General features: G+C 66.0%; 103 protein-coding genes and 2 tRNA genes (2 of these 105 cut by a window edge). 42 read left to right on the top strand and 63 right to left on the bottom strand.

The window, feature by feature from the left end; genetic code table 11:
• On the bottom strand, positions 1–1,036 hold the 5' portion of the coding sequence (locus tag BMZ48_RS04345) for a threonine ammonia-lyase (RefSeq protein WP_091532283.1). The gene continues 194 nt to the left of window position 1, outside the view; the window shows 1,036 of its 1,230 coding nt (coding positions 1–1,036); it begins with the start codon at positions 1,034–1,036; its stop codon lies beyond the left edge, outside the window.
• A complete protein-coding gene (locus BMZ48_RS04340; protein ID WP_091532280.1) occupies positions 1,033–1,560 on the bottom strand; it encodes a DUF4124 domain-containing protein in 528 nt (175 codons plus the stop codon). Before BMZ48_RS04340 ends, BMZ48_RS04345 begins: the two co-directional genes overlap by 4 nt.
• A 125-nt stretch (positions 1,561–1,685) precedes the next feature.
• Between BMZ48_RS04340 and ettA the strand changes: the two genes are divergently transcribed.
• From ettA to BMZ48_RS04315, 5 genes are all read left to right on the top strand, one after another.
• Complete coding sequence (gene ettA / locus BMZ48_RS04335; RefSeq protein WP_091532278.1) at positions 1,686–3,350, top strand: energy-dependent translational throttle protein EttA; 1,665 nt, start codon at positions 1,686–1,688, stop codon at positions 3,348–3,350.
• A gap of 238 nt (positions 3,351–3,588) precedes the next feature.
• Positions 3,589–4,368 (top strand): ATP-binding protein, encoded by a 780-nt coding sequence (locus BMZ48_RS04330; protein ID WP_091532276.1) that lies wholly within the window; start codon positions 3,589–3,591, stop codon positions 4,366–4,368.
• Between the two features lie 7 nt (positions 4,369–4,375).
• Positions 4,376–5,695 carry an amino-acid N-acetyltransferase gene (gene argA / locus BMZ48_RS04325; RefSeq protein WP_091532274.1) on the top strand — a complete coding sequence of 440 codons (1,320 nt, stop codon included), beginning with the start codon at positions 4,376–4,378 and terminating at the stop codon, positions 5,693–5,695.
• 7 nt (positions 5,696–5,702) lie between these two features.
• Positions 5,703–7,112 carry an adenosylmethionine--8-amino-7-oxononanoate transaminase gene (locus BMZ48_RS04320; protein WP_091532272.1) on the top strand — a complete coding sequence of 470 codons (1,410 nt, stop codon included), beginning with the start codon at positions 5,703–5,705 and terminating at the stop codon, positions 7,110–7,112.
• 60 nt (positions 7,113–7,172) lie between these two features.
• Entirely contained in the window at positions 7,173–7,901 is a 729-nt protein-coding gene (locus tag BMZ48_RS04315) for a 16S rRNA (uracil(1498)-N(3))-methyltransferase (RefSeq protein ID WP_091532269.1), read from the top strand.
• 20 nt (positions 7,902–7,921) lie between these two features.
• Here the strand turns inward: BMZ48_RS04315 and BMZ48_RS04310 are convergent, their stop codons facing one another.
• Positions 7,922–10,135, bottom strand: a complete 2,214-nt coding sequence (locus tag BMZ48_RS04310) for a molybdopterin oxidoreductase family protein (RefSeq protein WP_091532267.1) — start codon at positions 10,133–10,135, stop codon at positions 7,922–7,924.
• Positions 10,136–10,233: 98 nt separating this feature from the next.
• On the opposite strand from BMZ48_RS04310, the gene BMZ48_RS04305 reads away from it, so the two are divergent.
• Together BMZ48_RS04305 and BMZ48_RS12870 are read left to right on the top strand one after the other, a co-directional pair.
• Positions 10,234–11,556, top strand: a complete 1,323-nt coding sequence (locus BMZ48_RS04305) for a dihydroorotase (protein WP_091532264.1) — start codon at positions 10,234–10,236, stop codon at positions 11,554–11,556.
• Between the two features lie 147 nt (positions 11,557–11,703).
• Positions 11,704–11,934, top strand: coding sequence for a hypothetical protein (locus BMZ48_RS12870; protein WP_143383627.1), 231 nt, complete (start codon positions 11,704–11,706; stop codon positions 11,932–11,934).
• Between the two features lie 54 nt (positions 11,935–11,988).
• Here the strand turns inward: BMZ48_RS12870 and cysS are convergent, their stop codons facing one another.
• Complete coding sequence (cysS, locus tag BMZ48_RS04300) at positions 11,989–13,407, bottom strand: cysteine--tRNA ligase (RefSeq protein ID WP_234981516.1); 1,419 nt, start codon at positions 13,405–13,407, stop codon at positions 11,989–11,991.
• A gap of 90 nt (positions 13,408–13,497) precedes the next feature.
• Between cysS and BMZ48_RS04295 the strand changes: the two genes are divergently transcribed.
• Positions 13,498–14,526, top strand: a complete 1,029-nt coding sequence (locus BMZ48_RS04295) for an MBL fold metallo-hydrolase (RefSeq protein ID WP_091532262.1) — start codon at positions 13,498–13,500, stop codon at positions 14,524–14,526.
• On the opposite strand, the gene BMZ48_RS04290 is transcribed toward BMZ48_RS04295, so the two are convergent.
• The 4 genes from BMZ48_RS04290 to BMZ48_RS04275 all read right to left on the bottom strand — a co-directional run bounded on the left by BMZ48_RS04290 (position 14,490) and on the right by BMZ48_RS04275 (position 23,216).
• The gene (locus BMZ48_RS04290; RefSeq protein WP_091532261.1) at positions 14,490–15,332 is read right to left on the bottom strand and encodes an HDOD domain-containing protein; all 843 of its coding nucleotides are present in this window, start codon (positions 15,330–15,332) and stop codon (positions 14,490–14,492) included. The two genes, BMZ48_RS04295 and BMZ48_RS04290, sit on opposite strands and share 37 nt — an antisense overlap.
• Before the next feature lie 96 nt (positions 15,333–15,428).
• Positions 15,429–17,342 (bottom strand): N-acyl-D-amino-acid deacylase family protein, encoded by a 1,914-nt coding sequence (locus BMZ48_RS04285; RefSeq protein WP_091532259.1) that lies wholly within the window; start codon positions 17,340–17,342, stop codon positions 15,429–15,431.
• A 91-nt stretch (positions 17,343–17,433) separates the two neighbouring features.
• Positions 17,434–18,315, bottom strand: a complete 882-nt coding sequence (locus tag BMZ48_RS04280; protein ID WP_091532257.1) for a DMT family transporter — start codon at positions 18,313–18,315, stop codon at positions 17,434–17,436.
• A gap of 89 nt (positions 18,316–18,404) precedes the next feature.
• Positions 18,405–23,216, bottom strand: coding sequence for an NAD-glutamate dehydrogenase (locus BMZ48_RS04275; protein WP_091532255.1), 4,812 nt, complete (start codon positions 23,214–23,216; stop codon positions 18,405–18,407).
• Positions 23,217–23,336: 120 nt separating this feature from the next.
• Between BMZ48_RS04275 and BMZ48_RS04270 the strand changes: the two genes are divergently transcribed.
• Positions 23,337–23,981, top strand: coding sequence for a hypothetical protein (locus tag BMZ48_RS04270; protein ID WP_091532253.1), 645 nt, complete (start codon positions 23,337–23,339; stop codon positions 23,979–23,981).
• Positions 23,982–24,075: 94 nt separating this feature from the next.
• Here BMZ48_RS04270 and BMZ48_RS04265 read toward each other — a convergent pair whose 3' ends face one another.
• Genes BMZ48_RS04265 through BMZ48_RS04240 form a run of 6 tightly spaced genes read right to left on the bottom strand, consistent with a single transcriptional unit; the run spans position 24,076 to position 29,860 of the window.
• The gene (locus tag BMZ48_RS04265; protein ID WP_200769511.1) at positions 24,076–25,122 is read right to left on the bottom strand and encodes an SAM-dependent methyltransferase; all 1,047 of its coding nucleotides are present in this window, start codon (positions 25,120–25,122) and stop codon (positions 24,076–24,078) included.
• Entirely contained in the window at positions 25,100–25,846 is a 747-nt protein-coding gene (locus BMZ48_RS04260) for a hypothetical protein (RefSeq protein WP_143383626.1), read from the bottom strand. Before BMZ48_RS04260 ends, BMZ48_RS04265 begins: the two co-directional genes overlap by 23 nt.
• Positions 25,843–26,634, bottom strand: a complete 792-nt coding sequence (locus tag BMZ48_RS04255; protein ID WP_091532247.1) for a DUF1295 domain-containing protein — start codon at positions 26,632–26,634, stop codon at positions 25,843–25,845. The genes BMZ48_RS04260 and BMZ48_RS04255 overlap by 4 nt, the downstream gene beginning before the upstream one ends.
• Before the next feature lie 3 nt (positions 26,635–26,637).
• Entirely contained in the window at positions 26,638–27,879 is a 1,242-nt protein-coding gene (locus BMZ48_RS04250; protein WP_091532246.1) for an SAM-dependent methyltransferase, read from the bottom strand.
• Complete coding sequence (locus tag BMZ48_RS04245; RefSeq protein ID WP_159431082.1) at positions 27,876–28,625, bottom strand: DUF1365 domain-containing protein; 750 nt, start codon at positions 28,623–28,625, stop codon at positions 27,876–27,878. The genes BMZ48_RS04250 and BMZ48_RS04245 overlap by 4 nt, the downstream gene beginning before the upstream one ends.
• A complete protein-coding gene (locus tag BMZ48_RS04240) occupies positions 28,622–29,860 on the bottom strand; it encodes an NAD(P)/FAD-dependent oxidoreductase (RefSeq protein ID WP_091532242.1) in 1,239 nt (412 codons plus the stop codon). Before BMZ48_RS04240 ends, BMZ48_RS04245 begins: the two co-directional genes overlap by 4 nt.
• 118 nt (positions 29,861–29,978) lie before the next feature.
• Between BMZ48_RS04240 and BMZ48_RS04235 the strand changes: the two genes are divergently transcribed.
• A complete protein-coding gene (locus tag BMZ48_RS04235; protein WP_159431081.1) occupies positions 29,979–30,509 on the top strand; it encodes a sigma-70 family RNA polymerase sigma factor in 531 nt (176 codons plus the stop codon).
• Positions 30,506–31,201: an anti-sigma factor gene (locus BMZ48_RS04230; protein ID WP_091532238.1), complete on the top strand. Its 696-nt coding sequence runs from the start codon at positions 30,506–30,508 to the stop codon at positions 31,199–31,201. The genes BMZ48_RS04235 and BMZ48_RS04230 overlap by 4 nt, the downstream gene beginning before the upstream one ends.
• On the opposite strand, the gene BMZ48_RS04225 is transcribed toward BMZ48_RS04230, so the two are convergent.
• The 7 genes from BMZ48_RS04225 to alaS all read right to left on the bottom strand — a co-directional run bounded on the left by BMZ48_RS04225 (position 31,198) and on the right by alaS (position 37,933).
• Positions 31,198–31,680: a hypothetical protein gene (locus BMZ48_RS04225; protein ID WP_091532235.1), complete on the bottom strand. Its 483-nt coding sequence runs from the start codon at positions 31,678–31,680 to the stop codon at positions 31,198–31,200. The genes BMZ48_RS04230 and BMZ48_RS04225 overlap by 4 nt on opposite strands.
• Positions 31,677–33,053 (bottom strand): Na+/H+ antiporter NhaA, encoded by a 1,377-nt coding sequence (nhaA, locus tag BMZ48_RS04220; RefSeq protein WP_091532233.1) that lies wholly within the window; start codon positions 33,051–33,053, stop codon positions 31,677–31,679. The genes BMZ48_RS04225 and nhaA overlap by 4 nt, the downstream gene beginning before the upstream one ends.
• Before the next feature lie 253 nt (positions 33,054–33,306).
• Positions 33,307–33,398, bottom strand: a tRNA-Ser gene (locus BMZ48_RS04215).
• 134 nt (positions 33,399–33,532) lie between these two features.
• Positions 33,533–33,609: transfer RNA gene (locus BMZ48_RS04210), tRNA-Arg, on the bottom strand.
• Positions 33,610–33,719: 110 nt separating this feature from the next.
• Complete coding sequence (gene csrA, locus BMZ48_RS04205) at positions 33,720–33,914, bottom strand: carbon storage regulator CsrA (protein WP_091532231.1); 195 nt, start codon at positions 33,912–33,914, stop codon at positions 33,720–33,722.
• Positions 33,915–34,018: 104 nt separating this feature from the next.
• On the bottom strand, positions 34,019–35,245 hold the full coding sequence (locus BMZ48_RS04200; protein ID WP_091532229.1) for an aspartate kinase: 1,227 nt from the start codon (positions 35,243–35,245) through the stop codon (positions 34,019–34,021).
• 60 nt (positions 35,246–35,305) lie between these two features.
• Positions 35,306–37,933 carry an alanine--tRNA ligase gene (gene alaS / locus BMZ48_RS04195; RefSeq protein WP_091532226.1) on the bottom strand — a complete coding sequence of 876 codons (2,628 nt, stop codon included), beginning with the start codon at positions 37,931–37,933 and terminating at the stop codon, positions 35,306–35,308.
• Positions 37,934–38,198: 265 nt separating this feature from the next.
• Between alaS and BMZ48_RS04190 the strand changes: the two genes are divergently transcribed.
• On the top strand, positions 38,199–39,092 hold the full coding sequence (locus BMZ48_RS04190; protein WP_091532224.1) for a DUF6662 family protein: 894 nt from the start codon (positions 38,199–38,201) through the stop codon (positions 39,090–39,092).
• A gap of 12 nt (positions 39,093–39,104) precedes the next feature.
• On the top strand, positions 39,105–39,635 hold the full coding sequence (locus BMZ48_RS04185; RefSeq protein WP_091532221.1) for an FMN-binding protein: 531 nt from the start codon (positions 39,105–39,107) through the stop codon (positions 39,633–39,635).
• 578 nt (positions 39,636–40,213) lie between these two features.
• Here the strand turns inward: BMZ48_RS04185 and BMZ48_RS04180 are convergent.
• The 5 genes from BMZ48_RS04180 to BMZ48_RS04160 form a co-directional block, all read right to left on the bottom strand.
• The gene (locus BMZ48_RS04180) at positions 40,214–40,732 is read right to left on the bottom strand and encodes a regulatory protein RecX (RefSeq protein ID WP_234981515.1); all 519 of its coding nucleotides are present in this window, start codon (positions 40,730–40,732) and stop codon (positions 40,214–40,216) included.
• Entirely contained in the window at positions 40,716–41,738 is a 1,023-nt protein-coding gene (recA, locus tag BMZ48_RS04175; protein WP_091532218.1) for a recombinase RecA, read from the bottom strand. Before recA ends, BMZ48_RS04180 begins: the two co-directional genes overlap by 17 nt.
• A 256-nt stretch (positions 41,739–41,994) precedes the next feature.
• The gene (gene thpR, locus BMZ48_RS04170) at positions 41,995–42,600 is read right to left on the bottom strand and encodes an RNA 2',3'-cyclic phosphodiesterase (RefSeq protein ID WP_091532216.1); all 606 of its coding nucleotides are present in this window, start codon (positions 42,598–42,600) and stop codon (positions 41,995–41,997) included.
• Positions 42,590–43,072 carry a CinA family protein gene (locus tag BMZ48_RS04165; RefSeq protein ID WP_091532215.1) on the bottom strand — a complete coding sequence of 161 codons (483 nt, stop codon included), beginning with the start codon at positions 43,070–43,072 and terminating at the stop codon, positions 42,590–42,592. Before BMZ48_RS04165 ends, thpR begins: the two co-directional genes overlap by 11 nt.
• Before the next feature lie 9 nt (positions 43,073–43,081).
• Positions 43,082–44,134, bottom strand: a complete 1,053-nt coding sequence (locus BMZ48_RS04160) for a Glu/Leu/Phe/Val dehydrogenase dimerization domain-containing protein (protein ID WP_091532213.1) — start codon at positions 44,132–44,134, stop codon at positions 43,082–43,084.
• A gap of 147 nt (positions 44,135–44,281) precedes the next feature.
• On the opposite strand from BMZ48_RS04160, the gene BMZ48_RS04155 reads away from it, so the two are divergent.
• Positions 44,282–46,282: a TonB-dependent receptor gene (locus BMZ48_RS04155; RefSeq protein WP_091532211.1), complete on the top strand. Its 2,001-nt coding sequence runs from the start codon at positions 44,282–44,284 to the stop codon at positions 46,280–46,282.
• Between the two features lie 3 nt (positions 46,283–46,285).
• On the opposite strand, the gene BMZ48_RS04150 is transcribed toward BMZ48_RS04155, so the two are convergent.
• The 5 genes from BMZ48_RS04150 to msrA form a co-directional block, all read right to left on the bottom strand.
• The gene (locus BMZ48_RS04150; RefSeq protein WP_200769510.1) at positions 46,286–47,416 is read right to left on the bottom strand and encodes a HupE/UreJ family protein; all 1,131 of its coding nucleotides are present in this window, start codon (positions 47,414–47,416) and stop codon (positions 46,286–46,288) included.
• Positions 47,413–48,510, bottom strand: coding sequence for a hypothetical protein (locus BMZ48_RS04145; RefSeq protein ID WP_091532209.1), 1,098 nt, complete (start codon positions 48,508–48,510; stop codon positions 47,413–47,415). Before BMZ48_RS04145 ends, BMZ48_RS04150 begins: the two co-directional genes overlap by 4 nt.
• 52 nt (positions 48,511–48,562) lie before the next feature.
• Positions 48,563–48,784, bottom strand: coding sequence for a hypothetical protein (locus BMZ48_RS04140; protein ID WP_091532207.1), 222 nt, complete (start codon positions 48,782–48,784; stop codon positions 48,563–48,565).
• A 3-nt stretch (positions 48,785–48,787) separates the two neighbouring features.
• A complete protein-coding gene (locus tag BMZ48_RS04135) occupies positions 48,788–50,320 on the bottom strand; it encodes a DUF4331 domain-containing protein (RefSeq protein WP_091532204.1) in 1,533 nt (510 codons plus the stop codon).
• A gap of 111 nt (positions 50,321–50,431) precedes the next feature.
• A complete protein-coding gene (gene msrA, locus BMZ48_RS04130; RefSeq protein ID WP_091532202.1) occupies positions 50,432–51,064 on the bottom strand; it encodes a peptide-methionine (S)-S-oxide reductase MsrA in 633 nt (210 codons plus the stop codon).
• Positions 51,065–51,232: 168 nt separating this feature from the next.
• Between msrA and BMZ48_RS04125 the strand changes: the two genes are divergently transcribed.
• Positions 51,233–51,904, top strand: a complete 672-nt coding sequence (locus BMZ48_RS04125; protein WP_091532200.1) for a hemerythrin domain-containing protein — start codon at positions 51,233–51,235, stop codon at positions 51,902–51,904.
• A 10-nt stretch (positions 51,905–51,914) separates the two neighbouring features.
• On the opposite strand, the gene BMZ48_RS04120 is transcribed toward BMZ48_RS04125, so the two are convergent.
• Both BMZ48_RS04120 and BMZ48_RS04115 read right to left on the bottom strand, forming a co-directional pair.
• Positions 51,915–53,252, bottom strand: coding sequence for a GAF domain-containing protein (locus tag BMZ48_RS04120; RefSeq protein ID WP_091532198.1), 1,338 nt, complete (start codon positions 53,250–53,252; stop codon positions 51,915–51,917).
• Between the two features lie 2 nt (positions 53,253–53,254).
• Positions 53,255–53,746 carry a hypothetical protein gene (locus BMZ48_RS04115; RefSeq protein WP_143383624.1) on the bottom strand — a complete coding sequence of 164 codons (492 nt, stop codon included), beginning with the start codon at positions 53,744–53,746 and terminating at the stop codon, positions 53,255–53,257.
• A gap of 164 nt (positions 53,747–53,910) precedes the next feature.
• On the opposite strand from BMZ48_RS04115, the gene BMZ48_RS04110 reads away from it, so the two are divergent.
• The 7 genes from BMZ48_RS04110 to BMZ48_RS04085 all read left to right on the top strand — a co-directional run bounded on the left by BMZ48_RS04110 (position 53,911) and on the right by BMZ48_RS04085 (position 60,668).
• The gene (locus BMZ48_RS04110; RefSeq protein WP_091532194.1) at positions 53,911–56,127 is read left to right on the top strand and encodes a TonB-dependent receptor plug domain-containing protein; all 2,217 of its coding nucleotides are present in this window, start codon (positions 53,911–53,913) and stop codon (positions 56,125–56,127) included.
• Positions 56,124–57,458 carry an HmuY family protein gene (locus BMZ48_RS04105; protein WP_159431080.1) on the top strand — a complete coding sequence of 445 codons (1,335 nt, stop codon included), beginning with the start codon at positions 56,124–56,126 and terminating at the stop codon, positions 57,456–57,458. Before BMZ48_RS04110 ends, BMZ48_RS04105 begins: the two co-directional genes overlap by 4 nt.
• Before the next feature lie 26 nt (positions 57,459–57,484).
• A complete protein-coding gene (locus tag BMZ48_RS04100) occupies positions 57,485–58,207 on the top strand; it encodes a HugZ family pyridoxamine 5'-phosphate oxidase (RefSeq protein ID WP_159431079.1) in 723 nt (240 codons plus the stop codon).
• Positions 58,204–58,350 (top strand): hypothetical protein, encoded by a 147-nt coding sequence (locus tag BMZ48_RS13060; RefSeq protein WP_200769509.1) that lies wholly within the window; start codon positions 58,204–58,206, stop codon positions 58,348–58,350. Before BMZ48_RS04100 ends, BMZ48_RS13060 begins: the two co-directional genes overlap by 4 nt.
• A 190-nt stretch (positions 58,351–58,540) precedes the next feature.
• Positions 58,541–58,792 carry a hypothetical protein gene (locus BMZ48_RS04095; protein WP_091532466.1) on the top strand — a complete coding sequence of 84 codons (252 nt, stop codon included), beginning with the start codon at positions 58,541–58,543 and terminating at the stop codon, positions 58,790–58,792.
• Positions 58,789–60,384: a PepSY-associated TM helix domain-containing protein gene (locus tag BMZ48_RS04090; RefSeq protein ID WP_091532188.1), complete on the top strand. Its 1,596-nt coding sequence runs from the start codon at positions 58,789–58,791 to the stop codon at positions 60,382–60,384. The genes BMZ48_RS04095 and BMZ48_RS04090 overlap by 4 nt, the downstream gene beginning before the upstream one ends.
• Entirely contained in the window at positions 60,381–60,668 is a 288-nt protein-coding gene (locus tag BMZ48_RS04085) for a hypothetical protein (protein WP_091532186.1), read from the top strand. Before BMZ48_RS04090 ends, BMZ48_RS04085 begins: the two co-directional genes overlap by 4 nt.
• A 194-nt stretch (positions 60,669–60,862) precedes the next feature.
• Here the strand turns inward: BMZ48_RS04085 and BMZ48_RS04080 are convergent, their stop codons facing one another.
• The 3 genes from BMZ48_RS04080 to BMZ48_RS04070 form a co-directional block, all read right to left on the bottom strand.
• Complete coding sequence (locus tag BMZ48_RS04080; protein WP_091532184.1) at positions 60,863–61,639, bottom strand: ferredoxin--NADP reductase; 777 nt, start codon at positions 61,637–61,639, stop codon at positions 60,863–60,865.
• A gap of 179 nt (positions 61,640–61,818) precedes the next feature.
• Positions 61,819–62,901: a fatty acid desaturase family protein gene (locus BMZ48_RS04075; protein WP_091532182.1), complete on the bottom strand. Its 1,083-nt coding sequence runs from the start codon at positions 62,899–62,901 to the stop codon at positions 61,819–61,821.
• A 22-nt stretch (positions 62,902–62,923) separates the two neighbouring features.
• On the bottom strand, positions 62,924–63,985 hold the full coding sequence (locus BMZ48_RS04070; RefSeq protein WP_091532180.1) for a ferredoxin reductase: 1,062 nt from the start codon (positions 63,983–63,985) through the stop codon (positions 62,924–62,926).
• Between the two features lie 135 nt (positions 63,986–64,120).
• On the opposite strand from BMZ48_RS04070, the gene fabR reads away from it, so the two are divergent.
• The gene (gene fabR / locus BMZ48_RS04065; RefSeq protein ID WP_200769508.1) at positions 64,121–64,819 is read left to right on the top strand and encodes an HTH-type transcriptional repressor FabR; all 699 of its coding nucleotides are present in this window, start codon (positions 64,121–64,123) and stop codon (positions 64,817–64,819) included.
• Here fabR and BMZ48_RS04060 read toward each other — a convergent pair whose 3' ends face one another.
• Positions 64,820–66,013, bottom strand: coding sequence for an MFS transporter (locus BMZ48_RS04060; protein WP_091532178.1), 1,194 nt, complete (start codon positions 66,011–66,013; stop codon positions 64,820–64,822).
• 232 nt (positions 66,014–66,245) lie between these two features.
• On the opposite strand from BMZ48_RS04060, the gene BMZ48_RS12975 reads away from it, so the two are divergent.
• Entirely contained in the window at positions 66,246–66,683 is a 438-nt protein-coding gene (locus BMZ48_RS12975; RefSeq protein ID WP_159431078.1) for a GNAT family N-acetyltransferase, read from the top strand.
• A 14-nt stretch (positions 66,684–66,697) separates the two neighbouring features.
• Here the strand turns inward: BMZ48_RS12975 and pmbA are convergent, their stop codons facing one another.
• The 3 genes from pmbA to BMZ48_RS04040 form a co-directional block, all read right to left on the bottom strand.
• Positions 66,698–68,044, bottom strand: a complete 1,347-nt coding sequence (pmbA, locus tag BMZ48_RS04050; protein WP_091532176.1) for a metalloprotease PmbA — start codon at positions 68,042–68,044, stop codon at positions 66,698–66,700.
• Positions 68,045–68,112: 68 nt separating this feature from the next.
• Positions 68,113–68,781, bottom strand: a complete 669-nt coding sequence (gene murU, locus BMZ48_RS04045) for an N-acetylmuramate alpha-1-phosphate uridylyltransferase MurU (protein WP_091532174.1) — start codon at positions 68,779–68,781, stop codon at positions 68,113–68,115.
• Between the two features lie 58 nt (positions 68,782–68,839).
• Positions 68,840–69,832 carry an aminoglycoside phosphotransferase family protein gene (locus tag BMZ48_RS04040; RefSeq protein WP_494546063.1) on the bottom strand — a complete coding sequence of 331 codons (993 nt, stop codon included), beginning with the start codon at positions 69,830–69,832 and terminating at the stop codon, positions 68,840–68,842.
• Positions 69,833–69,973: 141 nt separating this feature from the next.
• Between BMZ48_RS04040 and BMZ48_RS04035 the strand changes: the two genes are divergently transcribed.
• The 5 genes from BMZ48_RS04035 to BMZ48_RS04015 all read left to right on the top strand — a co-directional run bounded on the left by BMZ48_RS04035 (position 69,974) and on the right by BMZ48_RS04015 (position 75,863).
• A complete protein-coding gene (locus BMZ48_RS04035; protein ID WP_143383623.1) occupies positions 69,974–72,136 on the top strand; it encodes an LPS-assembly protein LptD in 2,163 nt (720 codons plus the stop codon).
• 72 nt (positions 72,137–72,208) lie between these two features.
• Positions 72,209–73,537 carry a peptidylprolyl isomerase gene (locus tag BMZ48_RS04030; RefSeq protein ID WP_091532167.1) on the top strand — a complete coding sequence of 443 codons (1,329 nt, stop codon included), beginning with the start codon at positions 72,209–72,211 and terminating at the stop codon, positions 73,535–73,537.
• 12 nt (positions 73,538–73,549) lie between these two features.
• Positions 73,550–74,554 carry a 4-hydroxythreonine-4-phosphate dehydrogenase PdxA gene (pdxA, locus tag BMZ48_RS04025; RefSeq protein WP_200769507.1) on the top strand — a complete coding sequence of 335 codons (1,005 nt, stop codon included), beginning with the start codon at positions 73,550–73,552 and terminating at the stop codon, positions 74,552–74,554.
• The gene (rsmA, locus tag BMZ48_RS04020) at positions 74,551–75,333 is read left to right on the top strand and encodes a 16S rRNA (adenine(1518)-N(6)/adenine(1519)-N(6))-dimethyltransferase RsmA (RefSeq protein ID WP_091532165.1); all 783 of its coding nucleotides are present in this window, start codon (positions 74,551–74,553) and stop codon (positions 75,331–75,333) included. Before pdxA ends, rsmA begins: the two co-directional genes overlap by 4 nt.
• Positions 75,334–75,425: 92 nt before the next feature.
• Positions 75,426–75,863 (top strand): universal stress protein, encoded by a 438-nt coding sequence (locus BMZ48_RS04015; protein ID WP_091532163.1) that lies wholly within the window; start codon positions 75,426–75,428, stop codon positions 75,861–75,863.
• A 4-nt stretch (positions 75,864–75,867) separates the two neighbouring features.
• Here BMZ48_RS04015 and BMZ48_RS04010 read toward each other — a convergent pair whose 3' ends face one another.
• From BMZ48_RS04010 to BMZ48_RS12965, 13 genes are all read right to left on the bottom strand, one after another.
• Positions 75,868–78,894, bottom strand: a complete 3,027-nt coding sequence (locus BMZ48_RS04010; protein WP_159431077.1) for a sensor domain-containing protein — start codon at positions 78,892–78,894, stop codon at positions 75,868–75,870.
• A gap of 39 nt (positions 78,895–78,933) precedes the next feature.
• The gene (locus BMZ48_RS04005) at positions 78,934–80,658 is read right to left on the bottom strand and encodes a pilus assembly protein TadG-related protein (RefSeq protein WP_159431076.1); all 1,725 of its coding nucleotides are present in this window, start codon (positions 80,656–80,658) and stop codon (positions 78,934–78,936) included.
• Between the two features lie 13 nt (positions 80,659–80,671).
• Positions 80,672–80,959 (bottom strand): DUF3613 domain-containing protein, encoded by a 288-nt coding sequence (locus tag BMZ48_RS04000; protein WP_091532157.1) that lies wholly within the window; start codon positions 80,957–80,959, stop codon positions 80,672–80,674.
• Positions 80,956–81,639 (bottom strand): tetratricopeptide repeat protein, encoded by a 684-nt coding sequence (locus BMZ48_RS03995; protein ID WP_091532154.1) that lies wholly within the window; start codon positions 81,637–81,639, stop codon positions 80,956–80,958. The genes BMZ48_RS04000 and BMZ48_RS03995 overlap by 4 nt, the downstream gene beginning before the upstream one ends.
• Positions 81,640–81,643: 4 nt before the next feature.
• Positions 81,644–82,585 (bottom strand): type II secretion system F family protein, encoded by a 942-nt coding sequence (locus BMZ48_RS03990; RefSeq protein ID WP_091532152.1) that lies wholly within the window; start codon positions 82,583–82,585, stop codon positions 81,644–81,646.
• Complete coding sequence (locus tag BMZ48_RS03985; protein WP_091532150.1) at positions 82,582–83,502, bottom strand: type II secretion system F family protein; 921 nt, start codon at positions 83,500–83,502, stop codon at positions 82,582–82,584. Before BMZ48_RS03985 ends, BMZ48_RS03990 begins: the two co-directional genes overlap by 4 nt.
• The gene (locus tag BMZ48_RS03980; RefSeq protein WP_091532459.1) at positions 83,502–84,728 is read right to left on the bottom strand and encodes a TadA family conjugal transfer-associated ATPase; all 1,227 of its coding nucleotides are present in this window, start codon (positions 84,726–84,728) and stop codon (positions 83,502–83,504) included. The genes BMZ48_RS03985 and BMZ48_RS03980 overlap by 1 nt, the downstream gene beginning before the upstream one ends.
• Positions 84,729–84,753: 25 nt before the next feature.
• Positions 84,754–85,944 carry a CpaE/TadZ family protein gene (locus tag BMZ48_RS03975; protein WP_091532148.1) on the bottom strand — a complete coding sequence of 397 codons (1,191 nt, stop codon included), beginning with the start codon at positions 85,942–85,944 and terminating at the stop codon, positions 84,754–84,756.
• A gap of 55 nt (positions 85,945–85,999) precedes the next feature.
• Entirely contained in the window at positions 86,000–87,238 is a 1,239-nt protein-coding gene (locus tag BMZ48_RS03970; protein ID WP_234981514.1) for a type II and III secretion system protein family protein, read from the bottom strand.
• A 122-nt stretch (positions 87,239–87,360) separates the two neighbouring features.
• On the bottom strand, positions 87,361–88,227 hold the full coding sequence (gene cpaB, locus BMZ48_RS03965) for a Flp pilus assembly protein CpaB (RefSeq protein ID WP_091532144.1): 867 nt from the start codon (positions 88,225–88,227) through the stop codon (positions 87,361–87,363).
• Positions 88,228–88,264: 37 nt separating this feature from the next.
• Positions 88,265–88,816 (bottom strand): TadE/TadG family type IV pilus assembly protein, encoded by a 552-nt coding sequence (locus BMZ48_RS03960; protein WP_091532142.1) that lies wholly within the window; start codon positions 88,814–88,816, stop codon positions 88,265–88,267.
• Between the two features lie 4 nt (positions 88,817–88,820).
• Entirely contained in the window at positions 88,821–89,264 is a 444-nt protein-coding gene (locus BMZ48_RS12970) for a prepilin peptidase (protein ID WP_268762363.1), read from the bottom strand.
• A gap of 41 nt (positions 89,265–89,305) precedes the next feature.
• Positions 89,306–89,509 (bottom strand): Flp family type IVb pilin, encoded by a 204-nt coding sequence (locus tag BMZ48_RS12965; RefSeq protein WP_091532141.1) that lies wholly within the window; start codon positions 89,507–89,509, stop codon positions 89,306–89,308.
• 154 nt (positions 89,510–89,663) lie between these two features.
• Between BMZ48_RS12965 and BMZ48_RS03945 the strand changes: the two genes are divergently transcribed.
• Positions 89,664–90,476 (top strand): symmetrical bis(5'-nucleosyl)-tetraphosphatase, encoded by an 813-nt coding sequence (locus BMZ48_RS03945; protein WP_091532139.1) that lies wholly within the window; start codon positions 89,664–89,666, stop codon positions 90,474–90,476.
• Positions 90,477–90,596: 120 nt separating this feature from the next.
• Here BMZ48_RS03945 and BMZ48_RS03940 read toward each other — a convergent pair whose 3' ends face one another.
• The 6 genes from BMZ48_RS03940 to rluD all read right to left on the bottom strand — a co-directional run bounded on the left by BMZ48_RS03940 (position 90,597) and on the right by rluD (position 99,913).
• Positions 90,597–93,170, bottom strand: coding sequence for an efflux RND transporter permease subunit (locus BMZ48_RS03940; RefSeq protein WP_091532137.1), 2,574 nt, complete (start codon positions 93,168–93,170; stop codon positions 90,597–90,599).
• Between the two features lie 41 nt (positions 93,171–93,211).
• Positions 93,212–94,207 carry a WD40/YVTN/BNR-like repeat-containing protein gene (locus tag BMZ48_RS03935; RefSeq protein WP_159431074.1) on the bottom strand — a complete coding sequence of 332 codons (996 nt, stop codon included), beginning with the start codon at positions 94,205–94,207 and terminating at the stop codon, positions 93,212–93,214.
• A 71-nt stretch (positions 94,208–94,278) separates the two neighbouring features.
• The gene (locus tag BMZ48_RS03930; RefSeq protein ID WP_091532133.1) at positions 94,279–95,673 is read right to left on the bottom strand and encodes a DUF1329 domain-containing protein; all 1,395 of its coding nucleotides are present in this window, start codon (positions 95,671–95,673) and stop codon (positions 94,279–94,281) included.
• A complete protein-coding gene (locus tag BMZ48_RS03925; protein WP_159431072.1) occupies positions 95,673–97,910 on the bottom strand; it encodes a DUF1302 domain-containing protein in 2,238 nt (745 codons plus the stop codon). The genes BMZ48_RS03930 and BMZ48_RS03925 overlap by 1 nt, the downstream gene beginning before the upstream one ends.
• 271 nt (positions 97,911–98,181) lie before the next feature.
• The gene (pgeF, locus tag BMZ48_RS03920) at positions 98,182–98,919 is read right to left on the bottom strand and encodes a peptidoglycan editing factor PgeF (RefSeq protein WP_091532455.1); all 738 of its coding nucleotides are present in this window, start codon (positions 98,917–98,919) and stop codon (positions 98,182–98,184) included.
• 13 nt (positions 98,920–98,932) lie between these two features.
• Positions 98,933–99,913, bottom strand: coding sequence for a 23S rRNA pseudouridine(1911/1915/1917) synthase RluD (gene rluD, locus BMZ48_RS03915; RefSeq protein ID WP_091532129.1), 981 nt, complete (start codon positions 99,911–99,913; stop codon positions 98,933–98,935).
• A gap of 42 nt (positions 99,914–99,955) precedes the next feature.
• Here rluD and BMZ48_RS03910 point away from each other — a divergent pair, with 42 nt between their 5' ends.
• On the top strand, positions 99,956–100,828 hold the full coding sequence (locus BMZ48_RS03910; RefSeq protein ID WP_143383620.1) for an outer membrane protein assembly factor BamD: 873 nt from the start codon (positions 99,956–99,958) through the stop codon (positions 100,826–100,828).
• Between the two features lie 6 nt (positions 100,829–100,834).
• Here the strand turns inward: BMZ48_RS03910 and BMZ48_RS03905 are convergent, their stop codons facing one another.
• From BMZ48_RS03905 to sucC, 3 genes are all read right to left on the bottom strand, one after another.
• Positions 100,835–102,472, bottom strand: a complete 1,638-nt coding sequence (locus tag BMZ48_RS03905) for an NAD+ synthase (protein ID WP_091532125.1) — start codon at positions 102,470–102,472, stop codon at positions 100,835–100,837.
• Between the two features lie 85 nt (positions 102,473–102,557).
• Positions 102,558–103,430: a succinate--CoA ligase subunit alpha gene (sucD, locus tag BMZ48_RS03900; RefSeq protein ID WP_091532123.1), complete on the bottom strand. Its 873-nt coding sequence runs from the start codon at positions 103,428–103,430 to the stop codon at positions 102,558–102,560.
• 48 nt (positions 103,431–103,478) lie between these two features.
• Complete coding sequence (gene sucC / locus BMZ48_RS03895) at positions 103,479–104,645, bottom strand: ADP-forming succinate--CoA ligase subunit beta (protein WP_091532121.1); 1,167 nt, start codon at positions 104,643–104,645, stop codon at positions 103,479–103,481.
• A gap of 161 nt (positions 104,646–104,806) precedes the next feature.
• Between sucC and BMZ48_RS03890 the strand changes: the two genes are divergently transcribed.
• The 11 genes from BMZ48_RS03890 (at position 104,807) to BMZ48_RS03840 (ending at position 114,197) form a co-directional block, all read left to right on the top strand.
• Entirely contained in the window at positions 104,807–105,013 is a 207-nt protein-coding gene (locus tag BMZ48_RS03890) for a PP0621 family protein (protein ID WP_091532119.1), read from the top strand.
• Positions 105,006–106,679: a sensor histidine kinase gene (locus BMZ48_RS03885; RefSeq protein ID WP_091532117.1), complete on the top strand. Its 1,674-nt coding sequence runs from the start codon at positions 105,006–105,008 to the stop codon at positions 106,677–106,679. The genes BMZ48_RS03890 and BMZ48_RS03885 overlap by 8 nt, the downstream gene beginning before the upstream one ends.
• Positions 106,676–107,992 (top strand): sigma-54-dependent transcriptional regulator, encoded by a 1,317-nt coding sequence (locus tag BMZ48_RS03880; RefSeq protein WP_091532115.1) that lies wholly within the window; start codon positions 106,676–106,678, stop codon positions 107,990–107,992. Before BMZ48_RS03885 ends, BMZ48_RS03880 begins: the two co-directional genes overlap by 4 nt.
• A 157-nt stretch (positions 107,993–108,149) precedes the next feature.
• Entirely contained in the window at positions 108,150–108,734 is a 585-nt protein-coding gene (locus BMZ48_RS03875) for a GAF domain-containing protein (protein WP_159431071.1), read from the top strand.
• A 34-nt stretch (positions 108,735–108,768) separates the two neighbouring features.
• The gene (locus BMZ48_RS03870) at positions 108,769–109,584 is read left to right on the top strand and encodes a sensor histidine kinase (RefSeq protein WP_091532452.1); all 816 of its coding nucleotides are present in this window, start codon (positions 108,769–108,771) and stop codon (positions 109,582–109,584) included.
• A gap of 32 nt (positions 109,585–109,616) precedes the next feature.
• Positions 109,617–110,261, top strand: a complete 645-nt coding sequence (locus BMZ48_RS03865) for a response regulator transcription factor (RefSeq protein ID WP_091532111.1) — start codon at positions 109,617–109,619, stop codon at positions 110,259–110,261.
• A gap of 189 nt (positions 110,262–110,450) precedes the next feature.
• The gene (gene petA, locus BMZ48_RS03860; protein ID WP_091532108.1) at positions 110,451–111,047 is read left to right on the top strand and encodes a ubiquinol-cytochrome c reductase iron-sulfur subunit; all 597 of its coding nucleotides are present in this window, start codon (positions 110,451–110,453) and stop codon (positions 111,045–111,047) included.
• Complete coding sequence (locus BMZ48_RS03855; protein ID WP_091532105.1) at positions 111,047–112,294, top strand: cytochrome b; 1,248 nt, start codon at positions 111,047–111,049, stop codon at positions 112,292–112,294. Before petA ends, BMZ48_RS03855 begins: the two co-directional genes overlap by 1 nt.
• Positions 112,281–113,039 carry a cytochrome c1 gene (locus tag BMZ48_RS03850; RefSeq protein WP_091532103.1) on the top strand — a complete coding sequence of 253 codons (759 nt, stop codon included), beginning with the start codon at positions 112,281–112,283 and terminating at the stop codon, positions 113,037–113,039. The genes BMZ48_RS03855 and BMZ48_RS03850 overlap by 14 nt, the downstream gene beginning before the upstream one ends.
• Positions 113,040–113,169: 130 nt before the next feature.
• Positions 113,170–113,787: a glutathione S-transferase N-terminal domain-containing protein gene (locus BMZ48_RS03845; protein ID WP_159431070.1), complete on the top strand. Its 618-nt coding sequence runs from the start codon at positions 113,170–113,172 to the stop codon at positions 113,785–113,787.
• 2 nt (positions 113,788–113,789) lie between these two features.
• Positions 113,790–114,197, top strand: a complete 408-nt coding sequence (locus BMZ48_RS03840) for a ClpXP protease specificity-enhancing factor (protein WP_091532099.1) — start codon at positions 113,790–113,792, stop codon at positions 114,195–114,197.
• Positions 114,198–114,254: 57 nt separating this feature from the next.
• Here the strand turns inward: BMZ48_RS03840 and BMZ48_RS03835 are convergent, their stop codons facing one another.
• Positions 114,255–114,449 carry the 3' end of a DUF3501 family protein gene (locus BMZ48_RS03835; protein ID WP_091532097.1) on the bottom strand. Its footprint extends 387 nt past the window's final position, so only the last 195 of its 582 coding nucleotides appear in the window; its start codon lies off the right edge, out of view; its stop codon occupies positions 114,255–114,257.

The raw sequence follows: 114,449 nt of genomic DNA, 5'->3' as shown, positions 1-114,449 counted from the left end.
CGGCCACGCGCGCGAGAAAACCCGGCTGGTCTTCGATGTCGATCGACAGCGAGATCAGGCGCTGCTCGTGGACGAGCTGGCGCAACAGCACCGAGGCCAGCAGCCGCGTGTCGATGTTGCCGCCGGTGAGCACCAGTCCGACCCTGCGCCCGGCAAAGCGCACCGGATCGCTGAGCAGTGCGGCCAGTCCGACCGCACCGGCGCCTTCGACGATGACTTTCTCGATCCCCGCGAGCAGGCCGATCGCGCGCTCGATCGCCGGCTCCTCGACGCGGATCAGTTCGGCGACATGACTGCGGATGATTTCGATGGTGAGCCGGCCGATGTTCTTGACGGCAATGCCCTCGGCGATGGTCTGCCCCCCTTTGACTGCCGAGGCCTCGTTATGAATCGCCGCGTAGGCGGAGGCGTAGCCGGCCGATTCGACACCGATGATCCGCAGCCTGGGATGCTGGGCATGCGCGGCGATCGCCATGCCGGAGATCAATCCGCCGCCACCGATCGGCACGACGAGGGTATCGAGTGCCGGCACCTGCTCCAGCATCTCCAGCGCCACCGTGCCTTGCCCGGCGATGACGAGAGGATCGTCGTAAGGATGGACGAGGGTCATGCCGCGCTTGGCGATCAGCTCCGATTCGAGGAAAACCTGCGCATCAGCAAGCGTTTCGCCGTGCAGGATCACCTCGCCGCCCAGTTCACGGGTGTTGCGCACCTTGGTGAACGGGGTATTGCGCGGCATCACGATGACGCTTTTGATCCCCAGATTCGCCGCGTGGTAGGCCACTCCTTGCGCGTGATTGCCGGCCGACATCGTCGCAACCCCCACGGCGCGTTCGGCATCGGCAAGGCTGGCGAGCTTGTTGAGCGCGCCGCGTTCCTTGAACGAGGCGGTGAACTGGAAGTTTTCGAACTTCAGCCAGATTTCGGCGCCGGTGATCTGCGACAGCACCCGCGAGTGTGTACACGGCGTGCGCACGACCCTTCCGGCGATCGTCACCGCCGCACGGCGGACATCATCGAAGGTCACGCCCATCATGGTTTCTTCGATTCGCGTGTGCGCACGGCGCTGACCGCGCCGCCGGTGAAGGTCACGTGTAGCTGGGTGCCATCATCGAGCGTATAGCGCCAGGTCTCGCGTTCGGTCTTGCCGCCGCGGCTCTTGGTCACGACATCGGGCTCGCCGTGCAGACGGCGCACGTCATCTGGCTTCATGCCTTCGACCACGGTGCGGGTCATGCGTCCGTGGCGGATGCGCTCCTCGGCAGCCTTGCGCGCCGTATAGTCCTTGACCCAGGCGGCGTCGGCGGCATCGCGCGCCTTGCGCCGGGCCGCGCTTTTCTTATCCGAGTCGCCCAGCAGATCCGGGTGTGGCTCGGCCGGCACGATGATCGGCGCACGCAACTCAACCGGTTCGGCCTGCGCGTCACAGGGGCGATCTGTGAAGCGGACATGGCCCTTGTCCTCGCACCGATAGATCTCGGCCGGTGCCGCAGGGGCAGCAAGCAGCATCGTCACGACCCCGACGGCAGCAAGACGCAGCGGTGCACAGGCACAGAGCATGCGCACATTATGGGTTCTGCCGGCACCGGGCGCATGGGGGGATTTTTCGGTCGTCGGAGCGTGGCGATCCGGTAGAATGGCGCGCCGCACGTCGCCCCGCTTTCCCGACGGATTCCGCAACTCCCATGTCCCAGTACGTCTACACCATGAACCGGGTCGGCAAGACCGTGCCGCCCAAGAAAGAAATCCTGCGCGACATCTCCCTGTCGTTCTTCCCGGGCGCCAAGATCGGCGTGCTCGGCTACAACGGTGCCGGCAAATCGACGCTGCTGCGCATCATGGCCGGGGTGGACAAGGATTATCACGGCGAGGCCCGGCCGATGCCGGGCATCAAGATCGGCTACCTGCCGCAGGAGCCGCAGCTCGATCCGAGCAAGGACGTGCGCGGCAATGTGATGGAAGCGCTGGCGCACATCGCCGAGGCGCAGGCCGAACTGGAGAAAATCTATGCCGCCTACGCCGAGCCGGACGCCGATTTCGAGAAGCTCTCCGCGCGCCAGCAGGAGCTGGAGGCCATCCTGCACGCAGGCCACGGCGAGAGTCTGGAGGTGATGCTCGACAAGGCCGCCGAAGCGCTCAATCTGCCGCCGTGGGACGCGGACGTCACCAAGCTCTCCGGCGGCGAGCGCCGCCGTGTCGCCCTGTGCCGGCTGCTACTGTCCAAACCGGACATGCTGCTGCTCGATGAGCCGACCAACCATCTGGACGCCGAGTCGGTGGCCTGGCTGGAGAAATACCTCAAGGACTTTCCCGGCACGATCATCGCCGTCACCCACGACCGCTATTTCCTCGACAACGTCGCCGGCTGGATCCTCGAACTCGACCGCGGCCACGGCATCCCCTGGCAGGGCAATTATTCATCCTGGCTGGAACAGAAAGAGCGGCGCCTTGCGCAGGAACAAAAAGCCGAGGATGCCCACCTCAAAGCCATGAAGGAAGAGCTCGAGTGGGTGCGCAAGAACCCCAAGGGCCGTCAGGCCAAATCGAAAGCCCGTATCAAGGCGTTCGAGGAACTGGCATCGACTGAATTCCAGAAACGCGCAGAGACCAAGGAACTATACATCCCGCCCGGCCCGCGCCTGGGCGACAAGGTGATCGAGGTGCGCGACCTCAAAAAGCAATACGGTGATCGCGTGCTTTACGAAGGCGTGAGCTTCACCGTCCCGCGCGGCGCCATCGTCGGCATCATCGGCGCCAATGGCCGCGGCAAGACGACACTATTCCGCATGCTGCTCGGCCACGAAAAACCCGATGCCGGCGAGATCATCATCGGCGAGACCGTGAAGTTCGCCTATGTCGATCAGTCGCGCGATCTGCTCAATGGCGAAAAAACCGTGTTCCAGGAAATCGCCAACGGCCAGGACATCATTCGCGCCGGCAGCTACGAAATGCCCAGCCGCGCCTACATCGGGCGCTTCAACTTCAAGGGCGAAGCCCAGAACAAGCGCATCAAGGAACTGTCCGGCGGCGAGCGCAACCGCGTGCATCTGGCCAAGCTGCTGATGTCCGGTGGCAACGTGCTATTGCTCGACGAACCGACCAACGATCTCGACGTCGAAACCCTGCGCGCACTGGAAGAAGCCTTGCTCGACTTCGCCGGCTGCGTGTTGGTGATCTCGCACGACCGCTGGTTCCTCGATCGCATCGCCACGCACATTCTCGCCTTCGAAGATTCCGGGGAAGTGGTCTGGCACGAGGGCAACTACCGCGATTACGAGGAGGATTTCCGCAGACGCACCGGCTGCGAACCGGGTGTCAACCGCCGCGCCCGGCACAAGAAGCTGGCGTAGCCCGTAACGCCCCGATGTCGCGTGCACAATCCTTGCCGCGGATTCGCATGGGTCAACCCAACCTCCCGTGAAGAACGATGCACCGCGCATCGCCCGCCTTTATGGGCGGCCAGATTTTTTATCGATTCCTGACCGGATGAGCCCTGGAGCGACCGATCCGGTGTGACGATCGCTGCCCGCCCAGCATCGCGGTCGGGATTCGGCTACGCTGCGCGTCCGTCCGTTTCCTGCTTGGGCCATGATTTCTTCCGACGGCACGATCTACGCCTATCGCTGGCGTCACCGCGATCTGCAGCCGATCCTCTATCCCCAGCACGTCGCGCTCGACCAGCTCCTCGGCATCGACCGGCAAAAGCAAGCCTTGCTCGACAATACGCAATGCTTCGTCGAAGGCCGGCCGGCCAATCACGCACTGCTCACCGGCGCCCGCGGCACCGGCAAGTCCTCGCTGGTCAAGGCGATGCTCGGGGTCTTCGCAGACCGCGGCTTGCGTCTCGTCGAGGTCCATCCGCACGATTTGACCGACTTGCCGGAAATCGTCGCCCCGCTGCGCGGCAAGCGCGAGCGCTTCATTCTCTATGTGGATGATTTCTCCGTCGCCGCGAACGATCCCGCGCTGACCGAGCTCAAGACCGCACTCGACGGCGGCGTCGAGGAACCGCCGGACAACGTGCTGATCTACGCAACCTCCAACCGCCGCCACCTGATCCCCGAGCTGCGCCGCGAGAACGACGAGTACCACTGGATCGACGGTGAGCTGCATCCAGGCGAATCGACCGAAGAGAAAATCTCGCTGTCGGAACGCTTCGGCCTGTGGCTGTCGTTCCAGCCATTCGACCAGGAACGCTACCTGGAGCTGGTCCGCCTGCATCTACGGATCCTGGGATACCCGCAATGGACCGAAGAGACCGAAAAATCGGCGCTGCGCTGGGCATTGGAACGGGCGTCGCGCAGCGGCCGCGTGGCCAGCCAGTTCGCCCGCCACTGGGCCGGGCGCTGCGCTAAAGCGGCCCTATAATCCCCCTATGAAACCTGCGGATTTCGTTGCCGTTCTGCGCGGCTGCGCGCCCTATGTACACGCCCACAACGGGCGTGTTTTCGTCATCGCCTTCGGCGGCGAGGCGGCAGAGCGCGCGGATTTCGACCAGTTGATCTACGACATCGCGCTGCTGCACAGCCTGGGCGTCAAGCTCGTGCTCGTGCACGGCGTGCGCCCGCAGATCGACGCGCGGCTCAAAGCACGCGGGCTCGAACGGCGTTTCGTCGACGGCGTGCGCGTCACCGACCGCGCCACGCTCGAATGCGTCAAGGAAGCCGCGGGCGCGCTGCGCATGGATATCGAAGCGCGGCTATCCACCTCGCTGGCCTCCAGCCCGATGGGAGGGGCGCGCATCCGTGTCGCATCCGGCAACTGGCTCATCGCACGGCCACTCGGTGTGCGCAACGGTGTCGATCATCAATTCACCGGCGAGGTGCGCCGCATCGACGTCGATACGATCCGCCAGGTTTTGGATCAGGATCGCATCGCCCTGCTCTCGCCGATCGGCTATTCACCAACCGGCGAGATCTTCAATCTGCGTGCCGAGGATGTCGCCACCGCTGCAGCCATTGCGCTGGGTGCCGACAAGCTCGTGTTCGTCACACCCACCAACCCGGATCAATGGCGGCTTGCCAAAGACGCGGGGGACGCCGGCCAGCTCTCGCAAGCCGAAGGCGAACGCCTGCTCGCCGACGACGCACGGCTGACCGAACTCGACCGCACCTATCTCAAAGCCGCGCTCGCCGCCACCCGCGGCGGGGTCAAGCGCGTGCATCTCGTCGGCCACGACGACGGCGCCCTGCTGCGCGAACTGTACACGCGCGACGGCGTCGGCCTGATGCTGTACGCCGATCCGGACTACGAAGCGACGCGTGATGCGACGATCGAGGACGTCGGCGGCGTGCTCGCGCTGATCCAGCCCCTCGAACAGCAGGGCATCCTGGTGCCGCGCTCGCGCGAGCAACTGGAACTCGACATCACACACTTCAACGTCATCGTGCGCGATGGTCTGGTGATTGCCTGTGCAGCGCTTTTTCCATTCCCGCAGAACCAGATGGGTGAACTGGCCTGCGTCGCCGTGCATCCCGACTATCGGCGCGCCGGGCGCGCAGCCGCCCTGCTCAAGCGCATCGAGGCCAAGGCGCGCCAGCTCGGACTCAAGCAACTGTTCAGCCTCACCACCCACACCCCGCACTGGTTCATCGAACACGGCTTTCGCAAAACGACCGTCGAAGCCCTGCCGGTACAAAAGCAGCGCATCTACAACTACCAGCGCAATTCGCTGGTGCTGATCAAGGATTTGTAGGACCGCGATGAGTCTGAACGACGCGTTGAAACAACGCTCGCTGGCGCATGTCTGGCATCCGTGCACGCAGATGCGCGACCATGCCGGCGCCAACCCCGAGCTGCCGTTGATCCCGATCCGCTCGGCCGAGGGCGTCTGGCTCACCGATTTCGACGGCCGCCGTTATCTCGACGCAATCAGTTCCTGGTGGACCAATATCTTCGGCCATCGCCATCCGGCCATCGTCGCGGCACTCAAGCAACAGCTCGACACACTCGACCACGTGCTGCTCGCCGGCTTCACGCACGAACCGGCAGTGGAGCTCGCCGAGCGCCTGGTCAAGCTCGCCCCGCCGGGCTTGACCCGCTGCTTTTACGCCGACAATGGCTCATCGGCGATCGAAGTCGCGCTGAAGATGTCGTTCCATTACTGGCGCAACAGCGGGTGCACGCGCAAGACGCGCTTCATCGCCCTGACCAACAGCTACCACGGCGAGACGCTGGGAGCCCTGGCGATGGGCGGGCCGAGCATTTACCGCGACACCTACGCGCCGCTGCTGCTGCAGCCGATCTACGTACCCTCACCCGACTGTTACGAACGTGCACCCGGCCAGAGCTGGGAGGACTACACGCGTCAGCGCTTTCGGCTGATGGAAGAAACCCTGGCGCGTCATGCCGACGAGGTCTGTGCGGTGATCATCGAGCCGCTGGTGCAGTGCGCTGGCGGCATGCGCATGTACCACCCACTGTACCTGCGTCTGCTGCGCGAGGCGTGCACGCGCCACCGCGTGCATCTGATTGCCGACGAAATCGCCGTCGGCTTCGGCCGCACCGGACGGATGTGGGGCTGCGACTGGGCACCCCCGGATCCACGCGCAACCGATGCCCAGCCGGGGATCACTCCGGACTTCATGTGCATCTCCAAGGGTCTGACCGGCGGCACCTTGCCGCTTGCGGCGACGCTCACGCGTGACGAGATCTACGACGCTTTCTACGCCGATTACCGCGAGGGCAAGGCCTTTTTGCACTCGCATTCCTATACCGGCAATCCGATCGCCTGCCGCGCGGCGCTGGCGACGCTCGACCTGTTCGAATCCGAACAGCCGCTGGCCCAAAACCGCCTGCTCGCCGAGCTCATGTGGCGTCAGACCGCGGAGCTGCGCGCGCTCGCACATGTCGCCGAGGTGCGCCAGCAGGGCATGATTCTGGCGATCGAAATGGCACGCAACGCCCGCAGCAAGGAACCCTATCCCGCCAGCGAACGGCGCGGGCTGCGCGCTTACCGCCACGCGCTGAGCGCGCATCCGGATTTCGGCGTCCTGCTGCGCCCGCTCGGCAACGTCATTTATTTCATGCCGCCTTACGTGATCACCCCGCGCGAGATCGAGCAGCTCTGCACGATCGCGCTCGCGGCGGTCCGCGAGGCGACGCGGGACTGACTCCAGATCGGCCCGATGCCCGATGCGGATTCCCTCACCACCGGCAGCGGGTAGACGTGCATGACACGGATTTATTTCGAGACACCGCTTGCCGAGGGCACACAGCTGGCACTGCCCGAATCGGCGTTCCGTCATCTCGTCCAGGTGCTGCGCATGCGCCAAGGCGATGCCTTCATCGCTTTCGACGGCCGTGGCGGGGAGTACGAGGCCGTGCTCGTCGAGGTGTCCAAGCGCGCCGCCACGGCGCAGGTACGCGCGCATCGCGCCATCGAACGCGAGTCACCGCTTGATCTGGCGCTCGCCCAGTGCATCTGCAAGGGCGAGCGCATGGATTACAGCCTGCAGAAAGCCGTCGAACTGGGCGTGCGCCGCATCGTGCCGCTGGTGTCCGGCCGCAGTGTCGTGCGCCTCGACGAGGAGCGCTGGGCGCGCAAGCTGGCGCATTGGCGCGGAGTGATCGTGGCCGCCTGCGAACAATCCGGCCGCACGCGCCTACCCCATCTGGAGCCGGTGCAACTGCTCGCACAATGGCTGGATGAGAACCGCGCCTGCGGTGAACGTCTGATGCTCGATCCGCAGGGCCGGTACGGTTTGCGCGCGCTGGCGCGGCCGAATGGTCCCGTCACCCTGCTGGTAGGCCCCGAAGGCGGGCTCGGCAGTGATGAGCTCGCGCACGCGCGACGCAGCGGCTTCCTCGGCATCCGCATCGGCCCGCGCGTGCTGCGCACGGAAACCGCCGGTGTCGCGGCCTTGGCGGCCTTGCAGGCACTGTGGGGCGACTGGGATTGACGTCCCTTCCGCACCTGCAATCAAGCCGCGCGCATATCGGCCGCAGGCTGCGCGATGCTGGCCATGGCGGCGGTGACGGTCACCGCGATGCCGTTGAGCGCCGCATTGCCGGAGAGTCGGTCGAAATACCGATCATCGGTGAGGTCGTTGACGCTCTGTCCCGGATGGGCCTGGGCGATGCGCTGCTGCACACCCGGGCGGGCGTGACCCCAGCCATGCGGCAGCGACACCACGCCAGGCATGATGTCCTCGGTGGCCTGTACATCGACCTCGAGACTGCCGACCCGTGAGCGCACACAGACGCGCTGGCCATCGACCAACCCCCGCGCGGCGAGATCAGCCGGGTGCATAAGCAACTGGTGCCGCGGCTTGCCTTTGACGAGGCGCTGCACGTTGTGCATCCACGAGTTGTTGCTGCGCACATGGCGACGGCCGATCAACCACAGTTCGCCCGCACCCGGCGCCTGGTGCTCCTGCCCGGCGAGCAGGCCGTCATAGCGCGTGATCTCATCGACGAGCACTGTGTTCAGGCAGCGGATGCGCCGGTCTTTTCCGTACAGCCGCTGCGGCAGCACCGACTGCAAGGGCCCAAGGTCGATGCCATGCGGCGCGGCCTTGAGCCGCGCCAGCGACAGACGATGTTCCGAACGTTTGCCGTACGGTCCACTGCGCAGCGCCAGATCGAGCAGGCGGTGCGGCGGCATCCGCGCCATCAGCTCGTCACGAACCCGCGCCTTGAGCCGGTGCAGCAGCGGCTTGTCCGCACCGGGAGCCAGACGTGCGCGCAGGCGCCGGCCCAGGCGGGCAAAAATCTCCCAGTCGTGGAGCTGACCCTCCGGCTTGGGGAAGACTGCCGGGTTGTAGCGGGCCGTGTTCCGCACCGCCAGGTGGTGAAACACGATGTCATAGTGGTCGTGCTCCAGCGGACCGGTCGGCGGCAGGATGTAATGCGCAAAACGCGTCGTCTCGTTGCGGTAGTAGTCGATGCTGACCATGAATTCGAGCATCGACAACGCCTGCTCGAGCTGGCGGCCGTTGGGGGTGGACAGCACCGGATTGCCGGCGATCGTCACCAGCGCTTTCACCTGCCCCGGACCCGGCGTCAGGATTTCCTCGGCCAAGGTACAAACCGGCAGTTCGCCGCCAAACTCCGGCAAGCCGCGTACGCGGGAGCTCCAGGCGCCATAGTGGCCGGGCTTGCTCATCGGCCCTTCGACCAGATCCATCGCCGGACGGGCAAACATCATGCCGCCGGGACGGTCGAGATTGCCGGTGGCGATGTTGAGCATCGCCAGTGCCCACTGGCACAGCGTGCCGTGGGCCTGCGTGGAGACACCCATGCGACCGTAAGCGGCTGCGGCCTCGCTCGTGGCGAATTCGTGGGCGATGCGGCGGATATCGGCCGCGGCGATGCCGGAGATCACCGCCGCGCGTTCTGGCGTGAATGGCCGTACCTGCTCCGCCACGGCATCGAGCCCGTCGGTGAACGCGGCAAGCCGACCGGGCCGGGCGAGGCCATCCCGGAAAATCGTGTTGAGCATCGCCAGCAGCACGGCGGCATCGGCGCCGGGGCGGATGAAGTGATGCTCATCGGCCACGTGCGCCGTCTCGGTCCGCCGCGGATCGATCAGCACAAGCTTGCCACCGCGCGCCTGCAGCGCCTGCAAACGCCGCCGGAAATCCGGCACCGTCCACAGGCTGCCATTGGACGCCATCGGATTGGCACCGAACATCAGGATGTAGCGGCTGCGGTCGATGTCGGGCACGGGTAGCAGAAGCTGATGTCCATACAGCCAGTACGCAACCAGCTGATGCGGCAGCTGGTCCACCGAGGTCGCCGAGTAACGGTTGCGCGTGCGCAGCAAACCGAGAAAAGCGTTGCTGTGGGTCAGCGTGCCCCAGTTGTGCACACTGGGATTGCCGAGATACGCCGCGATGCTGTTGGCCCCATGTGCGCGGTGGATCGCGGCGAGGCGGTCGGCGATGTCGTCCAAAGCCTCGTCCCAGCCGACTTCCACCCAGCGTTCGCCGATCCGCTTCTGCGGCCGGCGCAGACGGTCCGGGTCTTCGTGTAGATCCTGCAGCGCGACCGCCTTGGGACAGAGATGACCACGCGACAGCGGATCGGCCTCATCGCCGCGGATCGAGACGATACGCCCATCGCGGACTCTGATCTCCAAACCGCAGATAGCCTCGCACAAATGACATGCCCGGTAGTGGATGTGCTCGCCCATGTCCGCCGTTCTCCTGGCCGTGACCCGTCGGCCGATCATACGCCCGGATCATCGGCAAAACCGATTACCATGGGCATCATCGTGCCCCGGAGACCGTCATGCTGATCACCAACGCCCATATCATCAACGAAGAACACGAGACCGCAGCCGACATCCTGATCAAAAACGGCCGCATCGAGAAAATCGCCAAGCAGATCAGCGCGCCGGCGGGCACGGTCGTGTACGACGCCAAGGGCCAGTGGCTGCTGCCGGGCCTGATCGACGATCAAGTGCACTTCCGGGAGCCGGGGCTCACCCACAAGGGCGATCTCTACACCGAATCGCGCGCCGCCGTCGCCGGCGGCGTGACGACTTACTTCGACATGCCCAACAACAAGCCGGCGATCACGACGCGCGCCCTGCTCGCCGAAAAATATGCCGCGGCGCAGGGCCGCAGCTTTGCCAACTATGCGTTCTACTTCGGCGCCGCCAACGATAACCTCGAAGAAATCGCCGCTTTGCAGCGTGACGAAGCCTGCGCGCTAAAGGTCTTCATGGGTGCTTCGACCGGCAACATGCTCGTCGACGACCCCAAGGTACTCGAAGGCATTTTCAGACGCTGCCCGCTGATGGTCGTCACCCACTGCGAGGATACCCCGACGATCAAGCTCAACGAGGAAGCCGCGCGCGCGAAATACGGCGAGGACGTTCCCGCATGGGAACATCCCAACATCCGCTCGGTCGAGGCCTGCTACAAATCCACCGAGCTGGCCGTGAGTCTGGCCAAGAAACATGGCACCCAGCTGCACGTGCTGCATCTGACCACCGCACGCGAACTGGCGTTCTTCACTGCCGGACCAATGGCCGGCAAGCAGATCACCGTCGAAGCCTGCGTGCACCACCTGGCGATGGATGCGCGCGACTACGCGGCGCTGGGCAACCTGATCAAGTGCAATCCCGCGATCAAGACGCCGGAAGACCGCAAGGCCTTGCTGCGGGCGGTGATGCAGGACCGCATCGACATCATCGCCACCGACCACGCTCCGCACACCGCCGAAGAAAAGGCGCAGTCTTACTTCAAGGCTCCGTCTGGCCTGCCACTGGTGCAACACTCGCTGCTGATGCTGATCGACCTGGTCAAAAAAGGCGAGCTGAACATGCGCACCGTCGTCCATAAAGCCTGCCATGCACCGGCGGACCGCTTCGGCGTCAAAGACCGCGGCTATGTGCGCGAGGGTTACTGGGCTGATCTGGTGCTCGTCGACCCGCACGGCCAGACCCACGTCCACCCGTCCAACATCTTGTACAAATGCGGCTGGTCGCCGCTGGAAGGACGCACACTGCCGGCGCGCATCGTCGCCACCTGGGTCAACGGCGAGCTCGCCTACGAAAACGGAACCGTCCACCCGCAGCCCAGGGGTCAGCGCGTACGGTTTGTCTGATGGGGACGGCCGCCGCGCGGAAGGGGTGGCAGGGTCTTTTCCCGGATCCGCCGCTCATCCGGCCGCAACGCCGCGCCGTCGCCCGGCCTCTGGTTTGGACGGGATTCACCGCCGATAGTGGAGACAGGTATTGCGCCGGAGCGGCCCATGACCTGCCCTGCCCCAGCTTTCACTCATGGATCCGACAGGATCGACCATCACGATGCCTTGCCGATCGCGGCCGCGGACGACCACGGGGTCGCGATCCAAGGGCCCGACGGCAGCCTCGTCGAACTGGATTGGGACACGCTGCGTTGCGAAGCCTCCCGCCCGGCTCCGTTTGCGAGCCTTTTCCGCGACCTGCTGATCCGCGCCGAAACCTGCCTGCGCGGCGTCTGACGCGGTGCGCCGCGGCGATCGCCAGACCCACCCCGGCGCTGCCGCAAGGGGCGTTCAAACGTAGCGCCAGCGCTGACCGTCTTTCGTATCCTCGACGAGCACCCCACGCGCCTTGAGCGCATCGCGGATGCGGTCGGATTCAGCCCACTGCTTGTTGCGGCGTGCCGCGGCGCGCTGTGCGAGCCAATCCTCGATCTCCTCGATCGACGGACGATCCTCCACCTGCGGTGCCCACGCAAACCAGTCGTTCGGGGACTGCTGCAGCAAACCCAACAGCCAGCCGGCATCGAGGAGCTGTGCCTTCAGGCGCGCCTTGTCCTCGGGATGCTCGGCCTTGTTTGCCGCGCGCGCGAGCTCGAACAGCTCGGCCAAAGCCATCGGCGTGTTGAGATCGTCCTCGAGCGCCTGAATGAACGAAGAGGGGGCCGTCACACCGGGCGCCGGCGCGATCTCCGCAAGGTCGCGCAGCGCACCGTAGAGCCGGTCCAGCTTCTTGCGCGCCTCAGTGACGAGCTCGTCGGTCCAGTCCACCGGCTGGCGGTAATGTGCGGTCAGCAGAACCAGGCGGATCGCCTCGCCCGGCAGAGTCTTGAGCAACTCGTGCACCAGCAGCACGTTGCCAAGCGACTTGGACATTTTCTGCTGGCCGACGTTGAGAAAACCGTTGTGCAGCCAGTAACGCGCAAAGGTCTTGCCCCCGTGCGCACAGGTGGACTGGGCGATCTCGTTCTCGTGGTGCGGAAAGATCAGATCGTGCCCGCCACCGTGGATGTCGATGGTCTCCCCGAGCAGCGCCTCGGCCATCGCCGAGCATTCGATGTGCCAGCCCGGACGGCCGCGCCCCCAGGGTGAATCCCAGCCGGGCTGATCGTCGGTCGAAGGCTTCCACAGCACGAAATCGCCGGGATGCTTTTTGTAGGGCGCCACTTCGACACGCGCGCCGGCCATCAGCGCCTGCCCGTCGCGACCGGACAGCCGTCCATACTCCGGGAAGCTGGGGGTGTGGAACAGGACATGGCCTTGCGCGACATAGGCATGACCGGATGCAATCAGCCGCTCGATCATCGACACGATTTGCGGTAGATGCTCGGTCACACGCGGAGAGAAATCCGGTGGCAGCACGCCCAGAGCCGCCATGTCCTCCTGATAAATCGCGGCGTAGCGATCCGTGATCACACGGATGTCCACACCTTCCTTGGCGGCGGCGGCATTGATCTTGTCGTCGATGTCGGTGATGTTGCGGACATAGATCACGCCGGGATAGCGCCTGCGCAGAAGGCGAGCCAGCACGTCGAAAACAACCGCCGGACGCGCATTGCCGATGTGCGCGTAGCTGTAGACGGTCGGCCCGCAGACATACATCGTCACCCGCTGGGGGTCGAGCGGAACGAAGACTTCCTTACGGCCGGAGAGCGTGTTGTGCAGCTGCATGAGGGTTGAGAGGGCGAAAACCGGTGAAGAATAGCGCAGCATGTCGCCATCTGCCGCAGCTCCCCGAACACGTAACGGAAGAACCCTGGCGCAGACTGTGGTCAAATGCGCCAGATTCCATCACCGCTGATCATGGCCGACGCAACCCACCGACCCCGGCACCACACCTCGCGTGGCTTTCGCAACAACCATCCCACCGACGCGCATGGCGGGCTGGATCTGCTGCGCTGGCTGCCGGGCTTTCTGCTCAAGCCTTACCGCAAGCTGCACTTTTCGGTGCGGCCGCCGCCGGTCGAGCAGTTGCGCGCCAATCGCACGCAGGACACCCTGACCTGGATCGGCCATTCCACTTTCCTGCTCCAGCTATCTGGCCGCAACCTGGTCACCGACCCGCATTTCAGCGAGCGCGCCTCGCCGCTCGCTTTCGCCGGTCCGCGGCGGCTTGCCCCACCGGCACTGCGGGCTGAGGATCTGCCGCCGCTGCATATCGCCCTGGTCTCGCACAATCATTACGATCACCTCGACGAACCGAGCGTGCGCAGGCTCGCGCGCCTCCATCCGGATCTGACCTTCGTCGTCCCGCTTGGTCTCGGGCGGTGGTTTGCACGTCGGCGGATCGCGCGCGTCGTCGAACTCGACTGGTGGCAACATGCGGACATCGCCGGCTTGCGCGTCCACGCCGTCCCTGCGCAGCATTTCTCCGGCCGCGGACTGCGCGACCGCGACGCCACGCTCTGGTGCGGGTTCGTCGTCGAAACCCCGACCCGGCGTGTCTATTTCGCCGGTGATACCGGCTACTGTCCGGATTTCGCCGAGATCGGCGCCCGTTTCGCACCGATCGACTTATCCCTGCTGCCGATCGGCGCCTATGAACCCCGCTGGTTCATGCGCTACATGCATGCAAACCCCGAGGATGCGGTGAGAATCCACCGCGACGTCGGCAGCCAACTATCGGTGGCGATGCACTGGGGCACCTTCCGGCTGACCGAGGAACCGCTCGACGAACCGCCGCAGCGGCTGCGCCGTGCATTGGACGCCGCCGGCCTTCCACCGGAACGCTTTCAGGTGTTCCAGCATGGGGAATCGCGCGTGTTGTGGCCCTCCGCACACGCAACCGAAGATTCTCACGCCGCCTGCAGCAATTCCAGCGAATCGGCATAGGCATTCGCGAGCGGACCTGCGCCACCCAGATCGAAATCCGGTTCCAGATCTAACCGCGCATAGGCGCTGACCATCGCCGGATCGACCGCATGCCGCACCGGATCGCGCGCGCGCCGGATGCGCAGCACGGCGACCGCGACGACATCCGCATAATCCGGTGCCGCTTCATGCCGGCGTGTGAAGTCTGGCCAGGCCGCCGGCACCTCGACGAGCGCGTCCGGGAAATGCCAGGCCTGCAGCACCAGGCGACCGATGCGCGGCGATAGCGCCTCGACGACCTCGTCGAACACCTGCGGCGATGCCAGCGCCGCGGCGTGCGTCTCGGCCAGACGCAGAATCGGCAGCACGCCGACACGATGGACCAACCCGGCGAGCATCGCGACATCCGGCGGCAGCATCGTGCACTCGGCGGCGATCGCGCGCGACAGTGCGGCGACTTCGACGCTCTCGCGCCAGCAGCGCGTCAGGCGGTCCGCGAGCAGCGGATGGGGGGCCCGGTACATCTGCTCGAGCGCGAGCCCATCGACCAGGATGCGGGTGTACGCAAACCCCAACCGCATCACCGCCTGCTGCACGTTCTCGACCCTGGTCCCTGTGCGCAAGGCCGCGCTGTTGGCGATGCGCACGAGCCGTACCGCGATGGCCGGATCGCGCTGGATCTCGGCCGCGAGCCGGCTACTGCTCACATTTTCATCCTGTAACAGTTGCCGCAGACGCAGCGCCACTTCGGGTGGTGTCGGCAGCGTCAGCCGGTCGTGGGTCAGGGCGTCGACGACGATGCGGTAAAAGCGGTCCTCGATGGGCACGGTGGTTTAGGGCCAAGGGTTTGGCCCGATAGCGACCGCACGCGGCACGCACCGCAGTACTACCGCGCCAGACGCCGCGAGCAATCCGACGGACGGTCAGGCCGCGAGCGCCAGCGCCGCCGGCCGGTACTCGTGCTCGACGTGGCGCAGGACACGACCGAAGCGCTCACGCCCATACGCCGCGGTATAAGCGCCATCGCGCCAGGCCATGCGTCCGCCGATCATCACGTGCGTGACCACGCCCTCCGGCCGGTTGACCAGCTGGTGATGGGAGAAAACCTCGCGCCAGATGTAGCGCACGGCCGCCTCCGGATCGTAGCGGCGCAGCGCCTGCGGATCGATCACCACGATGTCCGCCTGCGCGCCGACGCGCAGCACTCCGACATCCAGACCAAAAAACTCGGCGGGCTCCTGCGTCAGCCGGTGCACGGCATGGGCGACGCGTGCAAGGCCGTCTTCCTGCGCCAGTTTGAGCGTACGCAGATTGCCGTCATAGAACGCCATGTTGGTCAGATGCGCGCCGCTGTCGTTGAAGCCCGGCAGCAGCAGCGGGTGGAACAGCAAGGCCTTGGTCAGCTCGGGATCGCGGTTGGCGGTGACGGTCCACCAGCGCAGATCGGTGTCGTAGCGCCGCAGCAGGTGCAGAAAGAAATCGCAATCGTCAGCGATCGGGCGCGGAAAGCTCGCAAACGCCTCGGCCTCGGCGGCGCTGCGCGCACCGTGGCCGCTGCGCTGCCATTCGACGAGCCGGTCGAACACCGCCTGCATGGTCTCGCCGCTCCAGTCCGGAACCGGACAGCTATCGATGGTCATGTCGCGCAAATCGCGTGTCAGCACGTTATCGTCCAGCCGCAGCCAGCGTTTGAGTCGGGCCAGACCAAAGCCGCGCTTGCCTTTCATCCACATGCGGCGGAAATCGGCGACCCACTGCGGGTCGTTCATGATCCGTGCACGGCCGGCGCGGTCTTCGAGATCGCATTCGTTGAGCCGGCGCAGCTCCGGCACTTCCTCGGCAATCGGCGTGACGACACCGTCGCTCCAGATCTTGAACGGTGCCGACAGCGCCTGGAAACGGAACAGACCGCGCACCAGGCGCGAGTTCAGCAGCCGTGAGAGGAACAGACCGAGCCGCACGATGGAGCGGTTGGTGGTGACGTCGATCGCCGCCACCGCCGTGGTCTTGAGCGTGCGCCCGTAGAGGCGGCCGGAGGTGAGCAGAAAATTGCGGAACACCGCGAGCTTGTCGTCCTTGGGCGGCGTCGCCTGCCAGACCCGGCCCCAGCGCCGCACGACCGCGGTCAGGCGTTTGAGCTCGGCAAACGACGCGAACTGCGTCGGAATCTGCTTGTGCGTGTTCGGCGCGTTGGCGAGAAAATGAAACGGCAGCGCATCGGTGGAAAATCCGATGTATCCCTCACGCATGCCCTGCTCGACGAGCGCTTCCATGCGCGCAAGCTCGGCTTCGGTCGGATCGCGGCTGATGGAATCGCGCAGTCCCATCACTTCGATACGCAGCATCGAATGCGGAATCATCGGCGCGATGTTCGGCCCCAGCGGCAGGCGATCGAGGTGGTCGAGATATTCCGCCGACGTGGACCAGGTGACGCGGTCGGCCACCTTGCGCAACACCGGCTTGGGCACATTCTCGACACGCGCGAAGCAATCGACGATGGGATCGGCACCGTCGCGGCGCTGGGCGCCATAGGCCAGCCCCAGGCTGCAATTGGCCACCACGACCGTGGTCGTACCGTGGCGCACCGCCTCGGGCAGTTGCGGCTCGACCTCGACCTCCAGATCGAAATGGGTATGGATGTCGAGCAGACCCGGCATCAGCCAGCGCTGCCCGACCTCCACGACCTCGCGGGCATCTGCAGTCGGCAGATCCGGACCGATCGCCGCGATACGCCCTTGCGCCACCGCCACGTCCTGCACGCGCGGCGGCGCGCCGGTGCCATCGAACACCAATGCATTGCGAAACAGTACGTCCCAGCGCGGGCTACCCCCTTGCATGGTCGTCCTCCTGCGGCTTTTGACGCTGCGCATGATAGGCGCACTGACGATACCGACCGATGGGAAAAAAAACCCATGCGTGGCCCTGACACTAACGGGCAACGACCAGCACGACGCCAGAGAGTGCGACGACCACCCCGAGCACCTGGCGCAACCGAACCGGCTCTTTGAGGAACAGCGCCGCCAGCGGCAGGATGAACACCGCCGCCAGCTCGTTGAGCACCGCGGCGATCGAGGCCTGCGTGTACTTGTAACCGGCCAGCCACATCATCATCGACAGGTAAGTACCGACGATCGCCCCGGAGACGATGATCGGCCAGTGCCGCACCGCGCGGTAGTGCCGCCAAAGCCCTGCGAGCTGATGCCGGATGAGCGCGATCAGCAGCATGCCGGCGAACCCTGCGGCGACGCGCAGCACCACCACCCACAGAAAGCTGTGCTGCTCCAGCATCGGTTTGACGATGACCACTCCGAGTGCCATCAGAAATACCGACAGCACCGCCCAGGCCACCCCGATACGCAGGGCACGTGCGTCCGCTTGACTGCGATCGCGGCTCCAGGTGACGAGCACGATGCCGCCGAGCACGAGCGCGACGCCGACGAACTGCCAGACGCCGAGCCGCTCGCCCAGATAAACGAAGGACAGCAGAATCACCGATGGCGAGTACAGCGCCTGCGCCACCGCCATGCGGCTGGCGCCGATGGAATTGAGCGCGTGGAAATACAGCGTGTCGCCAGCCGCGATGCCGAGCAGGCCAGAGAGCAGGATCAAGGCCAGATGCACCGGCGGCAGCGCCGGCCACGCCATGCCCTCCACCACCCACAGCGTGCAGACGAACAGCGGCAGCACGATGGCATTCTTGACCAGATTGAGCGCAAACGGCGGCAGGTGCTCGCCGGATTTCTTGAACAAGACGACCGCGACCGCCCACGCCAGCGCGCAGCCGAGCGACAACCATTCTCCGATTCCCATGTTGGCCTTGCGTGCGCAGCGAACACCGCGGGCTCATCGAGCCTGGGGCAAGGGGGCGGCCTGTGCGCGCTCGATGCGCCAAGAACCGCTCATAGTTGCCGCAGTTTGCGCAGCTCGCGCACCCCCACTGCCAGAGTCATGAAATCCTGCACCGGAACCGCTTGCAATTCTTGCAGGCGCTGCATGCCGAATCTCACCTTGGATTCGTTGGCCGCGATCCAGGCCTCGATCCGCGCCTGTGGCGTATCGCCCGGCTGCTGCAGGATACGCGCGGCAAGCTGGCGATGCAGGCGATAGGTATCTTCGCGCAGATTCGAGCGCGCCAGCGCCTGCCACTTGTTGCCGACCGAAAAACCGATGATCGACGATAGCAGCCAGAGGATGCGCAGGCGGTCACCGATCTGGAAATAGACCCCGGCGGCCTCGCACAAGGGCACTTGCGCCTGCTCGGCCAGCTCGACGATATCCGGTGCGCTGCCCAGCACCATCGTATTGGCGAGCTGCACGGCGAGCTCCGGCGGCACGCCGTCGGCGCGCATGCCCTCGACGGCCTTGTCCCAGTCCGCGCGATAACTGCCCGGCAGGATGTCCGGCAGCAGCCGCGCCAGCTCGGCGATGCCGGTGCGGAAGCGGGTAACCGCCTCGCCGATCGGACGCGTGCTCCATTTGTTGTTGAGCAGCCAGGTGGTCGCGTGTTTCATCAGCCCGATCGCCCGGTTGAACAGGCGCAGCTGCAGCGCCGCCGGCACTTTCAAGTCCAGCGCCTGGATCGGCAGCCAGTAGCGGTCTCCTTCATAGATCTCATGGGCGATCGCATAGGCCTTGACGATCTCGGCACGTGGCAGGCCGTGATCCTCGGCGAAGCGGTGGGCAAACGCAAAGCCCATACGGTTGACGACGGCATTGGACAGAATCGTGGCGACGATCTCGCGGCGCAGACGATGCTTCAAAAGCAGATCGCGGTAGCGCTCGACCATCTGCGTCGGGAAGTACGACAGCAGATCGCGGTCGAAGAACGGATCGTCGGGTACGTCCGAGTGCACCACGGCGTCGAACAGCGAGATCTTGCTGTACGACAAGAGCACGCACAGTTCGGGTCGCGTCAAACCCAAGCCCGCGGCCTTGCGCTCCTTGAGCGCCTCATCGTCGGGGAGAGATTCCACGCTGCGCACGAGCAAGCCGTCGCGCTCCAGGGTGCGCATCAGGTTGGCATGTTCGTCGAGCCGCGCGGCGGCGTCGCGCTCGAGCAGCGAAACCGCCAGACTCTGCACGTAGTTGTCGCGCAGCACCGCACGCGCGAGATCGTCGGTCATTTGCGCAAGAAACGGATCGCGCTCGGCGCGGGTGAGCTGGTTCTGGCGCAACAGCTCGTTGAGCGGAATCTTGATGTTGACCTCGCGATCCGAGCTGTGCACGCCGCCGGCGTTGTCGATGAAGTCGGTATTCAGGCGCACACCCGCGAGCGCCGCTTCGATGCGGCCGAGCTGGGTGAACCCCAGATTGCCGCCCTCCCCGACCACCTTGCACCGCAGCTCGCGCCCGTTGATGCGAATCGCGTCATTGGCGCGATCACCGCAGTCCTGGTGCGACTGATACTGGCTCTTGACATAGGTTCCGATGCCGCCGTTCCAGAGCAGATCGACCGGGGCCTTGAGAATCGCGCGGATCACTTCCTGCGGAGTGAGGTTTGCGCGGTCAACACCAAGCGCCTGCTGGGCTTGCGGCGCGAGGCGGATCAACTTGGCGGTGCGCGGCCAGACGCCACCACCGGGGGATATCAGCGACTTGTCGTAGTCGTCCCAGCTCGACCGCGGCAGCTTGAACAGACGCTCGCGCTCCCTGAACGATGCTTCCGGATCCGGATCGGGATCGATGAAGATGTGCCGATGGTCAAAAGCAGCGATCAAACGGATCTTGCGTGACAAAAGCATGCCGTTACCAAAGACATCCCCCGACATGTCGCCGATGCCGACGACCGTGAACGGCTCGGTCTGGACGTTTCGACCCATTTCGCGGAAATGCCGGGCGACGCTCTCCCAGGCGCCGCGCGCGGTGATGCCCATCTTCTTGTGGTCGTAGCCGGCCGAGCCGCCGGAAGCAAACGCATCGCCGAGCCAAAAGCCATATTCCTCGGCAAGCGCGTTGGCGATATCGGAGAACGTAGCCGTGCCCTTGTCCGCGGCGACGACCAGATACGGATCATCGTCGTCGTAACGGACGACGTCGGGCGGCGGCACGACCGCATCGCCGATGCGATTGTCGGTGAGATCGAGCAGGCCGCGGACGAACGTCTTGTAGCACTCCACACCTTGCTTGAGCCAGGCATCGCGGTTCGAAGGGTCGCCCTGCTTGACCACGAAACCGCCCTTGGCTCCGACCGGCACGATGATTGCGTTCTTGACCATCTGTGCCTTCATCAAACCCAGGATCTCGGTGCGGAAATCCTGGCGTCGGTCCGACCAGCGCAGACCGCCGCGGGCAACCTTGCCGCCGCGCAGGTGGATGCCCTCGACTTCCGGCGCATAGACGAAGATCTCGAACATCGGCAAAGGCTGCGGCAGTTCCGGCACCTTGCGCGGATCGAGCTTGATGCTGACGTAGGGTTTGCGGCGGCCGTCGGCGCTCGACTGGTAATAGTTGGTGCGTAATGCCGCGCGCACGACGGCGGTATAGGCGCGCAGCACGCGGTCGCCGTCGAGCGTCGCCACTTGATCGAGCCGTTGGTCCAGTTCCTGGGCGATGCGGATCTCGGCATCCCGGCGTTTGGCATCAGCAATCGCCGGATCAAAACGCGTCTCGAACAACTGCACCAGCAAGCGCGCGAGCGGCGCATGCTCGGCCAGCAGGCGTTCCATGTAATCCTGACTATAGGGCAGGCCGGTCTGGATCAGATACTTGGTCAAGGTCCGCAGGCAGACGATCTGGCGGACGTCCAAACCAGCGAGCAGCACCAAGCGGTTGAGGCCGTCGTTCTCGGTCTCGCCATTCCAGGTGCTTAAGAAAGCCGCTTCGAAATAACTGCGCTGCTGCGCCGGCGTCAGCACGCATTCTCCGGTGATTTGCACCTGGAATTCCTGGATCCAGACCGGTTCGCCGCCGCGCGGCTCGACCCGCGTCGGATCCTGCCAGATCACGCGCAGACCGAAATTTTCCAGCGTCGGCAGCACGTCCGACAACGGCAGGGGGCGCTTCCAGCAGTAGAGCTTGAGTGCAGTGGGACAGACCTTGCCGCTGGTTTGCGTATCGACGAGCAGACGAGGCAGCACCGGATGCGCTTCATCGAGCTGCACGAGATACTGCAGGTCCACCGCCGCCTCGATCGGTGGCACGCTCTCCTGGTAAGACAACGGAAAACCGTCGAGAAAGGCGGCGGCGCGCACCCCATCCGTCCCGGGATACCGCTGCAGGGCCTCGCGCAATTGCTCGCGCCACGAGCGGGTCGCCGCGATCAGGCGCTGCTCGACCTCCGCCACCGTCAGCGGAATGGTCGTGCCTGGTGGTGTGCGCACGATGTAATGAATCCGCGCCAGGCCATGACGCAGGAATTCGGTATTGCGGTCGATACCGGTGGCGTTGCAGATGGCCGTCAGCTCGGTGGCGATGCGATCGCGCAGCTCGCGCGAGTAACGCTCGCGTGGCAGGTAGACCATGCACGAATAAAACCGTCCATAGCGGTCGCGGCGCATGAACAGCTTGAGCTGATGGCGGTCGCGCAGCGCGCGAATCCCCATGCAGGTTTCGAACAGCTCATCCTCGCTGGACTGGAACAGCTCGTCGCGCGGCAACTGCTGCAGGATTTCCCGCAGGTTCTTGCCGGAATGCGAGTCCTCACGCAGCCGCGACCGGCGCATCACGTACTCGACCTTGCGCCGGATCAGCGGGATGTTGCGCGGGCGCTCCAGATAGGCCTCCGACGAAAATAGCCCGATGAAGCGGCAGATGCCACGCACGCTGCCATCTGGATGGAAACGGCGCACCGAGATGACGTCGATGTACTCCGGATGGTGGACCGTCGAACGGTGATTGGCCTTGGTGATGACGATCAGCCGTGTCGATTCCGTGTATTTGTCCAGCTCCTCGGGCGGCGCGATCAGCTGATCCGGATCGGCAAAGCGCGCACCGTTGCGCGACAGCCCCAGCGAAGCCTCCGGCTGCAGCACGAAATGGCTGCGTCCCTGGGTGCTGACCGCGAGCGTCTCTGCCACTCCGAGAAATGTGAAATGCCCTTCGTCGAGCCAGGACAGAAATGCACGCGCCTCGGTGAACTCCTCGGCATCGGCGCCCGGCGGAACGTTCTGCAGGGTATCTGCGACCTCCCGCAAGCGCGCACGCATCGCCGGGTAATCAGCGACGACCGTGCGCAGATCCTCGATCACATGGCGCAGATCCGACTCCAACACAACATAGCCGGAGGCTTCGCGCAGCGGCTCGAACTCCATGTGGATCAGCGATTCGGCACTGCTCGCATCCACCGTCACCGACGACACCTGCACCAGCGCGCCGTGTGCATCGCGGCGCATGCTCAGCACCGGATGCACGGTCCAGTCGATCGGCGATCCCGCGGCACGCACCGCCATGGCCAGCGAATCGACGAGAAACGGCATGTCCTCGACCACCGTATCGAGCCGCGCCAGCGCGCGGGCATCGCCAGGCTCTGGCGGAGTAAGACGCAGCAGCAGTTCCCCTTGCTGGCGCCGCTGCGCGAGTCGCCAATGGCCATGGGCGATCGCAAACAGCTCCTCCGGCGTGCGCAGACGTAGCGCGTCGATCGAGGACATCTCGTAGTAATGGCGCAGGAATGTGCGGAAGGCCACCCGTTCGGCGGGTGTCACACGGGCATCGGCCAAGGCCTCCACTTGCGCCAGCAGGAGATCCTGTTCCTGCATCGAATGGGATCTCATCTTGTTCTCCTCTTGCGGCGATGCGGGCGCGCCGGTTTTCCGGCGAGTATACGCACCCTTCCTGAACCCGCCTTCGGGGAAAACCAGCAGAAGTCGCCATCGGGCGCTACGATTGCAGCGATGGATATCGCCCCCCTTGCACTACTGGTTCTGTTCTTCATCGCCTGCATCCTGTGGTGGCGCGAACGCATGCGCGCCCAGCATCTGCTGCGCGAGCAACATCGGCGCAATGCCGAGCTGATGCGCACCACCGAGCGGTGCGAGAGCCTCGCACGCCTGCACCGTAGCGCCGAGGAGCGGGAGCGCCTGTATGCGGACGGTCACGCTGCCATCCGCGCCCAGCTCGAAAACCTGCTCGCATCCGGGCCTGTCGCCGCACAAGCCGACCTCGCCCGCACACTCCTGCAACACCTCGACGCCACGGCGGCCTTGATCGACGACGTCCCCCGCACACTGTCCGAGACCTTGCAGGCGGTCCGCAGCGAGGCCACACGACGGCTCACCACACCCGCTGCCAGGCTCGACTGGGATTGCGCCGAAAACTTGCCGGATCTGCCACTTGCTCCGGATCAGGCGCTGCGCCTGTTGCGCCGGGTACGCGAGACGCTCGATGAATTACTCGAGGACCAGGGGCAGGCCTTGTGCATCCGCATCGACCGCACCGGCGCAAAACTGACGTTCGAGATCACCCACGAGAACGCAACGCACGTGCCCCGCGAGGCCATCGTGCGGTTTGCCTTGCCGCGCGCGGACACAGGCGCTTGAAGACGGCTTTCCCGTCAACAACTGAAAAGCCGCGAACCGGGAGCTCCACCGGCTGCGCCGGCATAAGCGCCGGCACAGCTTCGCTGAGGAAGGCTCAAGGCCGCAGCAGGTAGTGGCCGACGCCCCATTGACGTCCACGATCGTAGGCGAACAGCTCGGCGACGGCCATGAAGAACATCCGCCAGCGCTGCACCTTGCGCGCCGCATCGCGTGGATCGTGCTCGGCGAAGATTTTTTCGATCGTGTGACGGTTCTCATCCAGCCGCCGCAGCCAGGCCTCACTGGTGCGCGCGTAATGGGTACCGTCGATCCACCAGCGTTGCTGCACCCGCAAATCCTGCGGATAGTGCAGGAACAGATCATAGCCCGGCATGATGCCGCCGGAGAAGAAATGCCGTGCCATCCAGTCGGAATCGCCGCGGGCATCGAACGGATAGGTCAGCTCACGGTGGCAGAACACATGCACGAAAACCTGCCCGTCCGGTTCGAGCCAGGTGCGGATACGCCGGAACAGCTCGGCGTGATTGCGCACGTGCTCGAACATCTCTACCGAAACGATGCGGTCGAAACGGCCGCGCGGAGCAAAATCGTTGATGTCGGCGGTGATGATTTCCAGATTGTCGAGGCCAAGCTGCGCGGCGCGCCGCTCGATCCAGGCGCGCTGGGTGGATGAATTGGAAACACCGACGATGCGTGCATGCGGATAGCGGCGCGCCATCCACAGGCTCAGCGAACCCCAGCCACAACCCAACTCCAGAATGCGCATACCATCACCGAGCTGCGCGCGTTCTGCGGTCAGGCGCAGCATCGCCTCCTCGGCCTCGTCCAACGTCGTCACCCCCTCCGGCCACAGCGCGCAGCTGTACTTGAGCTGGGCGCCGAGCACGTGTTCGAAGAAGCGGGCGGGCACCTCGTAGTGCTGTACGTTGGCCTCGTGCGTCGCCAGTGCGATCGGGCCTTCGCGCCACTGCCGCAATCGGGTCTCGAAGCGCTCGGCTCGCGCACCGACCCCACCGGCATACTCCTCGACCAGACGCAAACGGCACAGCCCCCGGATCGCCCGCCGCAGGATTGCATCCGGGACCCAGCCCGCTTCGCTCAGGCGGATCGGCAGGCGCTCACGGTGAGGCTGCGGCGGCATCGTCTCCGCGGACGACGGGGGGATCGGGGAAGTCGATGCGTGCGTCATACAGCTCTCCGGTTTCGGAACGAATGTTGCTCAAGCCTTCATAGCGCAGCAGACGGCCATCACGCAGGTCGTAGGTCAGGTCGATCGGCTTCACCAACCAGCGCAACCAGGAATCCGGCTCCACCCGCAGCTTGACGGCGTCGGAACCGAACAGGCGGGTGCGCTCCAACACGACGGCGCGGAAGGCGAACGCGTCCAGCCGCCCGGCGACGGCGAAGCGGATCTCCGCCTTGCCCATGCGCAACAGGTTCTGCAGATGGTCGCGCAGGTATTGATCGAACCCGGCATCGGCGACCAGATCCGGCGACGCCGGCAGACGCTTGCTCTCCTCGGCGGCACGCTGGCTGGATCTGCGGAACAACCGATAGCTGCCATCGACGTACTCGGCCCCCTCGACGTAACCATCACGCGCATCTGCCAGGCGGAACGCCGGCGCATACCGGGAGGTGCGGTAATCGAGCGTCTTGGTCGCCAGGGGCGTGCCGTCCGGGCGTCGGTAATCGACACGATGTTCGATCAGAACCGCCCCGTCGTAGACGAAGCGGTGATGCTCCTCGTAGATAGGCTCGCCGGAGGCACGTGCGTAGGCATAGCCAACGAGTGTCTCGACGCGCGCCGCCTGTGCCGGCGTCACTGCCATCGCCAGAACCAGCAGGGTGCCTAATCCGGGTCTCACGATGTCCTCCCGCGCCGTGGTGGCCAGGGTATGAAGGCGCTGGTGCGGCGCACATAGTCGTCGTATCCGATGCGCCGACTCGCGGCCGCGCGTTCCTCAACCGTTGGGATGCCGCTGAACTTGAGCAGCAGCAGCACGATGACCACAAGACCGATGGCGGCACTCCAGCCCCACGGCGCGCCGATCGCGAAGAACGGATAGGCCGCCCAGTGCACGCACTCGAAGAAGTAATTGGGATGCCGTGACCACGCCCATAACCCGACGTCACAGACACGCCCGTGGTTTTCCGGACGCCGCCGGAACGCGGCGAGCTGGGTATCGGCGAGCGCCTCGCCGGCGATGCCCACGAGCCCGATGACCACGCCGAGGTACAGCCAGAGCGCATCCAGCGGAGACGGCCGATACGCCGCCGCCAGAAAGCTCAAACCCATGATCCAGGCCACGACCGCCTGCAGCAGAAAGAAGCCGAGCATGCGCCGGTCGGCATTTGCACCCCAGCGGCTACGCAGCTCCGCATAGCGGCGTTCCTCGTGCCGGCCAGCATTGCGCCAGGCCAGATATGAACCCAGACGCAGGGCCCACAGCATGGCCACCGTGGCCAGCGCGAGCCTCACCGCCGGATCGCCATCACCGCACAGCGCGTAGACGAGCGCCCCTGCCCCGACCAGCAGCGGCCACACTGCGTCGATGATGCTGGCGTTGCGGCTGCGCCGCTGCACGAACCAGACGGCGATGACGCCGGATACGGCGACCGCCAGATGCAGGACAACAGCGGCGAGCGGATTCATCGATCAAGCCTGACGCGCGAACATCAAATGGACGACGCTGTTGTAATGCTCGGCGAAACCCGCCTCGCAGATCGCGAGATAAAAGTCCCACATGCGGATGAACCGCTCGCCGTAGCCGAGCGCGCGCACCTCGGCATTGCGCTGCCAGAAGCGGCTGCGCCACTCGGCCAGCGTGCGTGCGTAGTCCTGCGAGAAATCTTCCAGATGCACGAGGCGCAGATCGGTATGCGCGGTCGCCACGTCGAGCAGATGGGTCACCGACGGCAGATTACCGCCGGGGAAAATGTAGCGGCGGATGAAATCCGAAGAGGCGCGGTAGGCCTCATAGCGCTGATCGGCGCAGGTGATGGCCTGGATCAGCGCACGGCCGCGCGGTTTGAGCAAGCGCGCGCAAGTCTGCAAATAGACCGGATAGAACGCATGCCCGACTGCCTCGATCATCTCGATCGACACCAGCTTGTCATAACAGCCTTGCAGCTCGCGGTAGTCGGCGAGCAAGACCTCGACGCGATCGGAAAGGCCCGCCTCGGCGACGCGTTCGCTGGCCAAACGGTGCTGCTCTCGCGAAATCGTCGTCGTCGTCACCCGCGCGCCGTAACGTCCGGCCGCGTGCAGCGCAAAGCTCCCCCAGCCGGAGCCGATCTCGACCACGTGATCGCCAGGACCCAGATCGAGCTTGCGGCAGATCGTGTCCAGCTTGTTGAACTGCGCGCGTTCCAGGGTATCGTCCGGCGCGGTGTATATCGCCGACGAGTACGTCATGCTCCGATCCAGGAACAGGCGGAAGAAATCATTACCCAGGTCGTAATGCGCAGCGATGTTGCGCCGGCTGCGGCGGGGATCGTTGCGGTGCTGCCATTCGAAAAGCTTCAGGAGCGGCAACCGCAAGCGTGCAAGGCCTTCATCAAGCGCCTCGAGCTGGGCTGAATTGCGGATCAGCAGCCGCGTCACGCCCACCAGATCCGGCGTGCTCCACAAATCGAGCATGTAAGCCTCACCAAGCCCGACGGAGCCACCGAGGCAGGCGTAGCCATAAAACGCCGGGTCGTGGATATCGACACGGATCGGCGAGGCATCCGCAGCGCCGAGCCGCACCGGCTCGCGGTTGGGTTCGCACAGCAGGATCGCACCTTCGCTCAGACCGGCCAGACGCTTGAGCAGGATCCGGCGCAGCACATCCGGCAACAGGGCTTTCGGCGCCAACGAAGACAGACGTTCGGCGTAAGAGGTAATCGAATCGGTCATGGCAACGACGAAGTGGACGGATGGGGGAAGAAAGGAGCGCGCTTGAGGAACAGGCGAAGCGCCTCCCAGTAAATTGCGGCAACCGTCTTCAGCGACATCAAGGGCGTGCGCAGCAGCATGCCGGCCAGGCTGGCCGCCGTCATCGGCCGGGCGGTGAGATCGAGCCAGGCGGCGAACAGGCGCTGCTCCTGCCGGTAGCAGTCCAGCTGCAGACGCAGATGCGACTCGTTGCGGCACAACTCCATGCGGTAGCGCAAATCCATCGGCATGAAGGGCGAGACGTGGAAAGCCTTGTCGAAAGTCGCGACGATGCGCTCGCTCTCGGTCACAGGTACCACATAGACGTGCTGCTCACCCCACGGCGTATTGTGAACCTCGAGCACGACCGCACACAGCGCGCCGAAGGCATCGTGGCACAAGTACAGACTGAGCGGATTGAAGCAGTAGCCGAGATAGCGCGGCTGCGCGATGAGCTCGATTCGCCCCGCCGGGCGCGTGCCGGTCGCCTGCTCGACAAGATCGCGGACTGCGATCGCCCAATCGGGATGACCGCCGCGCAGATGGTCTGCACGCCGCACCGAGACCAGGTTCGGCCGGTCGAACGACCACAACCAGCGGCCGCGGAAGGCTTGCTCGATCCGGTCCAGATCCAGCCCGAGCATGCCGATCGTGTAGCGGAAGCGGTGCGCAACCGGCGCAAAGCGCGCATGCACCACCTGGCCGTGATAGACCCAGTGAGCGGTCACAGGCGACCTCCAAGGCGGTGCACGACGTGCAAGGCCGTGCGCACGCCGTCCTCGTGAAAACCGTTCTCCCAGTATGCGCCGCAGTAGTGGGTCACACCGATTCCGTCGATCTCGGCGCGTCGCGCGCGCGCCGCGCGCGACGCCTGCGTATAGACCGGATGCTCATAGACGAAGCGCCGCAGCACCTTGGCCGGATCGATCCGCTCGGTCTGGTTGAGGCTGACGCAGAACTGCACCGGCGCCCTCAGGCTTTGCAGCCGGTTCATATGGTAAGTCACCGTTGCCGGCGCATCGTCGGCAGCACCGACGCGGTAATTCCACGACGCCCAGGCACGGCGGTTGGCCGGCAGCAGGCGTTCGTCATGGTGCAAGACCACGTCATTGGGTTGATACGGCAGTGCGCCGAGGATCTCGCGCTCGCGTTCGCTCGGATCGGCCAGCAGGGCAAGCGCTTCGTCACTGTGGCAGGCAAAAATCACATGATCGAAGCGCTCGCTGCCAAACGGGGTCTGCACCTCGACGGCATCGGCACCGCGACGCACGCGCTGCACCGGACAAGCCGTGCGCGCCGCGCTCCCCAGCGCCTCGGCGATACGTGCGACGTAGGCGCGCGAACCGCCTTCGATCACATACCACTGCGGCTGATCGGCGATCGTCAGCAGGCCGTGATTCTCGAAGAACTGGACGAAATGGTCGGCCGGGAAGCGGCTGGCGTCCTGGATCGATCCGGACCAGATCGCCGCACACATCGGCAGAAGATAACGCCGCACGAAAGGCTCGGAATATCCGGCACCGGCGAGATAATCGCCGAGGGCGAGCCCACAAGGCGCCTTCAGCAGCTCGCGACTGCGGCGATTGAAGCGCAGGATGTCGATGAGCATGCGGTAGTGATCGAGCCGCAGCAGATTGCGGCGCTGCGCGAACAGGCTGTCGAGGCCACTGCTGCCGTACTCGATCCCGCTGCGCTCGCAGCTGACACTGAAGCTCATCTGCGTCTTGCGCCGCGTCACACCCAGACGGCCGAGCAGCTTCATGAAGTTTGGGTAAGTGCGGTCGTTGCAGACGATGAAGCCGGTATCGATCGCATAGCGGACCCCCTGCCACTCGACATCGACGGTATGGGAATGACCCCCCAGCCGGTCCTGTCCTTCGAACAGGACCACCTCGTGGTGGGTGCGCAGCAGGTAGGCACAGACCAGCCCCGATATCCCGCCGCCGATGACCGCAACCCGCATTTACGACCCCCTTTTCATCAATGATGCCGCTGATACGGACGATCCGGTTTTTTGGATGCACCCGTTGCCGTCGTGAACGGGCATCGGCATCATGCACGGGTTCCATCGATTCTCGCCCGTGCTCGACAACGAACGACTCGCATCGCTTCTGGCCCGCGTCGCGCTGCGCGACCAGCGTGCCTTCCGTGAACTCTACGACCAAACCGCCGCGCATCTACTTGGCGTTGCGCTGCGTATAGTCGGAACACGGTCACTTGCCGAAGAGGCGTTGCAGGATGCATTCGTGCAGTTCTGGAACCATGCGAGCAGTTTCAACCCGGCCCGGGCCCGGGCGAGCACCTGGATGATCTCCATCGTTCGTTACCGTTGTTTGGACCTCCTGCGCAAGTCGGAGAACGACTTGCCGCTGGACGAAGTGGCGGAATCGGCCCTGCCCGTGGTCGAACCGTTCTCCGGCGCCCACCGTGAGCCGCGCCTGGATCCCTGTCTCGACGAGCTCACCGCCCAGCAGCGCGCCTGCATCTCGATGGCTTATGTCGAAGGCCGCAGCCATCAGGAGATCAGCCGGCACACCGGCACCCCGCTGGGTACGGTCAAAAGCTGGATCCGGCGCGGATTACAACAGCTCAGGGAGTGCCTTGAGCGATGAAGATCACGAACGACCGGATGCGTGACGCGCTGTGCGCCGAGTACGTGCTCGGCACACTGCGCGGCCCTGCCCGGCGCCGTTTCATGCGGCTTCTGCAGCATGATGTCGGGCTGCGGCAGCGGGTCGCCTTCTGGGAGGAGACGCTCGTGTCCTTCGCCCGCGGCACAGCGCCGGTGTCGCCGTCGCCACAAAGCTGGGCCGCGATCAGCCGCCGGCTCGGCCTTGCCGAGCCGCGAACCCAATCCCGTTTCCGCCCGATCGGGCCGCTGCGCTACTGGCTGGCCGCGGTCGCCGTCGTCCTCGCCGTTGGCTTGTCCATGCTCTCCCCGCTGCGTGAGCGATTCATGTTCGAACCGGACGTGCGCGTTGCCATCACCGACGACGCCCGGCAAGCGCTGTGGATCATCGAGGCAGACCGCAATCGCAACCGCCTGCGCGTGCGCACCCTGCGCGACATACCAGTCGCCCAAGACAAATCGCTGGAACTCTGGCTGTTGCTCGCCGACGGCAGTGCGCCGGTGTCGCTCGGCCTGATGCCGCAAACACAGGGAGCGGAGCTGGAGCTGCAGCCGCGCGCCGATCTGCGCGCCGGCAACGGGTTCGCCGTCAGCCTCGAACCGCGCGGCGGCTCGCCCACCGGGCGTGCCACCGGCCCGATCCTGCACGTCCAGACGTTTGGGCAGACAACCTAACGTCCAGCGCCTGCGCCGGCCACGGTATCGGCGACTGTCGCCTGCTCCAGCCCACAAGCCGCTTCACCGGCTAGCACCGTCGCCATGACTTCTGCTGCCGGCACATCGGGCGGCAGGTCTTGTCGGTCCAGATAAGCGACGATGTGCGATACCGCCTCGGCCAGCGTCGGCGGCGGGCATTGCGGTTCGACGCGCAAAGCAGACAAGGTGCGCATGCGCGGGCCCAGACGCGTGCGCGCCGCGCGTGCAGCCCAGGAATCGGCGCTCGTGTCCCGCGCGCGCACCGAAACGGCGAGGCCATCGAGCACGCCTTGCACATAGAGGGCGCAGTCACGCGCTCCGACACTGTGCGGGCCATCGTCGTCAAGATAAGCGCGGCAGATCTGGTGCAGGTATTGCGCGGTCAATACAGGCGATGCCGCCGCCGGTGCCAGCACACAGATGGCGAGCGCCCACGGCACGATACGATGCGTGTTCATGACGTCACCCCCGCCTCATGGGTGGATGCGGAATCCATCCCGCGCACCGGCAGCAGGAAGCGGCCCAGCAGCAGGCCGATGATGCCGGCGAGCGTCGAGGCCACGAGCACGGCGAACGTGGCCTGGGTCAACCGGTCACCGGCGGCAAACGCCAGGTTGGCGATGAAGATCGACATCGTAAAGCCGATGCCGGCGAGACAGGCCACGAGGCCAATTCCGCGCCAGCCGACACCCTCCGGCAGCACGCACCAACCCATGCGCACCGCCAGGTAGGTCGCGCACATCACACCGAGCGGCTTGCCGAGCACCAGACCGCCAACGATGCCGGCATAAAGCGACCAGGCGCCATCTCCCCAGATCGCGCCACCGGTCAGCGGCACGCCGGCATTGGCAAGCGCGAACAGCGGCATGATGCCGAAAGCCACCCACGGGTGCAGTGCCGCCTGTACGCGCACCACCGGCGAGAGCATGCCGAGCTGGGCATCGCGCAGCTCGCGAAACGGCGGCAGCAGGGATTCTGGGTCACGCCGTCCGCCGCGCAGGCGATCGGAAAACTTCTGCAGCGCCAGCGCTGCACGGCCGAGCGGATTTTCCGTGGCAAACGCCGGCGCGACCGGGGTCAGCAATCCGCACAGCACGCCGGAAATCGAGGGGTGCACACCGGCCTTGAACATACCCACCCAGATCACCGCACCGGGAAGTACGTAAGGCCAGGCCGTGCGCAAACCCAGCCGCTGGAACAAGAATACGAGACCGATGCCCGATGCCGTCACCAGCAGCGCCAGCGGCTCGATCGCCTTGGAATAGAACAGCGCGATGATCAGAATCGCCGCAATGTCATCGATGATGGCCAGGGCGAGCAAGAGCACGCGCAAGGCCATCGGCACCCGCTTGCCGAGCAGCGCGAGAACACCCACCGCAAATGCGATGTCTGTCGCGGTTGGCACGGCCCAGCCGGCGCGCAGCTCCGGATCATGATTGAGCAGGAGATAAATCACCGCTGGCATGACGATGCCGCCGAAGGCAGCCGCCGCCGGCAAGGCCATCGCCCGTACGCTGGATAACGTGCCCTCGTGCAGCTCGCGGCGAATTTCCAGCCCGACGACGAGAAAGAAGATCGTCATCAGGCCGTCGTTGATCCAGAAGTGCAGCGACTCGGTGACAACCAGGGCACCGATGCCGAGCGTCAGCGGCATCTCCCACAGCGCGTGGTAACTGCCTGCCCACGGCGAGTTTGCCCATACCAGCGCGATCATCGCGGCGAGCAGCAACACGGTGCCGCTGGAAGCCTCGACGTGGATGAAACGCTCGAATGGCTTGAGCAGACGCGCTCCTGCGGGCACGGTTTTGGGCTGCGCGGTCGATCGATTCATCGCCAACACCTTCCATGGTTGGCGGCCCGACCAACTCGCTGACCTATCGTGCAGGACGCACGACACCCGTTGCCAATGATTATGCCGGAGCACGGTGTCCGGTCAACCAAGACGGCCATGTTCGGATGTCGCAACGCGGCGCGCGCTGCCAGTCCGTGAATGGCACCACAAGTCAGAGTGAGGATTCAGCGTGCGCCGACCGGCGATCGATCCGCTGGTAATACCCAACCGTGCAACCCGACCGTGCAGCGGTTGGCGGAGTGAGAGGGATTCGAACCCTCGATACGGTTTTAGCCGTATACACCCTTAGCAGGGGTGCGCCTTCGTCCACTCGGCCATCACTCCGGGACGATTCACCGCGGAGGGTTTCCCCTTCCGCGCCGGACTATACACGCTCACCCATGCGGGGATCATCCCGTCCGGTCATCTGAAGACGGCTCAAAGCAATCGAGCCCTTGCGGGCTCGACGGCGACACCGATGGCGCGCCCGGAAGGATTCGAACCTCCGACCCCCAAGTTCGTAGCCTGGTGCTCTATCCAGCTGAGCTACGGGCGCATCGCTCGCGTCGGCGTCATGCAACGCGAGGGCCGCGATTCTAGCGGCCCTCGCCGGCAAGGTAAAGAAAAATCTTTGTCTTGCGAAAAGCTGCAGGTGTGTTGCCGTGCTCAGGCGGCCGCCGGCACGGCCGGATGATCGCCCTCGCGCTTGATGCGTTCGAGGATTTCCTCGCGGTGTACGGCAACGTCGCGTGGCGCTTTGACACCGACGCGCACCTGATTGCCTTTGACGCCCAGAATGGTGACCTCGATGTCACCGCCGATCACCACCGTTTCGCCGACTCGCCGTGTCAGAATGAGCATCGCGCATCCTCCTTGATCGTTGACCGCCAGTGTCAGGAAGATGGCGCGCCCGCGGTATCCCCCAAAATGGGCTAATCGGCTGTGGATAAGCGGCGCGGGCGCATTCACGCCGCCTGCCGCTCTTCCAGTCCGAACGCCTTGTGCAGCGTGCGTACGGCGAGCTCGAGATACATCTCGTCGACGACGACGGAGATCTTGATCTCCGAGGTCGAGATCATGCGGATGTTGATCCCCGCAGCGGCGAGCGATTTGAACATCTTCGAGGCGACACCGGCGTGGCTGCGCATGCCGACGCCGACCAGCGACACCTTGACGATGTCGGCGGCACCGGAGACACCTTTGGCGGCCAGCTCTGCGGCGATCCGGCGCGTGAGCTCCAGCGTGCGCTCGTAATCGTTGCGATGCACGGTGAATGTGAAGTCGGTATGGCCATCGCCGCCGACGTTCTGCACGATCATGTCGACTTCGATGTTGGCATCACCGACGGGACCGAGGATCGCGGCAGCGATGCCGGGACGATCCGGCACGCCGGTGATCGTGATCTGCGCCTCGTCGCGGTTGAAGGCAATGCCAGAGATGAGCGGTTCTTCCATTTGCGTATCCTCAAGCGTGATCAGCGTGCCCGGGCCCTCGACGAAAGTGGACAGCACGCGCAGCGGAACCTTGTATTTGCCGGCGAACTCGACGGAGCGGATCTGCAGAACCTTCGAGCCGAGGCTCGCCAGCTCGAGCATTTCCTCGAACGTGATCTTGTCCAGACGCCGCGCCTTGGGTTCGACCCGCGGATCGGTGGTGTAAACCCCATCGACGTCGGTGTAGATCTGGCATTCGTCGGCCTTGAGCGCTGCAGCGAGCGCAACGCCGGTGGTGTCTGAACCGCCGCGCCCCAGCGTGGTCACGCTGCCGTCCGGGCCGAGCCCCTGGAAGCCGGCGACAACCGGCACGATCCCGGCCTTGCAGTCGGCGAGCAAGCGTTCCGGCTCGATTTTCTGGATCCGCGCCTTCATGTAGGCATCGTCGGTGTGGATCGGAACCTGCCAGCCGGTGTACGAGCGGCTCGGCACGCCGAGTTTTTGCAAGGCCAGTGCGAGCAGGCCGATCGTGACCTGCTCGCCGGTGGCGGCGATCTGGTCGAACTCACGCCCGTTACCGCGCGGGTCGATGGACTTGGCGAGCTTGAGCAGCCGGTCGGTTTCGCCCGACATGGCCGAGACGACGACGACGAGCGCATGTCCCTGCTGTTTCCACGAGGCGACCTTGCGCGCGACGTGTTCGATCCGCTCGATGGAACCCATCGAGGTGCCGCCGTATTTCTGAACGATCAGTGCCATTGCAATGCCATCTTTATCCAATGGGCCGCTCCCCGGTGATTCGCGCGCGACCCTGAACCATCAAGTCAGTCTTTGTTCCACCCAGGCATAGACGCTGTCGATCGCCGCCGGCAGGCGGTCCGGCTGCGTGCCGCCGGCCTGGGCCATGTCGGGCCGGCCGCCGCCCTTGCCACCGACTTGCGCGGCGACGAAGTTCACCAGTTCGCCGGCCTTGACCCGGCTGGTCAGATCGGCGGTGACGCCTGCGACGAGGCTCACCTTGCCGCCGCCGACGGTGCCGAGCAGGATGACGGCCGAATCCAGCTTCTGCTTGAGCTGGTCGATCAAACCGCGCAGCTCCGTAGCCTCGATGCCGTCGATGCGTGCCGACAAGACTTTCACGCCCTTGATCACACGCGCCTGCCCAGCGAGCTCGCCGCTGGCGCTGGCTGCGAGCTTGGATTTGAGCGCCGCCAGCTCTTTCTCCAACTGACGCATCCGCTCCTGCATCTGTTCGATCTTCGCGACCAGGTCGTCGGGCGTCGCCCGCAGACTCTCGGCAGCGCGGCGCAGCTTGTTTTCGGTCTCGCGCAAATGGCGGATCACGTTTTCACCGGTGATCGCCTCGATCCGGCGCACGCCGGCAGCGACCCCGCCTTCGGAGACGATCTTGAACAGACCGATGTCACCGGTGCGTTCGACGTGCGTGCCGCCGCACAGCTCGGTGCTGTACGGCCCCATCGTCAGCACGCGCACGGTGTCGCCGTACTTCTCGCCGAACAGAGCCATCGCGCCGGATGCGATGGCCTGGTCGTAGGGCATGATTTCCGCGCGCACCGGCACGTTGGCGAGAATGGCGGTGTTGACGCGTTGCTCGATCTGCGCGATCTCATCGGCGGTCAGGGCCTGGCCGTGCGAGAAATCAAAACGCGTGCGCGCCGCATCGACCAGCGAACCCTTTTGCACGACATGCGTCCCCAGCACCTCGCGCAGGGCACGATGCATCAGATGGGTCGCCGAATGGTTGCGCATCGTCGCGCGGCGCAGGCTTTCGGTGACCTCAGCCGTCACCGTGTCACCGATGGCGAGCGTACCGCTACCCAGCGTGCCGTAGTGGCCGAATACACCGCCCTTGATCTTCTGCGTATCGGTGACTTCGAAGGCGCCGATGCGCCCCTTGTCGCCGACCTGGCCACCGGATTCGGCATAAAACGGCGTTACATCGAGAACGACGACACCGTGATCACCCGCATCGAGGCGGCTGACCGGCTGACCGTCGCGGTATAAGGCCAGCACCCTGGCCTCGGCGTGCAGCGACTCATAGCCGATGAAGCAGGTTTCGGCGCCCTCATAGGCGAGCGTGTCCATGCTCTTGAACGTGCTCGCGGCGCGTGCACGCTCACGTTGCGCAGCCATCTCACGCTCATATCCATCCATGTCCAGCGACAGCGCGCGCTCGCGTGCGATGTCGGCGGTCAGATCGACGGGAAAACCGTAGGTGTCGTAGAGCTTGAACACGATCTCGCCGGGAATCGTGCGCCCGGAACCCAGCTTTGCGATCGCCTCGTCGAGCAGCCTCATCCCCTTGTCGAGGGTGACTGCGAAACCGTCTTCCTCGGCACGGATCGCTTTCTCGATGTCCGCCTGCCGCTCGCGCAACTCTGGGTATGCCCCGCCCATGACCTCGGACAGCGGCGCCACCAGCTTGAAGAAGAAAGGCTCGGTCAGTCCCAGCTTGTAGCCGTGACGGATCGCGCGGCGCATGATCCGGCGCAGCACGTAGCCGCGCCCCTCGTTCGACGGCAGCACGCCGTCGGCGATGAGAAAACTCGTCGCCCGTATGTGATCGGCAATGACCTTCTGCGAGGCGCTCGCATACGGGCGTTGCCCGGCCAGCGCCGCGACCGCGCCGATCAGGGCCTTGAACGTGTCGGTCTGGTAATTGTCGTGCGTCCCCTGCATCAGCGCGCTGATGCGCTCCAGCCCCATGCCGGTATCGACACTCGGTGCCGGGAGCGGCGAAAGCCGGCCATCGGCGGCGCGATCGAACTGCATGAAGACCACGTTCCAGATCTCGATCCAGCGGTCGCCGTCTTCGTCGGCCGATCCCGGCGGCCCGCCCTGGATCCCCTTGCTGCCATCCGGGTCGTGGTCGTAAAAGATCTCGGTGCAGGGCCCGCAGGGACCGGTGTCCCCCATGGCCCAGAAGTTGTCGGATGCGTACGGACCGCCCTTGTTGTCCCCGATGCGGATGATGCGCTCCGCAGGCAGGCCGATGTCGCGATGCCAGATCGCATAAGCCTCGTCATCGGTGTGATAGACGGTGACGAGCAGGCGGCGGCGATCGATCCCCAGCCAGTTCGGCGAGGTGATGAACTCCCAGGCGTAAGCAATCGCGTCCTTCTTGAAATAATCGCCGAAGCTGAAATTGCCCAGCATCTCGAAGAAGGTGTGATGGCGCGCGGTGTAACCGACGTTCTCCAAATCGTTGTGCTTGCCGCCGGCGCGCACGCACTTCTGGCTCGACGCCGCACGCGTGTAGGGCCGCTTGTCGCGGCCGGTGAACACATCCTTGAACTGAACCATGCCGGCGTTGGTGAACAGCAGCGTCGGATCATCGGCCGGCACGAGCGGCGACGAGGGGACGATCGTATGCCCCTTGCTCCGGAAAAATTCCAGGAACTTCGCGCGCAACTCGTTGCTGGTCATCGGAAACGTGGGCGTCGGCAAAAGGGCGGCTATGGTAAACAAGTGACCCAACCGCCGCCAATTTGAAAGCCGCCGAAAAACTTTCGCTCGCAAGCTTTTCCGGCGCCCATCCGAAATGCCTTGCGGACAGAGCGATGGGCAATACATGCGCTGTTCGCACTCGACGCAACGCCGCCGCTGCGCAGGCTGCCCACGGCTTGCAAATGAAAAACGATCTCAATTAGATTAGCCGCCCGCACCGACCTTGCCAGATCACCCAACCCCTATGAACAACACCCTCCGCGCCGTCCCGGCCGCGATCTGCCTCGCACTCAGCCTGCCGGTCCAAGCCGACGAGCATTTGTTCGGCTACGTCCGAGGCGCCGAACCCTTGCCGGCCGGCGCCCAGGAGCTTTACCAGTGGATCACGATGCGCGAGGACAAGGGGGAGGGGCGTTACCGCGCCTACAACCTCGCCACTGAATACGAATACGGCTGGACGCATCGCTTTTCGACCGCGGCCTATCTGAAGGCGCAGGCGATCGACACGCGCGGCCTGGTCATCGATGGCTATCTGCCCGGCGCCGAGAAATACGGGATCAAGCTCTCCGGCGTCGAAGCGGAAATCAAATACAACATCCTCAGCGCGGCCAAGGATCCGATTGGCCTGACGCTGATCGTGGCACTCGAGCACGACTGGCTGGATCCGCACTCCGGCCGCGACAAGGACACCCTGTCCTTCGAAACCGGGCTGGCGCTGCAGAAATACTTCCTCGACGGCGCATTGATCTGGGCGGGCAATGGCGCCGTCGAATCGACTTATGCCGACCGCAAGGCGATCGCAGACCTTCCGCCGGGCTTCGACTGGCCGACCGATCCCGAAATGGAGATCGAGCTGCAGCTGGGCACCGGCCTCTCCTACCGCTTCGCACCCAACTGGTTCATCGGCGCGGAAGTCCAGTACGAGACGGAATTCGAAACCGAGGTCGGTCAGGAGCGCTGGTCTTGGTTCGGCGGACCGGCACTGCACTACGGCGGCAAGAAATGGTGGGCCACCGCCACCTGGTTCCCGCAGCTGCAAGGCGGCGGCGAAATCGCCTATGAGGGTCAACCCGCGCACCGTCACGTCGTCGAAAAGACATTGGACGAATATCGCCTCAAGGTCGGCTTCAATCTTTGAGGGATTCAAGCCATGTCGCTGCGATACTGGCGCCATGGCCTGGCGCTGATCGTCCTGGCCAGTGCATCACCGGTCCGCGCCGAAGTATTCCTCACGGTCGAGCAGGCGCAGCAGGTGCTGTTCCCGGGTGAGACGCTGTCCGCGCACCCGCTGACCCTGAACGGCGACCAGATCCGCGCGATCGAGAAAATGAGCGGCGTGCGCGTACGCGAACCGCAGATCAAGCTCTGGCAGGCCTCCGGCGGCGGCTGGATGTTCGTCGATCGCGTGCTCGGCAAACACGAGTTCATCACTTACGCGCTCTCCCTCGACGCCGACGGAGCCGTCCGCCAGATCGAGATCCTGGAATACCGCGAGACCTACGGCGGCGAGGTGCGCGATCCCCGCTGGCGCGCGCAGTTTGTCGGCAAGAAGGCGGGCGCGCCACTGCAGATCGACGACGACATCCACAACATCTCCGGCGCGACGCTGTCGAGTGTGCACATCACCGAAGGCGTGCGCCGCCTGCTCGCCACCTATGCCATCGCCGTCGCCCACGAGTGAGCGCAGACCGGCTGCCCTGCCGGCGGCCGTCGGTGGCGCCTGGCGAGCCGACGAGGCGCGCACAGCCCGGTGCAGGGGACGGACCGAGTGACCCGCTTGAACGTTCCCCGCCGCGTGTACCCGGGCCATGTGCCGATCCGGCTCGGCAAATGGCAGGAGCGGCTCGTCTACATCCTCGGGCTCGGCCTGCTGCTCAGCGGTGCGGGCTGGCTGCTGCTCGAACATGGGGTGCGCGTCGAAGGTGAGTTCGGCCCGACGCATCACTGGGCACAGGCCTGGCTGCTGAAAGCCCACGGCGTACTGGCGATGTTCGCGGTGTGGGGCTTTGGCGTGCTGTGGAGCTTCCATATCCGCCCCGCCTGGCGGCTGCGACGCCACCGCAACAGCGGCGGTTTGCTGTTCGCCAGCGTATCGCTGCTGTCGATCAGCGGCCTGCTGCTCTATTACGCCGGTAACGAAACCCTGCGCGGCTTGAGCAGTCTTGTGCACTGGATCATCGGCTTTGCCGGCAGTATCGCCCTGATCGTCCACGGCCTGCTCATCGCGCGCCGAGGGCGGTCACGCCACGACAGCGACGATCACGCCTCGGGGGGCTCCCAGTCCCCTGCCTCTTCCTCTTCGAAAGCCGAGCGTGGATCGCCACCCGCGTCCTTGAGCACGGCACGCACGGTTTCGGCGGAAAAACCGCGGCTGGCCAGATAGCGATATTGCCTGCGCCATTCGGCAGGCGTGCCCGGTGCGTTGCGGAATTTGCGCGCGCGCAGCGCGGCACACCGCGCCAGCCAGTCCACATCCGCATCGTCGAGGGCCGCGCGCACCTGCGCATCCGGCACCCGGGCGGCGGCCAGCTCGGCACGGATGCGCAGCGGTCCATAGCCCTGCTCGATGCGGTGGCGCACGAGCATTTGTGCATACCGTGCATCCGACTGCCAGCCCTCGGCGGCGAGCCGGTCGACGATCGCTCGCGCCTCGCCATGGCCGCGGCGCTTGAGCTTTTCTGCGAGCTCGGCGGCGCTGTGCTCACGCCGCGCCAGCAGACGCAGGGCCGTATCGCGGCCGCCGCGCCGCACGCCGGTGTTCTTATTTTTCCGCAGCACCGGCAGCCGGCTTGCGATCGGGCAGCAGTCGCTGGCGCAGCGCCTGCTCCAGCTCCTCTGCCATCTCCGGATGTTCCTTGAGAAAAGCGCGCGCATTCTCCTTGCCTTGGCCGATTTTCTCGCCTTTGTAGGCATACCAGGCGCCGGATTTCTCGATGAGTTTGTGCTCGACCCCGAGGTCGATCAGTTCGCCGAGTTTGGAGATGCCCTCGTTGTAGAGGATCTCGAAGCTCGCTTCGCGAAACGGCGGCGCCAGCTTGTTCTTGACGACCTTGACGCGGGTTTCGTTGCCGATGACCTCGTCGCCTTTCTTGATCGAACCGACCCGGCGGATGTCGAGGCGCACCGAGGCATAGAACTTGAGCGCGTTGCCGCCGGTGGTGGTTTCCGGCGAGCCGTACATGACGCCGATCTTCATGCGGATCTGGTTGATGAAGATGACCATGCACTTGCTGCGCGAGATGTTGCCGGTGAGCTTGCGCAGCGCCTGCGACATCAGGCGCGCCTGCACGCCGACGACCGAATCGCCCATCTCGCCTTCGATTTCGGCCTTGGGCACCAGCGCGGCGACGGAGTCGATGACGATGAGGTCGACGCTGTTGGAGCGCACCAGCATGTCGCAGATCTCCAGCGCCTGCTCGCCGGTATCGGGCTGCGAGATCACCAGGTCCTCGACCTTGACGCCGAGCTTCTGCGCGTACTGCACGTCGAGCGCATGTTCGGCGTCGATGAAGGCGCAGACGCCGCCGGCCTTCTGGCACTCGGCGATCGCGTGCAGCGTCAGCGTGGTCTTGCCGGAGGATTCCGGTCCGTAGATCTCGACGACGCGGCCCTTGGGCAGGCCGCCGATGCCCAGCGCCACGTCCAGCGCCAGCGAGCCGGTGGAGACGGTTTCGACGTCGCGCAGCTGCTCGCCCGGGGTCATCTTCATGATCGCGCCCTTGCCGAACTGGCGCTCGATCTGCGACAGCGCTGCTTCCAGCGCCTTCTTGCGGTTGTCGTCCATGGAGTCCTGCGTGTTTTGTGTGTGTGGCGGAAAGTGTGCCGTTTGCCGGGCTCAAATCATGAGCCCCCATGCCCTCGCAGCGGCAGCGGTTCTGTGAACCGAATCACGGCATCCGTCCGAGGCGCCGTATTCTTCCACAGCGGGGGGCGCCGTGCCGCCGGCCCGCCTGCCGCTTCGAGGCCCGGTCGTCGCCCGGCGAGCGCGCAGCGCCGGCCGGGACGCTGGCAGCCGCGGGCAGCGCTGCGCGCTTCCCGGGCTACAGCGGCAAGGCGAGCTGATCCGGCGCCGCGGCGCCCTCGTCCGGCGCGCCGGTGAGCGGCCAGCGGCCGAGCAGCTCGTACTCGACCGGATTGCGGTCGAGCCGGCTGCGCACCAGCACGAACTCGTCGACCGCCCAGTCGATCGGCGTCACCGGCGTCGGCGGCAGCGGCTTGCCGGCGTCGCGCACCACGGTCAGATGCGGCACGAAGCGCATGCGGTCGGGGGTGACGCCGACGCGCAGCATGGCGTCGCGCAGCCGCTCGTGCAGGCGCTCCAGCTGCGGCGGCAGCTCGCGCATCCCCAGCCACCACGGGATCGCGCGATTGCGGAAGCTGCCGGCCTGATCGAGGCGCAGCGCGAACGGCGGCGAGCGCACCAGGCTCGCCGCCTGACGCGCGGCCGCTTCCTTGTCGGCCGGCACGAAGTCGCCGAGAAACAGCAGCGTGATGTGGTAACGGTCCGGCGGGCTCAGGTAGCCGGTCGGCTGCATGCGCATGCGCAGGCCGCGCGCCGCCTCAGCGCAGGCCTGGCGCACCGCCGCACTGGGCCACAGCGCGAAAAACAGCCGGTTGATGGCCGGCCGCTTCGGTTCAGCCAGCATGGCGCAGGCGGTCGAGCAGGATGTCCAGGGCGGTGCGCGCGGTCTGCATGCGCACCGACTCGCGATCGCCGTCGAAGCGGAAATGATGCGCCGCGCAGGCGCCGTCGCGCTGCGCGCAACCGATCCAGACGGTGCCGACCGGCTTGTCGCTGCTGCCGCCGCCAGGTCCGGCGATGCCGGTGACCGCGAGCGCCCACTGCACCGGCGCCTGCACCAGCACGCCGCCGGCCATCGCCAGCACCGTCGCCTCGCTGACCGCGCCGTGGTGCAGGATCACTGCCTCGGGCACGCCGAGCAGCGCCTGCTTGGCGCGATTGGAATACGTCACGTAGCCGCGCTCGAACCAGGCCGAGGAGCCGGCAACGTCCGTCAGCGTCTTGGCAATGAGGCCGCCGGTGCAGGACTCGGCGACGGCGAGCCACTCGCCGCGGGCGAGCAGTTCCTGGGCAATGTCGGCGACGCGCTGCTGCATGGGTGTGTCTCAGGCGCGCTTGAAGCGTTCTTCGGCCATGCGATCGGCGATCTCGCCGGTCGGCCGTTGTTCCGCCTGCGCGCGCTCGAAGATCGCGCTCAGCGTGGTGCCGATGCGCCGCAGGTGCGCCTCGACCACCGCAGCGTCGTAGTCCGGTCCCTCGTAGTGGATGTCGATGATGCCGCCGGCATTGATGCAGTAATCCGGCGCGTAGAGGATGCCGCGCGCCATCAGCGCGTGGTCGTGCTCGGGCCGCGCCAGCTGGTTGTTCGCGGCACCGGCGACGACGCCGGCCCGGAGCTGCGCGATGCTGGCGTCGTTGAGCACGGCGCCCAGCGCGCAGGGCGCGAACACGTCGACCTCGAGCGCGACGATGCGGTCCATGTCCACCGCCGTTGCGCCGAACTCCCTGACGCAGCGCTCCACCGCCGGCGCGTGCAGATCGGTGACCCAGAGCTGCGCGCCGGCCTCGTGCAGATGCCGGCACAGGCGGTAGCCGACGTTGCCGACGCCCTGCACGGCGACGCGCAGGCCGCGCAGATCGTCGCGGCCGTAGCGGTGCTTGACCGCGGCCTGGATGCCGATGAAGACGCCGAAGGCCGTCGCCGGCGACGGATCGCCGGTGCGCCCGGCCGCCTGCGCCTTGTCGTCGGCGAGTCCGCCGACGTGACGCGTGACCTCGGCCATCAGGCGCATGTCGGCGACGCTGGTGCCGGAATCCTCGGCGACGACGTAGGCGCCATTGAGGCGATCGACCGCACGGCCCATCGCGCGCATCAGCTCCGGCGTCTTGTCGCGGCGCGGATCGCCGATGATGACGCTCTTGCCGCCGCCCTGCGGCAGCCCGGCGAGCGCGGCCTTGTAGGTCATGCCGCGCGACAGGCGCAGCACGTCGGTGAGGGCCTCGTCCTCGCTGCGGTAGGGCCACATGCGGCAACCGCCCAGGCCCTTGCCGAGGGCGGTGTTGTGAACCGCGATCAGCGCGCGCAGACCGCTGCGCTCGTCGTGGCAGAAGCAGACCGTCTCGTGATGGTCGAATTCCGGATGCGCGAACAGCTGCATGACGGTGTCTGGAGCGTGTATGGACAGGGATTGTAGCCACGCCGGGACTTGCCATCGACCCACGGCCCCAGGCGCTGCGTCCACCGCGCCGGCACCTGCGTATCCAGCACATCAGCCACTGCGCCGGGGAGCCTCGCCGTGTATCGAATGCCGCTGTTGGTCGCTGCCTGCCTCGTAACGCTGTGCGCACGCGCGCACGTACCGGACGCGCCGGTCCAGCTCGAACCGATCGAGGTACGCGGCAGCGCCGACCCCGGCGCGACGCCGGCGGCCTCAGCGGGGCAGATCGACCGGCCCGAGCTGGACGCGCACGCGAGCCAGCGCGCGGGCGATCTGCTGGAGCTGATCCCGGGCTTCATCACCACCCAGCACAGCGGCGAAGGCAAGGCCAATCAGTATTTCGCGCGCGGCTTCAATCTCGACCACGGCACCGATTTCGCGGTGTCGATCGACGGCGTGCCGCTGAACCTGTCCTCGCATGGTCACGGCCAGGGTTATCTGGACCTCAATTTCCTGATCCCGGAGCTGGTGGCCGGTTACGACTACCGCAAGGGCAGCTACAGCCTGCGCGACGGCGATTTCGTCACCGCCGGCAGCGCCGAGCTGCGCTGGGTCGACGATACGCCGACACTGCTGCAGGTCAGCGTCGGCGAATACGGCGAGCGCCGCGGCCTGGTCGCCGGCAGCCGGCGCGGCGCCGGCGGCACGCTGACGATGGGTGCCGACTACAGCGTCAACGATGGCCCCTGGGCGCTGCCGATGGATCAACGCTCCGCGCGCGGGCTGCTGCGCTATGTCCGCGAAAGCGCCGAGGCCGGCAGCAGCCTGAGCCTCAGCGCCTACGACAATCGCTGGACCGCCAGCGATCAGATTCCCGGGCGCGCGGTCGCCGACGGTCGCCTCGACCGCTTCGGCTTCGTCGACCCGACCAGTGGCGGTGACACGCATCGCTACATGCTGTCGGCATCGCACTGGCAGAACACCGCGGATGCGCAGTGGTCGGCCACTGCCTACGCGGTCGATTACCGGCTGCAGCTGTTCTCGAACTTCACCTACTTCCTCGACGACGCCGTCAACGGCGACCAGTTCGAGCAGTTCGACGCGCGCCGCTACTACGGGGCACGCATCGACCGGCGCCAGCCGCTGACGCTGCTCGGGCGCGATGCCGCGCTGGTCGCCGGTGTGGACACGCGCTTCGACCGCATCGGCGACGTCGGCCTGTACCGCAGCGCCGCGCGCACACGCCTGGAAACGGTGCGCCGCGACGCCATCGACGACTGGCGCCTGGGCGGTTTCGCCGGCCTGGAACTGTCGGCCAGCCCGTGGCTACAAGTGATCGCCGGCACGCGTCTGGACCGCTACGCCTACGACGTGCGCTCACGCAGCGGCCTGCCCGACCGCAGCGGCGACGAGCTGCAGTGGAGCCCCAAGCTGAGCCTGATTCTCGGCCCATGGGCGGCGACGCAGTTCTACGTCAACGCCGGCCGCGGCTTTCACAGCAACGATGCGCGCGGCGACGACGGCTCGGAAGGCTTCGATCCGCTGGCCGCGGCGCGCGGCGCGGAGTTCGGTCTGCGCAGCACGGCCTTGCCCGATCTCGAACTCGCGCTGGCGCTGTGGACACTGCAGCTCGATTCCGAGCTGGTCTATGTCGGCGATGCCGGCCAGACCGAGCCGAACAACGCCAGCCGCCGTCGCGGCGCCGAACTCGCTCTGCGCTATCACCCGTTCGAGTGGCTCGGCTTCGACGCCGACTGGACCGTGACGCGCACGCGCCTCGACGACGCAGCGGGCGCCGATCGCGTGCCCAATGCGATTCCGCGTGCCGGTCGCGCCGCCGTCGGCGTGCGCGTGACGCCGGCGCTGCAGCTCGGCGTGCAGGTCCGTCACTTCGACGGCGCACCGCTGATCGAGGACGGCAGCGTGTCGGCGCGCGACAGCACGCGTGCCGATCTGCTGCTGCGCTGGGCGGCGACACCCAAGCTGGATCTGCGCATCGAGCTGCTCAACGCCTTCGATGCCGACGATGCCGACATCGAGTACTTCTACGAGTCGCGCCTGGCCGGCGAAGCCGCGCCGGTCGCAGATCGGCATTTCCATCCGGCGCTGCCGCGGCTGTTGCGCGCCACCGTGCGGGCGACGTTCTGAGGCTCAGCCGCCGATGATGCCCAGGCGCTGCAGGCACCAGAGCGCGCCGATCGCGGCGACCGCTGCAGAGCCGAGGCCGAGCACCCCGATGCGGTAGAAGCGGCTCGCACGCAGCAGGTAGGCGAGCGGTACGGCGACGAGCACGATCGCGAGCTGGCCCAGCTCCACGCCGAGGTTGAACGCGAGCAGGCTCAGCACGCGCAGCCCGGTCGGCAGACCCAGCTCGCCGAGCACCGAGGCGAAGCCGAAGCCGTGGATCAGGCCGAAGGCGAAGGCCAGCAGCCAGCGCCGGCGCCAGACCAGCGGCCGCAGGTTGTTGACCGCGGCCAGCGTGACCGAGGCCGCGATCGTCGCCTCGACCGCCGCGCCGGGCAGGCGCAGGACATCGAGTGCCGCCAGCGTCAGCGTGATCGAATGTGCCAGCGTGAACGCGGTGACCGTGGCGATGACGTCGAACAGCGCCGGACGCAGGCGCGTTACCGGCTGCCAGCCGGCGCCGCGCCAGACCAGCACCGCCGGCAGCAGCAGCGCCAGCAGGAACAGGATGTGGTCGATGCCGATCCAGATGTGGCGCACGCCTTCGACGAGATAGTCGCGAAACGCGGTGCCGGCGGAGGCCGTGCCCAGCGACCACTCGCGGCGCGCGCTGTCGGGACCGAACACCGCGGTCCAGTCCTGAGCACCGGCCGCGAGGCGCAGCAGCCCGCGATGGGTCGGGTCGAGATCGAACAGCAGGCGGTACTCGAGCGCGAGCACGCGCGGCGCAGCCGGGCACTGGCCGGCGAGTTCGAGCCAGGCGTAGCGGCCGTCGCTGCGCGCGTGCACCTGCAGATCGCGGACCGCGAGCGTGCAGGCGCGGCCGTCGGCCTGCAGCTGCACGCCGGTACCGACCGCGGCGGCGAGCAGCGGGCTGCTGGCGCGCAGCTCGCCCCAGGTCAGCTGGCGATCGCCGTCGGCATCGGCGGCGACCAGCACGTCGACGTCGCGCAGCGCGATTTCGAGCTGACCGCTGACGCGCTCGCCGTCGAGCGCCAGCGTCAGGAACGCATCGCTCGGGCGATGCGCGGCCGCCGGCGCCGCCCACAGCGCGAGTGCGGCGCCCAGGACCAGCAGTGAACGCAGGACGCCGCTCACCAGCGCGTCTCCAGCCAGGCGTCGCGCACGCCGTTGGCCGCACACCAGTCGCGCAGGCCGGCGATGGCGCGCGCATCGCCGGCGGCCTGTGCGGCGGCGAGCAGCAGGCGCGCATCGGCGAGTTCGCGCTGATCGCGCCAGTTGGCCTGCGCGAGCGTGAGTGCGCGCGCCGCATCCGCGCGGACCTTGAGCTCGAACAGCGCCTCCTCGCGCAGGTGCGGTGCATCGCCGCGGCGGCGCAGTGCCGCGTAGGCATCGGCGAGTGCGGCCGTGAGCTCGGCAGCGCGCGCCTCGTTGCCGAGCGCGCGATCCGCCAGCAGCGCGCGCAGGCGCAGCGTGTCGCTGGCGGCAGCGCCGTCCAGCAGCGCGGCCGCCGCTGCGGCGCGACCGCTGTCGAGCAGCAGATCGGCGTAGGCCGCGCGCAGACCGATGTCCCAGGGCGCGCGCGCCAGACCGGCGGTGAATGCAGCCTCGGCGGCGGCAAGGTCGCCGCGCCGCTGCGCGGCGGCGGCGCGTTCGGCCTGATACCAGGCGTAGATCGGGTCCGGCTGCGTGGCCGCCGCGGCGGCGAGCGCATCGAGCGCTGCACCCGCGCCCTGCGGGTCGCGCGGCGCGGCCGCCGCGAGGCGGCACAGCTCGGCCACGACACCGGGCGCGACCGTCCGCAGCCGCTCACAGTCGGCGGCGGCGGCATCGAGCGCTCCGCGCACGCGATGGATGGTCGCGCGCGTCAGCCAGGCCTGGGCCTTGTCGGGGCTGCGTTCGAGCACGCGATCGAGATCGGCCAGCGCCGCATCGAAGGCGTGCTGGTGCTGCTGCAGCGTGGCGCGCAGGAGCAGAATCTCGTCGGGCGCATCGGGCGCCGACCACCAGGGCTGCAGCAAGCCCTGCGCGTAACCGTAGTCGCGTGGATCGTCACTGCGCCGCGCCCGCTCGATGAACACACGTGCGGCACGGGCGGCGAGCGCCGCATCGGGAACCGCCGCGCGCGGCGCGGGCGCGGCGCGCGGCGGCAGGCGTTCGAGAATCTCGTCGTCGTTCGCCGGCCGGTAGGGCGCGGCGTGCGCCGACCCGGCGACGAGCGCCAGGGCCAAACAGAACCCCCGCCAGCGGCGGGGGTTCCGGATCGGCGCGGTTGCCGTCACGTCAGCGATTGATCGACACCGGCTCGGTGGTCTCGGCGGTGTCGTCGAAGACGAACGCACCGTCGTTCACCGGGAACGGCTCGCCGACCTCGTCGTCCTGCGCGGCGATCGCGAGCACGCGCGCGGTCGCCGAGGCCTGCGGCGCAGGCGGATCGTCGTCATCACCGCAGGCCGCAAGCATGCCGGCTGCGAGCAGTGGAACGCAGAGTCTGAGCAGACGCATGGCTTACCTCCGGGCGAGCATGGCGGCCTCGTTCGGCGAACCCGGCAGCGGGTGGTCGAGGAACGGGAAGCGGCCGAGGTAGGCGTCCGGATCGGGGCGCGCGCCGTCGGTGTACTTGAGGCGGCGCGAGTCCAGCGAGGCCGGGTCCACGTTCTCGGGGATCAGCACGCCCATCGCGACGCGCAGCGCGATGTCGACGACGTCGTCGATCGGCCGGCGACCGTTGGGAAAGCCGGCGAGATCGCCGCCGAGCACGCCCAGATCGTCCTGCTCCGCACGCGGCGTCGGATCGATGTCGAGGTTCAGACGCAGCATCTCGGACGGCACCGTGTTCGACCCCTGCACCTTGGTCAGGCCGTCGATGCCGGTCAGGAACGCGGCGATCAGGTCGGTGCGCGGGAACACGTCCGGGGCCTTGACGCCAGCCGCGCCGAACAGGATCTCGAGGAGCTCAGGCAGCGTCGGGTTGAAGACGTAATCGGCAAAGCGCGCCGCATCGTCCTTGGGCTCGGTGGCATTGAACAAGTCCTTGTCCGGCAGGCCGATCACCACCTCGTTGACCAGCGGCGAGCCGAGCCGCGACACCTGGGCCCAGGCGCCGCCTTCGAGCGCGGCACCGGTGTTGGTCGGCGGCGCACCGGCGGAGGTGCGCTGCGGCTGCGGGTTGATCACCCGAGCCTGGCGCAGGCTTGCGGTGGTCCAGCCGCCGATGATCGGCGTCGATCCGCGCAGGCAGGCGGCCGGCACTTCGAGCGCGAGCGAGGTCACGTTCTTGTCGGCGATCGTGTTCGGCTCCAGCGCGCGCGCATCCTGCCCCTGCGGACCGAGCTCCTCGACCGGCACGGCGATGTTCACGAGGTCGAAGGTTTCGCCGAGGTTGACGACGAAGCCCTCGCGGCGCTGACCGACGAAGACGCGCGCATCGCCCGTGCAGCCGGGAATGGCGATGTCGTGGATGAACGAATCGGCGTAGGTCGGGTAATCGGGAATCGACTTGGTGCCGATGTTGTCGATCGGTTTGCCGAGGTTGCGCGCGCCGCCGGCCCCCAGCACCGGCATGCGCATGCCGCTGCGGCGGTCGCCGCGCACGATGTCGAGGGTGTAGGTCTCGACGACGTTCTGCGCCGCCGAGTCGCCCGGCGCGATCGTGCCGATGTTGGCCAGCGGCACCGGCACCATCTTGTTGCCGGCGGCCACGGCCAGGCCCTTCACCTGGGTCTGGAAACGGAACTGGAAGGTGATGTCCTCGACGCCGTCGCCGCTGTTGTCGATGTGGATTTCGTACAGCGCGTTGGGATCGAGCGAGAAGTAGTTCGGCCCGCCGTAGGCGTCCTGCAGCGGCAGATAGTTGGCGATGATGACCACCGTGTCCTCGCGCCCCGGCTCGTAGCTCCGGAACATGTAGAAGTCGGTGCCATCGACCTTGGGCGCCGTCGTGATGAAGGGCGCCTCCCGGTGACTGGACGCGTGGGCGAGCCCGACGGCGCCGGCGAGCACGCCGGCGACGGCGCCGAGGACGAGTTTTGGTGTAGCCATGGCACGGTTCTCCTGGTCTTCGTCCGCGAAGTTGGACTTCAGGGGTTACGCGCGCCGGCGGCAAATGGATGCAGCCGCTGCGGCGCCGGGCCTGCCGGCCCGGTCCAGTCGCTACTGCGGCTTGAGCCGGTCGGCGAAGTAATGCCGGACTTTTTCGCGCTTGGGCAGGGCCACCGCCCGGATGTAGGGCTGCCCGGGATTGCGCGCCGCATAGTCCTGGTGATAGTCCTCGGCCTTGTGGAAAGCCTCCAGCCGCTCCAGAGACGTGACGATCGGCGCAGCGAAGGCCTTGGCGGCCTCCAGCTTGCGGATGTAGCGCTCGGCGACCTCGCGCTGGGCATCGTCGGCGTAGAACACCGCGGAGCGGTACTGCCGGCCGACGTCGTTGCCCTGGCGATTGAGATGGGTCGGATCGTGGGCAACCGAGAAAAACACCTTGAGCAACTGCCCGTAGCTGATCTTCGCTGCGTCGAACTCCACGCGCACGACTTCGGCGTGGTTGGTCACCCCGCTGCAGACGGTCTTGTAGTCGGCAGTCTGCGCCGAATCGCCGGCGTAGCCGCTGACGACGTCGAGCACGCCATCGAGCTGGCGAAACACCGTCTCCACGCACCAGAAGCAGCCGCCGGCGAGCACTGCCGACTGCCGCGCACCGGCGTCGACGCCGATGTCGAGATCCGGATCGGGAAACTCCGCCGGCGTCAGCGGGTGGTCCTCACCGCGCGATTTCGAGAACAGGCTCATCTACATCTCCGATCGTGTGCGCGCTTCGACCGCGCGGGTGTGTTCGGGTTCGCGTGCGGCGCGTCACGTTTTAGCAAAGTTTTAGCGTCGGATTACGGAAGATTTAGCAACCGGCCGGGCGGCGCCGACCTAGGATGCCGCCATCCCGCACCACTTCCGGAGCCGACCATGAGCGAATGTTCTCCCCGCTACAACGTTTACAGCAAGATCCACCGCGCGCTGCGCGCGCACATGGCCGAGACGCTGACCGCGCTGGGCCGCAGCGATCCTGCCGACGAAACCCAGCTGCGCGGCACGCTCGCGCAGCTCGAGGGGCTGCTCGATCTGTGCGCCTCGCACCTCAAGCACGAGGACCGCTTCATGCACGCGGCGATGGAGGCACGCCGCCCGGGCTCGTCGCACAAGACCGCGTCCGACCACCTGCATCACGTCGAGGGGATCGCCGCGCTGCGCCGCGAGATCGAGCGCGTGCGCGCCGCGGAGGCGGGCTGCCGCGAGTCGCGCCTCGAAGCGCTGTATCACCAGTTCAGCGCCTTCGTCGCCGAGAACTTCGAGCACATGCTGGTCGAGGAGTCCTACAACAACGCCGTGCTGTGGGAGTGCTACAGCGATACCGAGATCCACGAGATCGAGCAGCTGCTGGTGGCCTCGATCCCGCCGGACGAACACGCGCGCATCCTCGGCCTGATGGTGCCGGCGATCAGCGCGCCGGAGCGCGAGGCGCTGCTCGGCCATATCCGCGCGGTAGCGCCGCGCGAGGCGTTCGACGGCCTGCTGTCGATGCTGCTGCCGCGCCTGGCGGACGCCGATCGCAGCCGCCTGCGCGCCGCCTTCGCCTGAAGCGCCGCGCTCAGTCGAACTCTTCGAGCTGCAGCGGCCGCTCGACGCGCAAGCGGAAGCGGCCGCGGCCGGTCGGCTCGATGCCGATGTGGCCGCAGCGCTCGGCCAGGCGCTTGCGCAGCAGGATCAGGCGCGCCTCCAGGTTGTCGACGATCTCCGGCAGCTTGAGCGAGGCGTCGAGGCGCAGCTCGCGGTTGCTGAACTCGACGCGCCCGTCGGCGGCATGGGCGCCGAGCAGCTTCCACAGGATGGCGCCGGCCACGCCCTTGATCAGATAGGCGTCGTCGAAGAAGACGCTGTGGTCGGCGCGGTAGTGACGCACGACGAGCGCAGGACGCCCGGCCTGCGGCGGCACCGCCGCAGCGGTGGGAACGGCGGCATCGTCGTCGGCCGCCTCGCGCAGCGCCCGCAGCAGGCCGGCGAGCTGGGCCGCCAGCGCGACCAGCGCGTCTTCCTCGTCGTAGCCGAAGCGCCGGTCCTGCGCGCTCTCCGCGTAGAGCACGCCGAACAGCTCACCGCCGCCGATCACCGGCACGGCGAGCTGGCTGTGCGGCGCCGGCATGCCGGGAAACGGGATCTGCGTCTCCAGAGATTCGAGCATGCCGTGCGCCAGCGCCGACTCGCGCAGCGCGCGTCCGTAGGCGTACTCGGCCGTCATGTAGGCGATGCGAATCGGCGCGCGCTGCTCGGCGCAGATGCCGATGACGCCGGCACCGAACGGCACTTCGGCACCGACGCCGGAGCTGGGATAGCCGCGCGTCGCCACCGTGTACAGCTTGCGCGCGCCGGCCTCGCACAGCAGCAGCATCGCGTGGCCGATGCCGAGCGCGGCTTCCAGCTCCTGCAGCAGCGTGTCGAACAGCGCGTCCATGCGCGTCTGCGCGGCGAGCCGCTCGCTGACGCGGCGCAGGCCCGGCAGCAGATTGCCGCCGGGGGGTCGCGGCAAGGCCGGATTGGGCACGGCGGTGATCGCGAGCACTTCGTAAACGTCGGCGCCCTGCAGCTTGAAAATGCCGCTCATGCCGGTCAGCGCGGCGATGCCGGAGAGCTTGGCCTTCATGCTCTCGAACAGCGGACCGGCCGACTCCGTGTGGCGGTAGCGCAGCTGCAGCCGGTAGCGCGCGGCGGTGCGCGGATCGATCACTTCGGCGACGGCGCTGGGATTGGCGAGGATGTTCTCGCGCGTCTTGTTAAAGAACTGGAATGAGGCGGCGACGTGCATCGCATCGACGCGGTGCAGCTGCGACACGTAGGTGACGTTGGGCACGCCGTCGGCCGAACAGGTCGCCAGCAACGACGGCACGCCGCCGTCCAGGCAGGCGCGGATATCGTCCACGCTGAGATGCATCGTCAGCCCTTGAGCCTGGCGCCGGCACCGGGGCCGGGCGTCTGCGAATACACCTGCTCCGGGCGCATCACGATCGCGGCGATCGCCTGGCCGCGCTGGCCGAGCAGCGCGGCAGTGAATTCCGGCGCATGACCGATCGCATCGAGCGTCGCGGCGAAGCGCTCGACCTGGGCGTCGAGCGCCGCCAGATCGTCGCCGTCCGCCGGCTCGACGCGGGTCTGCGTCGACTTGATCTGCAGCGTGCGATGGCTGCTCACCTCCGAGAACACCGCGGCGGCCATGCCGAGCGCCTCGACGTCGGCGAGCAGATCCAGCGCCTGGTCGCGCACAACCAGCACGCGCAGGCTCGAGCGGTCCGGCGGCAGACGCAGGCCGCAGGCACGGGCAATCGACGGCCGCCCCGCTGCGTCGCGCGCGGCAACGCCGATCGACAGGCCGCTGAGCAGGAAGCGCGCGGTATCCGCGTCGATGAGGACGGAAGAGGAATCGGGCATGGCGCATCGTAATGCGCGGGCGCACGCGCCGACCATCGGCGCCGGTCGCAGCAGCGGCATTGCCGGCTCTGTTGCGAATGGTTATCATTCGTCACCCCCAGGTTCGCGGCGCCCGCTGCGAGGCCCAGGCCTTCGGCTGTTGCTGATCTTGGGGACTTTCGCGCATGGATTTGTTCGCCAGCCTGCTGATGCTGGCCGCCACCGCCTGCTGGCTGACGCCGCCGGACCGACGTCGGCGCGCCGACGAGGCGCTGGAGTGGCGCCTGCTCAGCGCACCCCTCGCCGCCGCGGCGCTGCTGGTCTGGATCGAGAGCCACGGCAGCGGCGCCGCCTTCGCTCGCTGGCTGCTGCACGCGGCCGCCTGCGCCGGTGCCGCGGGCCTGGCGGCCGCGACGCGGCAGCACGATCGGCTGCGCCGCCCGCTGTGGACGATCACCTCGGTGTCGATCCTCGCCGCCGGCCTGTGGTGGGGTTCGGCGCGGGCGCAGGAGGACGTCGCGACGATCGCGGTCGAGCCGCTGCGCGCGGCCGGCGCCGAGAACGCGCAACCCTTGACTGCGCTCGACACGATCGTCGTCACCGGCACGCGCACTGCCCATCGCCTGTCCGACGCGCCGGTCGATGTGCAGTTGATCACCGCGGCCGACATCCGCAACAGCGGTGCACGCGATCTCGCCGAACTGCTCGAACGCGAAGGCGGCATCCATGCCTCGCGCTTGGCCGGGCGCGGCACGCGCATCGAGATCCAGGGGCTGGCCTCCGAGCACGTGCTGGTCCTCATCGACGGGCGGCGCATGATCGGCCGCATCAACGGCGCCATCGACCTGACGCGCCTGCGCCTGGACGGCATCGAGCGCATCGAGATCGTGCGCGGGCCCTCGTCCGCGCTCTACGGCGCCGATGCCCTCGGCGGCGTGATCAACCTGATCACGCGCCGGCGCGGTGGCGAGGCCGGCGCGCTGACGCTGCGCGCGGACGACGAAGCCAATGCCGAGCTCTTCGGCAACGCCGGCTGGGCGCTGGGCGAGCGCCTGGGCGGACGCATCGGCGGCGGCGTCCTGCATACCGAGCCCTACGACCTCGACCCGGCCACCGCCGGCCGCGACGGCATCGCCGGCGACAGCCGCTCCGCTCAGGGCACGGCGCGCTGGAGCCCGCACGCCGAATTCGATCTCGACGCGGACCTCGCCTACGCGCTCGACGACAGCCGCCGCGTCGATGACGGTACCGGCGGCGCGGTCCACGACACCCGCAAGCGCATCGAGGAAGTGCGCGCCGGCATCGCGCCACGCATCGCCCTCGGCGGCGCCACCGAGCTGCGGCTGGACGGCTATTTCAACCGCTACTTCGACCAGTACCTGCAGCAGCCGCGCGGCGGCGGCGAGGCGATCGACGAGGAGACGCTGGATGAACTCTGGAGCGGCGCGGCGCAACTCGACCATCGCATCGGCCTGCACCGCGTCACGCTCGGCGCCGAGGCGCAGCTTGAGACGCTGGAGGCCGACCGCCTCGGTACGACCGGCGAACGCGACCGCCAGTCCGTGTTCGCTCAGGACGAACTCGCGCTGCGCGACGGCGCGCTCGCGCTCGTCGCCGGCGCGCGCTACGACCGCGATTCTCAGTTCGGCGAGCAGCTGTCGCCAAAGCTGTCGCTGCGCTACGAGCTTGCGCGCGACTGGATCCTGCGCGCCGGTTACGGCCACGGCTATCGCGCGCCCGATTTCAAGCAGCTGCTGCTGCGCTTCGACAATCCAGCGATCGGCTATCGCGTCGATGGCAATCCCGCGCTCGAGCCCGAGCGCAGCGTCGCCTACAACCTCGGCCTCACCTGGTTTGCGCGCCGCGACGCCAGCCTCGCGCTGAGCGCGCATCACAGCGCCGTCGAAGATCTGATCGAGATCGTGCAGGTCCAGAACGGTCCGCCGATCGTCTACAGCTACCGCAACGTCGCTTCGGCGCGGCTCTACGGCGCCGATCTGCAGCTGCAGCTGCAGCTGCGGCCATGGTCGCCGCTGGAGCTGCGGCTCGGCTATGGCTGGCTGCACAGCGAGGACGAGGCGAGCGGCCGGCCGCTGAGCGGACGGCCCGAGCACCGCGCCAACGCTGCGCTGCGCTTCGAGCAGCCCGACTACGCGCTGGGCCTGCGCGGGGTGTGGATCGGTGAGCGCGTGTTCGGGCTCGACGTCGATACCGGCGGCGCGCCGATTGCGGCCGGCCGCGCGAGCGCCTACGCGCTGTTCGATGCGCGCGCCGAGTGGACGCGCTGGCGGTGCTGCGCGCTCGCGCTGGGCATCGACAACCTCTTCGATGCGGGCGATCCCGCGTACCTGCCGATCCAGCCGCGATCGGTCTCCCTGGAACTGCGATGGAGCTTCGAATGAGCACGCTCACGACTGGCCGCTGGCGCGCATGCTGCGCATCCGCCGCCCTGGCGCTCGCCGCCTGTGCCGGCGACATCTCGCCGAATCCCGACGCTGACGATCCCGGCACGCAGCCCGGAACGGAGCTGCCCGGTCCCGGCGGCACGCAGGCGGTCTTCACGCAGCATGCCGACGGCCATTACCAGGCCGCGGTCGATGCCAGCGGCGACGACTGGGTCTACATCGACCTCGACACGCAGACGCAGGTGTTCCCGCCGGACCCGGCGGCGAGCGATGCCTGGGACCTCGCCCACCGCGGTGTCGACATCAAACTCAACGGCGGCGTTTCCGGTGCGCCGCCCGGCGGCATCGACGCGGCCGTGTACGCGCACAAGGTCGCTGCGGGCGAAAGCTACCCGTTCGCGAGCATCGACGCGGCGCCACCGCCCGGCGAGGTCGAATACGTCACCGACGCCGAAGGCAGCGTCGGCGGCAACCCATCCGATCCGCTCGACACGACGGCCTATGCGATGAGCACGCATCCGCAGGCCGACGCCGATCCCGATCCCCTCACCGGTGCCGGCGACTACGGCTGGTACCGCTACAGCGGCTATCTCGCCGGCTCGGCGATCAGCGCGCGCGCCAACGTCGGCTATGTGCTGCGCACCGTCGAATGCCGCTACTACAAGCTGCGCATGACCGGCTACTACGACGCCACCGGTGCCTCCGCGCATCCGCAGTACGACTTCCTCGAAATCGACGGCAGCCCCTGCAGCGACGTCGGCGGCGCAGTCGCGCCGCTGGGCCGCGCCGTTTTCACACCGACCGCCGGCGGCATGCGCGCCGACGTCGATGCCGCCGACGAGAACGCCTGGGTCTATCTGGATCTGAGTCACGCGCAGCAGGTGGCGCCGAACGCACCGGCGCGCGATGCCGCCGGCTGGGACCTCGCGATCCGGCGCACCGACATCAAGCTCAATGGCGGCAGCTCCGGCGCCGGCATCGTCGCCATCCACGATCTGCTGCGCGACGACTGGTCGGCGCGCACTGCGGTGCCCGCCGACGCGCAGTGGCACAGCGACGCAGACGGCGCGCTCGCCTTCGTCACCTACCCGCCGCGCGAACGCGGCGGCGAATGCGCCTTCGGCGCCGATGGCGACTACGGCTGGTATTACTACTCCGGCTTCTGCGACAAGGGGAACGGCATGCATCACATCTCGCCGCGCGATGTCGTCTATGTGGTCCGCGGCCGCGATGGCCACTACTGGAAACTGCGCATGCTCGACTACTACGGTGATGCCGGCGAGTCGGGCCATCCCTCGTTCGAGTTCGCCGCCCTGCCCCCACCATGATCCCAACACCATCATCCACTGCCGCCATGAACAGCCATGCCGACATCGCCCGCGAGGCCCGCGCGCTCTACGCACGCAGCGCCCAGGGCATTCTTTCGACGCTGTCGCTGGAGCTCCCCGGCTATCCGTTCGGCTCGGTCGTCACTTTCGTCCCCGATCGGAACAATCGACCGGTGATGCTGATCAGCGATCTCGCCCAGCACACAAAGAACATCAAGGCCGATGCACGCGTCTCGCTGACCCTGATCGAGGGGAGCGACGACATCCAGGCCAGCGGTCGCCTGACCTTGGTCGGCGATGCATCCCGCGTCGAGACCGATATCGACGATGTGGCCGAACGCTATTACCGGCGCTTCCCGCACGCCGTGGACTACCAGCGCGCGCACGACTTCGCGTTCTACCGCATCGAGCCGGTCAAGGCCCGCTACATCGGTGGCTTCGGCAGAATCCACTGGGTCAGCGCGGAGATGATCCGCCGCACCCACCCGTTCACGGCTCAGGAAGAAGCGGGGATGATTGCGCACATGAACGGCGACCACGTCGATGCGCTGCGCGATTACTGCCGTCTGCACGGCATCGAGCCAGGGGAAGCCGTTCCGCGGCTGTCCGCGATCGATGGCGAGGGCTTTGATCTCATGCTCGGCAAACGCCTGCTGCGCATCGATTTCGATATCCCGGTCAGCACCGTGGCCGATGTGCGCGCGGCGATGGTCGCGCTGGTGCGCCGCGCACGGGCCGTCGCGGCATGAAACGATCACTGGTCCGCGACCCACCGCACCGGCGCTGGGCGCGGTTCGCCCAGCTCGGCTTCTGGTTCTTTCTGATCAAGGGCTTGCTTTGGCTGCTCGTACCACTGCTGGCGGCCTGGCTCGGTTACCAGGGGGTGTCGTAGCACCACCGCCCGTTGCCGCCGGCACCGCGCGCAAGCAGGACACACGGCCACCGACCCGGCGGGCTCACCTTTCGATGATGCAAATGCAAGTTTTTCTCATTTACAATCGGCGGGCTTGCCCGTTCGTCCCGCAATGACCTCCGCATCCCCCGCCGACACCTCCTCCAGGCACAGCCTCTGGTCGCGAGTCGTGCTCGCCGGCCCCGTGGTCTTTGCCGTCGCCTGCCTGGTCATGGCCGGCAGCGCGCTGTGGTTGCCCGCCGGGCCGGCCCAGATCGACAACCTGGTGCTGCCGATCCTGCTGTTCCCGGCGATCTGGGCCGCACTGTTCTTCTGCGCCTGTCTCGCGCGCCGCCTGACCCGCGCCTGGATTTTCATCGCGGGGATCGGCCTGCTGCACGCCGCGCTGATCGCCCAGCACCTGCTGCACAGCGCCCCATGATCCGGCTTTCACAGGAACGTACGAAAACACTGCTCGCCATCCACGGCTGGTCGGCCGTGGCCCTCGGCCTGCTGCTGTACGCCGTGATCCTGACCGGCACCATCGCGGTGTTTGCAAAGGAAATCGCCGACTGGTCCAGCCCGCTGTCAACGCACATCGCCGATCCCTTCCCGCCCGGGACCGATCGCATGGTCCGCGACTTCGCGGCCAGCGTGGACCCGCAGTTCCACGAGGAAGCCTTCTTCTTCCCGCGCGCCGGGAATCGCCTGTACGTGTTCTTCCACAGACACGAAACGGACGAGGATGGCAAGCCGCGCGAGCGCGGCGTCGCCGCCGAGATCGATCCGCGCAGTGGCGAGATCCTGGACCGGCGCGAAGGCACCGACGCGGACATCGAAGCAACCGACGTCGCCAACGCCTTGTCCGAATTCATTGTCGGGCTGCACGTCAACCTGCACATCCCCGATCCCTGGGGTCTGCTGCTCACCGGCGTACTCGGCCTGGCCATGCTGGTTGCGGCGGTGAGCGGCTTCGTCGTCCACCGCCATCTCATCCGCGAGCTGTTCACCCTGCGCCGCAGGGGCGAAACCCTGCTCAAGGCCCGCGACAGCCACGTCATCGCTGGCACCTGGAATCTGCCGTTTGCTTTCATCCTGGCGTTCACCGGCAGCTACTTCAGCTTCGGCAGCGCGCTCGGCATCCCGGCAGTGGCGATGGTCGTATTCGGTGGCGATCAGGACAAGCTGATCGAGACCCTCGTCGGCAACCCGCCACAGGTCGATGCGACACCGGCGCCGATGGCCGATCTCGATGCGATACTCGCCGACGTCCGCGCCCGCAGCGACGCCGAACCCACATTCGTCTCAATCCAGCATTGGGGACGTGCCGACAGCCTGGTGACGGTGTTCATGAACTACCGCGAAGGTGCGCTCACCGGCCCGACTTACGTCTATAGCGGCGCCACCGGCGAATTCCGCTACGCCAAACCCAACCTGGGTCTGGTGCCCTCGACGGGCGGGACCCTGTTCGCGCTGATGGCACCGCTGCATTTCGGCAACTTCGCCGGAGTGCTGTCCAAGACCGTCTGGTTCGCGCTCGGCTTCGCCGGCGCCTACGTGAGCATCACCGGACTGCTGCTGTGGACGCAGCGCCGCAGCGAGCAGCCGATCTGGCGTGCACTGGCGCGCCTGACCTGCTGGGTCGCCTACGGACTGCCGCTTTCGCTGGTGGCGGCGGCGTGGGCGTACTTCCCCGCGCGCCGGATCTGGCCGGCGCTGGAACCGGTGATGTTCGCCGCCTTCTTCGGCGCGGCAGCGATCGCCGCCATCCTGGCGTGGCGTCTGCGGGATCCTGCGCGCATCCGCGACATCCTGCTGGGCAGCACCGGCTTGGCCCTGGTCGGCCTTCCCCTGCTGCGCTGGATGTGCGGCGGCATTGGCTGGATCGACGCTTTCAACGCAGGATTGGCGACGGTGATTGCACTGGATCTCGCCTTCATCGGCGGTGGCCTGTTCTGTCTATGGAGTCTGCGCCCGCGGCCGGCCGCCCTGATCCGGACCCCCGCTTCGCAGATCGAGGCACAGAAGGCATGACGACGACGCCCTGCGCCGCCATCGCGCTCGCCATAAGCGGCATCCCGCTGCTGATCCTGGCGCTACGCGATCCCAAGCGCCTGCGCAGCCTGCGCCTGCGCACCGCACCGATCCCAACCCCGGTGCGCCGAACGCTCGCCGTCGCCTGCCTCGCACCCGGCGTAGCGCTCGGCCTGCTCGGCCAGTGGCCGGCCTTGCTGATCTGGCTCGGCGGACTCACCACCAGCGGCTGGCTGCTCGTCCAGGCACTGGCCTGGCTGCAGCAGGCCGGCGCAGACGGCTGAATCCGCCGGCGCGTACCGGAGTCATATTTGCATCCTCAAACGATCACTCACCGGTTCTGACAAAAACCTGCCTCCGCTGGATGAGGGGCGGGCTACTACAGCCCCGGGTGCAGGCTGTGTCGCCGAGCGACAAGACGCCCAAAAGGGCAACAGACGCGGACAGCGTCCCGCCATCGTCCGAGGTTGTGTGCGCCCTACTTCTCGACGAAGGCGCGCTCGATGACGTAATCGCCGGGCGTGCCGATGTGCGGGGAGATGGCAAAACCACGCGTATCGAGGATGCGCGAGGTATCCGCGAGCATCGTCGGACTGCCGCAGATCATCGCCCGGTCAGTGGCCGGATCGAGCGGCGGCAGGCCGATGTCGGCGAACAGCTTGCCCGATTCGATGAGGTCGGTGAGTCGGCCGCGGTTGCGATAGGGTTCGCGGGTCACCGTCGGGTAGTAGATCAGTTTTTCGCGCACCCACTCGCCGAACAGCTCATCGTTGGGCAAGGTTCGCGTGAAATACTCTTCGTACGCCAGTTCGCTGACGATGCGCACCCCATGCACGAGCACGATTTTCTCGAATCGCTCGTACATCTCGGGGTCTTTGACCAGGCTCAGGAACGGCGCCAGGCCGGTCCCTGTGCTCAGCAGATAGAGATGCTTGCCCGGCTTGAGATCGTCGAGCAGCAGCGTGCCGGTCGGCTTGCGGCTGACCAGGATCTCCTGCCCAGGGCGTACGTTCTGCAGCAGCGAGGTCAGCGGGCCGTTCGGCACCTTGATGCTGAAGAACTCCAGATGGTCTTCGTGATTGGCGCTGGCGATGCTGTAGGCCCGCATCAGCGGCCGGCCGTTGACCTCGAGGCCGATCATCACGAATTGTCCGTTGCGGAAACGCAAGGCGGGATCACGTGTGGTCCGGAAACTGAACAGCGTATCGTTCCAGTGCCGCACGCTGAGAACCCGCTCGGTACCGATGGCCGCCATATCTCTCCTGCCGGTTGTCACGATGTAGGGCGCCCCGCAACCAGCCGGAAGGTTGCGGCGGCGACGGTGCGCATCCTAGACGAAAAATGCCGCGATCGGGTTCATATCCTTATGAAAAAAGCGGGCCGGGGCGGGAAAGCCAGCCATACGCGACCCGCCCCGCCACCCCGACGCAACCCTCAGGCCGGTGCCGGCTCCAGCGACTGCCCGCCGGGCAGGCTCAAGCGCAGGACGCGCCAGAGCGTCGTACCGAACTGGCGTGTGAAAGAGGCGCTGTTATATGGCAACCCGTACTTCGCGCACAGCGCCTGCACGCGTGGCGCGATCTCGGCGTAGCGGTTGCTCGGCAGGTCCGGGAACAGGTGGTGCTCGATCTGGTGACTCAGATTGCCAGAGAGGATGTGGAACAGCTTGCCGCCGCGGATGTTGCAGGAACCGAGCAGCTGCCGCAGATACCAGTGCCCGCGGGTTTCGTTGGCCACCGCCTCGGGCTCGAAAGTGTGCGCGCCGGCCGGAAAATGACCGCAGAAGATGATCGCGTAGGCCCAGAGGTTGCGCACGAGATTGGCCGTGAGATTGCCGGCGAAGACGTATGCGAAGAACGGGCCGGCGAGCACCGGGAACAGCACGTAATCCTTGAGCGTCTGCCGACTGGTCTTGCGCGCGATGGCTTTCAGTTGGGTCCAGGCCTCGCGCCAGGTCTTTTTGCCTTGCACGACCCGGTCGAATTCCACGTCGTGCAGCGCCACGCCGTACTGGAACAGGATGGCAAGCCAGGCGTTGTAAACCGGCTGGCCGAGATTCCACACCCGCCAGCGCTGCTTCGGCGACATGCGCAGAATGCCGTAACCGACGTCGCGATCCATGCCGACGACGTTGGTGTAGGTGTGATGCATGTAGTTGTGGGAATGCTTCCATTGCGCGGCCGGACAGGCGGTGTCCCACTCCCAGGTGGAGGAGTGGATTTTGGGATCCCTCATCCAGTCCCACTGCGCATGCATGACGTTGTGGCCGATCTCCATGTTTTCGAGGATCTTGGCCACCGACAGCAGTGCCGTGCCGGCCAGCCACGCAGGCGGCAGCACACCGGCAAACAACAACGCGCGCCCGGACAGATCGAGCATGCGCTGAATGCGGATCAGGCGGCGGATGTAAGCCGCGTCGCGCGCGCCGAGGCTGGCCTTGACCTCGTCGCGGATTGCGTCGAGTTCCCGGCCGAAAGCCTCGATCTCGGCCGGCGAAAGGTGGGTGTAGGCAGTCATTCCAGGCTCCGATGACGGGGGTTCACAGTTCGATTTCGACGTCGCCGACCGGCGCGCAGACACAGATCTGCACACGATCGCCTTCGTCGCCAAAGGTCTGGCCGTTGCGCAGATCGCGCACGCGGCCGGATTTGAGCGTGGCCGTGCACCCGTGGCAGATACCCATGCGGCAGCCATGCGCAGGCGCAAGGCCGCTGGCTTCGGCGAGTTCCAGCACACTGCGGTCGCCACGGCTCGGCACCACGCATCCGCTGCGCCGGAAAGACACGCGGCCGGCTTCGCCCGACAGGTTCGAAGTCCACCGTGGCCGGAAGCGCTCGACGTGCAGACGCGCCCCGACACCGGCGCCCTGCCAGTGGTCTTCGAGCCACGCCAGCAACCCCTCCGGCCCGCAGGCCCAGGTTTCGCGCTGACTCCAGTCCGGACACAGCGCGGCCAGACGCTCCCTGGTCAGGCGTCCACCATCCCGGCTGAGGACGCGGTGCAGGTGCAAGCTGGGATGTCGTGCCGCCAGCGCGGCGAGTTCCGCGGCAAAGATGAGATCGGGCTCGGTCGATGCGGCGTGGATCAGAACCACGTCCGGCATCGCGGCACGCGCATCCAGGCTTGCGAGCATGCTCATGATCGGCGTGATGCCGCTGCCGGCGGCGATGAACAGCAGTCGTTCCGGCAGCATCTCCGGCAGAACGAAATCACCGGACGGCGCATCCACCCACAGGCGCTCGCCCACTTCGACACGCTCGGCCAGATACGTCGATACACGTCCGCCGGCGATGGCTTTCACGGTGATCGTGAACCGGCCGTCGGTGCGCTCCGGCGGCGACGAAACCGAATAGCAGCGGGTGTGGCGCACACCATCGATGTCCACGCCGACGCGCACGAACTGACCTGCGCGATGCACGAGCCGCTGCCGCGGACGCAGGGTCAGCGTCACCACGCCGGGCGCAGGCTTTGTGACCGCCTCGATGCGCGCACTGCCTTGGGTGAACGGCAGCAGATAGTCCGCTGGTGCCAGCGGATAGGTCAGCCCTGTGGCGGCGCGGGCCAGCAGGCGCAGTCCGGGAATTCGCGGCTGTAACGTCATCTCATCGCTCCAGTAAACGTGTGTTTACTTTAAGAGATCCACGCGCATTGAGTCAACAATCGTTTACTTAAATCTCTTTAACGCATGTTTTTCATTGGTTTACTGCGCCAATCCAGACTCGATGCGTGGTAGCCTATGTTCACCATGATCCGCAAGACGCGCAGCCACCGACGCCGCGGTGAAGAAACGCAAATCCCCGGCGACGGCCGCGATGCCCGCAAGCAGCGCACACGCCGTGCCCTGCTCGACGCCGCCTTGCAGCTGCTCGAAGGCGAACGCAGCTTCAGCAGTCTGAGTCTGCGCGAAGTGACCAAAACCGCGGGCATCACACCGGCGGCGTTCTACCGGCATTTCTCCGGCATGGAAGATCTCGGCCATGCACTGATCGAGGATTCCTTCGCGTCGCTGCACCAGCTCATGCGTCAGGCCCGCGAGGGCGGCTTACCGGCCACCCACATCATCCGCGCCTCGGTGACGACATTCCTGGACTACGCTGGCGCCCACCGCGCGCATTTCCGCTTCATCGCCAAGGAGCGCTTTTCCGGCTCTTCGGCGCTGCGCATGGCGATCCGCAAAGAGATCCGCCTGTGGATCGGCGAGCTGGCCGTGGACCTGTCGCGCTTCCCGGCGCTGGGGCGGTTCAGTGCCGACGACCTGCAGGTGCTGGCCGGGCTGATGGTGCATGTCATCATCGCCGCGACCGAACTGCTGCTCGATACACCGCCCACCGACCGTGCGGCGCTTAAGCGCATTTACCGTGATGCCGAAAAGCAGATGCGCCTGGTCATTCTCGGCGCTGCGCAATGGGACAGCAGCCGCAGCAAGAGCGGCTGATCAGCCGCCGGCCGAATCCCGCGGCCGGCGCAGCAGCAAGAGCCAGGCAGCGAGCGCCCATCCCGCGCCGGCGGCAAACGTCGCCTCAGGACCCCAGGCTTCCCAGAGCCACCCGGCGAGCAGGCTCGCCAGCAAAAGGGCGATACCCGTGACGAGATGAAACAGCCCGAAGGCCGCGCCGTGGCGCTGTGGCGGCGCGGTATCCGCGACCAGTGCCGCGAGCAACCCCTGCGTGAACCCCAGATGCAGACCCCATACCGCGATGCCGGCGAACAGCGCCGTCCAGTCCGCGGCCAGGGCCAACACGACGTCGGCCACGACGAGCAGAATCAACCCCCAGCCCAGCAGGCGCTCGCGCGGCAGCCGGTCAGACAGCGCACCGGCCGGATAGGCGCTGAACATGTAGGCGGCATTGAGCGCGATCAGCACCCACGGTGTCTGGGCATCGGGCAACCCCAGTGCGTGGCCGCGCAGCACGAGGAAGGCTTCCGAAAAACGTGCGAGCGTGAACACGGCACCGATGAGCAGCACACGCCGGTAAGCCGGGCCCAGCGTGCGCGCCTCGCGCAAATCCCAGCCGTGTGACGATGCCGGTGATGGCGATACCGGCGCCGGTTCGCGCACTCCCAGGGCGAGCACGGCCACCGCGGCGAAGGCGGGCACGACGGCGACCCAGAACACGGCGCGGAAATCGCCCGCAAAAACGAGCATCAGCCACAGACCGAGTGCTGGACCGATGAAAGCACCGGCGGTATCGAGCGACTGGCGCAGGCCGAACGCCGCCCCGCGCAGCGCCGGCGGGGCGAGCGCGGCGACCAGCGCATCCCGCGGCGCACCGCGGATGCCCTTGCCGATACGATCGATGAAACGCGCAGCGAGCACGGTGCCCAAGCTCCCTGCGAGCGGAAACAGCGGCTTGGTCAGCGCGGCAAGACCGTACCCGAGCAAGGCCAGCGGCTTGCGCCGGCCGAGCCGGTCGCTGAGCACGCCTGCGTAGAGCTTGACGATCGCCGCCGTCGCCTCGGCGATGCCCTCGACCCATCCCACGGCGGCCACACCGACGCCGAGCACGCTGACCATGAATACCGGCAACAGCGCATGGATCATCTCCGATGACATGTCCATGCACAGGCTCACCAGACCCAGCGCCCAGATCGCACCGGGCAGGCGCACACGCATCGACTCACCGGACATCGTCACTGCTCACCAAGCGGGCGGAAAATCCATCAGCGGGCAAAAGACCGGCCGGACTCGATGGAGAGCGGGGTCCGGCCGCAGACGCAGTATGGACGACACCGATGGCACCGCGCACCCGACCAAGCGCCCATGGGCACGGTGTCATCGCGCAGACGCCGCTGTCGGCACCAACGGACCGCGCTATCCTGACGGCCTTGGCGGGACTTGCGCCCGATGGATCATGCCCCCCATGGACCTGAGAGTCGTCACTCCGGAGCTGTTCGCGCAGTGGAAGCGCCTGCGCGACTCGCTCTACAGCGGGCTCGACGACGCCGAGCACGAGCGCGAGATGAACGCGATCGCCCGCGCATCCGACCAGATCTGCTTCGTCGCGGTCGCCGACGGCGATCAGGTCCTCGGCTTCATCGAACTCTCTCTGCGCAGCAGCGTCGATGGCTGCGCCAGCTCCCCGGTCGGTTATGTCGAGGGCTTGTTCGTGATCCCGAAATGGCGACGGCAGGGGATCGGCAAGGCCTTGCTCGCCCGGGCGATGGACTGGTTCCGCGAGGCCGGCTGCACCGAAATGGCCGCCGACGCCGAGATCGACGACATCGCCACCCAGCGCTACTGGACTTGCGTCGGCTTCGAGGAGATCTGGCGGATCGTCCAGTTTCGCCGCGCGCTCTGAGCGCCGGGCGGTTTTTAGTGTCCGGCGATGGTCATGCGCTCGATCAACACCGAGCCGGTGCGCACATTGTGCAGCGTATCGACGTCGCACCCGATGGCGACGATGTGCCTGAACATGTCGGCGAGATTGCCGGCGATGGTCAGTTCCTCGACCGGATAGGCGATTTCGCCATGTTCGACCCAGAAGCCGGCAGCGCCGCGTGAATAATCGCCGGTGACGAGGTTCACCCCCTGGCCGAGCAGCTCGCACAGCAGCAGGCCGCGGTCCATGCGCCGGAGCAGCGCCTCGAAATCATCCGTGCCCGGCTCGACGATCAGGTTGAACACGCCGCCGGCGTTGCCGGTCGTCGACAAGCCCAGCTTGCGCGCGGAATAGCTGCCGAGCAGCCAGCCCTGCAGCACCCCGCGCTCGACGAGCGTGCGATCCTGCGTCGCCACGCCCTCGTTGTCGTAGGCGGCGCTGCCGGCTCCTCGCGGCAGCAGCGGCCGCTGCAGCAGCGTCACCTGCGGCGCGCACACCGGCTGACCGAGACGGCCGAGCAGAAAACTCGCCTTGCGGTAGAGTGCGCCGCCGGACATCGCGCTGATCAGATGCCCCCAGAGTCCACGCGCCAGCTCGGGCGGGAACAGCACCGGGGCGGTGCAGGTTCCCAGCTTGCGCGCGCCCAGACGCGCCGCCGCACGTAAGCCAGCCTTGCGGCCGACCGCCGCGGCCTCCATCAAATCATCGGCGCAGCGGGCACTGCTGTACCAGTAATCCCGCTGTATCGCCTCGCCACGACCGGCGACCACCGCACAGCCGATGCTGTGATGGGTTGCACTGCGGTGGCCGAGAAAACCATGCGTGTTGGCATAGACGCTGACGCCACGGTGCGAGCTGACGCTCGCGCCCTCGCTGCCGCTGACCCGCGGATCGGCGGCGAATGCGGCGGCCTCGCAGGCCGCGGCGAGATCGATCGCGGCCGTGGCATCCAGATCCCAAGGATGATCGAGGTCCAGGTCCGGAAATACGCGCGCCATGCGCTCGGCATCGGCCAGGCCATTGCACGGGTCCTCGCCGGTGGCGCGTGCGATGTCGAGCGCCGCCTGCACCGCAGCGCGGATGCCGGCATCGGACAAATCGCCGGTGCTGGCATTGCCCTTGCGGTGACCGATGTAAACCGTGATCCCCAGATCGCGGTCCTGCTGGAATTCCAGGCTCTCGACCTCGCCTTTGCGGACGCTCACCGACAGCCCCCGGCTGGCGCTGACGCTGGCTTCAGCCTGTGTCGCCCCGCCCGCGCGTGCGGCATCCAGCGCCAGCGCGACATGGCGATCGAGCTGTTCCGGGGAAGGCAGAGCCGGTGCAGGCGTTTCGGTCATGGGGCGTGCGGATGAGATCGGGCGCGCACTTTAGCATCGCCGCACACGTCTGCGTTCCGCGGCACGGATCAGGCGTTGAGCGCATCGCGGCGCTCGATCGTCCCGACGTCGGACCACAGCCCCGTGTACAGCTCGCCGCCGACCCGATCCGCGCGTATCGCCTTGCGCAGCAGCGGCGCCAGCGGAAAGGCACCGTCGCGGCAACCCTCGAACAGATCCGGGCGCAGGACCGATATGCCGCTGAAGGTATGCCGGGGCATGCCAGCGTCGCGCACGCGTGCGCCATCGAGCGCGAAGTCTCCGTTGGGATGGTGTGCGGGGTTGGGGACGAGCAACAGATGGGCGAGATCGTTCGGCGGCAGGTTTTGTGCGCGTTCGACGAGCTGCCGCAGGGGATAATCGCAATAGACATCGCCGTTGATGACGATGAAAGGCGCCGTGCCGAGCAGCGGCAGGGCGCGGTAAATGCCGCCGCCGGTCTCGAGCGCCGGCCAACCCTCCACGGAATAATCGATGCGCAACCCGTAACGCGCGCCATCGCCCAGATGCGCGCGCAAACGCTCGCCCAACCAGCCCAGATTGACGACGACCCGCTCGATGCCCGCACGATGCAGCCCGTCGAGGTGATGCTCGATCAGCGGCCGACCGCGCACCTCGACGAGCGGCTTGGGCGTGTGATCGGTCAGCGGCCGCATGCGCTCACCGCGGCCGGCGGCAAGAATCAGGGCACAGGTCATCGCACCAGACCGATCGCGCACGGGCCGATTGGGCTTTGCGCCGGCGTACGCAAAATGCTCATGTTGCCTCTGCGTGCAGGTTCAGCTCATCGAAAAGCTGCAAAAGCGGCGCCAGCTCGGCATACCGAGCGGCGACCCCGCGCACGTAACCGATGAAGCGCGGCACATCGGCAAGGTAGTGCGGTTTGCCATCGCGGTAGTGGATGCGCGCGAAAATCCCGATGACTTTGAGATGGCGCTGCACCCCCATGAAGTCGCAAGCGCGGCGGAATGCAGCGAAGTCGGCATCGACCGGCAAACCGGCGGCGCGCGCCGCTGTCCAGTATTGACGCAACCAGTGTTCGACGCGTGCCTCGGGCCAGGACAAAAAGGCGTCGCGCAGCAGGGAGATCACGTCGTAGCTGATCGGCCCTTCGACGGCATCCTGAAAATCGAGGATGCCGGGATTGGGGTCGGTGAACATCAGATTGCGCGGCATGTAATCGCGGTGGACGAACACACGCGGCTGGGCCAGGGCCGAGCCGATCAGTCGATGCTCGATCGCGGTCAACACCTCACGCTGACGCGCCGACAGCGCGCGCTGCAAATGACGGCCGACGTACCAGTCCGGGAACAGATCCAGTTCGCGCTTGAGCAGCGCGGCGTCGTAGGGAGGCAGCACACCGGAGCGGGTGGAGCACTGCCAGCGGATCAAGGCCGTGATCGCATCGCTCATCAACGCATCGGCATTGTGCTCATCGAGCACCTGCAGAAACGTCTGCTGGCCGAGATCGGTGAGAAGCAGATAGCCGCGCATGCGGTCCTCGGCGAGAATCCGCGGCGCATTCAGGCCGGCGGCATGCAGAAGACCGGCGACGGTGACGAACGGCGCAAGCGGCTCACGCTCCGGCGGCGCATCCATGACGATCCAGCTACGGACCCCGTCGCGGATGCGGAAATAACGGCGGAAACTGGCATCGGCCGAAGCCGGCGCGAACTCGGCCTGCTGCAGCCCCAACTGCGCCAGCGCCCACTGCCGGGCGGTCTGGGCGCGCAGATCGGCCGCATCCATACAAGAGAGAATGGAATCGGACATGGGGTGAATCGGTACGGGCGCGGCGAAGCTTACACCAGCGGCCGATTGCACCGGCGCTGCGGCAACGCCGATACTTGCGCGCTGATTGGAAAAACCACAGCCACCTTGCAGCCGACCTTGCCTGTCCGTCCACTGATCGGGTTGATCCTTGCCGCCGCGCTGGCCGCGCCCGCGCACGCGCAAGTCACGCAAGAGGGGTGCACGCAACTCACCGACACTCTGCCGGCGCTCGATGCTCCCGCCGATCCGCGCCTGGTCCTCGACGCCGACCATGTGGATTTGAGCGCCGATGGCCGCTCGCGCTTGAGCGGCTCGGTACAGCTGCGCCAGGGGGACAAGGAATTCACCGCCCCGGCGCTGGAATACGACGAGCGTGAGCGCTTGGTCGAGATCGACGCCCCTTCCACGTTCCGCAACCGTCAGCTCCTGATCCGCGCGCAGTCGGCGCACTTTGACCTCGACGACGACAGCGGGCGTTTCGAAGGAACCGAATTCGTACTGACACAGCGCTCGGCGCGGGGCGAATCGGGCCACGTGCGTATCGGCCAGGATGGCGTGGCGCGGCTCGACGACGTGCGCTATACCACCTGCGCCCCCGGATCCGACGCCTGGTACCTGGAGGCCAGCGCCATCAAGCTCGATCACGAACAGGGGCTGGGCACCGCGCGCCATGCCCGCCTGCGCTTCTTCGGCGTGCCGATCCTGTATGCCCCGTGGTTCCAGTTCCCGATCGACGACCGCCGCCGCACCGGCCTGCTCTTCCCCACGGTTGGCCGATCCGACAAAACCGGCTGGGATCTGCGCGTGCCGGTCTATTTCAACCTCGCGCCCAACTACGACGCGACGCTCGCGCCACGCCTGATGTCCGATCGCGGCACGCAGATCGATGCCGAAGGCCGCTACCTGCTGCGCAGTGCCGAGGGTCGTCTGGGCTATGAGTTTCTGGGCAATGATCGCATCACCGGCGAGCGCCGCACCTACACCGAACTCGTACATCGCGGAATTGTGGGCTCGCGCCTGGGCGTGGACATCCACTATGCCGAGACCAGCGACCCCGCCTACTTCGAGGATCTCGGCGGCAACGTCGATTTGAGTTCGATCACGCATCTGGAGCGCAGTGCGCGTTTCACCTACCACGCCCCGGCTGCCTATACGGTGCAGATGCTGTTCCAGGATTACCAGACGATCGCGAGCAATCTCGATCCGGTCGATGATCCATACCGACGCCTGCCGCAGATCCGCATCGACGCACTGACGCGCAACGCGATCTGGGATACCCGTCTGGGCGCTGTCACCGAGTATGCGAATTTCGTGCGTCCGGGATCCGTCGAGGGTCAGCGCATCGATCTGCATCCGTACCTGCGCATGGAAAAAGACCGCATCGCCTGGTTTGCCAGGTCGCAGGTCGATTTTCGTTACACCGCCTACGAGCTGACCGGCACCGCGCCGGGGCAACCCAGCCGCCCGGATCGCGCACTGCCGATCTTCAGCGCCGAGTACGGCCTGCGCTTCGATCGCATCACGCCCTCCGGTGCACCACAGACCCTGGAACCGCGTCTGTTCTACCTGTACGTACCCTATGAGGATCAATCGCAGCTGCCGATCTTCGACAGCGGCGAACCCGACTTCGACGTTACCCAGCTGTTCGCACGCAACCGTTTCTCCGGCGAAGACCGCATCTCCGACGCCAACCATTTCGCGTTTGCGGTAACCGGCCGCCAGCTCGACCCCGACAGCGGAATCCTGCGCGCCAGCGCGACGATCGGCCAGCTGTTCCGTTTCCAATCCCCACGCGTGCGGCTGCCCGATGAACCCCCTCCCGACCGGGGAGCCACGGACTTCATCGCCGCCTTCGACTACGCTCTCAGCGAGCGCTGGGGGACCTACTGGGATACACAATGGTCGCCGGAGGATGCCGATTTCACCCGCTCCAGCGTCGGACTGCGTTACCGTTCGGACCGCCGGCGCGCCGAGCTGGCTTACCGCTACCGCGCCAATCTGCTGGAACAGACTGACGTGATCGTCTCGACCCCCCTGTGGAACAACCTGAGCCTGCTCGGCCGCTGGCGCTACTCGCTGCGTGACCGGGAATCCCTCGACACCATCGCCAGCATCCAGTACGAAACCTGCTGCTGGGCGCTGCGCACGTCTTATCGCCGCTATGTCGCCAACACCAGTGGCGAGCGCAACTCGGGCATCTACCTGCTGCTCGAACTCAAGGGACTGGCGCGCATCGGCTCGAGGCCGCCGAACCTCTTTCGCACCGATGCGGTCGAATAACCCATCCTGGCCGGCACGCTCGTCGGCCGCAATGCGCGATAATGCCTGCTTTCCGCCCGTCCGATGGTCCCCATGAAGCTGTTCTCTTTTGCGCCCGTCCGCCTGATCACCGCCCTGCTGTTGGCACTCATGGCGCTGCGCCCCGTCGCCGCCGCCGAACTGCTGGACCGCATCCTCGTCATCGTCGACCAGGGCGTCATCCTGCAGAGCGAACTCGACCAGGCCATGGAAGATGCGCGCCGGCAGATCCGCGAACGCGGCATCCGTGCTCCGGATGAGGAGGCACTGCGCGCACAGGTACTGGAACGGCTGATCCTGACGCGGCTGCAGACCCAGCGTGCGCAGCAGGCCGGCATCCGCGTCGACGATCGCGAACTCAACGAGGTGCTGACCAACATCGCGCGTCAGAACAACATGAGCCTCGCCGAATTCGCCGAGGCGGTGCGCAAGGACGGCATGGACTACCTGGCCGTGCGCGAGCAAATCCGCGACGAGGTGATGATCCAGCGCCTGCGCGCGCGCGAGGTCGACAGCCGCGTGACGGTCACCGATCAGGACATCGACATGCTGCTGGCCAGCCAGGGCACCGATGCCGACGTCGAATACCGCCTCTCCCATATCCTCGTCGCCGTGCCCGAAGGCGCCAGCGCGGAGGTACGCGAAGCCGCGCGCAAGCGTGCCGAGGCCCTGCTCCAGCGCCTGCGCGCCGGCGAAGACTTCGCCCAGGTCGCGATCGCGCATTCGGACGGTCAGCAGGCGCTTCAGGGTGGCGACCTCGACTGGCGCCGCGGCGTCGATCTGCCGCAGACCTTCGCGCGTACCGCTGCCAAGCTCGCGCCGGGTCAGATCAGCGATCTGATCGAAACCTCGGGCGGCTACCACATCATCAAGCTCGTGGACCGGCGCGGCGGCGGCGAGCGCACGACCGTGGTCGAAACCCGTGCGCGTCACATCCTGATCCAGACCAATGCGGTGCGCAACGACGACCAGGCCCGCCTGCTCGCACGCGACCTGTACAACCGTCTGCAGGCCGGCGAAGACTTCGCCAAGCTCGCCAAGGAATATTCCGACGATCCCGGCTCCAAGAACAATGGCGGTGACCTGGGTTTCCAGCCGCCAGGGGTCTTCGCTCCGGAATTCCAGGTCCGCATCGACCAACTTGAGCCGGGCGAGCTGTCGCCGCCGTTTCGGACCCAGTTCGGCTGGCACATCGCCAGCGTCATCGAGCGGCGCACACGCGACACCACCGATGAGACGCGGCGCGCACGTGCACGCGCCGCGATCGCCAACCGCAAGGCTGCCGAGGAATACGACACCTGGCTGCGCCGCCTGCGCAGCGAAGCCTACGTCGAGTACCGTATGCCCAGCGACGCAGAGACGGCGGCGCAGAAGGCATCGTGATACGGGGAACGCGTGGGCATCCCGCGCATCCTGATCACCCCAGGGGAACCGGCTGGCATCGGGCCCGATCTGGTCTGCGCGCTTGCGCAACAGACCTGGCCGGCCCAGCTCGTTGCCGTCTGCGATCCGGCGCTGCTGCACGACCGCGCACGCAGGCTCGGCCTTTCCTTACGTCTCACTGATTACCAGACCGACGCGCCACGGCGCGCGCACGCCGCGGGTACCTTGCCCGTGCTCGCGCACCGCCTGGCCACCCCCGTGGTACCGGGGCGGCTCGATCCGGCCAATGCCGGCTACGTCCTTGAAACGCTCGCCGCCGCCGCCGCCGCGTGTCTGGCCGGCGCCGCCGACGCATGGGTCACCGGACCGGTGCACAAGGGCATCATCAACGATGCCGGCTTCCCGTTTAGCGGGCATACCGAATTCATCGCGCAACGCTGCGGCGTCACACGCCCGGTGATGATGCTGGTCACCACCGGCGCAGCGCCGCTGCTGCGCGTGGCACTGGCGACGACCCACCTGCCGCTGCGCGCCGTTGCCGATGCGATCACACCGGATCTGCTCGAGTCGGTGCTGCGCACCCTGATCACCGACCTGCGCACGAAGTTCGGTCTGCCCGATCCGCGTGTCCTGGTCTGCGGACTCAATCCGCATGCCGGCGAGTCCGGCCATCTGGGGCGCGAGGAAATCGAGATCATCGCCCCCGTGCTCGAGCGGCTGCGTCACGAAAACATGCAACTGCTGGGACCGTTGCCGGCAGATACGCTGTTCACTCCGCGCCTGCTCGGCAGCGCCGACGCGGTACTCGCCATGTATCACGACCAAGGGCTGCCCGTGCTCAAACACGCGGGCTTTGGTGAAGCGGTCAACGTCACATTGGGTCTGCCGATTCTGCGCACCTCGGTCGACCACGGCACCGCGCTCGAGCTCGCCGGCAGCGGACGCGCCGACAGCGGCAGCCTGCGCGCGGCATTGCGGCTCGCCATCGAGCTTGCCGAACGGTCCCGGCCGGAATGACCGATCACGTCGCCAAGCGCCGCTTCGGGCAGCACTTCCTGCACGATCCCGGTGTCATCGAACGCATCCTGCGCGCGCTCGACCCACAGCCGGACGAGGCAATCGTCGAGATCGGGCCAGGTCTGGGCGCACTGACCATCCCGCTGCTGCAGCGACTCGGACGGCTGACCGTCGTCGAAATCGACCGCGACGTGATTCCGCTGCTGCGCAGCCGATGCAACAATCATCCGGGTCTGCACGTGATCGAGGCCGACGCGCTGACCGTCGATTACCGCGCGCTCGCACCACCGGGCACGCGCATCCGCCTGGTCGGCAATCTCCCGTACAACATCTCGACGCCGCTGCTCTTCCACCTGCTGGGCCAGTCCGAGGCGATCACCGACATGCACTTCATGTTGCAGAAAGAGGTCGTCGATCGCATGGCAGCCGCACCCGGCGATCCCGCATACGGGCGGCTCTCGGTCGCCCTGACCGCGCGCTGCGCGGTCAGCTCGCTGTTTCACGTCGGTCCTGGCGCTTTCCGGCCTCCGCCCAAGGTCGATTCGGCGGTCGTACGCCTGCGACCACGGACACCCGACTTCACGGTCTGCGACCTCCCGCTGTTCGACCGTGTGGTCGCTTCTGCCTTCGGCCAGCGCCGCAAGACTCTTGCGAATGCGCTCAAAGGACTGGCCGATGCACGAACGATCGCCCGCGCCGGCATCGACCCGCGCGCGCGCGCCGAAACCCTGCATGCGCGCGACTTCGCACGGCTCGCGAACCTGCTGCACACCGGCTGACCCTACCCATCCGGCTGTCCTCGTACCCCGACTGGAAAACGCGCATCGAAAGCCGGAAACTGGACGCGGGCGACCGTCATCGGAGCACCACGATGTCCACGTATCAGCATCTGCTTGCCGCGATCGCACTGGACGAGCATGGCGAGGGCGTGGCGCGCCGCGCCCAGGCGCTCGCGCATCAGTTCGGCGCACGGCTTTCGATCGTGCACGTGGTCGAATACATCCCGCTGGAAACCGGCGAGGCGCTGATGGCAGCGCCGCCGGATCTGTCGATGCAGTTGCAACGCCAGGCCGAAACGCGGTTACGCGAGCTGTGCGCACGCAACGCGCTGTCCGTGACCGCGCTGCGCGTCACCAGCGGCGGCGTGGCGGCGGAAATCCATCGCGCGGCACGCGAGCTCGGCGCCGACCTGATCGTCGTCGGTCATCATCCGCGCCACGGCCTGGCCGCGCTGTTCAGCCATACCGAGGAGGACGTGGTACAGCGCGCGCACTGCGACGTGCTGACGGTCTGCCTGTCAACGCCGTAGATGCTCACACGGCGTCATCGATACGGCTGTTGCGCAGCCAGGCGGCCAGCGCTGACGGATCCAGATCACCGGCCACTGCGGGGCCCGCAGCACAGGCAATCCCGGCGGCATGGCACCGGCGCAGTTCTTCCGGCGTCGATACGCCAGTGGCGATGATCACGGTCTGCCGCGGCAACGCGGCGCGCAGAGCCTGCACGCGTTCGGGCACGTGCAGCACCGACGCCCCGGCGAGCACATAGGCCAGCGGCAGGGACGGTGATGCCGGCATCAGGTTGAAATCGCGCAGAGCCAGGCGCACGCCAGCGCGCAGCAGTTGCCCGGTATCGGCATGGCGGTCGCTGGCTTCGATGAGACCGTCCGGGGTCACCGCGAACACCAGGCAAGCCGCTGGCACGCGGTAGCGTGCCAGCAAGTCGCCGAGATGGGCGATGAACTGGCGATCGCGTAGCTGCCAGCCCGATACCGGCAGCAGATAAGGCAGCAGCGGTAACTTTTCCTGCGCTGCGGCGTCGAGTTGTTCGCAGGCCCGACAGATCTGCCAGAGCTCGAGATCGGCGACGAGGCCGGCGCGGCTGGCGGCCTGCCAGAGTTCGGTTCCCTCGATCACACCATGGCGCGGATGCTGCCAGCGCAGCGCGGCGAGCAGCGCATGAGCCCGACCTTCGGCATCGAGCACCGGTGCGCTCATCAAGTGGAACTGGTTGAGCGCGACGGCCGCATGGATCTCACGTTCGAGATCGAACTGACGGCGGCGCCCGGGATCGATCTCGGCGGTGAACAAGCGCCAGCATCCGCGCCCGGCCTGCTTGGCCTGGTACATCGCGTTATCGGCATGACGCAGCAAGCCATCGGCATCGCTGTCGTCGAGCGGGTACAGCGTGATTCCGATACTGGGCCGGCAGGTGATCGCAAGACCCGGCAGATCCAGCGGCTGGGCAAACCGGTCGAGCAGTTTTGCGGCAACGAACTGGGCATCCTCGGCGCTGCGCAGGCCCGGCGCCAGAATCACGAACTCATCGCCCGACAGCCGGGCGACGGTGTCACTCGGCCGTACGGCCGAACGCAAGCGATCCGCCACCGCCTTGAGCACCTGGTCGCCGACTGCATGACCGTGCAGATCGTTGATCTGTTTGAAGCGGTCCAGGTCGAGGAAGAAAACACCGAGCAGCCGCGGCCCACGCTGGGCCGCCAGCAGCGCCTGCTGCAACCGGTCATGCAGCATCACGCGGTTGGGCAATCCGGTCAGCGCATCGAAATGCGCAAGCTGGCTGAGTCTCTCCTCGGCCAGCAAGCGATCGCCGATATCGGTGGCGATGGCCATGAACACCGGCGGTTCTTCGTCGCGGGAAAAATTCAGCCGGACCTCGACCGGATAACTGCTGCCATCGGCGCGTTTGTGCCGACACCGGTAAACGAGATGATCCTTATCGCCCCCGCGCAGATCGGCAAGGAAGTGGTGGAAACTCTCCTCGCTCAGCTCCGCGCTGATGTCAAGCGGCGTCATCCGCGCCAGCTGTTCCGGCGAATAACCGAGATTGCGCTGGGCGGTGCGGCTGACCTCGAGAAAATAAAGCGACTGCGCCTCGAAGATGTAGACCTCCTCGCTGGCGTTGTCGAGCAGCCGCCCCAGGCGCATCGCCAGATTCTCGCCGCGCAGACGCTCGCTGATGTCACGCACGACGACGACCAGACCGTCCGCACTCTCGACGCGCATCGGCTGTACCCACAGCTCGATCGGAAATGTCGTCGCATCCTTGCGCCAACCGACCACCTTGGGTAGCTTGCCGACGTTGCGGCTGGCAACATAGTCGGTGATCCGGATCGTCGGTGCGTTGAGGAAAGGCACCGGCATCAGCTTGGTCACGGTCGCCCCGACCAGCTCGTCGCGCGAATAACCGAACATGCGTTCGGCACGGGCATTGGCCGAATGCACCACCCCGGCCATGTCGGTGATCAGCAAACCTTCTTCGAGGTGATCGACCACCGCTTGTGACAATCGGGCCTCGCGTCGCAATGACTGCAGTGCCTGCTGCTGCGGTGTGGTGTCGCGGAACAGCAGGGTGATGCCGTCGAGCAGGCGTTGGCGGTTGCGCATCGGATACGCGGTCATCTCGATCGGTACCGTCTCGCCATGACGGCGGCGCAGCCAGCCGGACTGCATCGCCTGGGGACGACCCTCGCGCAGCGCGCCATCGGCGGGTCCGGGCAGCACCGCTCCGGCGCCATCGACGAGATGAAAGATCGAATACAGCAGGCGGCCCTGCGCATCCGCCATCGACCAGCCGGTCAGATGCTCCGCCGTCTTGTTGAGATAGCGCACCACCCCTTCACGGTCGGTCACGATCAGGGCGTACTGCAGTGCATCCATGACCTCCCCGGCGCGGTCGCGAAACTCGCCGACATCGCTCGCCCCCCATCCATTGCCAGAGACTGGGCGATCGGGATCGGCACGCCCGAGCCACTCCGGTTTTGCGCGGCGCTGCCGGTACAGACCGATCGCGACCATGGCGGCCAATGGCAGGGTGAGTCCCGCAGAAATCCAGCCAGCCAGACGCAGGGCCGCCACCGCCTCGACGCGCACGCCTTCGACCGCTCCGGGTTCGAGGCTGTACTCGATGCTCCCGAGCAGTCGCCCGTCACGCCCCCGGATGGAGCGACTGCCGTAGCTGCCCCACACTGCGTAGAGCGTGTCGCGCCACTGCTCCTGCAGCCGCTGCGGCAACAGTGGCAGGCGGAGCGCTTCGAGCCAACCCGCCCGTGCGAGCACGACCCCCTCGGCGTCCTGCACCGCGAGAAAACGCAAACCGAGATCGGGGCGCTGCAAGAGGGCATCGACGACTGGACGCAGGCTGCGTAACCCCGCTGGGCGTACGAGCTCGGGCTGCAGCGCCCGCGCCGCCTCCGCCGCGACATGGGCATGATCCAGACGCAACTGCAGCGCACGCGCCTGCCACAGGCACAGCAATGCCTGCGCCGCCAGCAGGATCAGGCACACCCCGGCGAGTCCGGTCAGCCACGGCTGCTTGTCCATACGCCGGTCCGGGCGCATGTGATCCTCGGGTTCGGCGCCCTAACGGGCGAACAGATACGGTTCCTTGGCCACCACGTCGGTGACGCGCACATCCGCGCCACCCAGCGTCAACCCGGTACGGCTAAGCGCGCCAACGACGATCTCATCACCGGCGTCGATCAGCAGCTCGCTGATCTGTGCCCGCAACGCAGCCTCCAGGCGCTGTTGTGCGCCTTCAATCAAACGGCGCACGCTTGCATCCACCGCTCCGAGCGCCGGCCCACCGGGGGCGCCGACCGGCACGATTTGCACCTGGACATCGAGCTGCGACGGCAGCAGCGCAAGCGCCTGAAGGATGGCGGCGGTGTCCGGTCCGCCGATGGTCTGGGGAGGCGACGGAAACGGTCCTTCGAAGACGAGCTGGCGCCGATCGCCCGGCACATCGGCGACCGCATAGGCGCGGACCTGCACGTGCACCGGCACCGGGATCCCCAAAAACCCCGCCGCCAGCGGCGCATCGAACAGCGTTGCCGGACGCGGCTGCGGCGCGGGACCTTCGATGTCATCGAATTCACCGATACCCATCCGGCTCACGCTGGCACGGGCATCGACGGTGACGACGTCACGCGGAAAGTCGCTGCGCGCGCACTGGATATCGGTGACTTCGGCAGTGGCTTGGGCGACCTGGACCCAGACCGGCAAGCGCATCGCCCCACCCAGTGCGATACTCTGCGGAATCACCTCCGCGACGAGCACGCCCTGGGTATTGCTTGCATAGCGCGGCGTCTCGCCCGGCATCAGGGGTGAAAGCAGCGCGATCCGCCCCGGATCGATGAAGCGCACCAAGGCACGGCTGTCACCCAGCGGTGGCGGCAGCGTATACAAAAATTCGATCGCGGCCGACTCGCTGGTGGCCTGGGCGGTGAGCAAGGTGAGCTGGCCGGCGCCAATCAGCGCGCTGCCGACGAGTTGCGCCGACTCGCGCTGGACGCTGATGACTTCCTCCGGAGCGATCCCCTGCGAGCGATCGGCACTCGCTGCGATCTCGCGCGCGGCCATCGCCGCCGCCTCGTTGCCGGAGGCGGCCAAGGTATCGGCCATCGTGCGCAGAAGCCCAGGCACGGTCTCCTCGCGGAAGCGCAGTCGATCGACCGCACCCGGTGTCAGGGTGTCGATCAAGGAATCGAGCGGCACGCTGGCCTCGAACAGGCTGGTGTAACCCACGGCGCTGACGTGCAGACCGTTGCCGCCGAAAGCACGGTCGAGAAGCGGATTGAGTCCTTCTGGATCGAGGGCCACGAGACGGCTGCCCACGTGCACGCTGGCGTAGGGTCGCGAGCGTGCCGCCGCCCGCGCCACCAACCGGCCAGCCGGGGGTCCCAATGGCAGCACCCGCTGCGGCGCCGGCCGGGTCAGTGTCACCTGCACGGCGTGCACCGTTTCCTCTGTCTGGGCGGGCGCGAAATAATGGCGCCCGTCGGCAGCAAGCACGTCGCGTCCCAGGACAACGGCCAAAGGCTCGACCTCGCGCGCGCGCCCACCATTGCGCGCGACGCTGGCCAAGGTTTCGCCGTAGGCCGCTGCCTGCGGATCGGCCGGTACGCCCATGCAGCCGCCCGCCACCCGTGCCGCATCGAGTGCGGCGGTATCGGCCATGCGCTGCAGCTCGCGCTGGGCGACATAGAGGCGGCCGACGTCCACCGCCAGAGCCAGCGCAACCAGCCCTGCACCGACGGCAATCGCCGCGAACACGGCGACCGCACCGGTTTGCTGGTGACGAAGCATCGCGTGCGGACGATCAGGAACCACCGGAACCCGACGCCGACACGAAGCTTTCGCGCGCATAGCTGTCGGGAATACGGTTGTCGAAGCTCTTGAGGTAACGCTGGTAGGCTTTGTCGGCAATCTCGCCCGGCAGCGGCCGCAGCGTACCCAGCGCGGCGTTGCCGCTCGCCTGCAGCTCGAGCCAGGCGCGCGTCGCATCACCGACCCGCGGCGCCTGCGTGGGCTCTGCCGCTACCGCGACTGCGCACGTCGCCGCCAGTGCGAGTGCGAGCACCCAAGTCCTTCCGGTCTGCTGGTTCATGGCCTGCCTCCTGTCGCCCCGCGCGGGGCCCTCAACTCTGCGGCCTGCTTGCGCAGGCGCGCCATCGTCTCAGCCGGCACCGCTGCCTCGCGGGCGACGCGGTTCACGGCCGCCTCATCGCCGCGCACCATCAGCAGCAGCATGAGATTATTGCGCGCTTTTTCGGACTCCGGCGCAAGCTCGACCGCGGTGGCCAGCTCGTGCAAGGCCTCGGCGTCGCGGCGCGCCTTGAGCAGCGCATAACCGAGATCGTTGCGGACATCGGCATCGGTCGGCGCGCGGACCGCCGCCTCGCGCAGATAACCGATCGCCCGATCCAAGTCGGACCCGGCGTACAGCAAACCCAACCCGTGATAGGCGCGGGCAGCATAAGCCGTCTTCAACAAGCCTTCATACAGGGTTCTGGCTGCCTCCACCTGGCCCAGACCCCGACGTGCCTCGGCCTCCAGATAGCGCAGCTCGGTGCGGTCGCCCCCCCCGCTGCGCTGGCGCTGCTGCACATGGGCGAGCGCGGCATAGTACTGCCCCTGATCGAGCATCGAACGGATCAGCTGGCCGTACAGCTCGCGGTCGATCTCGGTGCCGGACGCGCCGGCAGGCGCGTCAGCGGATGCATCGATGCGCTGCGGCAAGGCACAGGCACCCAGGGTGAGCGTACCGATCGCCGCCAAAACGGTCATGATCCTATTCACGGCCACTGACCTGCCCCAATGCGCGGATGATCGCAACGAACGCCGGGCCGGCGACGAAGGCCAGGAGCGCCGGAAAAAAGAACCCGACCATGACCACGGTCATGCGTCCTGACAACAGATTCACCTTTTCGCGCAAATCCAGCCCACGCCGCTCCTCGATCACCTCGAGGGCATCGAGCAGCGGTTCGCGGATCTCGCCACCGTAGCGGTCAACCTGGCGCAGAACGGCGAACACTGTCGTCAAATCATCGACATCGAGCGTCTCGGAGAGGTTCTTCATGACCTCGCCGATGTCGGCACCCGCCTCCAACTGGCGAATGGCCAGTTCCAGCTCGCGGCCGATCTCCGGCAGTACCCCACCACCCTCACGGACCAGGCTCGCCAGAGCCTGACGGGTGGACAGCCCCGCTTCGAACAACAACAGCAGCAAGTGGATGAACAACGGGACCTCGTTCTTGATCCGGCGCTGGCGCGCGGAGGCCACCGAACGCAGGATCCAGCGCGGCAGCAGAAAGGCCAGAATCGCCGCGGCGAGCGCCAGCAGAGGCACGACGAGCGCTTTGTTGTGCACGTCGCTGGTCACCCAGAACAGCAGCACGAGTCCGCCGAGCGCGAACGGCAACGCGGCCTGGAAGGCATACCAGAGCAGCCGCTGCTCCGACCCGCGCCAACCGGCCTGCAACAGCAAACGCGCGCTTTCGCCTTCGGCATCGATGACACCCTCGAGCGCACGTCCTCCGCGCGCCATCGTCGACAGCAGCGGCGCGTCCGCACGCTCGTCGATTACCACGTCGCCGCCGACTTCCGGCGACAGCCGCCGGCGTATCTGCGCCTCGGTGCGGACGCGCATCACCAGCACCGCGACGGCACCCAGCGCAACCGCAGCGACGAGGATGGCCGCGGCCACCAGACCGGCGAAAACCGTCGGGCTCATGTTGGATCCTCGGTCGAGCGCATCATGCGGTAGATCACCAGCACGCCGACGAGCTGCAGGATCACCGAACCGATCAGCAGCCAGCGGCCAACGGCATCGTTCCACATCGTGCGGTAGTAATCGGGATTCTGGGCGAAGATGTAGAGCATCAATCCAACGGGGATGATGGACAGCACCATCGCCGAGAAGCGGGTCTCCGCAGTCAGAGCGCGCAATTCGCGGGCCGCCATGTCGCGGGCGCGCACGGCCTGGATCAGGCTGCGCAGCACGTTGCGCAGACTGCCGCCGTATTTGCGGTTGATCGCGGCGGCCAGGGCGATCACCTTGAGATCGCGCAACTGATGGATCTCGGCCGCCTCCATCAGCACGGACTCGATCGGTGCACCGAGCCGTACTTGCCGGCCGACACTCAAGAACAGCGGGCGGATCGGATCCGGGCTCTCACGTGCAGCGGCGGAAATGGCCTCATCGAGCGTGTTGCCGGCGCCCAGCACCCGGATCACCCCCTCGAGAAAAGCCGGAAGCTGCTCGACGATTTGTGCGCGCCGCCGTGCCGCCTGCCGGTTGAGCCAGGCCCAGCCGAAGACCAGCAGGAATGCGGTCGCCGACAGCCCGCCGAAAACACCGAGCACGACCACGGCGACGACACCGAGCGCCACCAGCACGAGCAGAATGCGCACGATCGTATCCGGCGTCAGCTCAGCACCGGTGCGCCACACGAAGTGACAGAGCGCCCGCAGCACCGGATTGCGCACCTGGTCTGCGGACCGCATGACGTAAGCGGATTCATCGCCGCCCATTGCCCGCAGGCGCAGCAGGATTTCCTCCTCGCGCTCGCGGCGGCCGGCGCGGATGAACAAAACGATGGCCAGCGCCGCGAGGGCAAGCGCGCACACAAAGACCGCGACCAAGGCCATCACCCACGCTCCCTGCAATCGACGTGCTCGCCACGTTCGAGGTCATACCGGAACAGATCGCGCATGATCATTTCGTGACCGCGCGTACCCAGAACCTCGGTGATCGACATGACACGCCGTTCGCCGCCCTTGAGCCGGCTGACGTGGACCATCAACTGGATCGCGGAGGCGATCTGCCCCCGGAAGGTGATCTCACTGCCGGTGTAACCGGCGAACCCCGCGAGCAGCTCGAGGCGATGGATGGCATCGCGCGTGCTGTTGGCATGCAGCGTCGTCATCGAACCGTCGTGCCCGGTGTTCATCGCCTGGAGCATGTCCAGGACTTCGTCGCCACGCACCTCGCCGACGATGATGCGGTCTGGACGCATGCGCAGCGCATTGCGCACGAGATCCCGCGCCGTCACCGCGCGTTCGCCCTCGAGATTGGGCGGACGGGTTTCCAGGCGCACGACATGCGGATGTTGTAACCGCAGCTCGGCGGCGTCCTCGACGGTGATCACGCGCTCGTCGTGCGGAATCCACTGGGATAGCAGGTTCAGGAACGTGGTCTTGCCCGAGCCGGTTCCACCGACAACGATCAGATTGGTCCGTTTCTCGACACGCTCTTTGAGAAACTGCAGCTCGGCAGCGCTGAGCGTGCCCAAGCGCAACAGATCATCCGCACTCAGTGGCTGCCTGCGGAATTTGCGGATCGACAGACACGGGCCATCAAGAGCGATCGGCGGAATGATGGCGTTGACGCGGGAACCGTCGGGAAGGCGCGCATCGACCATCGGCGTCGATTCATCGACGCGTCGGCCGATCGGGGCAAGAATGCGCTGGATCACACGCACGACGTGGGCGTCGTTGAAGAAACGCACCGGCGCGCTGTACAGCCGGCCGTCACGTTCGACGAACACGGTATTGGGGCCATTGACGACGATGTCATTGACGCTGTCATCGTCGATCAGCGCCTGGATCGGGCCATACCCCATCAGCTCATCGCGGGCATCGCGCGCGAGCGCCTCGGACTCACGCTGATTGATCGGCAGACGCTGTTCGATGACATAACGACGCATCTGCTCGGTGACGAAACGCTCGACCTTCTGCGCGTCCCAATGGTCGATATCGAGATTGCGCTCCTCGATCTGCTGGATCAGGTGGCGGTGAAAATTGTTCTTCAGCTGCTGGTACTGATCCGACAGCCTGAAACGGGTGATCTGCGGATCTGACGAGGGCGCGTTCATCTGCGAATCCGGACGCATCCACGCATCAACCGAGCAGGCGGCTCAGAAAACCACGTGCAGCGGGCTCCATCCGTGCCTGCCCCCCCAAGAGGGCCGCCGTGAGCCGGCGCACATCGGCGCAGAACGGATCCTTGGGCGCGAGCGTGAACAGCGGCTCGCCGGCATTCATCGCCTGGATACGCGCATGGCCATGGCTGCAAGCCAAGGTGCCGAGTACGGGCAGATCGAGGATCTGGGCCAGATTCTCCGGCTCCAGCCCGAGCCGGCGACGGTAGTTGTCGACGACCAGTGCGGTGCGATCGAGCGGGCAGTCCTCGAGCCGCAGCGCCCGCAATAGATACTTGCAGTGCCGCGACTTGATGATCGACTGGTCGGACAACAGCACCGAACGGTCCGCCTGGGTGATGATGCTGGCGATGGCTGGCAGGGGCAGATGCCCATCGAAGGTGACGATGACACAGCCGAACAGACCGCGCACGACCTGCAGCAGCTTGGCGAATTCCTCGAAATTCACCTGCGGTCTGCCGACCAGATCCTCCGGCAAACTCAGCAGGTAGAGTCCGCTCGGGTGCTTGGAAAAAGCGGTATCGACCAGCGTCTGGTCACACCGATAGACATCGTTGATTGCGTCGAGAACGCTGTAAGACTGGTTGATGTTGAGGAAGATCGCCGCGGCACCGGCGGGAGTGGCCATATCCACCAGCAAAACCGGCTCGTTGTGCGGCAGCATATCGACGGCAGCGAGTGCCAGATGCTCGGCAACAAAGGCGACGATGTCGGTGGGATGCGCCGCAAACACGCCGAACATCCGGCCCTGTTTCTGCACGGCTCGCGCCGCCGGCGCGGCTCGGCGCAGCAGCTTGGACATCAGTGCTGCGACATCGCTCTCGTCACGGCGCAGCACGAAAAAATCGCGCGCACCGGCGCGCATCGCCGCGAGCACGATGTCGGGATTGCTGTCGGCCCCGAGGCCAGCAACCGGTAGATCCGGCATGCGCTCGACCAGACGCTCCATCATGCTGACGCGGCTGTCGAGATTGCTGCTTTCGAACTGGAAGAAGGCGACGTCGATACGCCCCATCGCCTGTACGCGCTCGATCAGATCCTCGGCGTCGAGCGGCCGCACCAGTGAAAACTCGGCCCCCTGCCCGGCGGCGTTCTCAAGCCAGCTCAGGTAAACGGGATCGTCGGCGACCACGATGGCCTGGGTTTTCATGTTCTCGCATCCCGATGGTTCGATCCGCGCATTCTAGTCACCATGAATGGTTGGACTAGCGGCTGAAACCGGAGTCGAAATCACCGCGTTCGAGGAAAATATTGCGCGCCGGGCTGGGCTCGTAACGGTCGTACTCGGCGCCGGGCAGCCTGGGCAGGCGCGCCTCGCGCGCCAGTGGCCGCACCAGACGCGGTGTCACCACCATGATCAATTCGCGATCCTCGCGCTGCAAATTTGTGGATTTGAAAAAGGCGCCCAGCACCGGGATGTCGCCGAGCCAGGGCAGCTTGTCGATGTTGTTGGCAAGGCTGCTGCTCACCAGCCCGGAAATCACGAAGCTCTCGCCGTCACCCAGTTCGATCGTCGTCTCGGTACGACGAACCTTGAGTGCCGGCACCGACACCCCCCCGATCTGGATCCCCGCGGAAAAATCAAGGTCGCTGACTTCCGGAGCGACCTTCAGGGCGATGCGGTCGCGCGCGAGCACGGTCGGGGACAGACTCAACCGCACGCCAAACTCCTTGTACTCGACCGAAATCCCACCAGAGGTCGCCCCGCCCTGGGTGACCGGTACCGGAAACTCGCCACCGGCCAGATAGCTCGCGGTCTGACCGCTCATCGCGAGCAGACTCGGCTCGGCGAGTGTGCGCACCAATCCCTTGCTCTCGAGCAGGCTGATGATGCCGAGCAGACCACGGCCGGGATCGGCCAGGACCAGGTTGAAGGCGTTCTGGATCGGCAGCGTCTGCGTGAACGTGATGCCGCTGGCATCCTGGCGGACGCCACCGAGGCTGCCGGGCGCAAACACGCCACCCGAGGTGTTGCGGCCGGTTTTGCTGCCATGCAAGCCATACCGCTGCAGCGTGCTGCGGGCGACGTCGGCGATTTTCACCGAGGTCATCACCTGCGTCTCGAGTTCAACGCTGCTGCGGTCGGCCATTGCCCCCTCCTTGGGCACCTGGGCCGAAAGCATCGCACGGCGGTGTGCGAGCAGATTGGGCAGACGGCCCGAGAGGCTGCGTCCCTCGTCGATGATCGCACGGGCGAGCTCGGGATCGGCCTGTGTTGCCTGCACGGGATCTTTCACGGCACCGACGCGGATACGGTACTCCTGCGGGGTCTGGACGCCCTTGGTCCAGACCAACAGGCTGGTCACACCCAGGGCTTTGCCGGTGATCAGCAGCTCGCGGCGATTGATCACGCTGACGTCGGCGATATCAGGGCTTCCGACCGCCACGCGGGTGACCTCGCCAGATGCGCGATGCAGCCGATGTGTTCCTTTCTCGACGAGCACGACATGACCACCGGTATCGGATGCCCCCGCAACGGCGGTGACCGCGAAAACCGCAACCGTGCAAAGGTGCGTGCAAAAGCGGATAAGTCTGCGAATCGGTGCCTGGATCATGGCGGGCCTTTTTATTGTGTGGTCACGACTTCGCGGGTATTACCGCGCAAGATTTCGATGCGCGGCCTGGGCGCGCTGGCCGATGGCGGTGGCTTGATCCGCGCCAGCTCGGCAATGCTGATTGCCTTGTCCAGCGGACCGGAACGCTGGGCGTCGGCCGGCGCAGCGGCGAGATCCGGATTCTGGCTGTGCAGGGCAAGCCGCAGCTCACCGAGGCTTGAACCCAGCATCAGCTTCGTGGTGTCTTTCTCCGGCACGGCGATGACCGCGGTCCGAACCCGTGAAGCCGCACGCTGCTTGTCGTCTTCCTTGATGCCCTCGGGACGGTCGATGATGCGTTCCTGGTAAGCCAGCACCCGCACCGCCTCGAGCAGTACGCGCGACTGTGCCTCGCCGCTCCCCCCGCTACCCCCCGTGCCGCGCAGATAGACCAGCACGTCGACGATGTCGCCCGGACGCACGAAGCCGCCGACTGCAACCACGTCGTTGACCTCGATCGAAACGGCCTGATGCCCCGGCGGAATGATGCGCGCGAGCAGATTGCCCTCCTTGAAGTAACGCTGGGTCACCGGCGCTCCGGCATCGATGTCCACCAGCGGCACTTTACCGATGACATCGTCGATACTGCCGTAGAGTCCTGGTGGAGCGATCGCCACCGGGACCAGCGCGACAGCATCGCGCGCAATCGGTTCGTAGGCCGGCAAGGGCTTGAGGGCGACGACGGCCAGCGTCTGCTGCACCTGCTGCTGGCGCACCTGCTGCTGTGCCTGCTGCGCCTGCTCGGCGTAGTTGTGGCTGATCTGGAAACCGATCACCGCCAGCACGACCGCCAACAGCACCGAAACCACCGCAACCACCTTGAGCGTGGTGCTGCTCATCGCATACTCCCGTTCATCGGATGTCCCCCAGGTTGTCCTAGATCCGCGCCACGGCCGCCGCTGAAAGCTGTGCCGGCATCGGTGGAGCCGGCCCGACGAAGGGCAGGCTGATCACCGGAAACAGCGGCTGCGGCGTGGCGATGGTATAGGTGATGCGCACGACGATGGCATTGCTGTCCAGCGGGCAGGTCACGCCCAGCATGGTACCGCCGGCCGGGCAGATTTCCGCGGCGATACCGTTTTTCCCGCCGATCCGCGTCTGCAGCTGGTGCGCCGGCAGCCATGACAGTGCACTGTAAGCGGCGGCCTGCGCCGTCGTCTTCTTGAGGGTGTCGGCACTGTCCACCGCCGGATCGACCGCCACCGCGGCCTCGGCACCCACCTGCACGGCATAGGTAATCGCCTGCTGGACGACATAGATGTACGAATAGACGACGATGCCGTAAACCAGCAGGAATAGCACCGGAAAAACAAAGGTGAATTCCACCGCGGCACCGCCGCGCTGTCGCCCTGTGTCGTTGATCCGTCCCTGCACAGTCATTGCATCCCGCTCCAGCGAAAGCGCGCGCACCGCGCCCGCCTCGCGCACGGCCTCAGGCCTGCGGCAAGACGTACCGGCCGACGCCCGACAACTCGATCAGCAAGCCCGCCGACAGCGCCAGCCCCATCGGCAGCCGGGATCCGCCGGAACTGCGCAGCCATGCAAGCCCTGCCATGATGCCCAAGATTACGCCGGCATACAGCATGACCCGTAAACCCGGCAACCAGCCGAGTAACAGACCGATGCAGGCGGCGTACTTGACATCGCCGGCACCGACCCGCCTCCAGCGCCAACCGGGCAGCCACGGCGCGGCGCAGAGCGCCGCGCCGAGCAGGCCGTCAGATACGGTGACGCCGAAAGGGCCGCGGCCCTGGTATAGCCACACCAGCGCCACGGCCACTGCTGCAGCCAGCAGGAGGGTATTGGGAATGCGTCGGGTACAAACATCCCCGACCGCGATCACCACGGCCCAGACTGCGACGAGCCACCGGGCCAGCCCCTGCAGTTCGGTCGCCGCGACTGCGTCAATTGTAGGCCTTAAGGTGTAGTGCTGCTGGCGTTCTGCACTTCGGTCGCGACGGTATTGAACAGACCGCCCAGACCCTGCTCGCCACCAACGAGCAGCAGAACCGCGATCAGCGCAATGGCGATCAAGCCCACGATCAGACCGTATTCGATCGCGGTAGCACCCTCTTCGTCCTTGGCAAACGCGCGGAAAAGCTCGAGACACTTCTTCAACATGGCACGCTCCTGTCAAAATCCGACCCCTCGGCCGGAGGTGCGACTACTATGAGCGGCGGCGAAGCTCCGCGTCAAAGCTGAAGAAGATCCGTATCCCTACCGTCTGTCGGCCGAATCAGGATCCTGCAATGAATTTTGCGCGTTTGATTTCGACATGGCGACTTATGTGATTGGCGACGTCCAAGCCTGCCTCGACCCCTTGCGCCGGCTGCTCGACCGCTGCCGCTTCGACCCTGCGCAAGACCGGCTGATCCTGGCCGGCGATCTCGTCGCGCGCGGCCCGGACTCGGCCGAAACCCTGCGCTTCGTCCGCAGGCTGGGATCGGTCGCAACGACCGTGCTCGGCAACCACGATTTGCACTTGCTCGCTGCCGCCCAGGGCTTGCGCGAAGCCCGCGACGGCCTCGAGCAGGTCATCGGCGCACCGGATGCCGAAGAGTTGCTCGACTTCGTCGCGCACCAGCCGCTCGCCTGGTACGATGCATCCCTCGATACACTGGTGATCCATGCCGGCCTTGCGCCGCAATGGTCGCTGGCACAGACGCTGGCACTGGCGACCGAGGCCGAAGCGGTGCTGCGGGATCCCCGTACCCGTGCCGAATTCCTGCCGCAGATGTACGGCAATGATCCAGCGCGCTGGAGTGACGCGCTCAGTGGGGTCGAGCGTCTGCGCTTCGTCATCAACTGCCTCACACGGGCGCGCTATTGCACCGCCGATGGCCGCTTCGATTATCAGGAAAAAGGACCGCCGGGCCGCCAGCCCCCCGGACTGCTGCCGTGGTTCGCCGCACCCGGCCGTGCCACCGCAACGACACGCATCGTCTTCGGCCACTGGTCGGCGCTCGGCCAGATCGAATGGCCGCAATACCGGGTCTGGGGTCTCGACACCGGCTGTGTCTGGGGCGGCGCGCTCACGGCATTGCGCCTGGAAGACGGCGCTCTCATCCAGTGCGACTGCCACCGTTGATCCAAGACCCTTGGGCGCGCTCAATCGGCGCTGCACGCACAGACGCAGACACAAAAAGCAAACACAAAAATGGGTCGGCCCGGAAATCGCGGCCGACCCACTCTAAGATGCGCAGTGATGCTAGCCGTTGGGCAGCTTCATCAGATACCGGCAGATCGCCGGACAGACGATGACCGCGCCAATCATGTTGGCGAAGAAAGCGAAAGTCAGCAAAAGCCCCATGTCGGCCTGGAATTGCAGGCCCGACCACAACCAGGTCGCAACCGAACCGGATAGCACCAGCCCGGTGAACATCACTGGCTTGCCGGTCATACGCAAGGTTTCGTAGTAGGCATCCGCGAGCTTGAAGCCTTTTTTGACGAACTCTTCGATCGTCGCGTAGATGTAGATGCCGTAATCGACGCCGATACCGACCGCCAGCGCCGCCACCGGCAGTGTCGCGACCTTCATGCCAATCCCCTTGATCGCCATGAACGCCACGATCAGCGCCGAGACGACGTAAAGCGGCACGAGTATCGAGAATACACCGGCCACTGTGCGGAAGCTCAGCCAAAGGAAAATAATGATGACCGCGTAGACGTAGTAAACGATGGGTTTGTCTTTGGCCTTGACAACCTCGTTCGAGGCCGCCATGACACCGCCCTGTGCGCTGGCCAGCGCGAAATTCACCGGGCAAGGCTTGGTCATCGCATCAAGCCTGGCCTTGGCGTCTTCGGCTTTTTTGCGCAGCGCCACAACATCCGCGTTGGCCTCGATGTCGGTATCGCTGTAGTTCTCGGCCTTGAGGCGCGCCATCGTCTTTTTCAGGGCCACCTTGGCGTCACCCCACTCACGGCGGACCTTGAGCTTGTCTTCGCAGTAAGCCGGATCGGCGCCTTTGTGCAGCTCGTACCAGGCCTTGGCATTGGCCGCGTTGAATGCCTTGGTCTTGTCGGTGAGGCGCTGCAGCGTCTCGGCCTTGTGATCGGTCGTGAACAGGAAAATGGCCATTGCCGAGCAGTTCGGATTGAGCAGACCCGACGACGTCGGAATCGGCGTGATCGCCTGCACCATCACGTACTGGTTGCGCGGCAGCACCTTGAATTTGGGGGAGGCCTCCGAGAACGCCGAATTCACCGTCTTGGCCGCCCATGGCAGTGACAGGATCGAGGCCACGGCCGGGTCGTTCTCCATGTGCCAGCCGAAGCGGTCGATCTGCTCCATCACGTCATACTTGATGCAGGCTTCCGGGTCCGTCTCAGCGATGACCTTGAGGATGTCCGTGCCGATCGTGAAATTGGACGTGATCGCCTTGGCATCCTTGTTGTAGCGCGAATCCGGGCGCAACTCAGGCACCCCCTCCTGCGTGTCCCCATACAACATGCCCTCGCTTTTCCACGTCGCCCAGCCATAGAGCACCGCCACGGCGATGATGATGACCGCCGCCGGCACCGGACGCGTAACGACGGTCATTGCGCGAAACAGCGGGTTGAGGACCGCTTCGCGCGCTTCCTGCTTCTTCACGAACGTCTCGACATCCTTGACGCTCATGTAGGTGAGCCAGATCGGCATCAGGATCTTGTTGGTGATGATGATCGCAAACATGCCGTAAGAGGCGTTGATCGCCATCTCGCGGATGATGTCGATCGGAACCAACAGAATCGTCAAGAAACCGGCGAGATCGGTGATCAGCGCCGTCGTGCCCGGAATGGCCAGACGGCGGAAAGTTTCGAGCGAAGCATCGTAGCCATTCTTGCCGGTTGCGAGTTCAGAAACCCACGAGCTCGTGTACTGCACACCGTGCGAAACCGAAACCGACAGAATCAGGAACGGCACCAGGATCGCGAACGGATCGAGTCCGAAGCCGGACGCGGCGAGCAGACCGAATTCCCAGATCACCGCGATGAACGAGCAGACCAGGGGCAGAATCGCCAGCTTGAAACTGCCGAGGTACAGAATCAGCAGGATGAAGGTCATGCCGAGTGCCACGAAGAAAAACATGATCACTTCGTTGGCCGCATCGGTGACATCGCCGATGACCTTGGCAAAGCCGATGATGTGGATATCGACCTGGTCATCCTGGTACTGCTGGCGGATTTTTTCCTCGAGCTGCTTGGCGACTTCGCGGTAATCGAGTTTCTTGCCGGTCACCGGATCGATTTCGAGCAGCTCCGCGAACACCATCGCGCCACGCTGATCCTTGGACACGTAACGGCCGACATGGCCACCCTTGCCGACGTTGGCGCGGATCAGGTTGAAGTAGTACTCGGTCGGCTGGTACTCGGCCGGAATCACATTGCCGCCAGCAAAACCGCCCTCGACGACTTCGACGAAGCGCACGTCCGGGGTGAACAGCGAGGACACACGCGAGCGGTCGATGCCTGGGAGAAAGAAGATCTCGTCGGTGACCTTCTTGAGCTTGGTCAGGAAGTGCTCGTTATAAATATCCTTGGATTTGTCTTTCTGGATCAGCGCGACAAGCACGGTGTTCGCGCCTCCGAAATCATCCTCGTAATGCTTGAGCACCTGCATGTAGGGATGCTCGAGCGGAATCGATTTGTCAAACCCCGCATCGACATGCGTGCCGGCGGCGAACCACCCGAACAGCGCCGTCAAAAGACCGAGCAGCATCAGCATCAACACGCGCTTGCCGTAGATGATCGGCTCGACGACCGCGAGGATGCGTTCCTGCGAAAAAATGGATTTGCCAGCCATGAGCTGTGTCCCCGTTTTTGATGAATGAGCGGGTCTTACCGCTATCGATTGAGCGCGATGTGCTGCACGCCGGATTCACCGACGGCGATCACTTCGCCGCCGAAACCGATCGCCGCGGACAATGGCGTTCCAGCATTGGATCTGAGCAACTCGACCCGTTCGAGACCATTTTCGGAAACCATGATGTTGCCGTTGAGGCCGACGAGAACGACCCGCCCGTCTTCGAGTTGCGTGCCGCCGAACATCGAGGCCACCGAGCCGGTATCGACCTTGTGCCATTGTCCGCCGTGAATGTCGTCGGTGACGAACACATTGCCCCGCAACCCGAAAATGACTGCGCCCTTCTCACCGCGCGCGGTGGCGCCAAAGAACGAGCTCTCGTATGGAGATGGCTGGGCGGCCCAGGTGACACCGCCATCCGTGGAGGTTGCCAGCGTCCCGTTCTCGCCAGCGATCAGCAGCGTCCCATCGTTGAGCCGCGTGATCGAATTGAAGTGCCACTCGTTCTCGCGGATCGGTGTATCGACCTCGCTCCAGGTCTGACCACCGTCCTCGGTCTTGTAGAACAGCCCGTAAGCGCCCACCGCATAGCCGCGCTGCGCGTCGAGGAACAATACATCGAGAAAGGGTTTTTCAAGCTCGGGCTCGAAGTTCTGCAGCGTCCAGGTCCTGCCACCATCCGCGGTGTGCAAGATCACCGCGTCGTGACCGACGGCCCAGCCATGGTCCGGATCGGGGAAGTGCACGGCGGTGAGGGCCGAGCGTGTCGGCGTCTGCACCTGGGCCCACTGGCGTCCGTCATTGGATACGATCACCGCGCCGCGATCACCGACGGCGATGAGATGCCGGCCGGTATTGACGATGTCGAGCAGCAAGCTCCGCGGCGTCATCGGCATGATTTCCGACGGCAGTGACTTGACCACCGTCTCGACGGTGCCGTCCCCGGTTTCCCCCTGGCCCAGCGCCAGGCCGCACCCCAGCAACACACCTGCCGCAATGCCGCCGATCCAGGCGGTCGCCCGCCTACTTCTGTACATGTCCATCCTGATTCCCCATTCCCTCCGCGCCCCGGCGCGGAACGTCCTCGAATCCACAGCATCCACCCCGCTCATGGCCGGATCCGCCTGGAAACCCTGCGGGGATCGAAGTGGTCAACTTCATATGCTCGGGCAACGGCCTGCGGATCCTCGTTGTCGAGTGCCTGCACGAGATATCGGTTGTTCTGAAGATCGTACACCGTTTCGCACACCGTGCGCTCGTAAAGCTTGTCGTAGGCCACCACGGTGTGCGCTTCTTGCACGCGCCAGAGCTCTTCGTTGGCATCATAGAGATCGACGACACGAATCTGCCAGCCATCCTCATCGACGTAGAAGCGTCGGCGCTTGTATGGGTGCGCAGCGCCGGCGCGCAGACGGGCCTCGACCACCCAGACACGGCGCAGCTCGTAGCGGGTCAACTCCATGTTCAGATGGTGCGGTCCCAGGATGTCGGCATAACGCAGCGTATCGCTGTGCAGCCGGTAGCCGTTCGCCGGCACGAACAAGCGCTGTTTACCGAGCAGCTTCCACTCATAGCGGTCCATCGGACCGTTGAACATATCGCCTTGGTCGCTCGTGCGCAGACCGTCGGATCCGAGCACAGGACTGTCGTAGCCAACGTTGTACACGCGCCGAAGCCGACCTTGCCCCGGGCTGTACTGCCACGTCCGGCGCGCCTCCCGGATGGAATCCAGCGTATCGTGAATCAACAGAATCGAACCGGACAGCCGCGGCGGCGCCGTCGCCACTTGCAGAAAATAGAGCATCACGTTGTCGAGTGCATCCGGCGTCACCCCCGGGCGGCCATATGCAAACAGCACTTCCTCCTGGAAACGGGTGTGGCTGTAGTCACCGGATGCGGTCACGGCGAACTGGTTGTTCCAGCGCAGCGACACAGGATCGCGATACCGCGTTTTGTGATTCCAGATGACCTCGTGTCCATTCACCGGCACGGGAAACGGCGTGCCGGTAACCGCACCAACCAAGGCTTCCCCATTGCCCTGTAGTTCGGCGCGGGTGGCATTGGCGCGCGCGGCCTCATAGACAAAGTCCGGATTCGCGAACGTGCGTCGGGTTGCATAGACCGGCATCCGGTAACGGTCGGGAAACTTGCGGATCAGCGCCGCCTGGCCGGCGCTCAGATACTCCGCGTACTGCGCGAGATTCCCGGCGTGAATCGTAAACAGCGGCTGCTCGTCAGCGAATGGATCGCAATACCGTGTGCCCGATCCCTTGAAACAAGGCGGCGGCACGCGCAGGCCGCCGTCCCACTCCGGAATGACACCGTCCGCCGTGCCCGCGCGCTCGGCACCGAGCGGTGTCAGTACCGTGCCCAGCCGCGCCGCATCCTCTTCCGCGATGCGGGCGAGTGCCGGCAGCGCCAGCGCAGCGATGAGCATCATCCACCACGGCCGCCGCAGTTGCCGCGAAGGACTGCTGCGGCGGTCGGTCCGCGCTATCGCCATCAGAACTGGTATCCGACCCAGGCCAGAATATAGTCGCGATCGTGGATGGCATCACGGCGGTGGGTGCCGGTGTACCAGGTGTAGCGAATCTCGCCGGTATAGCGCGAGAGGTAATCCCAGCGCAGACCCGCGAGGATCTGCTTGCGCCCCTCGACGAAATTCTGGCCCAGACCAGGTGCCACCCCTTCGACATCGTGGAACAGCGCGGCGAGCAACTCGAAATTGATGCCAAAGATCGCGTCGTCGTACCGGGTCAGCGTAACCAGGCGGTAGCCATACGAGATCTCGGTACCAAAACCCGCACGGTCCGGATGCGCCGTCGGGTTCTGGCGCAATGTCGCTGTACCGCCGTTCGTGGTCGGATCATTGGGATCGGTGCGCACATCGCGCGGGTTGATGCCGACACTGCCGTCGGCACCACTGGAGATGTGCGTATTCACACCCGCGCCCTGGAACTGCAGCTCATCGATCGACGGCATGTCGAAGACCTGGGTCATGCCCAGCTCGAGCAGCGCGACGATCTGGCTCGCGCCCAGTGGATTGTCGCCGCCAATGGTTTTGATGAAAGTCGTGCCGAGCTGGCCGACCTTCATCCGTTCATAGCCACGGATGTAGTCGCCGGGACCATAGCTGACGCCGCGATAAACCGAGACGAAATCCGGCACTGCCGTGCGGCGGCCTGGCAGCGTGGCCACCCCCAGGGAAAAATCATTGGCCGGGAAAGCCGGCTGCAAACCGGCGAAAACCAGATCGGTGATGTGGATCTGCACCGGCAGGTTGTCGCGGAAGGCGTATTCGCCCGACCAGGCGATGTCGCCCAGCGTGGTGTTGAACGAAATGCCATAGACGCGGATGTCCTCCGGATACTCGGCGAAGTAGCTGATCGAACCGACCGGCAGTGCATCGTTGGCGTCTTCGGGCCGCGGCATGTAGGTGACTTCTTGCCCGGCCTGCTGTGCGAGCAGAGCGGTGAGGTTCTCCGGCGGCACCCGGCAGCTGCCAGCCGGATTGAACAGGCTCAGGAGATTGGTGACCGGGTTGCCCAGCGACTGGTCGGGCAGACAGGTCGCATCCGCGGCGATGATACCCACGGTCGGGATGCGCGAGTGATAGTTGGCGAAGTAGAACGCCAGCTCGGTACCGTTGTTGAGATCCTCGAGGTAAGTCTTGAGCGAGAGGCCATACTGACCGCCGTCGTCCGGACGGCGCCGGCGCTCTTCGGTGAAGTTGCGCGCCATCGTGCGGTCGGAGCGCGAACCGAGCACCGCGGCCGGATCGTCCGGATTGCGAAACGGCGCGTAAAGCTCGAGTGGATCCTCCGGCGCCTTGCCAAAGGACAGCATTGCATAGCTCGCACCGGCACCGAGAATGTCGGCGCTCGAGAAAAAGCTGCCCACAGGATCGAGAACGAAAGGCTTCCAGTCGTACTGATAGAACACCTCGACGTTGAGCCCATCCATGACGTCGGCGTTGACATTGACCATGCCCACCGGCAGGAACAGCTCCTTGATGTCGAAGCCCGGGATGCGCAGCAAAGCCTGGTTCAGCGGGTTGATGGTGTTGAGGCTGTTGAGGGCGAGAAAGCCGCTTTCTCCCCAGTTCAACACGTGATTGCCGATCTTGATGCTCACCGGACGCTCGGCGACCTCGAACGTGCGGCTCACGAAATAGTCGAGCATCTCGAAATCCCTGCCGTTGGTCTTGATCGCAGCGTCGGGATAAGCGGTGCGGAACGGCTGCAAGGTCGTATCGGGATGACGCTCGCGCATGTCCTCATACTGCGCATCGAAGAAATAAATCCCGCGCGCGAAGACGTTGAACCCGAACAGATCGACGTTGACGTCGGTCGTCAGCTTCGCCGTCGCATGGACGATGTCACGTTTGTCGAAATTGAGATTGCCGTTATCGCCGTTGGGCTGGAACCCCCCGGGCTGGCGCAGGAAGAAATCGTTGGCGGTGCCATTTCCATCCTGGGAAGGCCGTGTCGCCGAGCAGGTGTCGCCGGTGAAGGTGTTGTTGCCGGATGGATCCGGACCGCTGACACCATCATCGCCATCGCGCGCCACGCACAAACCGGGATTGAGATTGGATTTGCCCACCAGCGCGTCGTCGCGGTCCTGCATCCGCATCGCCGCACCGATCGTGACCAGATTCTCGACACGCAGAGTCGTTCCCCCGATGTCGAACTCCAATGCCGCGCCCGTTTCGCTATAGCCGCCTGCGATTACAGCTGCCATGAGGGCAAACCCGCAACGTCTGCCTGCCCGGAATATGTGTGGTTTTCCCAAAGCCATCCTCTGCTCCCGTCAAGTTCTCGATCGAACTTTTAGTCTTCCGCGATTGGAGAGAAGGGCGCCGGCAGCATCTGCGGCGGCAGCAACACTCCTCCATTCGCACCGAGCTGTGTATCCGGCTCGCATCCGGTTCTTGATGAGCCACGAAAGCGTGGCTTACAGCTTGATGAGTTTTAACAGACGGTTGTGCAGGGCGCAAGAAAAACGCCGTGCCCTACGCGGGCGTGATCCAGATGAGCGTGGCCATGCGTCCGCAGCGCGGTGCGCGCCGGTATGAGAAATAGCGCCGAGCATCGCGGTAGGTGCAGGCATGACCACCGTAAACGGCGGTGACGCCGGCGCGGCGCAGCCGTGCGCGCGCCAGCGCATAAAGATCGGCGAACCAGCGATCCCCGCGTCCGGCGACGAAACAGCGGCTGAGGGTCGGATCGTCGGCGATGAAGCGTGTGCGCACCTCCGGGCCCACTTCGAAGGCATCCGGTCCGATGGCAGCCCCCATCCACGCGATGATCCGCTCCGATGGCACCGGCATCGCGGCCACGGTAGCCTCGAGCACCCCGGCAGCCAGCCCGCGCCACCCGGCATGCGCGGCGGCTACGGCGCTGCCGTCATCGGCACAGAACAGCACCGGCAAACAATCGGCGGTGAGTACGGCACAGACGATGCCGGGCGTGGCGGTCCAGGCAGCGTCTGCCTGCGGCTCGGACTGCGCGCACGGCAGGGCGATCACCTCCACATCGTGCACCTGGCGCAACCAGACCGGCTCGGATGGCAGCCGCAGTGCCGCGCGCAGGCGCCGGCGATTCTCGGCGACGGTGCGCGCATCGTCGCCCACGTGTGATGCAAGATTGAAATCATCATAGGGAGGCAGCCCGACACCGCCGGTACGCAGCGTCTGGCCCGCACGCACACGCGTCGGCGCTGGCCAGTGCGCAGGCTCAAAGCCGATCATCTCATGCATACCATCAGACGAAAGCCGCATGCGCGCGCAACAAGGCATACAAGGCCTGCATGTCTGCGGGCGGCTCTGCGTCCCACCGCATCGGCTTGCCGTGCCCAGGGTGGATGAATTCGAGCGCGCGTGCGTGCAGGGCCTGACGGCGGAATGCGTGCAGCGCTTCGCGCAGAGGCGCAGCAAGACCACTGCCGCGCACCGCCCTGCCGTACACCGGGTCCCCGACGATGGGATGCCGCAGATGGGCGAGATGCACCCGGATCTGGTGGGTGCGCCCGGTCTCGAGCCGCACCCGCAGCCGAGTGAACTGGCGAAAGCGCTCCTCGATGCGGTAGTGAGTCACCGCCTCGCGCCCCCCATGATCGACGACGGCCATGCGCAGACGATCGCGGGGATGACGCCCGATCGGGGCCTCGATGCGTCCGCCGGCGATGAGTTCACCCTGCACCAGGGCATCGTACTCGCGGTGCACCGCGCGCGCCTGTAGCGCGGCAACCAGGCGGGCATGTGCCTTGAGCGTGAGTGCCACCACCATCAGCCCGGAGGTGTCCTTGTCTAGGCGATGCACGATGCCGGCACGCGGCAATGCGGCGGTCTGCGGAAAATGGTGCAGCAAGGCGTTCTGCAGTGTGCCGTCGCGCTGGCCAGCGCCCGGGTGCACGGTCAGCCCGGCAGGCTTGTCGATGACGACGAGATCGCGGTCGGCGTACACGATGGTCAGCGCAATGGGCTGCGCTTGGACGGTCGAATCCGGTTCTGGCTCGGCATCGAGCACCAGGCGCTGCCCGGCAGCAACCGGCAGGCGCGGACGCGTCGTCACGATCCCGTCGACGCATAGACGGCCCGCCTCGATCCAGGCCTGCAGACGCGACCGCGAATACTGATCGAACAACTGGGCACAGGCCACGTCCAGACGTTTGCCGTCCAGCTCGGGAGGGATCTCGACGCTCAAGTGCCGCTCGTTGTCGTCTTCGGGCTCGCCGACGGTCATGGGCTATACTCGCGGCTCTTTCCGCAGAAACCAGTGCTTTCGATGAAATCCCGCATCGCCGCCATCGCGGCAGTGGCTGCCATCCTCGTGGGCTGCAGCGCCGATCCCGACCGTCCGCCGCCGACCAACCCGTTCCGGCCCGAACAAACCTCGGCACGGGAACAGCGCCTACAGGCAGCGGAATTGTACCGGCTCGCCCGGCGTACGCTCGAATCGAACGATTTCGCCGGCGCGATCCAGCGCTACTCGCAATTGTCTCTGCGCTTTCCGTTCACCGACTATGCGATACAGGGGCAGGTCGAGAAAATCTACGCGCTGTATCGCAACTATCAGCCCGACGAGGCGCTGGCCGAAGCGGATCGCTTCCTGCGCGATTACCCGCGGCACGAACACGTCGCCTACGTGCAGTACATCAAGGGACTGGTGAACTTCGACCGCGACCGCGGTCTTTCCGACGCCCTGGGCCTGGACACCGTGCGCCGGGATACCAGCAATCTGCGCCGCGCCTTCGACGACTTCGCCCTGCTGGTCCAGCGCTACCCGCAAAGCCCGTATGTCGGCGATGCCCGCGCGCGCATGATCTGGCTGCGCAACCGCCTCGCCGCACACGAGCTGACCATCGTCGAGTACTACATGCGCCGTGGCGCCTACATCGCCGCCGCCAAGCGCGCGGAGCAAATTATCGCGCAGTATCCCGGCGCCCCGGCGACACTCACGGCGCTGGACTTACTCGCGGCAAGCTACGACGCACTGGGGCTGCGCGAACAGGCCGGCGATGCGCGCAAGCTGCGCCAGGCCTACCTCGCCACTGCCCCGCGCGAGATCCTGCCCCAGGAACGGCAGGAGCGGCGCGGCTTCTGGTCCCGCTGGTTCGGCAGCGACCGCGGTGTGGAACCGCCACCGCCGGCTGGCTGATCGGCCTTAAAGATCCCCGTAAACGGCAGTCAACGGGTATCTGCGCTCACGCCCGAATGCGCAGCGCGTGATCTTGGGGCCGGGCGGCGCCTGTCTGCGCTTGTACTCTGAGCGACGCACCAGCGCCGCAACGCGTTTGACCGTGGATGCGTCGAAGCCGCGGGCGACGATTTCCGGAATCGAGAGCTGGTCCTCGACATAGGCCTCGAGCACCGGATCCAGCACCTCGTACGGGGGCAGCGAGTCCGAGTCTTTCTGGTCGGGACGCAGCTCCGCACTCGGCGGCCGCAGAATCACGCGCTCGGGAATCACGGGACGTTCCGGCGAGAGCCCATTGCGGTAACACGCCAGTTTGTAAACCAGGGTCTTATAAACGTCCTTGAGCGGCGCAAAGCCCCCGCACATGTCTCCGTAAAGCGTCGCGTAGCCGACCGCCATCTCGCTCTTGTTGCCGGTCGTCAGGACAACGTGACCGAATTTGTTCGACAGCGCCATCAACAGCAGGCCACGGCAGCGCGACTGGATGTTCTCCTCGGTCAGATCGACCGGATATCCGGCAAACGTCTCGGACAGTGTGGCGGTGACGGTCTGGAACATCGGTTCGATCGGCAGCAGCGAATACCGGATCCCGAGTGCCTCGGCCTCGAGCCGTGCATCGTCGTTCGACATCGCCGCCGTGTACCGCGATGGCAGCGATACCCCCCAGACGCGCGCCGGGCCCAGGGCATCGGCGGCGATAGCCGCGACGACGGCCGAATCGATACCGCCCGACATCCCCACCAGTGCACCCGGAAAGCCATTGCGGTCCACGTAATCGCGCACCGCCTGCACGAGGCCTTTGTAGACAATCGCTTCGATCGGCAAGGTTTCGCGCACCGACCCGTGCACACGGCCACCGGCGAACGTCACCGCGAAAACGCCCTCCTCGAACAGCGGCGCAGCAAATCCGATGCATCCGTCGCCGCCGACCGCACAAGAATCGCCGTCGAAAAGCACATCGTCCTGACCACCGACGCAGTTGACGTAAACGATCGGCAAGCCCGTCTCGGCAACGCGCTGATCGAAGACACACCGACGGGCCTGCGTCTTGTTCAGCTCGAACGGTGATGCATTGATGTTGAGCAGGAGCTCGGCGCCGGCAGCGCGCGCCGCCGCCGCCGGCCCCGGCCCCCAGAGGTCCTCGCAGATGCACAGGCCGATGTTCACGCCCTCATGCGTGAACACCAGCGTTCCACCGGTTCCCGGGCGGAAGTGCCGGCGCTCGTCGAACACGCCGTAATTTGGCAGCAACTGCTTGCGCGTACGCGCGACGATGCGGCCGTCGCGGATCACATAGGCCGCGTTGTAGATCACCCGCTGCGCGCCCTCTTGGGTGTATTCGGGCAGGCCGAAAACGACGGTGATGCCGCCGATCTCGTGCAACAGACGCTGCACGCCCTCCTCGATTGCGCGCGGCATCGCCGAGCGCAGCAGCAAATCATCGGGCGGATAACCGATCAGCGACAGTTCCGGACAGGCGAGCAGGCTCGCCCCGAGCCGGTCACGGGCATACACCGCGGCCTCGATGATCTTCTGGACGTTGCCCTCGACATCGCCGACCCAGAGGTTGAGCTGGGCGAGTGCAAGCTTGAATTGCGCAGCCATTCAGGCTCCACTATGACAGCGCAGGCGCACCGGCGATGCATCGCACCTGTGCGCCCGCGTGTGCTTGCGCGTCCGCGACGTGCGCTCAGAGCAGCGACTTCATCGCCGCACCCAGATCGGCCGGCGAACGCACGGTCTTGACGCCCGCGGCTTCGAGCGCCGCGAACTTTTCTTCGGCGGTGCCCTTGCCGCCGGAGATGATCGCGCCGGCATGGCCCATGCGCTTGCCCGGCGGTGCGGTGACCCCGGCAATGTAGGCGACGACGGGTTTCTTCACATGCCCACGGATGTACTCGGCCGCCTCTTCTTCGGACGAGCCGCCGATCTCTCCCACCATGATGATGCCCTCGGTCTGCGGATCTTTTTCGAACATCTCGATCACTTCGATGAAGCCCAAACCGCGTACCGGATCACCGCCGATGCCGACGCAGGTTGACTGCCCCAGACCGTTCTGCGTGGTTTGATAAACCGTCTCGTAGGTCAGCGTACCGGAGCGGGAGACGATGCCGATCCGGCCCGGCTTGTGGATGTGGCCTGGCATGATGCCGATCTTGCACTCGCCCGGCGTGATCACGCCCGGGCAGTTGGGGCCGATCAGCACCGCGTTCGGATACTGGTGACGCAGCGTGGCCTTGACCTTGATCATGTCGTTGACCGGGATGCCCTCGGTGATGCACACGATCACACGGATGCCGGCATCGGCGGCCTCGAGAATCGCATCGGCGGCAAACGGCGCCGGCACATAGATCATCGTCGCATCGGCACCGGTCGCCGCGACGGCATCGTGGCAGGTATCGAACACCGGCAGGTTGAGATGGGTGCTCCCGCCACGTCCCGGCGTGACGCCGCCGACCAGCTTGGTGCCATAGGCGATGGCCTGCTCGGAATGAAACGTACCTTGCTTGCCGGTGAAACCCTGGCAGATGACTTTGGTGTCTTTGTTGATCAGGATGCTCATTGGAATCTCGCGAGACGAAAGACGCAAAGACGCAAAGCGCGCAGAGACTCACGCGCCCTTGGCGAGAGCAACGACGGTCTTGGCCGCTTCGGTCAGATCCTCCACCGGCGTGATCGCCAATCCCGATGCCTTGAGCATCTCGCGACCCTTGTCCATGTTGGTGCCCTGCAGCCGCGCGACCACCGGAATCTTCAGACCCACCTGCCTGCAGGCCTGGATGATGCCCTCGGCGATCAGATCGCAGCGCACGATACCGCCGAAGATGTTGATGAAGATGGCCTTGACGTCCGGGCTCTTGGTGATGAGCTTGAACGCTTCGGTCACCTTCTCGGCGGTGGTGCCGCCGCCGACATCGAGGAAGTTCGCCGGGCGTCCGCCGTGCAGTTTGACGATGTCCATCGTCGCCATCGCCAGACCCGCGCCGTTGACCATACAGCCGATGTCACCATCGAGTGTGACGTAATTGAGATCGTATTTGGAGGCTTCGCGTTCGCGTTCATCCTCCTGGGAGAAGTCGCGCATCTCGGCGATCGCTTTCTGCCGGAAGAGCGCGTTGCTGTCGAAATTGAGCTTGGCGTCAAGCGCCATCACATCGCCGTCGGCAGTCACGATCAACGGGTTGATTTCGACCAGCGCGGCATCGAGCTCGGTGAAGATGCGGTATAGCCCCATCAAGATTCTCGTAAACTGATCGACCTGGGCCTTGGTCAGACCCATGAAAAAGCCGAGCTGGCGTGCCTGGTAGGGCTGCAGACCGGCAGCCGGATGCACATAGACATGCTTGATTCTCTCCGGCGTATGGGCCGCAACTTCCTCGATGTCCATGCCGCCGGCCGCCGATGCCATGAACACGATACGCTCGCGCGAGCGATCGACCAGCGCCGAGACGTATAGCTCGCGCGCGATTGCCGACGGCTTCTCGATCCAGACGCTGTTGATGGGCAGCCCTTCGGCACCGGTCTGCTTGGTCACCAGACGCTGCCCGAGCATTTTCTTGGCCGCTTCCTCGACGGCGTCGTAACCCTCGACCAGCTTGACACCACCGGCCTTGCCGCGACCGCCGGCGTGGACTTGCGCCTTGACGACGAACCGCTCGCCACCGAGCTGCTTGGCGGCGGCACGCGCCGCCTCCGGACTCTCGGCGAGCTGCCCCTGCGGAACGGGAATGCCGTACCGCGCGAAAATTTCTTTTGCCTGATACTCGTGCAGATTCATGCGATGTTCCTCACGGCCCCCAAAGGTCTGTCTGGGTCAATTGCGATCGGGGCGGCATTCTCGCTTACCGATCCGGTGGACGCAAAAATGCAACACGCCGGCGCATGGTACGCACCGGCCATCCACGGCCTAGAATGGGTGGTGGATCGAGGGCTTTGTCGATGAATCTTCTACGACTGCTGCTGCTGGCCGCGGCGATCTGGCTGATCTGGCGCATCGTGCGCCAGGTACGGACCCAACTCCGGCACAAACCGCCACCGCCCGCGGCCGACCACTACGAACCCATGGCGCGCTGCAACAAATGCGGTACGTTTCTTCCGGCGCGTTCCCTCAACACCCAGGGACTCTGCGGCCGCTGCAGTGAGTGAACGCCTCAGCGCGCACCGTGCACGACAACCGGCTGCGCCGCGGCCGTTCACCGAGCCGGCACGCCTAGAGGACTGGCGCATCCTCGCGGTGCTGGGGCCGTACCGCCTGCTCCTGGTGGCGACCTTGCTGTCCCTGTACCGCAGCGGTTTTGCGCCGGAATTCTTTCAGCGCCTGTCGGCCCCGGCCTTTTATTACGGCTGCCTGGTTTACGTCATCTTCGCGCTCGTTTTGCTGCTGCTCGGCGCCTATCGCCGGCCGGGCCTGCGTATACAGGCTCATCTGCACTGTCTTGCGGACACGCTGACGATCGGCACGCTGGTCTATGCCGCCGGCGGCATAGGCAGCGGCCTGGGCATCCTGTTGGTGCCACCGGTGATCGGCTGCAGCCTGGTGCTGAGTCCGCGCCTGGCTGCCGTCCAGGCAGCGGTGGCGACGCTGGGCATGTTCGCGGCGGAGACGGCCCAGCAACTGAACACGCATGCCTGGGACAGTAGCGACTACTCCCAAACCGGCCTGCTCGGCCTGATGTTCTTCGCGTCGAGCCTGGTCGCCAACCTCGTCGCCCAACGCGCGCGCCGCAGTGAAGCCGTCGCCGAGCGCGTCGGTAGCGAATTCATGAACCTCTCCCGCCTGTCGGAGAGCATCATCGAATCGATGCAGACCGGCGTACTCGTCATCGATGCCGAGGATCGCGTGCGCCTGGCCAATACCGCGGCACGACGCCTGCTCGGTGATGCCCTCACCCCCGGCACGACGGCAGCGCGCACCATGCCCGCGCTGGGTGAGGCGCTCACCGCCTGGCGCGCCGGCCGCGACGATGCAAGCCTGCTGCTCTCTGGCGCGCGCAGCGGGCGCGAACTCACGGTGCGCTTCACCCCGCTGGGATGGGGCGCTCAGACACAGGTGCTGGTGCTGCTGGACGATGCGGCACACCTGCGCGAGCAGGCGCAGCAGATGAAACTCGCCGCGCTCGGCAGGCTGTCGGCCAGCATCGCGCACGAAATCCGCAATCCATTGTCGGCGATCCTGCAGGCCGGACAACTGTTGTCGGAAGCTGCCGAGATGCGCGGCGAAAATGCACGCCTGCTGGAAATGATCCAGCGCCACGGTGCACGCATCGAGCGTATTGTCCGCGACGTGCTCGACCTGTCACGCCCAGGGCCGTCGCAACGGATGAACCTACGCCTGCGGGAATGGCTGATACGCACTGTTGCGTTCTACCATGAAAGCCATCCGCACACCGTGCGTCCGATCGAGCTCGACGACGTACCGGGCAACGTCGAAGTCCGCTTCGATCCGCAGCACTTGCAGCAGGTGCTGTTCAACCTGTGGGACAACAGCTTCGAACACGGCGCGCGCATCGGCCGCACGGTGAACGTACGACTGCGCGCCTCGCACAGCGCGGAGGACGGCGCAGTACTGCTCGACGTCATCGACGATGGCGCCGGCATCCCGGCCGAGCTGCACGAGCGCATCTTCGAACCCTTCTTCACCACCCATACCGGCGGCACCGGACTCGGACTTTTCCTGTGCCGCGAACTGTGCGAATACAATCAGGCCCGGCTGAGCCACGTGGCGAGCGCAACCGGCGCAACGTTCCGCATCCGCTTCGGACCGACATCGAACGCAACCGTTTCGAGAGGACACGCTCCACCATCTCCATGAATACCGCCAGCGTCCTGATCGTCGACGACGAGCCCGACATCCGTGCACTCGTCGAAATCACGCTGTCCCGCATGGGCCTGCGCACCCATGCGGCGGCGACGCTGGCGGAAGCGCGCAAGTGCCTGGCGGCACAGCCATTCGACGTCTGCATCACCGACATGCGCCTGCCCGACGGCAGCGGCATTGCGCTGGTTGCGGAAATCCAGCAACGCTGGCCACAGACGCCGGTCGCCGTCATCACCGCATATGGCAATGCCGAAGCAGCGGTCGAGAGTCTCAAGGCCGGCGCCTTTGATTTCGTCTCCAAACCGGTCGACGTGTCCGTGCTGCGCAAACTCGTCGATACCGCCCTCAAGCTGCGCGGCAGCGAACGGCGCGATGACACCAGCACGCTGCTCGGAGAGCACGAGAGCATCCGCCAGTTACGTGCTTTAATCCAACGCCTCGCACGCAGCCAGGCACCCGTGCACATCAGCGGCGAATCCGGAACCGGCAAGGAGCTGGTCGCACGGCTGATCCACTCCAGCGGCCCGCGCGCGTCGGGTCCTTTCGTCGCCATCAACTGCGGTGCGATTCCCACCGAGCTGATGGAAAGCGAGTTCTTCGGGCACCTGAAGGGCAGCTTCACCGGCGCCTACCGCGACAAGCCAGGTCTGTTCCAGACTGCCGAGGGTGGTACGCTGTTCCTCGACGAAGTCGCCGAGTTGCCGATGCACATGCAGGTCAAGCTGCTGCGCGCGCTGCAGGAACGCCGTGTGCGTCCGGTCGGCGCCGAAACCGAGGTCCCGGTCAACGTGCGCGTGATTTCGGCGACACATCGTGACCTCGCCGAGCTGGTGCAGCGCGGGCAGTTCCGCCAAGACCTGTTCTACCGGCTCGACGTGATCACCGTGCGCACACCACCGCTGCGCGAGCGGCCGGATGACATCCCGCTGCTGGCCAGACACATCCTGCGCCGCATCGCCCGTGAGGCCGGACTCGAAAACGTCCCGGAGCTGGATGAGCGCGCCATGTCGGCGCTGCAGCAGTATCCGTTCCCGGGCAACGTGCGTGAGCTCGAAAACATTCTCGAACGTGCGGTGACCCTCTGCGACGGCACCTCCATCCGCACCGCCGACTTGCAATTGCGCGCGTCCGTCGCAACCAGCGCGCATACGGGGCTCGAGCAACAGATCGAGGACATGGAACGCCAGGCCATTCGCGAAGCGCTGCGAAAAACGCGCTACAACAAGACGCGCGCCGCCGAACTGCTGGGCATGTCGTTCCGCTCACTGCGCTATCGCATCAAAAAGCTCGGCCTGGATCAGGAATAACACCGACACGGCGGATAATGATGCTTCTGTTACACTTCACCGACAGACCGCCACCAATGCAGTGGCGGCAGGTTGGGTTCAGACGCACAGGCTCTGGCACGGACCTTGCGTCAATACCACCCCGATGCTGGAGGATCGAACGTTGTTCAACCATCGTATGCCCGTAGCGCCGCGCGGCGTCGTGTCGTTCCCGGATGGCGGCCAGCGCCGCCGTCGTGCACATGCGCAGGCCAGTCGCCGCGCCATCACCTGGACGGATGCCGGCGGCAGCGAACCGGCGCGGGAAGTGCTAAGGAACACGCTGCAATCGGCCTGCGATCTGATCGGCGCCGAGCGCGGCTTCATCCTGCGCTCGCGCGAAGATGCCGCCCTTGAAGTCGCATACGCGCACCGCATCGCGCCACGACCGCTGCTCGACACCGTTCTCGGACCCGCCGCGCGGGTTCTGCACCGGGCGATGGTTGGCAATGCGATCGGCATGAGCGATCGCAGTGGTGCGATCCTGCCCTGCCCAGACCCCGGCGCCGCCATCGTCGCCCTGCCACTCGATCTGGGGGTGCAGCAGTGCGGTGTACTGTGCCTGCTGCGCAGCGGTTCGCTGCGGCCGCTGTCCGCGCTCGATCTGGATATCCTCGGCGCGCTCGCCGAACAAGCCGCGCTCGCCCTGCGCGCCGCGCAGCAGGAGTCGGCTTTGAGTCAGCTCGCCGCGAGGCTCAACGGCCTCGCGCCGCAGCTTGCCTGAGAAACACGTGGCGCGAACGGACGCGCAGCGCGACATGACTGCAGACCCACGACTGGCCGCGTCGCGTGCGGCGCAAGTTCAGGCGGAAGACTTCCGTCAGGCCGTTCTGCGTCAGGTCGAAGCGCTCACCGCCGACAATCAGCGCCTGTTGCAATCGGTCGTGCGCAGTGAACGGCGCTTCCGCACACTTGCCAAATCGGTCTGGCACGTACAGGAAGAAGAGCGGCGCCGCCTCGCCCGTGAGCTGCACGATGGCATCGGCCAGACCCTGACCGCACTCGCCAACCAACTGCAACGCATCCTCGACGATGCCCGCGGCGCCGGCAATCTGGGCCTCGAGCACCGTCTCGAAGATGCGCTCGAGCTCACCCGCAATTCGCTGCGCGACACGCGCGAACTGTCGCGCCTGCTCAGACCCACCCTCCTCGATGATCTGGGCCTCGATGCGGCGCTCAACTGGCTCGCGCGCACGCTCACCGAACGCACCGGCCTGAGTATCGAGCTGCACTCGGAGCTCGACGAGCAGCGCCTGCACCCGGACGTCGAGACACTGGTGTTCCGCGTCACCCAGGAAGCACTCACCAACGTGATCCGTCACGCCCAGGCGCGCAGTGCCCGCATCGCTCTGGAGCGGCGCGGCCCGGTGCTGCGCCTGCGCGTCGAAGACGATGGCCGCGGGCTGGATCCGCAGACGCTGGCCGAAAGCGAGCGGGCTGGCGCCAGCGGTGGCATCCGCGGCATGCGCGACCGCGCCGAATTGTTCGGCGGCCGTGTCGAAATCCAATCCAAGCCGGGCAGCGGCACCGTGGTACAGATGACGCTCGCCCTCGATCCACCGGATGCGGGCTGAGAAAGCCCGTCGCCATCAACTTTCCCGCGACGATGAACCCGATCCGCCTGCTGGTCGCCGATGACCACACCATCGTCCGTGAGGGCCTGGTTTCGATGCTCGAGGAGACCGGCGAATGCCAGGTCGTCGCCCAGGCCGCGGATGGTCATCAGGCCATGGAACTCGCGCTCAAGACATGCCCCGACGTCGTCGTCACCGATCTGTCGATGCCGCGCCTGTCGGGCCTGGAAGTGGTCAAGCGCGTACGCGCCGAGCTGCCGAACACGCGCACGCTGGTGCTCACCGTGCACGAGGAGGACGAGTACATCCTGCCGATCCTGCGCGCCGGCGCCCACGGCTTCCTCAACAAGGACACGTCCGTCGCCGAGCTGATGACTGCGATCAAGACCATCCACGCTGGCCAGTCCTACTTCGGTCCACGCGCAGCCAAGGTGCTGGCCGACCGCCAGGCGCGCGGCCGCACGCTCAGCACCGACCCCTACGAAAGCCTTACCGCGCGCGAACGCGAAACCTTCCACCTGGTGATCCAGGGCAAGACGACCAAGGAAATCGCACAAATCCTCGACATCGGCGTCAAGACCGCCGAAAACCACCGCGCACGCATGATGGAAAAATTGGGCCTGCGCAACACCGCGGAGGTCGTACGCTTCGCCGCACTGCGCGGACTGCTGTCCTAGCCGGTGCGTGCGCATCCGGCAACGGAACGCTCCCTTGCAAGATGCGCGGACGGTCTTACGCCACCCGTCTCCCACCCGCTATACTTTCCGGGTTAGGCCGAGCATAAGCGCAGCCAGGCATCGGACTGCGCTTTTGTCTTGCTCGCGCCTCTCGGATTTCAACGTTTCTCCTCGAAGGGGCTTTGTTCAATGAGCAATCAAGGCGTGGATCACGGCCGGCGCCGATTCCTGACGCTGACGACCACCGTCGTCGGCGGCGCGGGCACGGTCGCGGCGGTCTGGCCATTTCTGGCCTCGCTGAAACCCAGCGAGCGCGCGAAGGCGCTGGGGGCACCGGTCACCGTGGACGTCGGCAAGATCGAGCCGGGTCAGCGTGTCATCGTGGCCTGGCGCGGCAAACCGGTGTGGTTCGTGCGTCGCACCCCCGAGATGCTGGCCTCGCTGCCCAAGGTCGCAGCCGACCTGCGCGACCCCGAATCGAAAGAGCCCCAACAGCCCGAGTATGCCCGCAACGAGGCGCGCTCAATCAAACCCGAGCTTCTAGTGATGGTCGGCTCGTGCACGCACCTGGGCTGCTCGCCGACGTTCCGCCCGGACCACCCGGCCCCGGAGATCGACGCCAATTGGCAGGGTGGCTTTTACTGCCCTTGCCACGGATCCAAATTCGATCTCGCCGGCCGCGTCTACAAGAGCGTGCCGGCACCGCTCAACCTGCTGGTGCCCCCCCACCGCTACAAGGACGACCACACCGTCGTCGTCGGTGAAGACCAGACGGAGGCCGCGTAATGGCGATCATCCCCAATCCACACAAAACCACCGGCTTCCTCGGCTGGATCGACGACCGCTTCCCGCTCACCAAGCTGTGGAAGGATCACATCAGCGAGTATTACGCGCCGAAAAACTTCAACTGGTGGTACACCTTTGGCTCGCTCGCGCTGCTGGTGCTCGTCAACCAGCTTTTAACCGGCATCTTCCTGACGATGCACTACAAGCCGGACGCGGCCCAGGCCTGGCACAGTGTCGAGTACATCATGCGCGACGTGCCCTGGGGCAACATCATCCGCTACCTGCATTCGACCGGCGCCAGCGCCTTCTTCATCGTCGTCTATCTGCACATGTACCGCGGGCTCATGTACGGTTCGTACAAAAAGCCGCGTGAGCTGATCTGGATCTTCGGCTGCCTGATTTTCCTCGCGCTGATGGCCGAGGCCTTCTGCGGCTACGTGCTGCCCTGGGGGCAGATGTCGTACTGGGGCGCACAGGTGATCATCTCGCTGTTCGGCGCGATCCCGGTCGTCGGTCCCGATCTCGTGGTCTGGATCCAAGGCGATTACATCCCCTCGGATGCCACGCTCAACCGCCTGTTCTCACTGCACGTCGTCGCCATTCCGTTCGTGCTCGTCGGATTGGTCGTCGCGCATCTGATGGCGCTGCACGAAGTGGGTTCGAACAATCCCGATGGCATCGAGATCAAGAAAAAGAAGGATGCCAATGGCATTCCGCTCGACGGCGTGCCGTTCCATCCGTACTACACGGTCAAGGACATCCTCGGCGTCGCCGTGTTCCTGATCGTGTTCCTCGGCGTGGTGTTCTTCGCCCCCGATGGCGGCGGTTACTTCCTCGAAAAACCGAATTTCCAGGAAGCCAATCCGATGGTCACGCCGGAACACATCACGCCGGCCTGGTACTTCGGTGCGTTCTACGCAATCCTGCGCGCCATCCCGGACAAGCTGCTCGGCGTCGTCGCCATGTTCGGCGCCGTGCTGATCCTGTTCGCACTGCCGTGGCTCGATCGCTCGCCGGTGAAATCGATCCGCTACAAGGGGCCGATCTTCAAGACCGCGCTGGCGCTGTTCACGCTGGCCTTCATCGCCCTGAGCTATTTCGGCATGCAGGCACCGACGACCCTCGGCACGCTGATCTCGCGCATCGGCACAGCGATTTATTTCGGCTTTTTCCTGCTGATGCCCTTCTACTCCAAAATCGACAAAACCAAGCCGGAACCGGAGCGCGTGACCTATGAAGCGCATTAACGTCTACCTGCGCCCCCTACTGCTCGCCATCACCGCGCTGGGCAGCGCCAACACGCATGCCGCAGGCGCGCAGGCCATGCCCTACCACTTCGAACCGGACCCGGACAATCTGGCCTCGGTGCAGCGCGGCGCGCGCAATTTCATGAACTACTGCGCTGGCTGCCACTCGATGCAGCACCTGCGCTATAACCGCCTTGCAGCCGATCTCGGCATTCCCGAGGATTTGCTGCAGAAGCACTTGATGTTCACGACCGACAAACCGGGTGATCCAATTCTTTCCGCGATGCCCGCGACCTCGGCGCAATGGTTCGGTGCCAAACCGCCCGATCTGAGCGTCGAAACGCGCATGCGCGGGCCGGCATGGGTCTACAACTACCTGATGACTTTTTATGTCGATCCCTCGCGCCCGTTGGGGACCAACAACCTGATGCTGCCCGGCGCATCGATGCCGCACGTACTCGGCGCGCTGCAGGGCTGGCAGATCAAGGAAGACCATCCGGCCAGCGATGGCGCCGAAGGTCACGGAACGCACGCCGCACCGCGCTTTGTACTCGCCAGTGCAGGCAAACTGAGCCCGCAGGAATATGAGAAGTTCGTCGCCGACACGGTGAACTTCATGGTCTATGCCGCCGAACCCGGCCGGGCGGGCCGCATCGCCACCGGCGTCAAAGTGATGCTGTTCCTGTTGGTGTTCACGGTGCTGGCGTGGCTGCTCAAGCGCGAATACTGGAAAGACGTCCACTAGGACGTCCCGCCCGCTTCCGCGCCTGACATGTGCACGGCGCCGTTCATGCTGGATGTTCAGCCATGAACGGCGCCGTTTACTTTGCGTCCGGGGGCTGAACATGTCGGTCCCGACCCGGAGCAAATACGTGATGGACACGCGCCCCGGCGCACGTGCAGGCCTCACGCTGTTCTGTGCACCGGACGATCTGTCCGGACTCTGGGCACGGATTGTCCTGGGCGAAAAAGAGGTCGAACACGCGCGGATCGAATGGGTACGACCCGGGCAAGTACATCCCGACCTCGTCGTTCTCAATCCGGCGCAAATCCTACCGACATTGGCCGACCGCGACGCCGTGGTTTATCCCGCTGGCGTCATCGCCGAGTATCTGGAAGAGCGCTACCCGCATCCGCGTCTGTTGCCGCCGGATCCTGGCATGCGCGCGCTGATCCGCATGCTGTTGCTGCGCCTACAGCAAGAAGTGTGGCCGCTCGCGCAATCGATCCTGTCGGCACCCCGATCCAACGAGGCCAAAACGGCGCGCAAACAGCTCGCGGAACAGCTCGCTGCGGGCAGCCGTTTCTTCCCCCAGCGTGGTTGGTGTCTGGGCCTGGATTTCAGCCTTGCCGATTGCGCCTGGGCTGCGCTGTTGTCCCAATTGCCGGCGCTGCAGCTGCGCCTGCCCGCGGACGCCGCCGTGCAGCGCTATGCCCAGCGTGTGCTCGCGCGTCCGAGCGTACAATCCGCATTGCGCTCAAATACCGTCTGACCATGTCCAGATCCCGCCGCCCGTATCTGATCCGCGCCATCTATGAATGGTGTTGCGACAATGGCTATACGCCGCACGTACTCGTCGCAGCGGATCATCCGGGCGTGGTCGTGCCCCGCGAATACGTCAAGGACGGACGCATCACGCTCAACATCAGCCCGGTCGCGGTGCAAAACCTGGATTTGCACGGCGATCCGATCTGGTTTTCGGCGCGATTCGGCGGCCGCGCTTTCGACGTGCAGTTCCCGGCATCGGCAGTGCTTGCGATCTTTGCGCGGGAAAATGGAGAAGGTGTGCTGTTCGGCGAGGTCGAGCCAGCGGGCACACAGGGCGATGCCACACCTGGACGCGACCCAGAGCCGCCCAAGCCGACCAAACCCAACCGTCCGCAGCTGCGCGTCGTCAAGTAATTAATCCGATTCAGAATCGGCCCGATGCGGCCAGCAGACCGCGTTGCGCGCACGGAGTCAGTCGAGATCTGCGGCAAGCGCACTGCGCTGCTCTGGCGTCAGGGCCGTGTGGACGCAACAGCGCGGATGTTCGACACCGAACACGACATCCGCCCCTTCCCGGACTGCTGCGCGCATCGGCGGCGTCAGTTCGAAGCGCAGAAAATGCACGGCGGCGGTCTTCTCGTCGTTGCTGCGTTCCATGTCCTCATC

Origin of the sequence: Fontimonas thermophila (assembly GCF_900113085.1) — a bacterium.
Classification (GTDB): domain Bacteria; phylum Pseudomonadota; class Gammaproteobacteria; order Nevskiales; family Nevskiaceae; genus Solimonas; species Solimonas thermophila.
Note: the sequence above shows the minus strand (reverse complement) of the source record. Positions and strands in the feature narration are given on the sequence as shown.

Bases quoted from the DNA above. Each gene is read 5' to 3' on its own strand.
- BMZ48_RS04015 (WP_091532163.1), top strand. From the start codon at position 75,426: ATGTCCACGTATCAGCATCTGCTTGCCGCGATCGCACTGGACGAGCAT.
- BMZ48_RS04140 (WP_091532207.1), bottom strand. From the start codon at position 48,784: ATGCGTCTGCTCAGACTCTGCGTTCCACTGCTCGCAGCCGGCATGCTT.
- argA (WP_091532274.1), top strand. From the start codon at position 4,376: ATGAAACCTGCGGATTTCGTTGCCGTTCTGCGCGGCTGCGCGCCCTAT.
- BMZ48_RS04275 (WP_091532255.1), bottom strand. From the start codon at position 23,216: ATGAGATCCCATTCGATGCAGGAACAGGATCTCCTGCTGGCGCAAGTG.
- BMZ48_RS04110 (WP_091532194.1), top strand. From the start codon at position 53,911: ATGGATTTGTTCGCCAGCCTGCTGATGCTGGCCGCCACCGCCTGCTGG.
- BMZ48_RS03845 (WP_159431070.1), top strand. From the start codon at position 113,170: ATGGACACGCGCCCCGGCGCACGTGCAGGCCTCACGCTGTTCTGTGCA.
- BMZ48_RS12975 (WP_159431078.1), top strand. From the start codon at position 66,246: ATGGACCTGAGAGTCGTCACTCCGGAGCTGTTCGCGCAGTGGAAGCGC.
- BMZ48_RS04295 (WP_091532262.1), top strand. From the start codon at position 13,498: ATGGCCGACGCAACCCACCGACCCCGGCACCACACCTCGCGTGGCTTT.
- BMZ48_RS04100 (WP_159431079.1), top strand. From the start codon at position 57,485: ATGAACAGCCATGCCGACATCGCCCGCGAGGCCCGCGCGCTCTACGCA.
- ettA (WP_091532278.1), top strand. From the start codon at position 1,686: ATGTCCCAGTACGTCTACACCATGAACCGGGTCGGCAAGACCGTGCCG.
- BMZ48_RS04155 (WP_091532211.1), top strand. From the start codon at position 44,282: ATGCCGCTGTTGGTCGCTGCCTGCCTCGTAACGCTGTGCGCACGCGCG.
- BMZ48_RS04280 (WP_091532257.1), bottom strand. From the start codon at position 18,315: ATGGGAATCGGAGAATGGTTGTCGCTCGGCTGCGCGCTGGCGTGGGCG.
- BMZ48_RS04000 (WP_091532157.1), bottom strand. From the start codon at position 80,959: ATGAACCAGCAGACCGGAAGGACTTGGGTGCTCGCACTCGCACTGGCG.
- sucD (WP_091532123.1), bottom strand. From the start codon at position 103,430: ATGAGCATCCTGATCAACAAAGACACCAAAGTCATCTGCCAGGGTTTC.
- BMZ48_RS03945 (WP_091532139.1), top strand. From the start codon at position 89,664: ATGGCGACTTATGTGATTGGCGACGTCCAAGCCTGCCTCGACCCCTTG.
- sucC (WP_091532121.1), bottom strand. From the start codon at position 104,645: ATGAATCTGCACGAGTATCAGGCAAAAGAAATTTTCGCGCGGTACGGC.
- BMZ48_RS04010 (WP_159431077.1), bottom strand. From the start codon at position 78,894: ATGGACAAGCAGCCGTGGCTGACCGGACTCGCCGGGGTGTGCCTGATC.
- BMZ48_RS03995 (WP_091532154.1), bottom strand. From the start codon at position 81,639: ATGACCGTTTTGGCGGCGATCGGTACGCTCACCCTGGGTGCCTGTGCC.
- BMZ48_RS04330 (WP_091532276.1), top strand. From the start codon at position 3,589: ATGATTTCTTCCGACGGCACGATCTACGCCTATCGCTGGCGTCACCGC.
- BMZ48_RS04230 (WP_091532238.1), top strand. From the start codon at position 30,506: ATGAAGATCACGAACGACCGGATGCGTGACGCGCTGTGCGCCGAGTAC.
- BMZ48_RS04190 (WP_091532224.1), top strand. From the start codon at position 38,199: ATGAACAACACCCTCCGCGCCGTCCCGGCCGCGATCTGCCTCGCACTC.
- BMZ48_RS03880 (WP_091532115.1), top strand. From the start codon at position 106,676: ATGAATACCGCCAGCGTCCTGATCGTCGACGACGAGCCCGACATCCGT.
- BMZ48_RS04060 (WP_091532178.1), bottom strand. From the start codon at position 66,013: ATGTCCGGTGAGTCGATGCGTGTGCGCCTGCCCGGTGCGATCTGGGCG.
- pmbA (WP_091532176.1), bottom strand. From the start codon at position 68,044: ATGACCGAAACGCCTGCACCGGCTCTGCCTTCCCCGGAACAGCTCGAT.
- BMZ48_RS04255 (WP_091532247.1), bottom strand. From the start codon at position 26,634: ATGAATCCGCTCGCCGCTGTTGTCCTGCATCTGGCGGTCGCCGTATCC.
- BMZ48_RS04135 (WP_091532204.1), bottom strand. From the start codon at position 50,320: ATGGCTACACCAAAACTCGTCCTCGGCGCCGTCGCCGGCGTGCTCGCC.
- rsmA (WP_091532165.1), top strand. From the start codon at position 74,551: ATGACCGATCACGTCGCCAAGCGCCGCTTCGGGCAGCACTTCCTGCAC.
- BMZ48_RS03985 (WP_091532150.1), bottom strand. From the start codon at position 83,502: ATGGCCTTGGTCGCGGTCTTTGTGTGCGCGCTTGCCCTCGCGGCGCTG.
- csrA (WP_091532231.1), bottom strand. From the start codon at position 33,914: ATGCTCATTCTGACACGGCGAGTCGGCGAAACGGTGGTGATCGGCGGT.
- BMZ48_RS03990 (WP_091532152.1), bottom strand. From the start codon at position 82,585: ATGAGCCCGACGGTTTTCGCCGGTCTGGTGGCCGCGGCCATCCTCGTC.
- recA (WP_091532218.1), bottom strand. From the start codon at position 41,738: ATGGACGACAACCGCAAGAAGGCGCTGGAAGCAGCGCTGTCGCAGATC.
- BMZ48_RS04005 (WP_159431076.1), bottom strand. From the start codon at position 80,658: ATGCTTCGTCACCAGCAAACCGGTGCGGTCGCCGTGTTCGCGGCGATT.
- alaS (WP_091532226.1), bottom strand. From the start codon at position 37,933: ATGACCAGCAACGAGTTGCGCGCGAAGTTCCTGGAATTTTTCCGGAGC.
- BMZ48_RS04115 (WP_143383624.1), bottom strand. From the start codon at position 53,746: ATGCCCGATTCCTCTTCCGTCCTCATCGACGCGGATACCGCGCGCTTC.
- cpaB (WP_091532144.1), bottom strand. From the start codon at position 88,227: ATGAGCAGCACCACGCTCAAGGTGGTTGCGGTGGTTTCGGTGCTGTTG.
- nhaA (WP_091532233.1), bottom strand. From the start codon at position 33,053: ATGAATCGATCGACCGCGCAGCCCAAAACCGTGCCCGCAGGAGCGCGT.
- BMZ48_RS04105 (WP_159431080.1), top strand. From the start codon at position 56,124: ATGAGCACGCTCACGACTGGCCGCTGGCGCGCATGCTGCGCATCCGCC.
- BMZ48_RS03935 (WP_159431074.1), bottom strand. From the start codon at position 94,207: ATGTACAGAAGTAGGCGGGCGACCGCCTGGATCGGCGGCATTGCGGCA.
- BMZ48_RS04340 (WP_091532280.1), bottom strand. From the start codon at position 1,560: ATGCTCTGTGCCTGTGCACCGCTGCGTCTTGCTGCCGTCGGGGTCGTG.
- murU (WP_091532174.1), bottom strand. From the start codon at position 68,781: ATGACCTGTGCCCTGATTCTTGCCGCCGGCCGCGGTGAGCGCATGCGG.
- BMZ48_RS04250 (WP_091532246.1), bottom strand. From the start codon at position 27,879: ATGACCGATTCGATTACCTCTTACGCCGAACGTCTGTCTTCGTTGGCG.
- BMZ48_RS03865 (WP_091532111.1), top strand. From the start codon at position 109,617: ATGAACCCGATCCGCCTGCTGGTCGCCGATGACCACACCATCGTCCGT.
- pgeF (WP_091532455.1), bottom strand. From the start codon at position 98,919: ATGATCGGCTTTGAGCCTGCGCACTGGCCAGCGCCGACGCGTGTGCGT.
- BMZ48_RS04240 (WP_091532242.1), bottom strand. From the start codon at position 29,860: ATGCGGGTTGCGGTCATCGGCGGCGGGATATCGGGGCTGGTCTGTGCC.
- BMZ48_RS04125 (WP_091532200.1), top strand. From the start codon at position 51,233: ATGAGCGAATGTTCTCCCCGCTACAACGTTTACAGCAAGATCCACCGC.
- BMZ48_RS04285 (WP_091532259.1), bottom strand. From the start codon at position 17,342: ATGCAAGGGGGTAGCCCGCGCTGGGACGTACTGTTTCGCAATGCATTG.
- BMZ48_RS03855 (WP_091532105.1), top strand. From the start codon at position 111,047: ATGGCGATCATCCCCAATCCACACAAAACCACCGGCTTCCTCGGCTGG.
- BMZ48_RS04305 (WP_091532264.1), top strand. From the start codon at position 10,234: ATGCTGATCACCAACGCCCATATCATCAACGAAGAACACGAGACCGCA.
- cysS (WP_234981516.1), bottom strand. From the start codon at position 13,407: ATGCTGCGCTATTCTTCACCGGTTTTCGCCCTCTCAACCCTCATGCAG.
- BMZ48_RS04310 (WP_091532267.1), bottom strand. From the start codon at position 10,135: ATGGGCGAGCACATCCACTACCGGGCATGTCATTTGTGCGAGGCTATC.
- BMZ48_RS04265 (WP_200769511.1), bottom strand. From the start codon at position 25,122: ATGCCGCCGCAGCCTCACCGTGAGCGCCTGCCGATCCGCCTGAGCGAA.
- BMZ48_RS03930 (WP_091532133.1), bottom strand. From the start codon at position 95,673: ATGGCGATAGCGCGGACCGACCGCCGCAGCAGTCCTTCGCGGCAACTG.
- BMZ48_RS03980 (WP_091532459.1), bottom strand. From the start codon at position 84,728: ATGAACGCGCCCTCGTCAGATCCGCAGATCACCCGTTTCAGGCTGTCG.
- thpR (WP_091532216.1), bottom strand. From the start codon at position 42,600: ATGCTGGCTGAACCGAAGCGGCCGGCCATCAACCGGCTGTTTTTCGCG.
- BMZ48_RS04315 (WP_091532269.1), top strand. From the start codon at position 7,173: ATGACACGGATTTATTTCGAGACACCGCTTGCCGAGGGCACACAGCTG.
- BMZ48_RS04160 (WP_091532213.1), bottom strand. From the start codon at position 44,134: ATGCAGCTGTTCGCGCATCCGGAATTCGACCATCACGAGACGGTCTGC.
- rluD (WP_091532129.1), bottom strand. From the start codon at position 99,913: ATGACCGTCGGCGAGCCCGAAGACGACAACGAGCGGCACTTGAGCGTC.
- BMZ48_RS13060 (WP_200769509.1), top strand. From the start codon at position 58,204: ATGAAACGATCACTGGTCCGCGACCCACCGCACCGGCGCTGGGCGCGG.
- BMZ48_RS04200 (WP_091532229.1), bottom strand. From the start codon at position 35,245: ATGGCACTGATCGTTCAGAAATACGGCGGCACCTCGATGGGTTCCATC.
- BMZ48_RS04080 (WP_091532184.1), bottom strand. From the start codon at position 61,639: ATGGCGGCCATCGGTACCGAGCGGGTTCTCAGCGTGCGGCACTGGAAC.
- BMZ48_RS04270 (WP_091532253.1), top strand. From the start codon at position 23,337: ATGGATATCGCCCCCCTTGCACTACTGGTTCTGTTCTTCATCGCCTGC.
- BMZ48_RS12870 (WP_143383627.1), top strand. From the start codon at position 11,704: ATGACCTGCCCTGCCCCAGCTTTCACTCATGGATCCGACAGGATCGAC.
- BMZ48_RS04040 (WP_494546063.1), bottom strand. From the start codon at position 69,832: ATGGATGCGGCCGATCTGCGCGCCCAGACCGCCCGGCAGTGGGCGCTG.
- BMZ48_RS03890 (WP_091532119.1), top strand. From the start codon at position 104,807: ATGAATCTTCTACGACTGCTGCTGCTGGCCGCGGCGATCTGGCTGATC.
- BMZ48_RS12965 (WP_091532141.1), bottom strand. From the start codon at position 89,509: ATGTTGAAGAAGTGTCTCGAGCTTTTCCGCGCGTTTGCCAAGGACGAA.
- BMZ48_RS03940 (WP_091532137.1), bottom strand. From the start codon at position 93,170: ATGGCTGGCAAATCCATTTTTTCGCAGGAACGCATCCTCGCGGTCGTC.
- BMZ48_RS04085 (WP_091532186.1), top strand. From the start codon at position 60,381: ATGACGACGACGCCCTGCGCCGCCATCGCGCTCGCCATAAGCGGCATC.
- BMZ48_RS04030 (WP_091532167.1), top strand. From the start codon at position 72,209: ATGAAGCTGTTCTCTTTTGCGCCCGTCCGCCTGATCACCGCCCTGCTG.
- BMZ48_RS04225 (WP_091532235.1), bottom strand. From the start codon at position 31,680: ATGAACACGCATCGTATCGTGCCGTGGGCGCTCGCCATCTGTGTGCTG.
- BMZ48_RS03850 (WP_091532103.1), top strand. From the start codon at position 112,281: ATGAAGCGCATTAACGTCTACCTGCGCCCCCTACTGCTCGCCATCACC.
- petA (WP_091532108.1), top strand. From the start codon at position 110,451: ATGAGCAATCAAGGCGTGGATCACGGCCGGCGCCGATTCCTGACGCTG.
- BMZ48_RS03905 (WP_091532125.1), bottom strand. From the start codon at position 102,472: ATGGCTGCGCAATTCAAGCTTGCACTCGCCCAGCTCAACCTCTGGGTC.
- msrA (WP_091532202.1), bottom strand. From the start codon at position 51,064: ATGAGCCTGTTCTCGAAATCGCGCGGTGAGGACCACCCGCTGACGCCG.
- BMZ48_RS03875 (WP_159431071.1), top strand. From the start codon at position 108,150: ATGCCCGTAGCGCCGCGCGGCGTCGTGTCGTTCCCGGATGGCGGCCAG.
- BMZ48_RS03870 (WP_091532452.1), top strand. From the start codon at position 108,769: ATGACTGCAGACCCACGACTGGCCGCGTCGCGTGCGGCGCAAGTTCAG.
- BMZ48_RS04070 (WP_091532180.1), bottom strand. From the start codon at position 63,985: ATGACGTTACAGCCGCGAATTCCCGGACTGCGCCTGCTGGCCCGCGCC.
- BMZ48_RS04320 (WP_091532272.1), top strand. From the start codon at position 5,703: ATGAGTCTGAACGACGCGTTGAAACAACGCTCGCTGGCGCATGTCTGG.
- BMZ48_RS03925 (WP_159431072.1), bottom strand. From the start codon at position 97,910: ATGGCAGCTGTAATCGCAGGCGGCTATAGCGAAACGGGCGCGGCATTG.
- BMZ48_RS03840 (WP_091532099.1), top strand. From the start codon at position 113,790: ATGTCCAGATCCCGCCGCCCGTATCTGATCCGCGCCATCTATGAATGG.
- BMZ48_RS04090 (WP_091532188.1), top strand. From the start codon at position 58,789: ATGATCCGGCTTTCACAGGAACGTACGAAAACACTGCTCGCCATCCAC.
- BMZ48_RS04075 (WP_091532182.1), bottom strand. From the start codon at position 62,901: ATGACTGCCTACACCCACCTTTCGCCGGCCGAGATCGAGGCTTTCGGC.
- BMZ48_RS03910 (WP_143383620.1), top strand. From the start codon at position 99,956: ATGAAATCCCGCATCGCCGCCATCGCGGCAGTGGCTGCCATCCTCGTG.
- BMZ48_RS04185 (WP_091532221.1), top strand. From the start codon at position 39,105: ATGTCGCTGCGATACTGGCGCCATGGCCTGGCGCTGATCGTCCTGGCC.
- BMZ48_RS04120 (WP_091532198.1), bottom strand. From the start codon at position 53,252: ATGCATCTCAGCGTGGACGATATCCGCGCCTGCCTGGACGGCGGCGTG.
- BMZ48_RS03975 (WP_091532148.1), bottom strand. From the start codon at position 85,944: ATGAAAACCCAGGCCATCGTGGTCGCCGACGATCCCGTTTACCTGAGC.
- BMZ48_RS04165 (WP_091532215.1), bottom strand. From the start codon at position 43,072: ATGCAGCAGCGCGTCGCCGACATTGCCCAGGAACTGCTCGCCCGCGGC.
- fabR (WP_200769508.1), top strand. From the start codon at position 64,121: ATGTTCACCATGATCCGCAAGACGCGCAGCCACCGACGCCGCGGTGAA.